Annotated in this window: 81 protein-coding genes and 1 other RNA gene (1 of these 82 only partly in view); 46 read left to right on the top strand and 36 right to left on the bottom strand. The window is 62.0% G+C overall.

The window, feature by feature from the left end; translation table 11 throughout:
* Positions 1-884: the 5' portion of a bifunctional isocitrate dehydrogenase kinase/phosphatase gene (aceK, locus tag AC07SI_RS18685; protein ID WP_495006248.1), read on the bottom strand. 850 nt of this gene lie to the left of the window's left edge; only the first 884 of its 1,734 coding nucleotides appear in the window; its start codon is at positions 882-884; its stop codon lies off the left edge, out of view.
* Between the two features lie 407 nt (positions 885-1,291).
* Between aceK and AC07SI_RS18690 the strand changes: the two genes are divergently transcribed.
* Together AC07SI_RS18690 and AC07SI_RS18695 are read left to right on the top strand one after the other, a co-directional pair.
* Positions 1,292-2,902: a methyl-accepting chemotaxis protein gene (locus tag AC07SI_RS18690; RefSeq protein WP_495006272.1), complete on the top strand. Its 1,611-nt coding sequence runs from the start codon at positions 1,292-1,294 to the stop codon at positions 2,900-2,902.
* A 64-nt stretch (positions 2,903-2,966) separates the two neighbouring features.
* Positions 2,967-3,854 (top strand): DMT family transporter, encoded by an 888-nt coding sequence (locus tag AC07SI_RS18695; protein WP_065909626.1) that lies wholly within the window; start codon positions 2,967-2,969, stop codon positions 3,852-3,854.
* 66 nt (positions 3,855-3,920) lie between these two features.
* Here the strand turns inward: AC07SI_RS18695 and AC07SI_RS18700 are convergent, their stop codons facing one another.
* The gene (locus AC07SI_RS18700) at positions 3,921-4,781 is read right to left on the bottom strand and encodes a DMT family transporter (protein ID WP_106802988.1); all 861 of its coding nucleotides are present in this window, start codon (positions 4,779-4,781) and stop codon (positions 3,921-3,923) included.
* Between the two features lie 421 nt (positions 4,782-5,202).
* Here AC07SI_RS18700 and AC07SI_RS18705 point away from each other — a divergent pair, with 421 nt between their 5' ends.
* Positions 5,203-5,994: a CPBP family intramembrane glutamic endopeptidase gene (locus AC07SI_RS18705; RefSeq protein ID WP_065909622.1), complete on the top strand. Its 792-nt coding sequence runs from the start codon at positions 5,203-5,205 to the stop codon at positions 5,992-5,994.
* A gap of 73 nt (positions 5,995-6,067) precedes the next feature.
* Complete coding sequence (locus AC07SI_RS18710; RefSeq protein ID WP_065909619.1) at positions 6,068-7,633, top strand: methyl-accepting chemotaxis protein; 1,566 nt, start codon at positions 6,068-6,070, stop codon at positions 7,631-7,633.
* Between the two features lie 84 nt (positions 7,634-7,717).
* Here AC07SI_RS18710 and AC07SI_RS18715 read toward each other — a convergent pair whose 3' ends face one another.
* Positions 7,718-8,410 carry an alpha/beta family hydrolase gene (locus AC07SI_RS18715; RefSeq protein ID WP_495006249.1) on the bottom strand — a complete coding sequence of 231 codons (693 nt, stop codon included), beginning with the start codon at positions 8,408-8,410 and terminating at the stop codon, positions 7,718-7,720.
* A 79-nt stretch (positions 8,411-8,489) separates the two neighbouring features.
* Here AC07SI_RS18715 and ccoN (AC07SI_RS18720) point away from each other — a divergent pair, with 79 nt between their 5' ends.
* From ccoN (AC07SI_RS18720) to hemN, 16 genes are all read left to right on the top strand, one after another.
* Positions 8,490-9,914: a cytochrome-c oxidase, cbb3-type subunit I gene (ccoN, locus tag AC07SI_RS18720; RefSeq protein WP_065909616.1), complete on the top strand. Its 1,425-nt coding sequence runs from the start codon at positions 8,490-8,492 to the stop codon at positions 9,912-9,914.
* A 10-nt stretch (positions 9,915-9,924) separates the two neighbouring features.
* Entirely contained in the window at positions 9,925-10,533 is a 609-nt protein-coding gene (gene ccoO / locus AC07SI_RS18725; RefSeq protein ID WP_065909614.1) for a cytochrome-c oxidase, cbb3-type subunit II, read from the top strand.
* A 3-nt stretch (positions 10,534-10,536) separates the two neighbouring features.
* The gene (locus AC07SI_RS18730; RefSeq protein ID WP_065909612.1) at positions 10,537-10,737 is read left to right on the top strand and encodes a cbb3-type cytochrome oxidase subunit 3; all 201 of its coding nucleotides are present in this window, start codon (positions 10,537-10,539) and stop codon (positions 10,735-10,737) included.
* Positions 10,734-11,648, top strand: coding sequence for a cytochrome-c oxidase, cbb3-type subunit III (ccoP, locus tag AC07SI_RS18735; protein WP_065909608.1), 915 nt, complete (start codon positions 10,734-10,736; stop codon positions 11,646-11,648). The genes AC07SI_RS18730 and ccoP (AC07SI_RS18735) overlap by 4 nt, the downstream gene beginning before the upstream one ends.
* A gap of 431 nt (positions 11,649-12,079) precedes the next feature.
* Positions 12,080-13,522 (top strand): cytochrome-c oxidase, cbb3-type subunit I, encoded by a 1,443-nt coding sequence (ccoN, locus tag AC07SI_RS18740; protein WP_065909606.1) that lies wholly within the window; start codon positions 12,080-12,082, stop codon positions 13,520-13,522.
* Positions 13,522-14,130: a cytochrome-c oxidase, cbb3-type subunit II gene (gene ccoO / locus AC07SI_RS18745; protein ID WP_003193167.1), complete on the top strand. Its 609-nt coding sequence runs from the start codon at positions 13,522-13,524 to the stop codon at positions 14,128-14,130. The genes ccoN (AC07SI_RS18740) and ccoO (AC07SI_RS18745) overlap by 1 nt, the downstream gene beginning before the upstream one ends.
* Positions 14,131-14,135: 5 nt before the next feature.
* Complete coding sequence (locus AC07SI_RS18750) at positions 14,136-14,321, top strand: CcoQ/FixQ family Cbb3-type cytochrome c oxidase assembly chaperone (protein ID WP_005790274.1); 186 nt, start codon at positions 14,136-14,138, stop codon at positions 14,319-14,321.
* Positions 14,318-15,295, top strand: coding sequence for a cytochrome-c oxidase, cbb3-type subunit III (gene ccoP / locus AC07SI_RS18755; protein ID WP_065909604.1), 978 nt, complete (start codon positions 14,318-14,320; stop codon positions 15,293-15,295). The genes AC07SI_RS18750 and ccoP (AC07SI_RS18755) overlap by 4 nt, the downstream gene beginning before the upstream one ends.
* 159 nt (positions 15,296-15,454) lie before the next feature.
* Complete coding sequence (locus AC07SI_RS18760; RefSeq protein WP_106802986.1) at positions 15,455-15,709, top strand: type II toxin-antitoxin system Phd/YefM family antitoxin; 255 nt, start codon at positions 15,455-15,457, stop codon at positions 15,707-15,709.
* Positions 15,710-16,120: a type II toxin-antitoxin system VapC family toxin gene (locus tag AC07SI_RS18765; protein WP_065909602.1), complete on the top strand. Its 411-nt coding sequence runs from the start codon at positions 15,710-15,712 to the stop codon at positions 16,118-16,120. It abuts the gene before it with no gap.
* A gap of 207 nt (positions 16,121-16,327) precedes the next feature.
* Positions 16,328-17,743, top strand: a complete 1,416-nt coding sequence (gene ccoG, locus AC07SI_RS18770) for a cytochrome c oxidase accessory protein CcoG (protein ID WP_065909601.1) — start codon at positions 16,328-16,330, stop codon at positions 17,741-17,743.
* A 15-nt stretch (positions 17,744-17,758) separates the two neighbouring features.
* A complete protein-coding gene (locus tag AC07SI_RS18775; RefSeq protein ID WP_106802984.1) occupies positions 17,759-18,298 on the top strand; it encodes a FixH family protein in 540 nt (179 codons plus the stop codon).
* A gap of 115 nt (positions 18,299-18,413) precedes the next feature.
* Positions 18,414-20,864, top strand: a complete 2,451-nt coding sequence (locus AC07SI_RS18780; protein WP_495006250.1) for a heavy metal translocating P-type ATPase — start codon at positions 18,414-18,416, stop codon at positions 20,862-20,864.
* A gap of 22 nt (positions 20,865-20,886) precedes the next feature.
* The gene (ccoS, locus tag AC07SI_RS18785) at positions 20,887-21,105 is read left to right on the top strand and encodes a cbb3-type cytochrome oxidase assembly protein CcoS (RefSeq protein WP_065909596.1); all 219 of its coding nucleotides are present in this window, start codon (positions 20,887-20,889) and stop codon (positions 21,103-21,105) included.
* Positions 21,098-21,781 (top strand): sulfite exporter TauE/SafE family protein, encoded by a 684-nt coding sequence (locus tag AC07SI_RS18790; RefSeq protein WP_315416255.1) that lies wholly within the window; start codon positions 21,098-21,100, stop codon positions 21,779-21,781. The genes ccoS and AC07SI_RS18790 overlap by 8 nt, the downstream gene beginning before the upstream one ends.
* Positions 21,782-21,884: 103 nt before the next feature.
* Entirely contained in the window at positions 21,885-23,267 is a 1,383-nt protein-coding gene (gene hemN / locus AC07SI_RS18795) for an oxygen-independent coproporphyrinogen III oxidase (protein WP_495006251.1), read from the top strand.
* A 7-nt stretch (positions 23,268-23,274) separates the two neighbouring features.
* Here hemN and AC07SI_RS18800 read toward each other — a convergent pair whose 3' ends face one another.
* The gene (locus tag AC07SI_RS18800; protein WP_201145692.1) at positions 23,275-23,739 is read right to left on the bottom strand and encodes a hypothetical protein; all 465 of its coding nucleotides are present in this window, start codon (positions 23,737-23,739) and stop codon (positions 23,275-23,277) included.
* A 153-nt stretch (positions 23,740-23,892) separates the two neighbouring features.
* On the opposite strand from AC07SI_RS18800, the gene fnr reads away from it, so the two are divergent.
* Both fnr and AC07SI_RS18810 read left to right on the top strand, forming a co-directional pair.
* Positions 23,893-24,627: a fumarate/nitrate reduction transcriptional regulator Fnr gene (gene fnr / locus AC07SI_RS18805; protein WP_065909589.1), complete on the top strand. Its 735-nt coding sequence runs from the start codon at positions 23,893-23,895 to the stop codon at positions 24,625-24,627.
* Between the two features lie 81 nt (positions 24,628-24,708).
* Positions 24,709-25,257: an adenine phosphoribosyltransferase gene (locus AC07SI_RS18810; RefSeq protein ID WP_495006252.1), complete on the top strand. Its 549-nt coding sequence runs from the start codon at positions 24,709-24,711 to the stop codon at positions 25,255-25,257.
* Between the two features lie 86 nt (positions 25,258-25,343).
* Here the strand turns inward: AC07SI_RS18810 and AC07SI_RS18815 are convergent, their stop codons facing one another.
* From AC07SI_RS18815 to dnaX, 5 genes are all read right to left on the bottom strand, one after another.
* On the bottom strand, positions 25,344-26,492 hold the full coding sequence (locus AC07SI_RS18815; RefSeq protein ID WP_495006253.1) for an acyl-CoA dehydrogenase family protein: 1,149 nt from the start codon (positions 26,490-26,492) through the stop codon (positions 25,344-25,346).
* A 199-nt stretch (positions 26,493-26,691) separates the two neighbouring features.
* Positions 26,692-27,294 carry a recombination mediator RecR gene (gene recR, locus AC07SI_RS18820; protein ID WP_015885312.1) on the bottom strand — a complete coding sequence of 201 codons (603 nt, stop codon included), beginning with the start codon at positions 27,292-27,294 and terminating at the stop codon, positions 26,692-26,694.
* A 66-nt stretch (positions 27,295-27,360) separates the two neighbouring features.
* Positions 27,361-28,395 carry an NADPH-dependent curcumin/dihydrocurcumin reductase gene (gene curA / locus AC07SI_RS18825; protein ID WP_065909583.1) on the bottom strand — a complete coding sequence of 345 codons (1,035 nt, stop codon included), beginning with the start codon at positions 28,393-28,395 and terminating at the stop codon, positions 27,361-27,363.
* A 182-nt stretch (positions 28,396-28,577) separates the two neighbouring features.
* Positions 28,578-28,916, bottom strand: a complete 339-nt coding sequence (locus AC07SI_RS18830) for a YbaB/EbfC family nucleoid-associated protein (protein WP_003193199.1) — start codon at positions 28,914-28,916, stop codon at positions 28,578-28,580.
* Positions 28,917-28,959: 43 nt separating this feature from the next.
* Entirely contained in the window at positions 28,960-31,014 is a 2,055-nt protein-coding gene (gene dnaX / locus AC07SI_RS18835) for a DNA polymerase III subunit gamma/tau (protein WP_495006254.1), read from the bottom strand.
* 133 nt (positions 31,015-31,147) lie between these two features.
* Here dnaX and AC07SI_RS18840 point away from each other — a divergent pair, with 133 nt between their 5' ends.
* Together AC07SI_RS18840 and AC07SI_RS18845 are read left to right on the top strand one after the other, a co-directional pair.
* Positions 31,148-31,915: a substrate-binding periplasmic protein gene (locus AC07SI_RS18840; protein WP_065909580.1), complete on the top strand. Its 768-nt coding sequence runs from the start codon at positions 31,148-31,150 to the stop codon at positions 31,913-31,915.
* 54 nt (positions 31,916-31,969) lie between these two features.
* Positions 31,970-32,341, top strand: a complete 372-nt coding sequence (locus tag AC07SI_RS18845; RefSeq protein WP_065909579.1) for a VOC family protein — start codon at positions 31,970-31,972, stop codon at positions 32,339-32,341.
* Here the strand turns inward: AC07SI_RS18845 and AC07SI_RS18850 are convergent.
* Positions 32,255-33,214 (bottom strand): DMT family transporter, encoded by a 960-nt coding sequence (locus AC07SI_RS18850; RefSeq protein ID WP_495006255.1) that lies wholly within the window; start codon positions 33,212-33,214, stop codon positions 32,255-32,257. The genes AC07SI_RS18845 and AC07SI_RS18850 overlap by 87 nt on opposite strands.
* Before the next feature lie 101 nt (positions 33,215-33,315).
* Between AC07SI_RS18850 and AC07SI_RS18855 the strand changes: the two genes are divergently transcribed.
* Positions 33,316-34,179, top strand: coding sequence for a LysR family transcriptional regulator (locus AC07SI_RS18855; protein ID WP_065909572.1), 864 nt, complete (start codon positions 33,316-33,318; stop codon positions 34,177-34,179).
* Between the two features lie 61 nt (positions 34,180-34,240).
* On the top strand, positions 34,241-35,143 hold the full coding sequence (locus tag AC07SI_RS18860) for a DUF2167 domain-containing protein (protein ID WP_065909570.1): 903 nt from the start codon (positions 34,241-34,243) through the stop codon (positions 35,141-35,143).
* A gap of 56 nt (positions 35,144-35,199) precedes the next feature.
* Here the strand turns inward: AC07SI_RS18860 and AC07SI_RS18865 are convergent, their stop codons facing one another.
* Together AC07SI_RS18865 and AC07SI_RS18870 are read right to left on the bottom strand one after the other, a co-directional pair.
* Positions 35,200-35,787 (bottom strand): SH3 domain-containing protein, encoded by a 588-nt coding sequence (locus AC07SI_RS18865; protein ID WP_106802975.1) that lies wholly within the window; start codon positions 35,785-35,787, stop codon positions 35,200-35,202.
* A 1-nt stretch (position 35,788) separates the two neighbouring features.
* Complete coding sequence (locus tag AC07SI_RS18870; protein ID WP_065909567.1) at positions 35,789-36,835, bottom strand: N-acetylmuramidase family protein; 1,047 nt, start codon at positions 36,833-36,835, stop codon at positions 35,789-35,791.
* Between the two features lie 258 nt (positions 36,836-37,093).
* On the opposite strand from AC07SI_RS18870, the gene AC07SI_RS18875 reads away from it, so the two are divergent.
* On the top strand, positions 37,094-37,651 hold the full coding sequence (locus AC07SI_RS18875) for an HI_0983 family protein (RefSeq protein WP_495006256.1): 558 nt from the start codon (positions 37,094-37,096) through the stop codon (positions 37,649-37,651).
* Positions 37,652-37,737: 86 nt separating this feature from the next.
* On the opposite strand, the gene ffs is transcribed toward AC07SI_RS18875, so the two are convergent.
* The 6 genes from ffs to AC07SI_RS18905 all read right to left on the bottom strand — a co-directional run bounded on the left by ffs (position 37,738) and on the right by AC07SI_RS18905 (position 47,084).
* An RNA gene (gene ffs, locus AC07SI_RS18880) (signal recognition particle sRNA small type) lies at positions 37,738-37,834 on the bottom strand.
* 142 nt (positions 37,835-37,976) lie between these two features.
* Complete coding sequence (locus AC07SI_RS18885; protein ID WP_495006257.1) at positions 37,977-39,140, bottom strand: zinc-binding metallopeptidase family protein; 1,164 nt, start codon at positions 39,138-39,140, stop codon at positions 37,977-37,979.
* Positions 39,141-39,292: 152 nt separating this feature from the next.
* On the bottom strand, positions 39,293-41,662 hold the full coding sequence (ligA, locus tag AC07SI_RS18890) for an NAD-dependent DNA ligase LigA (RefSeq protein WP_495006258.1): 2,370 nt from the start codon (positions 41,660-41,662) through the stop codon (positions 39,293-39,295).
* An 87-nt stretch (positions 41,663-41,749) separates the two neighbouring features.
* Complete coding sequence (gene zipA, locus AC07SI_RS18895) at positions 41,750-42,613, bottom strand: cell division protein ZipA (protein WP_065909559.1); 864 nt, start codon at positions 42,611-42,613, stop codon at positions 41,750-41,752.
* Positions 42,614-42,933: 320 nt separating this feature from the next.
* Positions 42,934-46,422, bottom strand: a complete 3,489-nt coding sequence (smc, locus tag AC07SI_RS18900) for a chromosome segregation protein SMC (protein WP_065909557.1) — start codon at positions 46,420-46,422, stop codon at positions 42,934-42,936.
* A gap of 2 nt (positions 46,423-46,424) precedes the next feature.
* Entirely contained in the window at positions 46,425-47,084 is a 660-nt protein-coding gene (locus AC07SI_RS18905; protein ID WP_120449447.1) for a GntR family transcriptional regulator, read from the bottom strand.
* Between the two features lie 280 nt (positions 47,085-47,364).
* On the opposite strand from AC07SI_RS18905, the gene xdhA reads away from it, so the two are divergent.
* From xdhA to guaD, 4 genes are all read left to right on the top strand, one after another.
* Complete coding sequence (xdhA, locus tag AC07SI_RS18910; protein ID WP_495006259.1) at positions 47,365-48,813, top strand: xanthine dehydrogenase small subunit; 1,449 nt, start codon at positions 47,365-47,367, stop codon at positions 48,811-48,813.
* The gene (xdhB, locus tag AC07SI_RS18915) at positions 48,806-51,205 is read left to right on the top strand and encodes a xanthine dehydrogenase molybdopterin binding subunit (protein WP_065909552.1); all 2,400 of its coding nucleotides are present in this window, start codon (positions 48,806-48,808) and stop codon (positions 51,203-51,205) included. The genes xdhA and xdhB overlap by 8 nt, the downstream gene beginning before the upstream one ends.
* 123 nt (positions 51,206-51,328) lie before the next feature.
* The gene (gene xdhC / locus AC07SI_RS18920) at positions 51,329-52,186 is read left to right on the top strand and encodes a xanthine dehydrogenase accessory protein XdhC (protein ID WP_065909550.1); all 858 of its coding nucleotides are present in this window, start codon (positions 51,329-51,331) and stop codon (positions 52,184-52,186) included.
* A 7-nt stretch (positions 52,187-52,193) separates the two neighbouring features.
* Positions 52,194-53,498 (top strand): guanine deaminase, encoded by a 1,305-nt coding sequence (gene guaD / locus AC07SI_RS18925; protein ID WP_495006260.1) that lies wholly within the window; start codon positions 52,194-52,196, stop codon positions 53,496-53,498.
* Between the two features lie 138 nt (positions 53,499-53,636).
* On the opposite strand, the gene AC07SI_RS18930 is transcribed toward guaD, so the two are convergent.
* Entirely contained in the window at positions 53,637-54,401 is a 765-nt protein-coding gene (locus AC07SI_RS18930) for a GntR family transcriptional regulator (RefSeq protein ID WP_017477154.1), read from the bottom strand.
* A gap of 225 nt (positions 54,402-54,626) precedes the next feature.
* Here AC07SI_RS18930 and AC07SI_RS18935 point away from each other — a divergent pair, with 225 nt between their 5' ends.
* A complete protein-coding gene (locus AC07SI_RS18935; RefSeq protein ID WP_106802952.1) occupies positions 54,627-55,817 on the top strand; it encodes a benzoate/H(+) symporter BenE family transporter in 1,191 nt (396 codons plus the stop codon).
* 55 nt (positions 55,818-55,872) lie between these two features.
* Here the strand turns inward: AC07SI_RS18935 and AC07SI_RS18940 are convergent, their stop codons facing one another.
* Positions 55,873-56,217, bottom strand: a complete 345-nt coding sequence (locus AC07SI_RS18940) for a YggL family protein (RefSeq protein WP_065909546.1) — start codon at positions 56,215-56,217, stop codon at positions 55,873-55,875.
* A gap of 238 nt (positions 56,218-56,455) precedes the next feature.
* Here AC07SI_RS18940 and dacB point away from each other — a divergent pair, with 238 nt between their 5' ends.
* Entirely contained in the window at positions 56,456-57,916 is a 1,461-nt protein-coding gene (dacB, locus tag AC07SI_RS18945) for a D-alanyl-D-alanine carboxypeptidase/D-alanyl-D-alanine endopeptidase (RefSeq protein ID WP_106802950.1), read from the top strand.
* Between the two features lie 37 nt (positions 57,917-57,953).
* Here dacB and AC07SI_RS18950 read toward each other — a convergent pair whose 3' ends face one another.
* On the bottom strand, positions 57,954-60,392 hold the full coding sequence (locus AC07SI_RS18950) for a sensor domain-containing diguanylate cyclase (protein ID WP_495006261.1): 2,439 nt from the start codon (positions 60,390-60,392) through the stop codon (positions 57,954-57,956).
* Positions 60,393-60,531: 139 nt separating this feature from the next.
* The gene (gene rlmKL, locus AC07SI_RS18955; RefSeq protein WP_282397490.1) at positions 60,532-62,796 is read right to left on the bottom strand and encodes a bifunctional 23S rRNA (guanine(2069)-N(7))-methyltransferase RlmK/23S rRNA (guanine(2445)-N(2))-methyltransferase RlmL; all 2,265 of its coding nucleotides are present in this window, start codon (positions 62,794-62,796) and stop codon (positions 60,532-60,534) included.
* Positions 62,797-63,338: 542 nt separating this feature from the next.
* On the opposite strand from rlmKL, the gene rmf reads away from it, so the two are divergent.
* On the top strand, positions 63,339-63,554 hold the full coding sequence (gene rmf / locus AC07SI_RS18960; protein ID WP_002553055.1) for a ribosome modulation factor: 216 nt from the start codon (positions 63,339-63,341) through the stop codon (positions 63,552-63,554).
* Positions 63,555-63,738: 184 nt separating this feature from the next.
* Here the strand turns inward: rmf and AC07SI_RS18965 are convergent, their stop codons facing one another.
* The 5 genes from AC07SI_RS18965 to sctC form a co-directional block, all read right to left on the bottom strand.
* The gene (locus AC07SI_RS18965; protein ID WP_495006262.1) at positions 63,739-64,791 is read right to left on the bottom strand and encodes a quinone-dependent dihydroorotate dehydrogenase; all 1,053 of its coding nucleotides are present in this window, start codon (positions 64,789-64,791) and stop codon (positions 63,739-63,741) included.
* 86 nt (positions 64,792-64,877) lie between these two features.
* Complete coding sequence (locus tag AC07SI_RS18970; protein WP_065909539.1) at positions 64,878-65,339, bottom strand: transglycosylase SLT domain-containing protein; 462 nt, start codon at positions 65,337-65,339, stop codon at positions 64,878-64,880.
* Positions 65,332-65,751 carry a winged helix-turn-helix domain-containing protein gene (locus AC07SI_RS18975; protein WP_065909538.1) on the bottom strand — a complete coding sequence of 140 codons (420 nt, stop codon included), beginning with the start codon at positions 65,749-65,751 and terminating at the stop codon, positions 65,332-65,334. The genes AC07SI_RS18970 and AC07SI_RS18975 overlap by 8 nt, the downstream gene beginning before the upstream one ends.
* A 155-nt stretch (positions 65,752-65,906) precedes the next feature.
* Entirely contained in the window at positions 65,907-66,131 is a 225-nt protein-coding gene (locus AC07SI_RS18980; protein ID WP_106802946.1) for a FliM/FliN family flagellar motor switch protein, read from the bottom strand.
* A gap of 15 nt (positions 66,132-66,146) precedes the next feature.
* Complete coding sequence (gene sctC, locus AC07SI_RS18985) at positions 66,147-67,553, bottom strand: type III secretion system outer membrane ring subunit SctC (RefSeq protein ID WP_495006263.1); 1,407 nt, start codon at positions 67,551-67,553, stop codon at positions 66,147-66,149.
* Positions 67,554-67,862: 309 nt separating this feature from the next.
* On the opposite strand from sctC, the gene AC07SI_RS18990 reads away from it, so the two are divergent.
* From AC07SI_RS18990 to AC07SI_RS19005, 4 genes are all read left to right on the top strand, one after another.
* The gene (locus tag AC07SI_RS18990; protein WP_495006264.1) at positions 67,863-69,089 is read left to right on the top strand and encodes a CmpA/NrtA family ABC transporter substrate-binding protein; all 1,227 of its coding nucleotides are present in this window, start codon (positions 67,863-67,865) and stop codon (positions 69,087-69,089) included.
* A gap of 13 nt (positions 69,090-69,102) precedes the next feature.
* On the top strand, positions 69,103-69,678 hold the full coding sequence (locus AC07SI_RS18995) for an ANTAR domain-containing response regulator (RefSeq protein ID WP_065909533.1): 576 nt from the start codon (positions 69,103-69,105) through the stop codon (positions 69,676-69,678).
* 211 nt (positions 69,679-69,889) lie between these two features.
* Positions 69,890-71,101 (top strand): nitrate/nitrite transporter, encoded by a 1,212-nt coding sequence (locus AC07SI_RS19000; protein WP_262132223.1) that lies wholly within the window; start codon positions 69,890-69,892, stop codon positions 71,099-71,101.
* Positions 71,101-72,771: a bifunctional protein-serine/threonine kinase/phosphatase gene (locus AC07SI_RS19005; RefSeq protein WP_495006265.1), complete on the top strand. Its 1,671-nt coding sequence runs from the start codon at positions 71,101-71,103 to the stop codon at positions 72,769-72,771. Before AC07SI_RS19000 ends, AC07SI_RS19005 begins: the two co-directional genes overlap by 1 nt.
* Before the next feature lie 60 nt (positions 72,772-72,831).
* Here the strand turns inward: AC07SI_RS19005 and AC07SI_RS19010 are convergent, their stop codons facing one another.
* The 8 genes from AC07SI_RS19010 to ppsA form a co-directional block, all read right to left on the bottom strand.
* A complete protein-coding gene (locus AC07SI_RS19010; RefSeq protein ID WP_015885346.1) occupies positions 72,832-73,812 on the bottom strand; it encodes an OmpA family protein in 981 nt (326 codons plus the stop codon).
* A 107-nt stretch (positions 73,813-73,919) separates the two neighbouring features.
* Positions 73,920-74,510, bottom strand: coding sequence for an RNA polymerase sigma factor SigX (gene sigX / locus AC07SI_RS19015; RefSeq protein ID WP_003193286.1), 591 nt, complete (start codon positions 74,508-74,510; stop codon positions 73,920-73,922).
* An 87-nt stretch (positions 74,511-74,597) separates the two neighbouring features.
* Positions 74,598-75,422 (bottom strand): mechanosensitive ion channel family protein, encoded by an 825-nt coding sequence (locus tag AC07SI_RS19020; protein ID WP_003175519.1) that lies wholly within the window; start codon positions 75,420-75,422, stop codon positions 74,598-74,600.
* Between the two features lie 2 nt (positions 75,423-75,424).
* Positions 75,425-75,670, bottom strand: coding sequence for a hypothetical protein (locus AC07SI_RS19025; protein WP_005790375.1), 246 nt, complete (start codon positions 75,668-75,670; stop codon positions 75,425-75,427).
* 86 nt (positions 75,671-75,756) lie between these two features.
* On the bottom strand, positions 75,757-76,752 hold the full coding sequence (locus AC07SI_RS19030; RefSeq protein WP_065909525.1) for a zinc transporter ZntB: 996 nt from the start codon (positions 76,750-76,752) through the stop codon (positions 75,757-75,759).
* A gap of 25 nt (positions 76,753-76,777) precedes the next feature.
* The gene (rraA, locus tag AC07SI_RS19035) at positions 76,778-77,269 is read right to left on the bottom strand and encodes a ribonuclease E activity regulator RraA (RefSeq protein ID WP_032887592.1); all 492 of its coding nucleotides are present in this window, start codon (positions 77,267-77,269) and stop codon (positions 76,778-76,780) included.
* A gap of 188 nt (positions 77,270-77,457) precedes the next feature.
* Positions 77,458-78,447 (bottom strand): alpha/beta fold hydrolase, encoded by a 990-nt coding sequence (locus tag AC07SI_RS19040; RefSeq protein WP_495006266.1) that lies wholly within the window; start codon positions 78,445-78,447, stop codon positions 77,458-77,460.
* A 106-nt stretch (positions 78,448-78,553) separates the two neighbouring features.
* Entirely contained in the window at positions 78,554-80,929 is a 2,376-nt protein-coding gene (gene ppsA, locus AC07SI_RS19045; protein ID WP_106802940.1) for a phosphoenolpyruvate synthase, read from the bottom strand.
* A 178-nt stretch (positions 80,930-81,107) separates the two neighbouring features.
* Here ppsA and ppsR point away from each other — a divergent pair, with 178 nt between their 5' ends.
* The gene (gene ppsR / locus AC07SI_RS19050) at positions 81,108-81,926 is read left to right on the top strand and encodes a posphoenolpyruvate synthetase regulatory kinase/phosphorylase PpsR (RefSeq protein WP_034128357.1); all 819 of its coding nucleotides are present in this window, start codon (positions 81,108-81,110) and stop codon (positions 81,924-81,926) included.
* 164 nt (positions 81,927-82,090) lie between these two features.
* On the opposite strand, the gene AC07SI_RS19055 is transcribed toward ppsR, so the two are convergent.
* Positions 82,091-83,515, bottom strand: coding sequence for an aminotransferase-like domain-containing protein (locus AC07SI_RS19055; protein WP_495006267.1), 1,425 nt, complete (start codon positions 83,513-83,515; stop codon positions 82,091-82,093).
* Between the two features lie 160 nt (positions 83,516-83,675).
* Here AC07SI_RS19055 and AC07SI_RS19060 point away from each other — a divergent pair, with 160 nt between their 5' ends.
* The 7 genes from AC07SI_RS19060 to AC07SI_RS19090 all read left to right on the top strand — a co-directional run bounded on the left by AC07SI_RS19060 (position 83,676) and on the right by AC07SI_RS19090 (position 92,490).
* On the top strand, positions 83,676-84,569 hold the full coding sequence (locus AC07SI_RS19060) for a DMT family transporter (RefSeq protein WP_162946161.1): 894 nt from the start codon (positions 83,676-83,678) through the stop codon (positions 84,567-84,569).
* 35 nt (positions 84,570-84,604) lie between these two features.
* Positions 84,605-86,467: a molybdopterin-synthase adenylyltransferase MoeB gene (gene moeB / locus AC07SI_RS19065; RefSeq protein ID WP_495006268.1), complete on the top strand. Its 1,863-nt coding sequence runs from the start codon at positions 84,605-84,607 to the stop codon at positions 86,465-86,467.
* Positions 86,468-86,491: 24 nt separating this feature from the next.
* On the top strand, positions 86,492-87,406 hold the full coding sequence (locus tag AC07SI_RS19070; RefSeq protein WP_065909869.1) for a PLP-dependent cysteine synthase family protein: 915 nt from the start codon (positions 86,492-86,494) through the stop codon (positions 87,404-87,406).
* Positions 87,407-87,438: 32 nt separating this feature from the next.
* Positions 87,439-88,431, top strand: coding sequence for a serine O-acetyltransferase (locus AC07SI_RS19075; RefSeq protein ID WP_120449465.1), 993 nt, complete (start codon positions 87,439-87,441; stop codon positions 88,429-88,431).
* A gap of 2 nt (positions 88,432-88,433) precedes the next feature.
* Positions 88,434-89,162: an alanyl-tRNA editing protein gene (locus tag AC07SI_RS19080; protein ID WP_065909512.1), complete on the top strand. Its 729-nt coding sequence runs from the start codon at positions 88,434-88,436 to the stop codon at positions 89,160-89,162.
* 245 nt (positions 89,163-89,407) lie between these two features.
* A complete protein-coding gene (locus AC07SI_RS19085; RefSeq protein WP_495006269.1) occupies positions 89,408-91,153 on the top strand; it encodes an ABC transporter permease in 1,746 nt (581 codons plus the stop codon).
* A gap of 14 nt (positions 91,154-91,167) precedes the next feature.
* Complete coding sequence (locus tag AC07SI_RS19090) at positions 91,168-92,490, top strand: ABC transporter ATP-binding protein (RefSeq protein WP_106805608.1); 1,323 nt, start codon at positions 91,168-91,170, stop codon at positions 92,488-92,490.
* Positions 92,491-92,587 lie beyond the last annotated feature (97 nt).

Below are 92,587 nucleotides of genomic sequence, written 5' to 3' on the forward strand. Positions count from 1 at the left end.
CCGTGCTTGTAGAAGCCGATGGAGGTGTACAGCTCGGCAATGTGCTTGCCCGGCAGGATGCGCTTGAGAAAACCGATGAATTCCGCCGGCACCGGCACGTCGACCATGAAGTAGGAACGGGTAAACGAAAAGATGATCGACACATCGGCTTCGTCGGTAATCAGTGCATCAATCTGGATGCCCTGCCCTTCACGGTGCAGCAGCGGGATCACCAACGGCCACTGTTCGTCGCGGGTGTAGATACGTCCTACAAGGTAGGCGCCCTTGTTGCGGTAGAGCACCGAGGAAAACAGCTCGACGTTGAGGTCCGGGTCCTTGCATACCCAGTCCGGCAGGTTTTCGCGCAGCTGCACTTCGAGGCGGCGCAGGTCGGCGGCGAGGTCCGCGTAGGGTTCGCTGAAACGGTAATCGGCGAAGATCTGCGCCAGCATCTCGGCGATCTGGCCGCCCGGCGTATACGTGCGCGTCTGCGCCGCCCGTGCCCGGCGCAGGCTGGGCCGGGTGGTGTGGATAAACATGCAGCCATCGCTGATCAGGTCATGGCTGAAAAGGCCGCAGAAAATCGAGTTGTACCAGGTCTCGGACAGCTCATCGTCGAAACGCAGGTCGATCAGGCCGATGTAGGCACTTTTCACCAACGGCCACACCTCTATATCGAGCAACGCCGCGTCGGCAAAATTCGCCCGCAGGCGTGCGGTCACCTCGCCGACCTTCTCTTCATACAAGTTGATACGCGCCGCCGAGGCCGCCTGCCCCAATTGCCACTGGGCCTTTTCGAAACGCTCGCGGGCACCGTCGGTGATCTGGCGAAAGTGCTCACGGTAGTCGTCGAACCCTTCAAGGATCGTGCGGGCAATGGCGAGTGCGGGCGTGGTGAGCGACATGCGGGAAACCTCGAACGGGCATCGGGAAGCCCTGAGCTTAGCCAGTGTAGGGAGACAGGAGAAGGGCCACTTTCAGCGCCCTGTTGTACAACTTCGTTCACTTTGTACATTTATTTTCAATTTATTTATTTCGACTGTACGGTCAATAAACGCACCCAAAAGTCGCACGCCGTTTTCACCCCAGGCCTTCATCGACGTGGCCTGCCAGCGTGAACCAGGAAAATCGCGCGGCGCCTCGAGGGTACATCCCCCTAGCAATGCTTTGGATCCAACTAAGGGAAACCCTGATTACCACCTTGATGGCACTTTGATATATAGCGCGCCCTTTCCCACCCTAACAAGGTCCAAAGACCGATCCGGGATCAGGTTTTAATTGCCCAAGGAGCATTGAGATGTCATTGAGGAATATGAAAATCGGCCTGCGTGCCGGATTGAGCTTTGGGGTATTGGCCAGTCTGCTGGTGATTGTCGGCCTGTTTGGCCTGGGTCAGATGGCCAAGCTGCGCGAGAGCGCGCTGGTCATCGAAGACGCCTGGATGCCGAGCATCGAGAACGCTCACGACATCGCCGCCTACGTCGCCAACATTCGCCTGGAAGGCCTGCGCCTGGTCACCACCGACGAATCGCGGATACGCGACACCAGCCGGGCCTTGATCACGCGCAACACCAGTGAATTGCAAGCGCTGCTGGAGCGTCACGAAAGCCTGCTGAACAACGATGCAGAGCGTGAAATGCTCCAGCAGGCAAAAAGCAATGTGGCGACCTACCTGGGCACCGTCGGCCAGATGGTTGCCCTGGTCGACAAGGACCAGCAACAAGACGCCATCGATCTGCTGAACGTGCGCCTGGCGCCCCAGGGCATGGCCCTCAACCAGAACCTGGAAGACCTGATCGCGTTCAACCAGAAAGGTGTCGAAGCGGCAGCCGACGCGGCTGCCGAGACCTATTCGAGCGCGCAGTGGGTTGTCGGGCTGATCATCGTGGTCGCGCTGATTGCCACCTTGCTGCTGGCGTGGCTGCTGACCCGCAGCATCACCGCGCCGCTCGGACAGGCGTTGATCGTGGCGCGTACCATCGCCGGCGGCGACCTCAGCCAGCCGATCGTGGTGCACGGCCATGACGAGCCGGCGCAACTGTTGGGCGCCCTGGCGACCATGCAGGAACAGTTGCAAAGCACCATTCGTGGCATCAGCGAATCCGCCCAACAACTGGCTTCCGCCGCCGAAGAAATGAGCTCGGTGATGGAGCAGAGCACCCGTGGCCTGCAGGCACAGAACGACGAGATCGAACAGGCTGCGACGGCCGTGACCGAAATGAGTTCGGCAGTGGACGAGGTGGCCGGCAACGCAGTGTCCAGCGCCGAAGCCTCCAAGGCTTCCGATGAAGACAGCAAGCACGGCCACTACCAGATCAGCGAAACCATCAGTTCGATCCAGAACCTGGTGGATGAAGTGCTCGGCGCGTCGAACAAGGCCGAAGGCCTGGCCGTGCAGGCCCAGGACATCAGCAAAGTGCTGGAAGTGATTCGTGGCATCGCCGGGCAAACCAACCTGCTGGCGCTCAACGCCGCCATCGAAGCCGCCCGTGCGGGCGAGGCCGGGCGTGGTTTTGCGGTGGTCGCCGATGAAGTGCGCTCGCTGGCGCAGCGCACCCAGGACTCCACCGAAGAAATCGAGCAGATGATCACCGGCATCCAGCAAGGCACCCAGGACACCGTCGACGCACTCAACAGCAGTGCCGAACACGCCGGCCAGACGCTGCAGCGGGCCAACAGTGCCGGCAGCGCGCTGGAAAAAATCACCGCGGCGATCTCGCAGATCAGCGAGCGCAACCTGGTCATTGCCAGCGCCGCCGAGCAGCAGGCGCTGGTGGCGCGCGATGTGGACCGCAGCCTGGTGAACATTCGCGACCTGTCCACCCAGACCGCCGCCGGCGCCACGCAGACCTCGGCGGCCAGCCAGGAACTGTCGCGCCTGGCGGTGGACCTCAATGGCATGGTGACGCGGTTTATCCTTTAAACAGTGATTGTGCAGGGCCAAGTCACTGGGCACACTCGCGGCCTTGTTCGCGTAGGAGTTTTCCGTGAGACCTGTCGACACCCTGTATTTGCTCGGGCTCGCCGCCATCTGGGGCGCGAGCTTTCTGTTCATGCGCATCATCGCGCCGGAGATCGGCAGCGTGCCGACCGCGTTTTTCCGCGTGTCGATTGCCGCCGCCGGGTTGCTGGTCATCCTGGCGCTGATGCGGGTGAGCTGGGATTTCCAGGGCAAGTTCAAGACGGTCCTGCTGCTGGGGGTGATCAACTCCGGGATCCCGGCGACCATGTACTCGGTGGCGGCCCAGGTGCTGCCGGCGGGTTACTCGGCGATCTTCAATGCCACCACGCCGCTGATGGGCGTGCTGATTGGCGGGCTGTTCTTCAGCGAGCGCCTCACGCCTTCGAAAGTCGCCGGGGTATGCCTGGGCCTGCTGGGCGTGGGCGTGCTGACCCGCGCGGGGCCGGTGGCGTTCGACCTGGAGTTGTTGATGGGCGCGCTGGCCTGCCTGCTGGCGACGACCTGTTATGGGTTTGCCGGGTTCCTGGCACGGCGCTGGCTGGATCAGCGCGGTGGCCTGGATAGTCGCCTGTCGGCCCTGGGCAGCATGCTCGGCGCCACCCTGTTCCTGTTGCCGTTCTTTGCCTACAGCGCGATCAGCCAGCCGCCCGCCAGTTGGGGTGGGTGGCAGGTGTGGTTGTCGCTGCTGGGGTTGGGACTGGTGTGCACGGCACTTGCCTACATCCTCTATTTCCGCTTGCTGTCATCCATCGGGCCGGTCAAGTCGATGACCGTGACCTTCATGATTCCGCCATTCGGCGTGCTGTGGGGCGCGTTGCTGCTGGATGAGCCGCTGTCGATGGCGCACGTGTATGGCGGGGTGTTGATCGCGGGAGCGTTGTGGCTGGTCTTGCGGCCGAAAAAAATCCTGTAGGAACCCGGCTTGCCGACGATGGCGTTCATCGCCGGCAAGCCGGGCGCCTACAGGACGGGGGTGGTGTCAGGCCTTACGGAAGACGAACACCAGGCCGATGATGATCAATCCCATCCCCAGCAGGCTCAGCAGCGCGAGCCGGTTGCCGAAGATCAGGTAGTCCATCACCGCCGTCACCGCCGGCACCAGGTAGAACAGGCTGGTGACATTCACCAGGTTGCCGCGGGCGATCAGGCGGTACAGCAAAAGTGTCGCCAATAACGACACCACCACGCCCATCCACAGTACCGGCAGGTAAAAGCCGGCGCTGTGTTCAAAATGGAACGGCTGGAACGGCACAAACACCGAACACAGCAGCAAGCCCGCCAGGTACTGCACGGGCAGCGTGCCCAGTGGGTTGTCGGTGATGCGCTTTTGCATGATCGAGCCAAAGGTCATGCTCGCCAGGGCCAGCAGCCCGAACAGCATCCCGGCCAGGGACATGCCCGCCAGCCCGATGCCCTGGTAGACCACCATGATCAACCCCGCCAGGCCCAGCCCGAGGCCGAACAGCCGCCGCCAGGAACGCTGGCGCTCCATTAGCACCACCGTGAGGATCGGCTGCACGCCCATGATGGTGGCCATCATTCCGGGCGTGACTTTGAGGTCCAGGGCCAGCAGGTAGAAAATCTGGTACGCCCCCAACAACACCAGCCCGGTCGCCGCCGCGTACAGCATCGGCTTGCCGGGGCGCGGCAATTGCAACTTGAGGATCGGCACCAGGAACACCAGGCCCACCAGGGCGATGGCAAAACGGATGAGCAAAAACGCAAAGGGCGAAGCATGGGCCAGGCCCAGCTTGGAGAAGATCGCCCCACTGCTCCAGAGCAGGACGAACAGGCTCGTCGAGGCCGCCGCGGCCACGGATTGTTTCGAAATGACAGACATGGTTACCACCTGTAATCAGGCAAAAAAGCCAATTCAGCTGAAGCTGAAACTCAGTAGGTTTTTTTCAGGCAGGCAGAGGGGCACAGCGAATCGCTGATCAGCCCGAAATGCCAACACCCGGCGGTGATACGACTGCGTATACCGGCGTGCTACTGACAGGTGGGGGGTAGTGACTGATCTGCGCAGGCTGCTTGTCCTCGCACGGCACGACCGCAGCGTTGACCGCTGAATCGACTACCGCTATGCGCAAGGAAGCTGGCATGTGCTGATCTTTTTGAAGGGATAAAGACGCGCCGACTATACCCAGCCGGCGACAGGTATGGCAATGACTTGGCCAACGCGTTTTTGCCTGGCGCAGTTTTCACAGTGATGGCGTGGGGGCGTCGCTATAATGCGCCCGATTTTTTTCCAAGGATTTCCCATGCTCGCATTGCCCTGGCTGTACCTGGCGCTTCTTTCCATTGGCTATGTGATGGCCCTGGCCTACGGGCAACTCGGCGCGCTGGCGCTGGTGTCCGTGGCCCTGCTGCTGATCGCCGGGTACGCGGTACGCCAGCAGCGCACGCCGTGGGCCCGTTACCTCGGTCATGGTTTGTTTATCGTCCTCGCCGTGAGCCTGGCCATGCACTGGCTGCCGGGGTTCTACAACGGGCGCGGCATCGGCTCGCAGCAATTCACCCCCGACGCCGTGCCCTTCTCGATGTACCTGAACCAGGACAAACCGCTGATCGGCTTCTGGCTGCTGTTGGCCTGCCCGTGGATTGTGGCGCGGCGCAGCCTGCGCCTGTCGCTGTGTGTCACGGCCCTGGCCCTGACCCTCACGGCCATTGCTGCACTCGGTGGCGCCGCCTTGCTGGGGGTGATCAGTTGGGCGCCGAAATGGCCGGAACAGGCCTGGCTGTGGGTGCTCAACAACCTGCTGCTGGTGACCCTGGTGGAAGAGGCACTGTTTCGTGGCTACATCCAGGGCGGCCTGCGCCAGCGCTTCCAGCATCTGCCTTACGGCGAGAACCTGGCGCTGTTGCTGGCTTCACTGCTGTTCGGCCTGGTGCACCTGGGCGCGGGCTGGCACTGGGTGTTGCTGGCGAGCATTGCCGGGGTCGGATATGGCCTGGCCTATCGCTTCGGTGGCCTGGGTGCAGCGATTGCCACGCACTTTGGCTTGAACCTGCTTCACTTCGGGTTGTTTACATACCCGATGCTGGCGGGATGATTGTTGCAAAAATAAGTTAAATAAATGCCCGCCATGGCCGATACCCCCTGAAAGCCTTGCGGATTGAACAATCATGCGTAATAACCAACCCGTTACCCAGCGCGAACGTACCTTCCCCGCTCAGCAACGGTTGATCTCCACCACGGATGCCAAGGGTGTGATCACCTACTGTAACGACGCGTTTGTCGAGATCAGTGGGTTCACCCGCGAAGAGCTGCTTCGCGCGCCGCACAACCTGGTGCGTCACCCGGATGTACCGGCAGCGGTGTTCGCGCACATGTGGTCCACGCTCAAACAAGGCTTGCCATGGATGGGCATCGTCAAGAACCGCTGCAAGAGCGGCGATCACTACTGGGTCAACGCCTATGTGACGCCGGTCTTCGAAGGCAACCAGGTGGTCGGCTACGAATCGGTGCGCATCAAGCCCACCTCCGAGCAGATCCGCCGTGCCGAAGCGCTCTATCAACGTATCAACCAGGGCAAGTCGGCCATTCCCCAGCGCGACAAGTGGCTGCCGGTGCTGCAGGACTGGCTGCCGTTTATCCTGGTGAGCCAGTTGAGCTTCATGATCGGCGCCTCGCTCAACTCCCACTGGGGCTTCGCCTTGGCGGCCGGGCTGTCGGTGCCATTGGGCCTGCTGGGCCTGAGCTGGCAACAACGCGGCCTCAAGCGCCTGCTGCGCCTGGCCGAGCAGACCACGTCCGACCCGCTGATCGCGCAGATGTACACCGACAGCCGGGGTGCCCAGGCGCGCCTGGAAATGTCGATCCTCAGCCAGGAGGCGCGTCTGAAGACCTGCCTCACGCGCTTGCAGGATACGGCCGAGCACCTCAACGACCAGGCTGCACAGTCCAATACCCTGGCGCATAACAGCTCTTCCGGCCTGGAGCGCCAGCGCGTGGAAACCGAGCAGGTGGCAACGGCAGTCAACCAGATGGCCGCGACCACCCAGGAAGTCGCCAGCCACGTGCAGCGCACCGCCGATGCCACCCAGGAAGCCAATCGCCTGACCGGCCGCGGCCGCGATATCGCCGGCGAAACCCGCGAGGCGATACAGCGCCTGTCGGTGGCCGTGGGCGAGACCGGCGTGACCGTCACCCAACTGGCCAAGGACAGCGATGAAATCGGTGGCGTGGTCGACGTGATCAAAGGCATCGCCGACCAGACCAACCTGCTGGCGCTGAACGCCGCCATCGAAGCGGCCCGCGCCGGTGAGATGGGCCGTGGTTTTGCGGTCGTGGCGGATGAAGTCCGTCAGTTGGCGCAACGCACCGCCGAGTCCACCGGGCAGATCCATGCCCTGATCGCCAAGCTCCAGCAAACTGCCGCGGCCGCCGTGCAAACCATGGACGCCGGGCATCGCCAGGCCGAAGAAGGTGTGGCACGGGTGATGGAAGCGGACCAGGCGCTGGTCGGCATCAGCGAAGCCGTGGCGCACATCACCGACATGACCACCCAGATCGCCGCCGCGACCGAAGAGCAAAGCTCGGTGGCCGAAGAGATCAGCCGCAATATCAGCACCATTGCGCTGCTGGCGGACCAGACCTCGGAGCAGGCGTTGAACTCGGCGCAGTTGAGTGAAGAGCTGACGCATACCGCCAATACCCAGTACTCGCTGGTAGAGCGGTTTAACCGATAGATCGCTATCGCAGGCAAGCCAGCTCCCACATTCGACGGTGTTCACACATCAAAATGTGGGAGCTGGCTTGCCTGCGATGAGGCCCTAAAGGCCAGCAAGAAAGCTTGAGACCTTCACCGCCGCTGCCTCCAGATGCTGCTCATGACTGAACCCCGATGCCTTCAACGGCTTCAAATCATGATCCCCCGCCACCAGCCACATCACCTCGATGCTCGGCGACAAGCCATACCCCTCCACCGCCGCCCGATTGCCCAACGCATCGCGCTCGCCCTGCACGATCAGGGTCGGCGTCTTCAGCCCGGCCAAGTGCTCGACCCGTGGCTTCTCTGGCTTGCCCACCGCATAAAACGGATAGCCCAGGCACACCAGCCCATCGGCGCCCAGTTCATCCGCGACTAAACTGGCCATCCGCCCGCCCATGGATTTGCCGCCAATCGCCAGTTTCCCAGCGACATGACGTCGCACCTCAGCATGCACCTCGCGCCACGCCTCCAGCAGTTTCGGCGCCGGGTTCGGCGGGCGTTTAACGCCGTCCACCCGGCGCTGGGCCATGTACGCAAATTCGAAGCGCAACACGTTCACGCCGTGCCCGGCAAGGCGTGCAGCCATGTCGTTCATGAACGATGAGTCCATCGGTGCGCCGGCGCCGTGGGCCAGGATCAACGTGACAGACGCCCCCGACGCCTCGCCCGCCGCGACATCCCACAGCCAGCCGCGTTCGCGCACACAGTGCGCCCATTGATCCCCGTCAATACTGGCCTTGTGCTCTTTGCCCATGCTTGCCTCGCTTTTTAGTCTGCCTATAACTCCAGCCCAAGTGCCGCATCTGCTTGGGTTGAACCGTGGATGGGGAACCATGAACACTACTTTAAGTACCGCCTATAACTACAAGGTGGTCCGCCAATTCGCCATTATGACGGTGGTGTGGGGCATCGTCGGCATGGGGCTCGGGGTTTTTCTCGCTGCCCAATTGGTTTGGCCTGCGCTCAACTTCGACCTGCCCTGGACCAGCTTCGGCCGCTTGCGCCCGCTGCACACCAACGCGGTGATCTTCGCCTTCGGCGGCTGTGCGCTGTTCGCCAGCTCCTTCTACTCGGTGCAACGCACCTGCCAGACGCAGCTGTTCGCGCCGAAAATCGCCGCGTTCTGCTTCTGGGGCTGGCAATTGGTGATCCTGCTGGCCGCGATCACCTTGCCGCTGGGCTACACCAGTTCCAAGGAATACGCCGAGCTGGAATGGCCGATCGACATCCTCATCACCATCGTCTGGGTGGCCTACGCCATCGTGTTTTTCGGCACGGTGATGAAGCGCAACACCAAGCACATCTACGTCGGCAACTGGTTCTTCGGTGCGTTCATCATCACCGTGGCCATCCTGCACATTGTCAACAACCTGGAAATCCCGGTCAGCCTGACCAAGTCCTACTCGCTGTACGGCGGTGCGACGGATGCCATGGTGCAGTGGTGGTACGGACACAACGCGGTAGGCTTTTTCCTCACTGCGGGCTTCCTGGGGATGATGTACTACTTCGTGCCCAAGCAGGCCGAGCGTCCGGTGTACTCCTATCGCCTGTCCATCGTGCACTTCTGGGCGCTGATCACCCTGTACATCTGGGCTGGCCCGCACCACCTGCACTACACCGCGCTGCCGGACTGGGCACAGTCGCTGGGCATGGTGATGTCGCTGGTCCTGCTGGCACCGAGCTGGGGCGGCATGATCAACGGCATGATGACCCTGTCGGGCGCCTGGCATAAGTTGCGCAGCGACCCGATCCTGCGCTTCCTGGTGGTCTCCCTGGCGTTCTACGGCATGTCGACCTTCGAAGGCCCGATGATGGCGATCAAGACCGTCAACGCCCTCTCCCACTACACCGACTGGACCATCGGCCACGTACACGCCGGCGCCCTCGGCTGGGTGGCGATGATCTCCATCGGCGCGCTGTACCACATGATCCCGAAAATCTTCGGTCGCGAGCAGATGTACAGCCTCGGCCTGATCAACGCGCACTTCTGGCTGGCCACCATCGGCACCGTGCTCTACATCGCCTCGATGTGGGTCAACGGCATCGCCCAGGGCCTGATGTGGCGTGCGGTCAACGAAGACGGCACCCTGACCTACTCCTTCGTCGAAACCCTGGTGGCCAGCCACCCTGGCTTCATCGTGCGGCTGGTAGGCGGTGCGGTGTTCCTCAGCGGCATGTTCCTGATGGCTTACAACACATGGCGCACCGTGCGCTCGGCGCAACCCGCCGAAGCCGCCACCACTGCGCAGCTGGCCTGAGGAGTCTGTGATGAAACACGAAACGATTGAAAAGAACGTCGGCCTGTTGATGCTGCTCATGGTGCTCGCCGTGAGCATCGGCGGCCTGACCCAGATCGTCCCGCTGTTCTTCCAGGACGTGACCAACAAGCCGGTCGAGGGCATGAAGCCCTATACCGCGCTGCAACTGGAAGGCCGCGACATCTACATTCGCGAAGGCTGCGTACAGTGCCACTCGCAGATGATCCGCCCGTTCCGCGCCGAGACCGAACGCTACGGCCACTACTCGGTCGCCGGCGAAAGCGTGTGGGACCACCCGTTCCTGTGGGGCTCCAAGCGCACCGGCCCGGACCTGGCGCGCGTCGGCGCACGCTACTCGGACGACTGGCACCGCGCGCACTTGTACAACCCGCGCAACGTGGTGCCCGAGTCGAAGATGCCGGCCTATCCGTGGCTGGTCACCGCTCCCGTCGACAGCAGCCACACCGAGACCAAGTTGAAAGTGATGCGCACCCTCGGCGTGCCGTACACCGACGACGACATCAGTGGTGCGGTCGCCAGCCTCAAGGGCAAGACCGAGATGGACGCCCTGGTGGCGTACCTGCAAGTGCTCGGCACCGCCATCAAGAGCAAGAGGTGAGCCATGGGATTTGAATTCGATGCAGGCACCATCCGCGGCCTCGGCACGCTGGTGGTCGCCATCGCCTTTATCGGCTTGTCGCTGTGGGTGTTCAACAACCGGCGCAATGCGGAATTCGAGCAGGCGCGCCTGCTGCCCTTCGCCGATGAACCCACTCCATCCGACGCTCAAGAAGAGCCTGCAACAAGGAGCAACCGGCCATGACCCTATTCTGGAGTACATGGATCTGCGTACTGACCCTCGGCAGCCTGATCGGCCTGACCTGGCTGTTGATCGGCACCCGCAAGGGCGAGACCAAGGGCAGCGTCGACCAGACGATGGGCCACGCCTTCGATGGCATCGAGGAATACGACAACCCGCTGCCCCAGTGGTGGTTCATGCTGTTCGCCGGCACCCTGGTGTTTGCCGTCGGCTACTTGATCCTCTACCCGGGCCTGGGCAACTGGAAAGGTGTGCTGCCGGGCTATGAAGACGGCTGGACCCAGACCAAGGAATGGGACAAGGAAATGGCCAGGGCCGACGCCAAGTTCGGGCCGATCTTCGCCAAATTCTCGGCCATGCCGCTGGAAGAGGTCGCCAAGGACCCGCAGGCGCTGAAGATGGGCGCACGCCTGTTCGCCTCCAACTGCGCGGTGTGCCACGGCTCGGATGCCAAGGGCGCGTTCGGCTTCCCGAACCTGGCCGACAACATCTGGCGCTGGGGCGGTTCGGCCGAGGCGATCAAGACCACCATCCTCAACGGCCGCCACGCGGCGATGCCGGCCTGGGGCGACATGCTGGGTGACGAGGGGGTGAAAAACGTCGCCGCCTATGTGCGTCACGACCTGGCCAAGCTGCCCTTGCCGGCCGACAGCAGCGCCGACCTCGCCGCAGGCCAAACCGCGTTCAACACCACCTGTGTCGCCTGCCACGGACCGCAAGGCCACGGCATGGAAGCGATGGGCGCACCTGACCTGACCAAACCGGCCGGCTATATCTACGGCACCAGCCTCGCGCAGTTGCAGCAGACCATCCGTCACGGCCGTCAGGGCCAGATGCCGGCACAGGAAGTGCTGCAGGGCAATGACAAGGTGCACCTGCTGGCGGCATACGTGTATAGCCTGTCCCATCAATAGCAGGCGGTGAGCGGGAAGCTTCAAGCTTCAAGCTTCAAGCGTCAGGCTGCAAGAGAAGAGTTCCCAACTTGGATCTTGCAGCCGTTTTTTCCTGCGGCATGCAACTTGCCGCTTATGGCTGCCGCTCTGCGTCAGTTCGTCACACCCTTCCAAAGCACCACTTTCCCCCCCTGCCAATCGGGTCTACGCTTCCTTGCACAGTGGACCGGTTCAGAGCGTACGGCGTTGCCCGCTGCGGCCTGTGAAAATTCTTGTCCACTCGATCAGCTTTCGATTTCGGATTTTGTCCCTACGCAAAACATGGAAAGGGCGCAGAATCTGGCGTGGAACGCATTGATACAGGTCAGTCATTGCGTTGCAATGGCCCCTCGCTTTCTACATACTTGCGGCCGATTTTACCTATAAAAAAACCTAAACCGTGGAACCTTAGAATGAGCACAGCAATCAGTCCGACTGCTTATAACTATAAGGTAGTCCGCCAGTTCGCCATCATGACGGTGGTCTGGGGGATCCTTGGCATGGGGCTCGGGGTGTTCATCGCCTCGCAACTGGTCTGGCCGGAATTGAATTTCGGCTTGCCCTGGACGACCTTCGGCCGCCTGCGCCCGCTGCACACCAACCTGGTGATTTTCGCCTTCGGCGGATGTGCATTGTTTGCCACCTCCTACTATGTCGTGCAGCGCACCTGCCAGACGCGACTGATCTCCGACAGTCTCGCGGCCTTCACCTTCTGGGGTTGGCAAGCGGTCATCGTCAGCGCCATCGTCACCCTGCCGCTGGGCTACACCACCACCAAGGAATACGCCGAGCTGGAATGGCCGATCGCGATCCTGCTCGCCATCGTCTGGGTGACCTATGCGGTGGTGTTCTTCGGCACCATCGTCAAGCGCAAGACCAAGCACATCTATGTCGGTAACTGGTTCTACGGTGCCTTCATCCTGGTCACGGCGATGCTGCACATCGTCAACCACGCTTCGTTGCCGGTGAACCTGTTCAAGTCCTACTCGGCCTACGCCGGGGCGACGGATGCGATGATCCAGTGGTGGTACGGCCACAACGCCGTGGGTTTCTTCCTGACCACCGGTTTCCTCGGGATGATGTACTACTTCGTGCCGAAACAGGCCGAACGTCCTATTTACTCGTACCGCCTGTCCATCGTGCACTTCTGGGCACTGATCACCCTGTACATCTGGGCCGGCCCGCACCACCTGCACTACACCGCGCTGCCGGACTGGGCCCAGTCGCTGGGCATGGCAATGTCGATCATCCTCCTGGCCCCGAGCTGGGGCGGCATGATCAACGGCATGATGACCCTGTCGGGCGCCTGGCATAAGTTGCGCACCGACCCGATCCTGCGTTTTCTCGTGGTCTCGCTGGCGTTCTACGGCATGTCGACCTTCGAAGGGCCGATGATGGCGATCAAGACCGTCAACTCGCTCTCCCACTACACCGACTGGACCATCGGCCACGTTCATGCCGGCGCCCTCGGCTGGGTGGCGATGATCTCCATCGGCGCGCTGTACCACATGATCCCGAAACTGTTCGGCCGTGCGCAGATGCACAGCGTCGGGCTGATCAACACGCACTTCTGGCTGGCCACCATCGGCACCGTGCTCTACATCGCCTCGATGTGGGTCAACGGCATCACCCAGGGCCTGATGTGGCGTGCGATCAACGATGACGGCACCCTCACCTACTCCTTCGTCGAAGCGCTGCAAGCCAGCCACCCGGGCTACATCGTCCGCGCCCTGGGCGGTACGTTCTTTGCCGCCGGCATGCTGTTCATGGCCTACAACGTCTGGCGCACCGTGCGTGCCTCCGACCCTGCAGAAGCCGAAGCCGCCGCCAAGATCGCCGTTGTGGGAGCCCACTGATGAAGCATGAAGTAGTCGAGAAGAATATCGGCCTGCTGGCCTTCTTCATGGTCATCGCCGTGAGCATCGGCGGCCTGACCCAGATCGTCCCGCTGTTTTTCCAGGACGTGACCAACAAGCCGGTCGAAGGCATGAAGCCGCGCACCGCGCTTGAACTGGAAGGCCGCGACGTCTACATCGCCAACGGCTGTGTCGGCTGCCACTCGCAGATGATCCGCCCGTTCCGCGCCGAGACCGAACGCTACGGCCACTACTCGGTTGCCGGCGAAAGCGTGTGGGACCACCCGTTCCTGTGGGGTTCCAAGCGCACCGGCCCGGACCTGGCCCGTGTCGGCGGGCGTTACTCCGATGACTGGCAACGTGCGCACTTGTACAACCCGCGCAACGTGGTGCCTGAGTCGAAAATGCCGGCGTACCCGTTCCTCGTGGAAAACAAGCTCGACGGCAAGGACACCGCGAAGAAGATGGAAGTCTTGCGCACCCTGGGCGTGCCCTACACCGACGAAGACATCGCCGGTGCCGCTGCAGCCGTGAAGGGCAAGACTGAAATGGACGCATTGGTGGCCTACCTGCAAGGCCTTGGCACCATCATCAAAAGCAAACGGTGACCTACATGGATATCGGGATGATTCGAGGCCTGGGCACCGTTGTAGTGATGGTGGCCTTTGTCGGCCTGGCGCTGTGGGTGTTCAGCCCGCGACGCAAGTCGGAGTTTGACGACGCGACCATGCTGCCCTTTGCGGATGATCCCGAAGCCATCAAGCACGTCGAGCAAGCTTCTAGGAGTAACAAAGAATGACTACGTTCTGGAGTCTGTACGTCACAGTCCTCAGTCTGGGTACCATCTTCGCCCTGACCTGGCTGCTGCTGTCGACCCGCAAGGGCCAGCGCGCCGAGCAGACCGACGAGACCGTCGGCCACTCGTTCGACGGCATCGAGGAGTACGACAACCCGCTGCCCAAGTGGTGGTTCATGCTGTTCGTCGGCACCATCATTTTCGCCCTCGGTTACCTGGCGCTCTACCCCGGCCTGGGCAACTGGAAAGGACTGCTGCCGGGCTACAACTACCTCGACAACGACAAGCAAACCCCCTTCGCCAACGGCCAGACCGGCTGGACCGGCGTGCACGAATGGGAAAAGGAAATGGCCAGGTCGGACGCCAAGTTCGGGCCGATCTTCGCCAAATTCGCGTCGATGCCAATTGAGGAAGTCGCCAAGGACCCACAGGCCCTGAAGATGGGTGGCCGCCTGTTCGCCTCCAACTGCTCGGTCTGCCACGGCTCCGACGCCAAGGGTGCCTATGGCTTCCCCAACCTGACCGACGCCGACTGGCGCTGGGGTGGCGAGCCGGCCACCATCAAGGAAACCATCATGAAGGGCCGCCATGCAGTGATGCCGGCCTGGCTGGATATCCTCAAGGAACAGGGCGTGGCCGATGTGGCTGCCTTCGTCGTCACCAACCTCGATGGGCGCAAGCTGCCGGAAGGCACCAAGGCTGACGTGGCCAACGGCGAAAAACTCTTCGCCGCCAACTGCGTGGCCTGCCATGGCCCGGCCGGCAAAGGCACCCCCGCTATGGGCGCACCCGACCTGACTCACCCGGGCGCGTTCATCTACGGCTCGAGCTTCGCGCAACTGCAGCAGACCATCCGCTGGGGCCGCCAGGGCCAGATGCCTGCGCAGGAGCAACTGCAGGGCAACGACAAGGTGCACCTGCTCGCGGCGTATGTGTACAGCTTGTCCCATGGGGACAAGAAGACTGAAGAGCAGTAAGCCTTAGTCATGACAAAGCCCCGAATCACGGGGCTTTGTTTTTTCTGGTTGCTGCCATTTCAACGGCTGAATGCTCAACCGCTCGTAACATCGAGCTTGTCTCCTGCCGCCACAAAGTAGTAACGTAACTACATTCAATCTACCGAAGGGGGGATGCCCATGACTATCACCACCATTTCCAGTCGGGAATTCAACCAAGACACAAGCGGTGCCAAAAAAGCCGCCCGTCAGGGACCGGTTTTTATCACTGATCGCGGCAAGCCAGCCCATGTACTGCTAAGCATTGAGGACTACCAGAAACTGACAGGTCTGAATGTCGACATCGTTGACCTGTTGGTGATGCCGGAAGCGGCCGAAATCGACTTTGAAACCGAACGTGCCGTGGTCACTCACCGCCCCGTGGACCTCTCTTGAATGTACCTACTCGACACCAACGTAATCTCTGAACTTCGTAAACCTCAGGCTGACGCAAGAGTGGTCGCCTGGGCAAAAAGCGTTATCGCCCCACGCATGTTTATCTCAGCAATTACGCTGAAAGAATTGGAAACCGGCGTACTGCGGATGGAGCGCCGAGACCCGGCCCAGGGGAAAGTGCTGCGTACGTGGCTCAAACGTCATGTAATGCCAGCGTTCGATGCCAGAATATTGCCTGTTGATGCCGCCGTTGCGCTGCGTTGCGCCCATCTACAGGTGCCGGACCAAGCTAACGAAAGTGACGCATTGATTGCTGCAACTGCGCTGGTGCATGGGCTCACCGTGGTGACGCGTAACATCAGCGACTTCAAGTCAAGTGGTGTTGCCCTGATCAATCCGTGGGACGAATGACCTGCTCACCGGCAAAAACCGTCCATACTTCTCAAGTCAATTGATCCAGGTCACGTACACCATCAATTGATTTCCCCCAACGCGACCAAAGGTCGCACCCTTTGCGTACTGTCGGGGGCGTATCATTAGGCCACTGCAACACCCTTAATTTGACCCCGGTTGGCACGTACTGGCCGAGGCAAATCTCCACCGCCGTGGGATGCAATGATGAGCAACCAGATACCGGTACATGACGTTACCCCGCCTGCCAAAAACGCCAGTCAATCCGTCGACCTTTATGCGTCGCGAGAGAAAATCTACACCCGCGCCTTCACCGGCCTGTTCCGCAACTTGCGCATGCTCGGTGGCGCCGGCCTGTTCCTGCTCTACTTCGGCACGGTGTGGCTGAACTGGGGCGGACACCAGGCAGTGTGGTGGAACCTGCCGGAGCGCAAGTTCTTCATTTTTGGCGCAACCTTCTGGCCCCAGGACTTCATCCTGCTCTCGGGCATCCTCATCGTGGCGGCGTTTGGCCTGTTCTTCATCACGGTGTACGCCGGCCGCGTGTGGTGTGGGTATACCTGCCCGCAAAGCGTGTGGACGTGGATCTTCATGTGGTGCGAAAAAGTCACCGAAGGCGACCGCAACCAGCGCATCAAGCTCGATAAAGCGCCCATGGGCATCAACAAGTTCCTGCGCAAATTCAGCAAGCACACCCTGTGGCTGTTGATCGGGTTTGTCACGGGCATGACCTTTGTCGGCTACTTCTCGCCGATCCGCGAACTGGTGTTCGACTTCTTCACCGGCCAGGCCGATGGCTGGTCGTATTTCTGGGTCGGGTTCTTCACCCTCGCCACCTACGGCAATGCCGGCTGGCTGCGCGAACAGGTGTGTATCTACATGTGCCCGTATGCGCGCTTCCAGAGCGTGATGTTCGACAAGGACACCCTGATCGTCTCCTATGACCCCCGCCGTGGCGAAGTGCGTGGCCCGCGTAAAAAGGGTGTCGACTACAAGGCCCAGGGCCTCGGCGATTGCATCGACTGCACGATGTGCGTGCAGGTCTGCCCCACCGGCATCGACATCCGCGACGGCCTGCAAATCGAGTGCATCGGTTGCGCCGCCTGCATCGATGCCTGCGACAACATCATGGACAAGATGGAGTACCCGCGCGGCCTGATCAGCTACACCACCGAGCACAACCTGTCCGGGCAGAAGACCCACAAATTGCGCCCGCGCCTGATCGGTTACGCGCTGGTGTTGCTGGCGATGATAGGGCTGCTGGTCGGGGCATTTTTCATGCGCTCGCTGGTGGGTTTCGACGTCAGCAAAGACCGCGTGCTGTACCGCGAAAATGCCGAGGGCCGGATCGAAAACGTCTACAGCCTGAAGATCATGAACAAGGACCAGCGCGACCACACCTACGTGCTCGACGCCGCCGGCCTGCCGGATCTCAAGCTGCAGGGCCGGCGCGAAATCAAGGTGGCCGCCGGCGATATCGTCAGCATGCCGGTGGAGTTGTCGAGTGCACCGGAGCAGTTGCCGTCGAGCACCAACGAGGTGACCTTCATCCTGCGCGATGCCGATGACACCAGCGTCCAGATCGAAGCCAAGAGCCGATTCATCGGCCCACAAGTCCGTTAAACAGAGAGCATGAGAATGTCCGTAGCTACTGCCGCAAGCCCCTGGTACAAGCACCTCTGGCCCTGGATCATCATTGGGATCCTGGCCTGCTCGGTGACCTTGACCTTGTCCATGGTGACCATCGCGGTGAACAACCCGGACAACCTGGTCAACGACAACTACTACGAGGCCGGCAAAGGCATCAACCGCTCTCTGGACCGCGAACTGCTGGCCCAGACCCTGCAACTGCGCGCCAAGGTGCACCTGGACGAACTGACCGGCGAAGTCGACGTGCACCTGACCGGCAACAGCAACCCGGCGACCCTGGAACTGAACCTGATCTCCCCGACCCAGCCGGAGAAGGATCGCAAGATCAACCTGGCCCGCAGCGACAGCGAAGCCGGCCGCTACATCGGCCAGGTCACCGACAAAGTCGAAGGCCGTCGTTTCGTCGAGTTGCTCGGCGTGGAAGGCGACCGCACCTGGCGCATGTTCGAAGAAGAACAGGTCAGCCACGACAAGGACTTGCTGCTGGGTGATGAGCCACTGCAGGGTGCCGAAGACCTGAAAAAATAATCCACCTGCGCTTCGCGCATCGTCGGCAAGCCGGCGCCTGCAGGCCTGACGCGTTACCCTGCAGGAGCCGGCTTGCCGGCGATGCGGCCCTCCCAGCCGGCTAGAATCCCTACCCATGACCAGCCCAACCCCCTGCTACCACTGCGCCCTCCCCGTCCCGCCCGGCAGCCGCTTCACGGCGGTGATCCTCGGCGAGCGCCGCGAGCTGTGCTGCCCCGGCTGCCAGGCCGTGGCCGAAGCCATCGTGGCCGGGGGCCTGGAAAGCTATTACCAGCACCGCAGCGAAGCCTCGGCCAACCCCGAGGCGCTGCCCGTGCAACTGGTCGACGAACTGGCGCTGTATGACCGCGCCGACGTGCAAAAACCCTTCGTGCGCCACGACGGCGATCTCGCCGAAGCGACACTGCTGATGGAAGGCATCAGTTGCGCCGCCTGTGGCTGGCTGATCGAAAAACACCTGCGCAGCCTGCCCCCCGTCGCCGAGGCGCGGCTGAACCTGTCCAACCATCGCCTGCAGGTGCGCTGGGCCGATGGCCAGTTGCCGTTGAGCCAACTGCTCAGCGAACTGCGCCATATCGGCTACGCCGCGCACCCGTATCAGGCCGACCGTGCCGCCGAGCAATTGGCCGGCGAAAACCGCCTGGCCCTGCGCCAATTGGGCGTGGCCGGCTTGCTGTGGTTCCAGGCAATGATGGCGACCATGGCCACCTGGCCGGAATTCAATATCGACCTGAGCCCCGAGCTGCACGTGATCCTGCGTTGGGTGGCGATGTTTCTGACAACACCCATCGTGTTCTACAGCTGCGCGCCGTTTTTCAAAGGCGCCCTGCGCGATCTGCGCACCCGCCACCTGACCATGGATGTGTCGGTCTCCCTGGCGATTGGCGGGGCCTATCTGGCCGGTATCTGGACGGCGATCACCGGGGTCGGCGAGTTGTACTTCGACGCCGTCGGCATGTTCGCCCTGTTCCTGCTCGCCGGGCGTTACCTGGAGCGCCGCGCACGCGAGCGGACGGCGGCGGCCACCGCGCAATTGGTCAACCTGCTGCCGGCCTCGTGCCTGCGCCTCAAGGGGGATGGCCAGAGCGAGCGCATCCTCTTGAGCGAACTGGCGGTGGGCGACCGGGTTCTGGTGCATCCTGGCGCGGTACTGCCTGCGGACGGGGTGATCCTCGACGGTCAATCGAGCATCGATGAATCGCTGCTCACCGGCGAATACCTGCCGCAACCGCGGCGCGCGGGCGATGCGGTGACTGCCGGCACCCTGAATGTCGAGGGCGCCCTGAAGGTCGAGGTGCGGGCCTTGGGCCATGACACGCGCCTGTCCGCCATCGTGCGCCTGCTGGAGCGGGCCCAGGCCGAGAAACCGCGCCTGGCGCAGATCGCCGACCGCGCCGCGCAGTGGTTCCTGTTGTGCTCGCTGATCGCCGCGGCGGTGATCGGCCTGGTGTGGTGGGAGCTGGATGCGTCGCGGGCGTTCTGGATCGTGCTGGCGATGCTGGTTGCGACCTGCCCGTGCGCGCTGTCCCTGGCCACGCCGACCGCCCTCACCGCCGCCACCGGCACCCTGCACAAACTCGGCCTGCTGCTGACCCGGGGCCACGTGCTCGAAGGCTTGAACCAGATCGACACGGTGATTTTCGACAAGACCGGCACCCTCACTGAAGGCCGCCTGGCACTCAAAGCCATCCGCACCTTGGGCGCCACCAGCAGCGACTTGTGCCTGGCCCTCGCCGCCGCCCTCGAAAACCGCTCCGAGCACCCGATTGCCCGCGCGTTTGGCCGTGCGCCCATGGCCGCCGATGAAGTGCTGAGTTTCCCTGGGCTCGGCTTGGAAGGCCGCGTCGGTGAACGCCTGCTGCGCATCGGCCAGCCGGGGTTTGTCTGCGAGCTCAGTGGCTGCCCGATGCCGGCCTCGCCGAACGAAGCCGGCCAATGGCTGCTGCTCGGTGACCGTGACGGCGCCCTCGCCTGGTTCGTGCTGGACGACCGCCTGCGCAGCGACGCACCCGCGTTGCTGGCCGCGTGCAAGGCGCGTGGCTGGCGCACGCTGCTGCTGTCGGGGGACACCTCGCCGATGGTCGCGAGTGTCGCCGCTGAGCTGGGCATCGACGAAGCCCACGGCGGCCTTCGTCCCGACGACAAACTGCAGGTGTTGCAACGCTTGCACCAGCAAGGCCGCACGGTGTTGATGCTCGGCGATGGCGTCAACGATGTGCCGGTGCTCGCCGCTGCCGATATCAGCGTGGCCATGGGCTCGGCCACTGATCTGGCCAAGACCAGCGCCGATGCGGTGCTGCTGTCCAACCGCCTCGACGCGCTGGTGCAAGCCTTCAGCCTGGCGCGGCGTACCCGCCGGGTAATCATTGAGAACCTGCTGTGGGCCGGGCTGTACAATGGCCTGATGCTGCCGTTTGCCGCCCTCGGTTGGATCACCCCGATCTGGGCGGCGATCGGCATGTCCCTCAGTTCGTTGACCGTGGTGCTCAACGCCCTGCGCCTGACTCGCCTGCCGAGCGCGCCGGCCCACAGCGCCCCCTCAGTAACCCGCCCGCTGCCGGCTTGAGCCGCGCGGGCATGGAGTGCAGATGCCAGCTCTATACGTGATGATCCCGGCGGCGCTGCTGTTAGTCGGTGTCGCTATCTACATCTTCTTCTGGGCGGTGGACAGCGGCCAGTACGATGACCTCGACGGCCCGGCCCACAGCGTGCTGTTCGACGATCAGGACCCCAACCACCTGGCCGCCATCGACGAAGCCAACGGCCCCGAGCAGCCGCCCGCGCCCAAAGATCCGCCCCATGCTTGAACTCGCGCCGCTGCTGGTCTCCGCGCTGATTCTCGGCCTGCTGGGCGGCGGCCACTGCCTGGGCATGTGCGGCGGGTTGATGGGCGCGCTGACCCTGGCGATTCCCAAGGAGCAACGCAGCCGCCGCTTTCGCCTGCTGCTGGCGTACAACCTGGGGCGCATCCTCAGCTATGCCACGGCGGGATTGTTGATCGGCCTGGCCGGCTGGGCCGTGGCCAACAGCCCGGCGGCGATGTTCATGCGTGTAATCGCCGGGTTGCTGTTGATCAGCATGGGGTTGTACCTGGCCGGCTGGTGGAGCGGCCTGACGCGCATCGAAAGCCTCGGACGCGGCCTGTGGCGCTATATACAGCCGGTGGCGAACCGTTTGCTGCCGGTGTCCAGCCTGCCCCGCGCATTGCTGCTGGGCGCGCTGTGGGGCTGGTTGCCGTGCGGGTTGGTCTACAGCACCCTACTGTGGGCGGCGAGCCAGGGCAATGCGCTGGACAGCGCGTTGCTGATGCTGGCATTCGGCTTGGGCACCTGGCCAGTGCTGCTGGCCACCGGCCTGGCAGCGGAGCGGGTCACGGCATTATTGCGCAAACGCAGTGTGCGCATGGCCGGCGGCTTGTTGGTGATCCTGTTCGGGGTCTGGACATTGCCCGGTCCGCATCAGCACTGGCTAATGGGCCATTAAAAGGCCATGTGGCATAGCGCCGCTCCCCGTTGATGCAAATCAACATGCCCTCCAGGTCACGCCCCTAGACTCGGCCCACTAGCCTATCCGGGGGAACGCCCGCATGCTCGACGCCATTCGTTGGGACACCGATCTGATTCACCGCTACGACCTGGCGGGACCGCGCTACACGTCCTACCCCACCGCCGTACAATTCGACAGCCAGGTCGGCACTTTCGACCTGCTCCACGCCCTGCGCGACAGCCGCAAGGCGGTGCGCCCGCTGTCGCTGTATGTGCATGTGCCGTTCTGCGCGAACATTTGCTACTACTGCGCCTGCAACAAGGTGATCACCAAGGACCGTGGCCGCGCCCAGGCGTACCTGCAGCGCTTGGAGCAGGAGATCCAACTGGTCGCCTGCCACCTCGACCCCAAGCAGCCGGTGGAACAACTGCACCTGGGCGGCGGCACGCCGACCTTTCTCAGCCACGACGAACTGCGCCAGGTCATGGGCAGCCTGCGCCAGCACTTCAATCTGCTAGACGATGACTCCGGCGACTACGGCATCGAGATCGACCCGCGCGAGGCCGACTGGGCGACCATGGGCCTGCTGCGCGAACTGGGCTTCAACCGCGTCAGCATCGGCGTGCAGGACCTCGACCCGGACGTGCAGCGCGCGGTGAACCGCCTGCAAAGCCTGGAAGAGACCCGCGCGGTGATCGATGCGGCGCGCACCCTGCAGTTTCGCTCAATCAATATCGACCTGATCTACGGCCTGCCCAAGCAGACGCCGATCAATTTCGCGCGCACCGTGGAGGAAGTGATCAGGCTGCAACCGGACCGCCTGTCGGTATTCAACTATGCCCACCTGCCTGAGCGCTTCATGCCCCAGCGGCGGATCAACACCGACGAACTGCCATCACCGGCGTCCAAATTGCTGATGCTGCAAACCACCATCGAACAACTGACCCAGGCCGGCTATCGCTACATCGGCATGGACCACTTCGCCCTGCCGGACGACGAACTCGCCGTCGCCCAGGAAGAAGGCAGCCTGCAGCGCAACTTCCAGGGCTACACCACCCATGGGCATTGCGACCTGATCGGGCTCGGCGTGTCCGCCATCAGCCAGATCGGTGACCTGTACTGCCAGAACACCAGCGACCTCAATGGCTACCAGAACACCCTCGCCGGCGCTCAACTGGCCACCAGCCGTGGCTTGCTGTGCACCACCGATGATCGGCTGCGACGCGAGGTGATTCAGCAATTGATCTGCAATTTCAGCCTGGCCTTCGATCGGGTCGAGCAGGCTTTCAACATTGATTTTCGCGGGTATTTTGACGACATCTGGCCCCAACTCGAGACCATGGCGCAGGACGGCCTGATCGAACTGGACGCGCAGGGCATCCGTGTGCTGCCGGCTGGCAGGCTGTTGGTACGCTCAGTGTGCATGGTGTTCGATGCCTATCTGGAACATCAGAACAGGCAGCGATTCTCGCGGGTGATCTGAGCGGGCGCTACTTCGATGCCAGGCTCATGGCTTGCATCTGCGCGTCAGCTGGCTCGTCCTTCAAGGCCTTGCCCAGTTGCATCTGGGCCATCGTCAGGCCGCTTTGCAAGGCCGCCAGCGAGGCCTGCAGGTTGCCCACCCGCGCCTGGCGCGCCTCGGGAGTCAAGGAGTTATCCGCCGAAGCCGCCGCGATTTCGGCCATCTTGTCGGCAATCTGCTTCTTCAGCTCACGAATCATTTTCAGCAGTTGCTTGATGCTGTCCTTCAGGTTGCTGTCGTCGATGTCCTTGTTGGAATCGGCTTTGGCAGCCTGGAAACCGGCACTGGAAATCTTCACCGCCACACCCTCGACCGCCTTGGTTTCAGCAGCAGGCGCGGGGGCTTCGGCCTTTTCATCGGCCCCTGCAGCAGGTTTCGTGTCCGGCACGATCGGCAGGCGGATGGCAGGGTTGTTGGCAGCGATAACGGACATGTTCTGAGCTCCGGCTCATGGAGGTACACCACTGTATCGACCCTGTTACAAAAACCTTTATACCGTTGCCGGTTTTTTGTACAGGCTGGCCTCGGCGCCCCCCAGTGCGTTACCCTTACGTCTTATGTGTGTTTTCCCACAAGGATTTAAGAAATGTCCGAGCCAGTTAAACTGCGCGCTCACAGCCAGGCTCATTGCAAGGATTGCAGCCTGGCCCCCCTCTGCCTGCCACTTTCGCTGAATCTGGAAGACATGGATGCGCTGGACGAGATCGTTAAACGCGGTCGCCCACTGAAAAAAGGCGAGTTTCTGTTTCGCCAGGGCGACAAGTTCGACTCCGTCTATGCAGTACGGTCGGGCGCCCTGAAGACGTTCAGCCTGAGCGACGGCGGCGAGGAACAGATCACCGGTTTCCACCTGCCCAGCGAACTGGTCGGCTTGTCGGGCATGGACACCGAGATCCACCCGGTGTCGGCCCAGGCGCTGGAGACGACGTCGGTGTGCGAAATTCCCTTCGAGCGTCTCGACGAACTGGCCCTGCAGTTACCGCAACTGCGCCGCCAGTTGATGCGCGTGATGAGCCGCGAGATTCGCGACGACCAGCAAATGATGCTGCTGTTGTCGAAGAAAACCGCCGACGAGCGGATCGCCACATTTCTGGTCAACCTCTCGGCACGTTTTCGCGCCAGGGGTTTCTCGGCCAACCAGTTCCGCCTGAGCATGTCGCGCAATGAAATCGGCAACTACCTGGGTCTCGCCGTGGAAACCGTGTCCCGCGTGTTTACCCGCTTCCAGCAGAACGAGCTGATCGCCGCCGAAGGCAAGGAAGTGCATATCCTCGATCCGATCCAGCTGTGCGCACTCGCCGGTGGCTCCCTGGAGACCTGAGGCAGACGCCTGCGGCCGCGCCAATTGGCAAGGCCGCAGGTATACTTGGCGTCCGTTTTCCACGCCCAGGACTCTGCGCCGATGACCTTCGATTCGTTCGACATCAAATCCCTGATCCGTCCCGTCATCGACTTCCCCAAGCCTGGGGTGATCTTTCGTGACATCACGCCCTTGTTCCAATCGCCCAAGGCCCTGCGCCTGGTGGCCGACACCTTTGCTCACCGTTACGTCGAGGCCGACTTCAGCCATATCGGCGCGATGGATGCGCGGGGCTTCCTGATCGGTTCGATCATCGCCTATCAACTGAACAAACCGCTGATCCTGTTCCGCAAGCAGGGCAAGCTGCCGGCTGACGTCCTGGCCGAGGGTTACCAGACGGAATACGGCGAAGCGTTCCTGGAAGTCCACGCCGACAGCCTCTGCGAGGGCGACTCGGTACTGATGTTCGATGACCTGATCGCCACCGGTGGCACCCTGATTGCGGCGGCCAACCTGGTGCGGCGCATGGGGGCGAAGATCTTCGAAGCGGCGGCGATCATCGACCTGCCGGAGCTGGGTGGGTCGCAACGCCTGGAAGACATGGGTATCCCGACCTTCTGCCTGACGCGGTTCGCGTTGGACGAACGTTAATCGCTGCCTGCACCGGCCTCATCGCGGGCAAGCCCGGCTCCCACCTTGGCAGGCGCCAGCGATAGCGCTCGACAGAGCACCCAGGATCACAACCCCATCTGCTTGCTGATGATCTCATTCATCACCTCGCGGGTGTCCCCGCCGATGGACAGGATGCGGTTGTCGCGGTACAGCCGCTCCACCAGGTTGCCGCGCATGTAGCCCTGGCCGCCGAGGATTTGCACAGCGTCATAGGTGACGCGGTCGGCGGTGTCGGTGGCGAGGTTCTTGGCCATGGAGATTTCCTTGATCACACTTTTGCCGGCCGCCATCTTCGCCGCCTGGCGGTAGGTGAACTCGCGGGACACCTCCACAGCGGTAGCCATTTCCGCCAGGCGATGCTTGAGCACCTGGAACTTGCCGATGGGTTTGCCGAATGCTTCGCGCTGGGAAGCCCACTTGAGGCTTTCCTCCAGCGCCATCTGCGCAGTCATGTTGGCCATCAATGCCAGCGCCAGGCGTTCGCTCTGAAAGTTGCCCATGATGCAGGCAAAGCCCATGTTCTCGGCGCCAATCAGGTTGCCTACGGGCACGCGGCAATCGTCGAAGAATAATTCAGCGGTGTCCGACGCCCACCAGCCCATTTTCTTCAGGGGCTGGCCAACGGTGAAACCGGCGGTGTTTTTCTCGATCAGCAGCAGGCTGATACCGGCAAAGCCCGGCCCGCCGGTGCGTACGGCAACGGTGTAGAAGTCGGCACGGCTGCCGCTGGTGATAAAGGTCTTGCTGCCGCTGACGCGGTAATGCTCGCCCTCCCGAATGGCCCGGGTCTGCAGGCTGGCCACATCGGAGCCGCCGCCCGGCTCGGTCACCGCCAGGGCGATGATCTTCTCGCCCGACAGCACCTGCGGCGCCACCCGGTCGCGCACCGACGGCAGCGCCCATTTGACTATCGGCGGCAAGCCGATATCCAACGACCCCAAGCCCGCCACCACCCCGCCGGAACCGCAGCGCATCAGTTCCTCACTGGCGGCCACCTTGGCGAACAGGTCTCCTTCATGGCTACCGCCGAGGGCCTCGGGATAACCAATCCCCAGGATTCCCGCCGCACCGGCCTTGAGGTACAGCTCACGGGGAAAGCTGTGGGCCTCCTCCCATTGCTCGATGTCCGGCAGCATTTCGCGCTCGACAAAACGGCGCACGCTGTCGCGGACCAATTGGTGGCTGGGGTCGAAGTAGACCTGGTAGGCAGACATCGGCAAGCTCCACGGTGAGGTGGAGCGAACTTACCAAGCGCTTGCTTGGTTATCAAGTTATGCGCACATTCTGCTGACAATACAAAACCACTGTGGGAGCGGGCTTGCTCGCGAAAGCAGTGGAACAGTCAGTGCATTTGGCACTGACAGACCGCTTTCGCGAGCAAGCCCGCTCCCACATTTTGAGCTGCGGTGTTTTTTACAGCGCGATCGGCTTGCGACCTGCGAACGAGTGAGCCAGCGTCCCGCCATCCACCAGCTCCAGCTCGCCACCCAGCGGCACGCCGTGGGCGATGCGCGAGGTGATCAGGCCTTTGTTGGTCAACAGCTGCGCGATGTAATGCGCCGTCGCTTCACCTTCCACCGTAGGGTTGGTGGCCAGGATCACCTCGGTAAAGGTGCCCTGCTCTTCAATGCGCGCCACCAGTTGCGGAATGCCGATGGCCTCCGGGCCCAGGCCGTCCAGCGGCGACAGATGGCCCTTGAGCACAAAGTAGCGCCCGCGATAGCCGGTCTGTTCCACCGCGTACACATCCATCGGCCCTTCCACCACGCACAACAGGGTGTCGTCGCGGCGCGGGTCGGCGCATTGCGGGCAAAGTTCTTCCTCAGTGAGGGTGCGGCACTGGCGGCAATGGCCCACGCCAGTCATGGCCTGGCTCAGGGCCTGGGCCAGCCGGGTGCCGCCGCTGCGGTCACGCTCCAGCAGCTGCAGCGCCATGCGTTGGGCGGTTTTCTGGCCAACGCCCGGCAATGTGCGCAGGGCGTCGATCAGTTGGCGAATCAGAGGGCTGAAGCTCATGGGGCAATGGTCCGACAAAACAACGAGACGCGGTTTATACCCGCGCCCCGGATGAGCGTCAAATCCTCAATCCTGCGCGACACGTACCACCAACTTGCCGAAGTTGCGTCCCTCCAGCAAACCGATAAACGCTTCGGGCGCCTGCTCCAGGCCATCGACCACGTCTTCGCGAAATTTCACTTTGCCCTCGCGCACCCATGGCGCCATGGCACTGATGAACTCCGGATGGCGATCACCGTAGTCGTCGAACACGATAAAGCCCTGGATACGCACGCGCTTGGTCAGCAAGGTCCGCTGCAACGCCGGCAGACGGTCAGGACCACTCGGCAGTTCATGCGCGTTATAACCGGCAATCAGCCCACACAGCGGAATCCGCGCCTTGGGGTTGAGCAGCGGCACGACCGCGTCAAACACCTTGCCGCCGACGTTCTCGAAATAGATGTCCACGCCTTTGAAGCACGCCAGGGCCAACTCATTGGCAAAATCCGCGCTCTTGTGGTCAATGCAGGCGTCAAAGCCCAACTCCTCGACCACGTAGCGGCACTTGTCCGCGCCTCCCGCCACACCTACCACACGCAAGCCCTTGAGCTTGGCCACCTGCCCCACCACCGAGCCCACGGCGCCGGACGCTGCCGCCACCACCAGAGTTTCGCCGGCCTGTGGCTGGCCGATGTCCGTGAGGCCCATGTACGCGGTCATGCCCGGCATGCCCAGCACTCCAAGGGCCATGGACGGGCTGGCCAGGCCCTTGGGCACCGGCATCAGGTTGCGGCCATCGGAAATGCTGTGGCTCTGCCAGCCGGTGGAACCGACGACGAGGTCGCCCACTTCAAATTTCGGATTACGCGACTGCTCGACACGGCTGACAGCGCCACCGGTCATCACCTCGTCGATTTCCACCGGCGCGGCGTAGGACGGTGCATCGCTCATGCGGCCACGCATGTAGGGGTCGAGGGACAGGTACAGGGTTTTCAGGAGAACCTGGCCGTCTGCCAACTCCGGCAGGTTCACACGTTCCAGGCGGAAATTCTCCGGGGTCGGGGCGCCCTGCGGGCGTGAGACCAGGACGATGCGCTGGTTAAGAATCGGTTCTTGAGGCATCAGGGGGCTCCTTTATCGAATTCATCGGTATAGGGTGCAGACCATGGTAGAGCGCTTGCGGTTCGATGTTTCGTCTATCGCCCCGTCGCGTGTGCATCGCAGCAGCGTGGCAACCCGACGTCACACCCAAAAAAAATGCCAGGCACGAGGCCTGGCACTGGAGTCTAGCTAAAGCTCGCCGATCAGAACGGCAGCTTCATGCCCGGTGGCAATTGCATGCCAGCGGTCACGCCGGACATTTTGTCCTGGCTGTTGGCTTCGATCTTGCGCACGGCGTCGTTGACGGCCGCGGCGAACAGCGCCTCGAGCATTTCCAGGTCATCTTCACCCACGCCTGGCAACACGCTTGGGTCGATGCTCACGCGCTTGATGTCGTGACGACCGGTCATCACCACGCTGACCATATCGCCACCGGCTTTACCGGTGACTTCGGCGTTGGCCAGTTCTTCCTGCATCTTGGCCATCTTTTCCTGCATCTGCTGCGCCTGCTTCATCAGGCCGGCCATGCCACCTTTCATCATGGGAATCACCTCAAAGTACGTGGATCAATTTAGTAGCCCGGTATCAGGACGCCTGGGGCACCGGGGCTTCGACAGGTTCAATTGTATCGTGGCGAACCACGGCGCCGAACTGTTGCATCATTTGCTGGATGAGCGGATCAGCCTGGATCGAGTCCTCGGCTTCGCGCTGGCGGTTGATGCGCCGGCGGGTCGCGGCCTGGGCCGGAGTTTCCTGCTCAGGCTTGATCAGCTCGATGGCGACGGTCAGCGTGCGCTCATGGTACTGGTTCAGGGCATCGTTGAGGCGACGTTGCTGAGTCGCGTTGAACAGGGCGCTGTGGGCCGGGTCCAGGTGCAACAGCCAGTGGTCGCCCTCGATGGAAATCAGGGTGCAGTTGGCGGCAATACTGCCGGTCATGCCGGAGATCGGCAACTTCGGGAACAGCTCCAGCCATTGCAGGGCCAGGCCGGTGGCCGGCGCTGCAGCAGGCTCGGCCTCGGGCTCCGGGGCCGGCTCGGCAGTGTGCTCGCTGGCCAGGTCGTCCAGGTAGCTGTAGGCCGAATCCATGTCCGGCTCGATGTAGTCTTCGTCCAGCGGCGGCTCGTCATCCAGGTCGATCCCTGGAACGGCGGCCTCGACCTGAGCGACGGTCGGTTCCGGCACAGGCGCGGCGACCCACTCCGGCGCATCCGGCACCACGCTGTCAGGGGTCGGCGTGGGCATCGGCGTCAGTTCCGGCTGCTCGCCGGCCGTTTCCAGCACGGGCTCCACCGCAGGCTGCAGTTCGGGCTCGACTTCAGGCTCTACCGGATCATTCCAGGGCAGGTCGACAACAGGCGCAGGCTCGGGCTCGACCACCGGAGGCGGCATGACCACCGGCGCAGCCACCACGGGCGCAGGCTCAGGCGCCGGCGCAACAGGTGCAGCAACCACTGGCGCAACCACCGCCGCGCCAGCCACTGGTTTGGCGGAATCAACTGTGGCCTGGCTGATCCCCACTGGCTTTAGCGGCTGTCTCGGTGCGTCCGCCGAGTCAGCGGGCCGGAAGGCCAGCATTCGCAGCATGACCATCTCGAAGCCACCTCGCGGGTCCGGCGCCAGCGGCAGGTCGCGGCGCCCGATCAGGCCCATCTGGTAGTAGAACTGCACGTCTTCGGCCGGCAGCGCCTGGGCGAGGGCCAACACGCGGTCGCGGTCGCCATGGCCGTTGTCGACACCTTCCGGCAACGCCTGGGCGATGGCGACGCGGTGGAGCACATTGAGGATTTCCGAGAGCACGCCGTTCCAGTCCGGGCCTTGCTCCGACAAGTGGCGTACAGCTTCGAGCAACGCCTTGGCGTCGCCTTCGATCAGCGCGTGCAGCACGTCGAACACCTGGCCGTGGTCCAGGGTACCGAGCATGGCGCGCACATCGGCGGCCATGACCTTGCCTTCACCAAAGGCGATGGCCTGGTCGGTGAGGCTCATGGCGTCGCGCATCGAACCGTCCGCCGCACGGCCGAGCAGCCAAAGTGCGTCGTCTTCGAACGGCACGTTCTCGACGCCCAGCACGTGGGTCAGATGCTCGACCACGCGCTCGGGGGTCATGTTTTTCAGCGAGAACTGCAGGCACCGCGACAGAATCGTTGCAGGGAGTTTCTGCGGATCGGTGGTGGCCAGGATGAACTTGACGTAGGGCGGCGGCTCTTCCAGCGTCTTCAACAGGGCGTTGAAAGAGTGGCTGGAAAGCATGTGCACTTCGTCGATCAGGTAGACCTTGAAGCGACCACGGCTCGGCGCGTACTGCACGTTGTCGAGCAGCTCGCGGGTGTCTTCGACCTTGGTGCGGCTCGCGGCGTCGATCTCGATCAGGTCGACAAAACGCCCTTCGTCGATTTCCCGGCACACCGAACACGTGCCACAGGGCGTGGAAGTGATACCGGTTTCACAGTTCAGGCATTTGGCGATGATGCGCGCAATGGTGGTCTTGCCCACCCCGCGAGTACCGGTGAACAGGTAGGCGTGGTGCAGCCGTTGGCTATCCAAGGCATTGATCAGAGCCTTGAGCACATGGGTCTGGCCGACCATTTCGCGGAACGAGCGCGGACGCCATTTACGTGCAAGAACCTGATAACTCATCGAAAACCGTCGCAACTGGGAAGCGGGAGCCGGTAATGCTAGCGGAGCAAGGGGGAAATTGCATCCGGCACGCTCGTCTAATCTGACTAAGCTCTGCTGATTGGCCCCGAAAAGGCCTGAACCCGGAGAGTCTATGCGCGTAGTCCTGGGCGCTTTATGGATGATTGCCTCGGCCAGCCTGGCGGCGCCCGCACCGCTGCGCTTCTCGGTTTCCGACAGCTGGGCGATGCCCATGGTGCAACTGGAGGACGGCCGGCCCACCCAGGGGATTTTGTATGACTTGATGTTGAGCCTGGCCACCCAGGTCGGCCGACCGGCGCAGTTCCACGTGCTGGCACGGGCGCGTATCTCGGCGGCCATGGAACACGGCGAGATCGACGTGCGCTGTTATGTCACCCAGGCCTGGTTCGACAACCTGTCCGGTGATTACACCTGGAGCATCCCGCTGATGGTACAGCGCAACCTGCTGGTCAGCACCCAGGTGCCCGCGCAACCGGTCCATGTGAAGCAATTGCCGGCGCAATCGATCGGCACGGTGCTCAACTATCGCTATGCCACGCTCGACCCGCTGTTTGCCAGCGGCCAACTCACCCGCGACGATGCGCGCAGCGAAGAACAGGTGCTGCACAAACTGGTGGCCGGGCGCTTCAAGTTTGCGGTGATCAACGAATGGATTCTCGACCGTTTCAACCAGCGCATGCCGATCGGCCAAAAGCTGCACAAGGTCGCGGTGATCGATGAGCAGAACCTCGGCTGCACCGTGCGCAATGACCCGGACGTGCCGGTGCAGCGCATCCTGCGCACGCTGCTGCGGATGAAGATGTCGGGCGAGATCGATGACATCATCCAGCTGTACACCGGGGAAGGCGCGCAGCCCCTGCACACTCCTGACAGGAACTGACAGTACCGCCTTATAGACTGGCCCCACTCAAACGCCCGTCCTCAAGGAGCCAGCATGCACACCGTCGCTCATTACTTCCTGCTGTACGTTGACAGCCCGGCCACCAGCGCCAACTTCTATAGCCGCCTGCTGGACCAGCCGCCGGTGGAGCTTAACCCGACGTTTGCCCTGTTCATTCTGGGCAACGGCGTGAAACTCGGGCTGTGGTCGCGTCATACCGTGGCGCCGGCAGCGCAGTTGACCGGCGGCGGTGGTGAAGTGGGCTTCTCGCTGCCCGACACCGGCGCCGTGGACGCGTTGCACGACGTGTGGGTCGAACGTGGCGCGACGATCATTCAATCACCGACCGCCGTGGATTTCGGCTACACCTTTGTCGCCCAGGACCTCGACGGCCACCGCCTGCGTGCGTTCAGCCTGAACGACTGAGCGCCAGCGCCCTTCCAGGCTGATGGCCGCGACACTGGCCAGCACGATCACCGCGCCGAGCATCACTTGCACGGCAATGTGCTCGCCCAGCAGCGTCGCGGCCATCACCATGGCGACCGGTGGAATCAGGTACATCGCCACCGACGCACGGCTGACCTCGACATGCTTCAACACGTAGCCCCAGGCCAGGTAGGCCAGGGCGCTGGGGAAGATACCCAGGACCAGCACCGCCAGGTTTTCCGCCAACGGTGCCTGCGCCACGGCGGCGGGCAGGTCCGGCAGGTTCACGCAGAGCATCAGCGTGCCGGCCCACACCATGTAGCACGCCATGGTCAGCGGGCTGTAGCGGTGGGCATAGTGTTTCTGGATGGCGAAATACACGCTCCAAGACACTGCCGCGAGCAGTATCAGCAAGCCTCGCGGGTCGATATCGCTCACGCCCTGATCACCCCAGATCACCACCAGCACGCCGAGCAATCCCAGCAAGACGCAGCTCCAACGCCACAGGCTGACCCGCTCCTTGAGACAGACAAACGCGATCAGCACGCTGAACAATGGCGCCGACTGCGCCAGCACACTGGAGGCTGCCGCCGTCACCCATTGCTGCCCATAATTGAGGCTGGTGTGGTGCAGGAACACCCCGAAGAACCCCAGCACCAGCAACCACGGCACATCCCGCAGGCGCGGCCGGCCGATGCCCAGCACCAGGGCTACAGCGCCCATGAACACCGAGGCAATCAAGAACCGCAGCAGCGCCAACTGGCCTGGGCTGTAGCTGTGCAGCCCCATGTGCACGCCAATCGGCGAATAGGCCCAACAGAGGATGACGCTGGCGATGACTAGCGTAAGCTTTACGGGTGATGGGGTATTCATCGACGGCGTCCGGAACTGAGAAGGAATGCCGTCAGTCTTGGCCCGGCCAAGGCGCAGGACAATTAACCGTTTCTGACTTCTGAAATCACTGGAACTGAGCGATGGAACTGGCCCAACTGAAAATGGTGCGAGCCGTGGCGCAAACCGGCAGCGTGGCCCAGGCCGCCCTGCAATTGCACTGCGTGCCGTCCAATATCACCACGCGCATCAAGCAACTGGAGAGCGAGCTGGGCACCCCGCTGTTCATCCGCGCCGGGCGTGGGCTGGCGATCAGCGCGGCCGGTGAGATCTTCCTCGATTACTGCGAGCGCATCCTCGCCCTGGTGGATGAGTCCAAACGCGCCGTGGACGCGAATGCCATCCCGCGTGGGACCTTGCGGATCGGGGCGGTGGAGTCCAGCGCCAGCGGCCGCTTGCCGCCGCTGCTGGCGGAATATCATCGACGCTACCCGGAGGTCAGCCTGGAACTGGTGACCGGTGCCTGGGGCCAGCTGCTCGATGACCTGCAGCACCACCGCCTGGACGTGGCACTGGTGGCCTCGGGCAATAAACGCGCGAAGCTGGAACACAGCGTGGTCTACAGCGAGCGCCTGGTGCTGATCGCGAGTGCCTCCAGCGCCCCCATCCAGAGCGCCCAGGACCTGGCCGGGCGCACCTTGCTGGTCTGGCCACCCGGCTGCCCCTACCGCGCGGCACTCGAAAACTGGGTCAAGCCCCATGACTTCAAGCCGACCATCGCCAGTTACGCCAGCTGGGGCACGATCATCGGCTGCGTCAGCGCCGGGATTGGCGTGGCACTCGCGCCCGAAGGCATCCTGGCCCGCTATGAGCAGGCCAACCAGTTGGCGTCGTACCGATTCGAGGAACTGCAGGCCGTGGACAACCTGCTGTTCTGGCATAAGGACACCCAGCGGCACCTGGCACGGGACGCCTTCGCCGGGCTGCTGCGCGAGACGTTTGGCTAACCCGTAGCAGCTATTTCGTATTATCCTCCCGCGAAATTAATTCAAAATGTAAGGGACTACCATGAATTACTTCCGCCTGTTACTGGCGGCGGCCGCCCTGAGCCTGCCTGTCGCCCCCGCTTTCGCAGCCGCCCCACCTGCCCCCGTAGAAGCCAGCGCCCCCGCGGAAACGGCTGAGCACTTTCTTGCATCACTCAAGCAAAAGACCGGCACCATCAGCCTGCCCAGCGGCATCGCCACGCTCAAGCTCAACGACGAGTTCTACTATCTCGACCCGGCTGACACCGAGCGTCTGCTGACCGATGGCTGGGGCAACCCGCCGGGCTTCAAGACCCTGGGCATGATCGTGCCGAAAGCCGTCAGCCCGCTGTCGGAGCGCGGCTGGGGCGTGATCGTCAGCTACAAGGCCGACGGGCACATTTCCGACGAGGATGCGGCGAAAATCGACTACGCCGACCTGCTCAAGCAAATGCAGGAAGAAGACGAAGCCGAGAACCAGGAACGCCAGAAACAAGGCTATGCGGGCCTGCACCTGCTGGGCTGGGCCGAGCCGCCGCGCTACGACGACACCACCCACAAGATGTACTGGGCCCGCGAACTGAAGGCCGACGACGCCGAGCAAACCACCCTCAACTACAGCATCCGTGTGCTGGGCCGTGAAGGCGTGCTGGAACTCAACGCCGTCGCCGCGATGGCCGACCTGTCCACGATCAAGCAGGAAATGCCCAAGGTCCTGGCCTTCACCAACTTCACCGACGGCAACCTCTACACCGACTTCAACCCGAAAACCGACAAGCTGGCCACTTACGGCCTCGCGGCATTGGTAGCCGGCGGGATTGCCGCCAAGGCCGGCTTGTTCGCCAAGATCGGCATCTTCCTGCTGGCGGCGAAGAAGTTTCTGGTGATCGGCGTCGTGGCGCTGCTCGCCGGGGTGCGCAAGTTGTTCAACCGCAACAAGGCCTGAAACCCGGACACAAAAACGCCGCTGCGTGCCAGGCACGCAGCGGCGTTCGGGAGGTCTCAGCGCGGCGGCGCGAGACGGCTGTATTGGCCCTGGCTGATCCAGCCGCTGAACGAACGGTCCTGGGCATTGATGAACTCGACCTGGGCCCAGCCATCCTTGACGGCCAGCACGCCCACCACATCACCCTTGACGATATACGGGCGCTTGGCGGCCTTGGCGCCAGGGGTTTTCTGCAAATACGCCTTGTCGGCGGCCACCGTGACCAGGCCGATCCAGTTTTTGCTGGCGGTCCGGGTCAGCTCCAGGCCGGTGGCAATCTCCGGCATCAGCACGTTCATGCAGCCGGGATGCTGGCGGCCCTGCTCCACCGTCAGGGTAACGCCGTCGGACGACGGGGCCACGCTGCCGGGGTAGGCTTCGTCGTGCCAGGTGGTCAGTGCGCCGGGCTGGCCTTGCAGGTAAAACGCGCAACTGCGGGTCACGCCCTCGCCCAGTTCCTCGGCGTAGAAACCTTCGACTTGATGGTCAGGCGTCACTGCCAACATCAGGCCCTCGTACTTGCCCGAATGCAACGCAGGGGTGCCAGCAAACGCAGGGGCAACCGCGCACAATGACAACACGCCGACAGCAAGAAAACGGATCATCTTATTTCTTCCTTTCAAATTCTTCGTAGGCTTTTTTCATAAGGACGTCATAGTTGCCGTAGTCCTCGCCGTTATAGTTGTAGGCCATGGCGGTAAAATCCTTGGCCTTCATTGCCTTCATCAGCGCCGGGCTCTTGCTGCAAAAACTCAAGTACGCTTTAAGTTGGTTACCGGCATTCACCTTTAATGCCGCGACGAATTCAAACACGGTCTTGTAACCGCACGATCCGAAGTTGAAGCCCATGACCTGAAACATCCCCCAGGACGCCGACATCAACGCCGCTTCCTGATCGAGGGCGAAGGCGGTCGCCATGGTTTCCCAGGCCTTGACCTGGTCCTTGTTGTTGACCTGCCACTGCGGCCCGGCTTTTCTCTTGTAGCGGTAAGACAGCAGCGGGTGCGCCTGGTCGTAGATATGATTGGTGTACTTGCGAAAGTGGTGCCCTTCGAAGGCGATGATCGGCAACTTGGCCGGCCCGAACCCAAAGCGCCCGCCAGACTCGATGGTCGCGAAAGCCTTGATCACATTCACCGAAATACCGTTGCCCAACTGCGTGGCGGCGTTCTGGAAGTCTGTATCGCTGAGCGTCATGCCCCCGTCGCACGTGGCCTGCATCATCAGTTGCCGGTTACGCCGCTCGGCCTCGATCGTCGCGCGAACGCGGTCCAGGTACACATTGACCGTCGCCTGCACGGCATCGCCCTGGTTATTGCCGAACGCATTCAAGAAGCTGGGGATGCGCAGGGTCGGGAAGGCTTTGACCGGCACCTTCACCGCCTCTTCGATCAGACTGTTGAAGGTCCGGCCGGTGGGGTCGATCACGCCATCGGGGTGGGCATATTTAAGGTGGCGAAACTGATACTGACTGATGCACTGCACCAACTGGCCGTCACACTTGCCATTTTCGGCCAGTGGAAAGCCCATCTTGGGAATGATCAAGTTGAATAGATACTGGATGCACTGAACATCGGCGGGCAAGTTACGGGCTTTACCGGGAGCACCTACCGAAGCACTGATAAGACGGGGCAACCCTTGCAGGCTTTTCATCACAGACATCCTTGTGAGTTAAAGAAGTGATAGCACTTCAATATCATTGCGTGCCCTTGTCATAATCTGAAACAAGTAGCCGGCGCAAACTAGCAAGGTGGTTTTGGGTTGTCCAGAGTGAGTATTAAAACCTGTGAAAGAGCCCTCACCAGGGTGCCGTTAAACCGTGCAATGACCATTAAGCGAGGTATTTGCCGGCGCATTCGGCTACTGTCACGGGCGCATGACGCTCGTACCTGAAAACATTCAAGGATTGAAATGAAAGCTACCCTGCTTATCGTGTCGCTCGTAGCCCTGCTGGCCGGCTGCGCTTCCGCGCCGCCCCCCGACCTGTCACGTCCCTCCATCGCCGACACGCAGTCGGTGCAGTTCGCCGGCAAGACGTTTGTACTCAAATTCCGCAAACCGGGGCTGTGGGAGTTTTTCCCGCCGCAGGAAAGCGTCGATGCCTGGAGTGAAATGCTCGACTTCACCGTCGTCCCACGCGATCAGAACCGCTTCGAGCCGCTCGACCTGGGCAAACGCACCGTGCAACTCCACCAGCAGGAAAACCCGAACATGCCGGCGATCCTGACGACGGACAACAGGACCGGGGTCTTGTACCTGATGCTGTTCTTCCCCAAGTCACTGCGCAAGGATGGGCAGTTCTCTGAAATCAGCTTCTTCAAGTACTACAAGGACAGCGCCACCGACCAGATCATCATCTTTCACTTCGCCCGGAATATTCCCACGCCGGATGACCCGGTAGAGAGCACGCAAAAGATGGGCGCGGAATTGGTGCCGACGTTCAAGGCCTTTCCACTGTATCGGCCATAAAGCGCGCAGCAGACATCGATTCGCCAATGGCGATTGGAACTGAAAGGATTTTTGAGGGGGGTTGCGCAAGAGCGTTATGGAGGCAACCCCACCAGCCACACCCCGGCACACAATGTTCCCGCTGTGGCTGCTGCCTTCCGGCTCTGACCAGGTTCACGGGTAATCGTTGCGGGGGGACCGATGGGGTCACCATAACGACGCTCGCCTCTCGGCAAGCCGCGCCATTGTACCGATCTCATCGGAAGTTACAACCGTTGGTGCCGGATTAAAAATATTCGATGGTTCAAGCACTTGTGTCCGCCCGCAGGAGCTGGCTTGCCGGCGCCTACAGGATCACCGCGTCGTCAGCGCGGCCGCCCTCTTCCTGGATGACCAGGTGAATGAAGTGCAGCTTGGCGATCACCGCGGGGGGTAACACGAAGGGATAGAAATCCGGCTGCCCCATGCTGCGCGACAGTTCGTTGAGCATGCCGGCTAGTTCGATCCAGGCGTTGACGAACGACAGGAACGCAACACCGCCGGGATGCTCGGGGTCGTACAGGGTGGAGAGCGGGAATGGCTGATAATCCAGGTCCATCTCGCGGGCGCTCATGCCGAAGCCCAAGGCGGTGTCGACGGCGTCCATCATGTGCAGGTAGTGAGCCCAGGTTTCGGCCCAGTCTTCCCAGGGATGCATGGTGGCGTAGGCACTGACGCAGGTTTGCTGCCAGTCGGGGCGCGGGCCGTTCTGGTAGTGCTGGTCGAGGGCATCCGCGTAACTGGCGCGTTCGTCGCCGAACAGGTGGCGAAAAGGCTCCAGCCAGTGGCTATTGGCAATCAGGCGATCCCAATAATAATGGCCGACCTCGTGGCGAAAATGGCCGAGCAGCGTGCGATACGGCTCACGCATCTGCACGCGGATTTTCTCGCGGTGGGCGTCGTCGGCTTCCTTGATGTCGAGGGTGATCAGGCCGTTGGCATGCCCGGTCATCGGCGCATTGCCTTCCAGGTCGATGCCGACGAAGTCGAAGGCCAGGCCGTTGTCCTCATCCTCACTCTTGGGCACCACGCGCAGGCCGAGGCTGATCAATTGCGCCACCAGTCGGCGCTTGGCGGTCTCGACCTTGCGCCAGCGCTCGGGATTTTCCGCGATGGAAAGGTCGGGGATGGTGCGGTTGAGGCTGCAGGCCACGCACAGTGGCGCGGTGCTGTGGGCAGGGATCAGCCAGTTGCAGGCAGCCGGCGTGTCGAGGTTGGCGCAGCGGCGGAAGGCGCCGGCGTCAAGGTTGTCATCCTGTAGCCACGTGCCGGCGACGGGGCCGGGTTGCAGGGAGGACAAGCGGCTTTGCCGCGGCTGGTAGCCGAGCACGGCCTGGCAGGCCAGGCACTGACTGTTGCGAAAGAACAGCGATTGCCCGCAACGGCATTGCCACACCTTGCTATCGCGCGATGAGCCCGGCATGAACGGCGCGGCGATGCGCGAACTGAGTTGCTCGAAGTAGCGGAACATGGCGGTCTCTCCCTGGGTGACGAAGACTAGATCAATTCGCGCCGAAGAACGTTCCGAAAATATAACCATATCCTGCAGGAGCCCGGCTTGCCGGCGATGGCGCACGTGAAGGCGCTACCGCCGGCAAGCCGGGCTCCTGCAGTGGAGAGGTGTCAGTCGACAGTGATGTTGTGCTTGGCCAGGAAGGCTACAAAGGCCTCTTCGTCCAGGACCTTCAGGCCCAGCTCGCTGGCCTTGGCCAGTTTCGATCCGGCGCCTGGCCCTGCCACCACGCAGTGGGTTTTCGCCGACACGGACCCGGCGACCTTGGCGCCCAGGCTTTCGAGCTTGTCCTTGGCCACGTCACGGCTCATCAGCTCCAGGGAGCCGGTGAGCACCCAGGTGTGCCCCGCTTCGGGCAAGCCTTCGACCACCTTTTTCTCGCTCTGCCAGTGCATGCCGAAGTCCTTGAGCTGCTGCTCGATGGCCAGGGCGCGGCTGGCGTTGTCTTCGTTGTCGAAGAACTCGCGCACCGCCTTGGCCTGCTTCTCGGGCAGCGCCTGGCGCATGTCGAGCCAGTCGGCCTTGATCACGCCTTCGAGGCTGCCGAACTTGTCCGCGAGTTTCTGCGCGGCGCCCGGGCCCACACTCGGCACATGCAGCTTGTCTAGCAGACCACCCAGCGTGGTGCTGGCGGCGAACTCGGCGCTCAGCTCGCCTTGATCCTGCAGTTGCAGGCCGCACTCATCCGGCGACAGCAGCGCGCCGATCACGTCCTGGTTGTGGCTGTCCTCGAAGAAGCTGTGGATCTCGTGCGCCACTTCCAGGCCGACGTCCGGCAAGTACGTCAGCACTTCCGGCAAGGCCTTCTGCACCCGCTCAAGGGACGCCAGCGAGCGTGCCAGCACCTTGGCGGTCTCCTCGCCCACGTCGGGAATGCCCAGCGCGTAGATAAAGCGCGCCAGGGTCGGCGACTTGCTGTTTTCGATAGCAGTGATCAGCTTCTTGCTGGAGATATCGGCAAAGCCTTCCAGGTCGATGATCTGCTCGTATTTGAGCTTGTAGAGGTCGGCCGGCGAACCGATGAGTTTTTCATCCACCAATTGCTCGATGGTCTTGTCGCCCAGACCGTCGATGTCCATGGCGCGGCGCGAGACAAAATGGATAATCGCCTGCTTGAGCTGCGCCCCACAGGCCAGGCGCCCAACGCAGCGGTACACCGCGCCTTCGCTGACGGTTTCCTTGCCCTTGCTGCGCTTGACCAGCTGCGTGCGCTCCACATGCGAGCCACACACCGGGCAACTCTCGGGGATCTGCACCGCGCGGGCGTTTTCAGGGCGGCGCTCGGGTACCACCGAGACCACCTGCGGAATCACGTCACCGGCGCGGCGGATGATCACTGTGTCACCGATCATCAGGCCCAGGCGCGCAACCTCGTCCATGTTGTGCAGAGTGGCGTTGGACACAGTGACGCCCGCAACCTTGACCGGTTTCAAGCGCGCCACCGGGGTCACGGCGCCGGTGCGGCCGACCTGGAATTCCACATCGAGCAACTCGGTCAGCTCTTCCATGGCCGGGAATTTATGCGCGATCGCCCATCGCGGCTCACGCGCGCGAAAGCCCAGTTCACGCTGGGCAGCAATGCTGTTGACCTTGAACACCACACCGTCGATTTCGTACGCCAGGCTGTTACGCCGCTCACCAATGTCGTGGTAGTACGCCAGGCATTCCTGGATACCCTTGGCCAGTTTCAACTCATGGCTGATGGGCATGCCCCATTTCTGCAACTGCTTGAGGTTGCCGATATGGGTGTCGCTTATATCCGCCGTCACCTGGCCAATGCCATAGCAGCAGAATTCCAGCGGGCGGCTGGCGGTGATCTTCGAGTCCAGCTGGCGCAGGCTGCCGGCCGCGGCGTTGCGCGGGTTGGCGAAGGTCTTGCCGCCGACTTCCAGCTGCGAGGCATTGAGCCGTTCGAAACCGGCCTTGGACATGAACACTTCACCGCGCACTTCGAGCGTCGCCGGCCAGCCGCTGCCGTGCAGTTTCAGCGGGATATTGCGCACGGTGCGCACGTTGACGCTGATGTCCTCGCCGGTCGTACCGTCGCCGCGCGTGGCGCCGCGCACCAACTCGCCATCCTGGTACAGCAGGCCGACCGCCAGCCCGTCCAGCTTCGGCTCGCAGCTGTACTCCACCGCCGCGCCGCCCCCAAACAGATCGCCCACCGGCAGGTCGAGCCCTTCGGTGACCCGCCGATCGAATTCGAGCATGGTGGTTTCATCGAAGGCGTTGCCCAGGCTGAGCATCGGAATTTCGTGGCGCACCTGGGTAAAGGCCGAGAGTGCCGCGCTGCCGACCCGCTGCGTCGGTGAATCACGCGTGACCAGCTCCGGGTGCTCGGCCTCCAGGGCCTTGAGTTCGTGGAACAGCCGGTCGTATTCGGCGTCCGGAATGCTCGGCTCGTCGAGGACGTGGTAGCGGTAGTTGTGCTGATCCAGTTCAGCGCGCAGTTCGAGGATGCGGGTAGGGGCGGCGGTCATGGGTGTTCTCTCAGAAAGCAAAAGAGCAGCCGAAGCTGCTCAATATGTTAGTGCGCTTATTCTACTGACAACGCTGAGGACCAATCCTCAGCGTTTCTGTGTCAGTGCACGACGCTCGAACTCGACGATGCGCTGACGGTAGTGTTCGATGGTCTGGGCGGTCAGGACGCTGCGCTGGTCGTCCTTGAGCTCGCCGTTGAGTTCCTGGGACAGCTTGCGGGCGGCGGCCACCATCACATCGAACGCCTGTTTGGGGTGACGCGGACCCGGCAGGCCGAGGAAGAAGCTCACGGCCGGCGTGCTGAACAGGTCGATATCATCCAGGTCGAAAGTGCCCGGCTTGACCGCATTGGCCATGGAGAACAGCACTTCGCCGTTGCCGGCCATGCTTTCGTGACGGTGGAAGATGTCCATCTCGCCGAAACGCAGGCCGCTTTCGAGGATGTTCTGCAGCAGCGCCGGCCCCTTGAAGCCAGCGGCGTCGCGGCAGATCACGCTGATCACCAGCACTTCTTCGGCGGCCGGCTGATCGTTGACCGATTGGCGCGGGGCATTCTTGCCCACGTTTTCGTCCGGGAAGTCGTCGTCGCGGCTGCTGAAGCTCGGGCCTTCGTCCACATCCAGGTTGAGGTCGCCCTGATGTGGCTCGGCCACGGCAGGGTTGGCGCGCTTGCCACGCTTGGAGGACGGCTCGCGGGCTTCACGCACCGGCGCGCTCATCGACGGCAAGTCATGCTCGTCCAGCTGCGGTTCTTTATGGGTATCCAGCACACGGGGCGGCCCCAGCAGCTCGGCGCCGCCGTCGTCGTCGGGCAAGTTGGACAGGTTGCGATCCAGACGGAATTTGAGCTTGCCCTTGCCACCGCGCATGCGGCGCCAGCCATCAAAAAGAATACCGGCAATGACAATAATGCCGATGACGATCAGCCACTCGCGCAGACCGATTTCCATGTAATCCCGTGCCTCTAATAAAAAATGCTGAAAAATAAGGGGTTTAGCACCGTGCAAACCGCTTTAAAACGTGGCGCCAACTCTATGTTCTGACTGACGTTTTGCCCACGCATACGAAAAATTGACATTAAACTAGCACGACCAAAGATAACTTTACACAGTTGGCGCGAAATGTGTCGATTTGCCATCTTTCGACACGCTGATCGACCTCTTACACCCGACGCCAACTGTGAGCTACAAACTGCACGCTATAAGCCTCAAGCCTCAAGCCTCAAGCCTCAAGTACTTGCCGCCAGCCGCTGACAACTAGCAACTCGCCGCTAGGCGTCCACCATCGCCATCGCCTCTTCCACATCCACCGCGACCAATCGCGAACAACCGGGTTCGTGCATCGTCACGCCCATCAACTGATCGGCCATTTCCATGGCGATCTTGTTGTGGGTGATATAGATGAACTGCACCGTCTGGGACATTTCCTTGACCAGTCGTGCGTAACGTCCAACGTTAGCGTCATCCAGCGGGGCGTCAACTTCATCGAGCATGCAGAACGGCGCCGGATTCAACTTGAAGATGGCAAATACCAGGGCCAATGCGGTCAGGGCTTTCTCGCCGCCGGACAACAAATGGATGGTGCTGTTCTTCTTGCCCGGTGGCCGCGCCATGATCGTTACCCCTGTATCGAGTAGATCTTCGCCCGTCAGTTCCAAGTAAGCGCTGCCACCACCGAAAACTTTCGGGAATAACGCCTGTAAACCGCCATTAATCTGATCAAAGGTATCTTTGAAGCGATTACGGGTTTCCTTGTCGATCTTGCGGATCACGTTTTCCAGAGTGTCCAGGGCTTCGACCAGGTCGGCATCCTGGGCATCCAGATAACGTTTGCGCTCGGACTGTTGCTGGTATTCGTCGATGGCCGCGAGGTTGATCGCGCCGAGTCGCTGGATACGCGCGGCAATGCGTTCAAGTTCCTCTTCGGCTTCTTTTTCGTTGGCCTGGGCGGTCAGGGTGTTGAGCACGCCGTGCAGGTCGTAGCCGTCCTCGAGCAATTGGTCTTGCAGGGTCTTGCGGCGCACGGTCAGGGCTTGCCATTCCATGCGCTGTTGTTCGAGCTGGCCGCGAATCAGTTGGGATTGCTGCTCGGCCTGGGTCCGGCGCTTTTCGGCGTCGCGCAGTTCGCGGTCGGCGTCTTCGAGGGCGATCTGCGCGGTCTTGAGCTCTTCGTCGACGGTCATGCGCTTGTCGAGCAACTCTTCCAGCTTGAGCCGCAACTCTTCCAGCGGCGCTTCGCCCTCTTCGAGGTTGAGGCTCAGTTGCTCGCGCTTTTCGGTGAGGCGTTCGGACTGCATCTCCAGGCGCTCAAGGGCCTGGGCCGTCGACGCGTGCTGGGCGCGCAGCGAGCCGAGGCGCACCGCCAATTGATGCGCGTGATCTTTGTGCTGCCGGGCTTCCTGGCGGACGCGGTCGAGGCGCTCGCGCAGGCTGTCGCGCTGGGCCAGCAGCAGTTCGCGCTGTTCGGTGTCCAGCGCCATGCTGTCGAGGGCTTCCTGCAGTTGCAGGCGCGCTTCGCCGATCTGTTCGTGTTCGAGGGCGCGCTGCTCGCCCATCTCGGCGACTTCTTCGTCAAGACGGGTGCGGCGCAGGGTCAATTGTTCGACCTTGGCCTTGCTCGCCGACAGCTGGGCTTTCAATTCGCCCTGCTGGCGCGCTTCGTCCTGCAACAGCCGGCGCAGGTGTTCGCGGCCGGTCTCTTGCTGGCGCTGGGTGGCGCGCAGGGTTTGCAGTTCGGTCTCGAGGCTTTCCAGGGTGGCCTCGCGCTCTTCCCGCTCGGCGATCAGGTTGACGATTTCCTGGCCACGGGCCAATACGCCGCTTTCCGCTTCACTGGCGCGGCGCACACGCAGAAAATGCCGGCCAACCCAATAGCCGTCGCGGCTGATCAGGCTTTCGCCGGCCGCCAGTTGACCGCGCTGCGCCAAGGCCTGCTCAAGGGATTCAACCGGCTTGACCTGCCCCAGCCACGGCGACAGATCAATCGCGGCCTCGACCTTATCCAGCAAACTGCCTGGCACCCGTGTGCCATCGGCGGCGGGGCTGAGCAGGCGCAGGTCACCCTGGGCAAACCCGGCCAGGTCGAAACCGCCAAAATCATCTACCAGCACCGCCTGCAGGTCGGCACCGAGCACGGTTTCCACCGCCAGCTCCCAACCGGCTTCGACCTTCAAGCCCTCGGCCAGGCGCGGGCGCTCGGCCAGATGCTGGTCGCGCAGCCACTCGGCGGTGCCGGTGCCTGGGTCCAGCGCGGCCTGCTGCAAGGCTTCGAGCGAGGCGAGCCGGCCGTTGAGCCGCTGCAAATCGCCCTGGGCCTGCTGCTGGGCCTGGGTCGCCTGCTGCAGTTGCTGGCGCAATTGCTCCAGGCGCTCCACTTGTTGCTCTTCGCTGGCTTCCAGCTCTTCGAGGGTCATCTCGCTTTCGGCGAGTTGTTCGCTGAGCTCCATGATCGCCGCGTCTTCCGGATCGGCGGCGAGCAGCACGCGCTCTTCCTGCAGGCGACGCTGGCGCTCGGCCAGGCGCTCCATGCTGGTTTCCAGCTGCTGGATGCGCGACTGCTGCACCTCTGCCTGACGGCGCGGCTCGGCGGATTGCAGGTTGAACGTATCCCACTGCTCCTGCCAGCCGTGCATGGTGGTTTCGGAGTCTTCCAGCGCGGCGGCAGCTTCTTCGGCGGCGGCGTTGGTGATTTCCTGCTCGGGGGTGAGCATGTCCAGCTCTTCGCCGAGGGTCAGCAGCAACGTGCGGTCATGACCCAGGTGCGATTCGGTCTCCAGGCGCGCGCGTTCTGCTTCCTTCAGATCGTCCTGCAATTGGCGCAGACGCTGCTGGCCGTGCTGGATGCTCTGCTCGACGCGTGCAATGTCGCCCCCCACCGAGTAGAAGCGCCCCTGCACCAGATTGAAGCGCTCGGACAGGTCATGGTGGCCATCACGCAGGCGCTCGATGCTCGCATCGGCATTGCGCTGCTCGGCCACCAGCGCTTCGAAGCTGATTTCCTGGGTGCCGATGATCGCTTCGCGCTGGCCGACCTGATCATTCAGCGCCTGCCAGCGCAGGGCCGAGAGTTGCGCCTTGAGCTGACGCTCCTCGCCCTTGTATTCCTGATACTTCTCGGCCGCCTGGGCCTGGCGGTGCAGGCGCTCCAACTGGCGCTCCAGCTCTTCGCGCAGGTCGGTCAGGCGGGCGAGGTTCTCGTGGGTGCGGCGAATACGGTTTTCGGTCTCGCGGCGGCGCTCCTTGTACTTGGAGATGCCGGCCGCCTCTTCGATAAAGTTGCGCAGGTCTTCGGGCTTGGCTTCGATCAGCTTGGAGATCATGCCCTGCTCGATGATCGAGTAGCTGCGCGGGCCCAGGCCGGTGCCGAGGAAGATGTCGGTAATGTCGCGGCGACGGCACTTGGTGCCGTTGAGGAAGTAGCTGTTCTGGCTGTCGCGCGTCACTTTGCGGCGGATCGAGATTTCCGCGTAGGCCGCGTACTCGCCGATCAGGGTGCCATCGGAGTTATCGAACACCAGTTCGATGCTGGCCTGGCTCACCGGCTTGCGGCTGGTGGAGCCGTTGAAGATGACGTCGGTCATCGACTCGCCACGCAGGTTCTTGGCCGAGCTCTCGCCCATCACCCAGCGTACGGCGTCGATGATGTTCGACTTGCCGCAGCCATTGGGCCCGACCACCGCCGCCATGTTACTGGGGAAGTTCACCGTGGTCGGGTCGACGAAGGATTTGAACCCCGCCAGTTTGATGCACTTGAGCCGCACGCTTAGGCGTCCGCCAACGCAGCGATGACCAACGAGCAACTGCGCTGGCCGTAGGCCGACAGCACCAGGCGAATCTGCGCCAGGTCACGGGCGAGTACCGCGGCGAGCAATTGCTCGAACAGCACGAGGTATTCACTCATGGAGGCCTTGCGTTGATCCAGCGCCAGGTAATAGGCGCGGTTCATCGCCGGCTGCAGGTTCTCGACGGTTTCCTGCAGATACGGGTTGTTGGCAAAGGGGTACGCGGCGCGCATCACGTTGAAGCTTTCTTCGACGAAGGCGCGGATGTCCTGGCGCTCGAAGCTGGCGATCAGGCGTTGCTGGATCTGCAGGAACGGCGCCATGTCGGCCTGCACCTGCCAGCCCTGGGCCACTGCATTGCCGAGCAGGATGTACAGCTCGCCCATCAGTGTGCACAGGCTCTGGACCTTGTGTGCAGTGAGTTCGGTGACGTGGGCGCCCCGGCGCGGCAGGATCGCGATCAGGTGGCGACGCTCGAGGATCAGCAGGGCTTCACGCACGGAACCACGGCTGACATTGAGCGCCAGCGTGACTTTCTGTTCCTGGATCCGTTCCCCAGGCTTGAGATCGCCGCGAATGATACGTTCGGCGAGGTGGTGAGCGATTTGCTCGGCGAGACTGTCCGGCGCCTTGAACGTCATGTTTTCCCTTCAAAATCTTCTATCGGTACAAGCGCGGCAGTGTAGCGCAAATGCTGGCTGATGGCGCTGGGCCCACAAGCGCGAATTTGGCACGAAATAAGCAGCGCTGAAAAGGCAAAAGCCCCATAAAACGCCGGTTTCAGAAGACTGGACCATAATTGAAAGTGTTGTGATCGCAATTTCTTGACCTTATGGTCAGAAAATCGTTGACCGAAAAGTCAGACATGACTAGATTCGGCGCAAAGCGGTTAACAACAATAATGAGTCTGCGAGGCCTTCCGTGATCCAGTTTTTACTTAACCAGGAACTCCGTAGCGAGCACGCCCTGGACCCCAACCTGACCGTGCTCAACTACCTGCGTGAGCACCTGGGCAAATCCGGCACCAAGGAAGGCTGCGCCAGCGGCGACTGCGGTGCGTGCACGGTGGTGGTCGGCGAGTTGCACCGCGATGCCCAGGGTGCCGAGCAGATTCGCTATCGCAGCCTCAACTCGTGCCTGACCTTTGTCTCGTCCCTGCACGGCAAACAACTGATCAGCGTCGAAGACCTCAAGCATCAAGGCCAACTGCACAGCGTGCAAAAAGCCATGGTGGAGTGCCACGGTTCGCAATGCGGCTTTTGCACCCCGGGCTTTGTGATGTCGCTGTTCGCGCTGCAAAAAAACAGCGACGCGCCCGACAGCCAGAAAGCCCATGAAGCGCTGGCCGGCAATCTGTGCCGCTGCACCGGCTATCGGCCGATTCTGGCCGCCGCCGAACAGGCCTGCTGCAACAAGCCGGTGGACCAGTTCGACAGCCGCCAGGCCGAGACCATCGCCCGCCTCAAAGCCATCGCGCCGACGCAGACCGGCGAACTCAACAGTGGCGACAAACGCTGCCTGGTGCCCCTGACCGTCGCCGACCTGGCCGACCTCTACGACGCCTACCCGCAAGCCCGCCTGCTGGCCGGCGGCACCGACCTGGCCCTGGAAGTCACGCAGTTCCACCGCACGCTGCCGGTGATGATCTACGTTGGCAACATCGAAGAGATGAAGCGCATCGAAGACTTCGACGATCGCCTGGAAATCGGCGCCGCCACCGCCCTCTCCGACTGCTACAACGCGCTGCACCACGAATACCCGGATTTCGGCGACCTGCTGCACCGCTTCGCCTCGTTGCAGATCCGCAACCAGGGCACCCTCGGCGGCAATATCGGCAACGCCTCGCCGATTGGTGATTCGCCGCCGCTGCTGATCGCGCTGGGCGCGCAGATCGTGTTGTGCAAAGGCGATGTGCGCCGCACGCTGGCGCTGGAAGATTATTTCATCGACTACCGCGTCACCGCCCGCCAGGACAGTGAGTTCATCGAGAAAATCATCGTGCCCAAGGGCCACGCACTGTTTCGCGCGTACAAGGTGTCCAAGCGCCTGGACGATGATATTTCCGCCGTCTGCGCCGCCTTCAATCTGAAGATCGACAACGGCGTGATCAGCCAAGCACGTGCCGCCTTCGGGGGCATGGCCGCCACGCCCAAACGCGCGAAAAGCTGCGAAGCCGCGTTGGTCGGCGCGACCTGGAATGCCGCCACGGTGGAGAAAGCCTGCGCCGCCCTGGCCGAGGATTTCACCCCGCTGTCGGACTTTCGCGCCAGCAAGGAATACCGCCTGCTCAGCGCCCAGAACCTGTTGCGCAAATACTTCATCGAACTGCAAACGCCGCATATCGAGACTCGGGTGACCGCTTATGTCTAACCATCACGTCGTGGTCAAAACCCAGGCCGAACTCGCCGAGCTGTTTGCCCAGGACCTCACCTCCGGGGTCGGCCGCAGCGTCAAGCATGACAGCGCCGCCAAGCACGTCAGCGGTGAAGCGCAGTACATCGATGACCGCCTGGAATTCCCCAACCAGTTGCACCTGTATGCACGCATGTCCGACCGCGCCCACGCCCGCATCGTCAGCATCGATACAGCGCCCTGCTACGCCTTCGACGGCGTGCGCATAGTCATCACCCATGAAGACGTGCCCGGCCTGAAGGACATCGGCCCGCTGATGCCCGGCGACCCGTTGCTGGCTATCGACACCGTGCAGTTCGTCGGCCAGGTGGTACTCGCCGTGGCCGCGCGTGACCTGGAGACCGCCCGCCAGGCGGCGATGGCGGCGGTGATCGAATACGAGGACCTCGAACCGGTGCTGGACGTGGTCGAAGCCTTTCGCAAAAAACATTTCGTGCTCGACAGCCACACCCACCAGCGCGGTGATTCGACGGGCGCCCTGGCGACCGCCAAAAACCGCATCCAGGGCACCCTGCATATCGGCGGCCAGGAACACTTCTACCTGGAAACCCAGATCTCCTCGGTGATGCCCACCGAAGACGGCGGCATGATCGTCTACTGCTCCACGCAGAACCCCACCGAAGTACAGAAACTGGTGGCCGAAGTGCTCGACGTGTCGATGAACAAAATCGTCGTCGACATGCGCCGCATGGGTGGCGGTTTCGGCGGCAAGGAAACCCAGGCCGCCAGCCCGGCATGCCTGTGTGCCGTAGTCGCGCGCCTCACCGGCCAGCCGACCAAGATGCGCCTGCCGCGCGTCGAAGACATGCTGATGACCGGCAAGCGCCACCCGTTCTATATCGAATACGACGTGGGCTTCGACGACAGCGGACGCCTGCACGGGATCAACCTGGAACTGGCAGGTAACTGCGGTTGCTCGCCGGACCTGTCGAACTCGATCGTCGACCGCGCGATGTTCCACGCCGACAACTCGTATTACCTGGGCGATGCCACGGTCAACGGCCATCGCTGCAAGACCAACACCGCGTCCAACACCGCCTATCGCGGTTTCGGCGGTCCGCAAGGGATGGTCGCCATCGAGGAAGTGATGGACGCCATCGCCCGTCACCTGGCGCTGGACCCGCTGGCCGTGCGCAAGGCCAACTACTACGGCAAGACCGAGCGCAACGTCACGCATTACTACCAGACCGTCGAGCACAACATGCTCGAAGAGATGACCGCCGAGCTTGAGGCCAGCAGCCAATACGCCGAGCGCCGCGAAGCGATTCGCCTGTACAACGCCCACAGCCCGATCCTGAAAAAAGGCCTGGCGCTGACCCCGGTCAAGTTCGGTATTTCGTTTACCGCAAGCTTCCTCAACCAGGCCGGTGCGTTGATCCATATCTACACCGACGGCAGCATCCACCTCAACCACGGCGGCACCGAAATGGGCCAGGGCTTGAACACCAAGGTCGCGCAAGTGGTGGCCGAAGTGTTCCAGGTCGAAATCGACCGTGTGCAGATCACCGCCACCAACACCGACAAAGTGCCCAACACCTCGCCGACCGCCGCCTCCAGCGGTGCCGACCTGAACGGCAAGGCCGCGCAGAACGCCGCCGAAACCATCAAGCAACGCCTGGTGGAATTCGCCGCGCGCAAGTACGACGTGAGCGAAGCGGACGTGGAATTCCACAACGGCCATGTGCGCGTGCGTGACCAGATCCTGACCTTTGAGGCGCTGATCCAACAGGCGTATTTCGCCCAGGTGTCGCTGTCGAGCACCGGTTTCTACAAGACCCCGAAAATCTTCTACGACCGCAGCCAGGCGCGCGGTCGGCCGTTCTACTACTTCGCGTTCGGCGCGGCGTGCTGCGAAGTGATCGTCGACACCCTGACTGGCGAGTACAAGATGCTGCGCACCGACATCCTCCACGACGTGGGCGCCTCGCTGAACCCGGCCATCGACATCGGCCAGGTCGAAGGCGGCTTTATCCAGGGCATGGGCTGGCTGACCATGGAGGAGCTGGTGTGGAACAACAAGGGCAAGCTGATGACCAACGGCCCGGCCAGCTACAAGATCCCGGCCGTCGCCGACATGCCGCTGGACCTGCGCGTGAAGCTGGTGGAAAACCGCAAGAACCCGGAAGACACGGTGTTCCATTCCAAGGCCGTGGGCGAGCCGCCGTTCATGCTCGGGATTGCTTCGTGGTGTGCGATCAAGGACGCCGTGGCGAGCCTGGGTGACTATCGCCATCAGCCGCAGATCGATGCGCCGGCGACGCCGGAGCGCGTGTTGTGGGGGTGTGAGCAAATGCGCCAACTGACTGCTGCAAAAGCTGTGGAAACGCAAACCGAGCTGGCTTCGCTTTAGACCCAGGCGCTGCCATCGCGGGCAAGCCCGGCTCCCACATGTTGATGTGTGAACCCAAGCAAATGTGGGAGCTGGCTTGCCCGCGATAGCGGTCGGACTGACAACAGAGATGTTGAGGTAATCATGAACTACTGGATCAGCGCCCTCGCCGACCTGCAGAACCGCGGTGAACCCTGCGTACTGGTGACCATCATCGAAGAGCTCGGCTCCACGCCGCGCAATGCCGGCTCGAAGATGGTCATCAGCGCCGCGCAGACCTTCGACACCATCGGCGGCGGCCACCTGGAATACAAGGCGATGCAGATCGCCCGCGACATGCTCGTACGTGGCCAGCAGAACACCCATCTGGAACGCTTCAGTCTGGGTGCAAGCCTCGGCCAGTGCTGCGGTGGCGTGACCGTGCTGCTGTTCGAACCCATGGGCCAGGTGCAGGCGCAGATCGCCGTGTTCGGCGCCGGCCATGTCGGCCGCGCGCTGGTGCCCCTGCTGGCGAGCCTGCCGTGCCGGGTGCGCTGGATCGACTCCCGTGACCAGGAGTTTCCGGAACATATCCCCGAAGGCGTGCGTAAAATCGTCAGCGAAGAGCCGGTCGACGAAATTGCCGACCTGCCGGTGGGCAGTTACTGCATCGTCATGACCCACAATCACGCGCTGGACCTGGAACTGACCGCCGCCCTGCTCAAGCGCAATGACTTCACCTACTTCGGCCTGATCGGTTCGAAGACCAAACGCGTCAAGTTCGAACACCGCCTGCGTGATCGCGGTTTTGATACCGCGCAACTGCAGCGTATGCATTGCCCGATGGGCCTCACCGAGGTGAAGGGTAAATTGCCAGTGGAGATCGCGATCTCCATCGCCGGCGAGATCATCGCCACCTATAACGCCAATTTCGGCCAGCACACTGCGAGCGCCGAACCGATTGCCAAACTGCTGCCGGCCTCGCGCCGCAGCCAAGCTTTGACTTCTTTTGCCAAGAATTGAGATGACCATGCCTTTGACTCGCAAAGCCTACCGTGCCGCCATTCTGCACAGCCTCGCCGACCCCGCTATCGTTGGGATCGAAGCCTCCTACGAGTATTTCGAGGATGGCCTGCTGGTGATTGAGAACGGCCGGATCAGTGCAGTTGGCCATGCCAACGACGTGCTGCCGACATTGCCCGCCGATATCGAAATCACCCATTACCAGGACGCGCTGATCACCCCGGGCCTGATCGACACCCATATCCACCTGCCGCAGACCGGCATGGTCGGCGCCTATGGCGAGCAATTGCTCGACTGGCTCAACACCTACACGTTCCCGTGCGAAAGCCAGTTCGCCGACAAGGCCCACGCCGAAGAAGTCGCGGATATTTTTATCAAGGAATTGCTGCGCAACGGCACCACCACCGCGCTGGTGTTCGGCAGTGTGCACCCGCAGTCAGTGAATGCGTTTTTCGAAGCCGCCGAGAAACTCGACCTGCGCATGATCGCCGGCAAGGTGATGATGGACCGCAACGCCCCGGACTACCTGACCGACACCGCCGAGTCCGGTTACCAGGAAAGCAAGGCGCTGATCGAGCGCTGGCATGGCAAGGGCCGTTTGCACTACGCAGTGACGCCACGTTTCGCACCGACCAGTACACCGCAACAGCTGACCCTCGCAGGGCAGTTGCTGAGCGAATACTCGGACCTCTACATGCAGACTCACATCAGTGAGAACAAGCAGGAAATCGAGTGGGTGAAGGCGCTGTTCCCGGAGCGCAACGGCTACCTGGATGTGTACGACCATTACAAGTTGCTCGGCGAGCGCTCGGTGTTTGCCCACGGCGTGCACTTGTGTGACGACGAGTGTGCGCGGCTGGCGGAGACGGGCTCGGCGGTCGCGTTCTGCCCGACCTCGAACCTCTTCCTCGGCAGTGGCCTGTTCAACCTGCCGATGGCGGAGAAGCACAACCTGAATGTGGGCCTGGGCACGGACGTGGGCGGCGGCACCAGCTTCTCGCTGCTGCAGACCTTGAACGAAGCGTACAAGGTCATGCAGTTGCAGGGCGCACGCTTGAGCCCGTTCAAGTCGCTGTACCTGGCCACGTTGGGTGGCGCGAAGGCACTGCGCCTGGAAGACAAGATCGGCACGTTGCAGCCCGGCACCGATGCGGATTTCCTGGTGCTGGATTACAACGCCACACCACTGCTGAGCTATCGCCTGAAGCAGGCCCAGAACATTGCCGAGACGTTGTTTGTGCTGATGACGCTGGGGGATGATCGGACGGTGTTGCAGACGTATGCGGCTGGCCAGCTCGTGCATCAACGCTGATCCTGACCACACCACAAAACAAATGTGGGAGCGGGCTTGCTCGCGAAGGCGGAGTGTCAGTCCCTGGATAGGCTGACTGTTCCACCGCTTTCGCGAGCAAGCCCGCTCCCACATTTTGTTAGTGGTGAGCTTGGCACATCAGAGCTTGACCGAAGAGCGCCCTGGCTTCTTGGTCTGCAACAAATGCGAAAACACCGCATGCAAATCATCCGACGCGCTTTCCTCATCGAGGTTGAGCTTGCTGTCGATATGGTCCATGTGGTGCATCATCAAATTCACTGCCAACCCTGCATCGCGCGCTTCGATCGCGTCGATCAACTGCGTGTGCTCATCGTAGGAACAGTGCGAGCGGTTGCCGCTTTCGTACTGGGCGATGATCAACGAGGTCTGGGACACCAGGCTGCGCTGGAAGCTGATCAGTGGCGCATTCTTCGCCGCTTCGGCCAGCTTGAGGTGGAACTCGCCGGAGAGGCGGATGCCGGCACCGCGATCGCCACGAGAGAAGCTGTCGCGCTCGTCATTGACCATCTGACGCAGCTCGGCCAATTGTTCGGCCGTGGCGTGCTGCACTGCCAGCTCGGTAATCGCTCGCTCCACCAGGCGCCGGGCCAGGAACACCTGGCGCGCTTCTTCGACACTGGGGCTGGCCACCACCGCACCCCGATTGGGCCGCAGCAACACCACGCCTTCATGGGCCAGGCGCGAGAGTGCACGGCGAATGATGGTGCGGCTGACGCCGAAGATTTCGCCCAGTGCCTCTTCACTCAACTTGGTTCCGGGCGCCAGGCGTTGTTCGAGGATCGCTTCGAAGATATGCGCGTAGACGATATCGTCCTGGGTTCCGCTGCGACCGGCCTTGCCGGCTCGCGGTTGTTTCTTGAGAGGTTGCAACTGTTCGTTCATGGGCACTCGGGTTTGGAGAACGGCGGCGAATTAAGGGTAATACGGCAACAGCGGGTCGCTGGCAAGTATCACCTAAAAACAGGGCACATTGTACACAACCCAAAGCGCCAACACACTGTACGGCTGTTTGCGGTCACGGCTGTATTGCAATGAAACATTACGTTTGAGTTTAGGCTTGAAACCGTGCCGTTACCGGCAAAACCCAGGTAAAAGGATCACCTTTCCATGAACGACGCCACCCAAGCGCCTTTGCGCCCGCTGGCCGACACTTCTGCGTCGGCCGTCGTCGCCGGCTTCATCGCCATGATGACCGGCTACACCAGCTCCCTGGTCCTGATGTTCCAGGCCGGCCAGGCCGCCGGCTTGACCACAGCGCAGATTTCTTCGTGGATATGGGCGATTTCCATTGGCATGGCGGTGTGCAGCATCGGCTTGTCGCTGCGCTATCGCACACCGATCACCATCGCCTGGTCCACCCCCGGCGCCGCGTTGCTGATCACCAGCCTGGGCGGCGTGAGTTATGGCGAAGCCATCGGTGCCTACATCACCTGCGCGGTGCTGGTGACGCTCTGCGGGCTGACGGGCAGCTTCGAAAAGCTCGTCAAGCGCATCCCGGCGTCACTCGCAGCGGCCCTGCTCGCCGGCATCCTGTTCAAGATCGGCAGCGAGATCTTCGTCGCCGCGCAGCACCGCACCGGCCTGGTATTGGGGATGTTTTTCACGTACCTGATCATCAAGCGCCTATCGCCACGCTATGCGGTGCTGGCCGCGCTGGTGATCGGCAGCGTGCTTTCCGGCTTGATGGGACTCCTGGATTTCAGCGGCTTTCATCTCGAAGTGGCAACGCCGGTATGGACCACGCCGCACTTCTCGTTGGCGGCGACGATCAGTATCGGCATCCCGCTGTTCGTGGTGGCGATGACCTCGCAGAACATGCCCGGCGTCGCCGTGTTGCGCGCCGATGGCTACAACGTGCCGGCCTCGCCGCTGATCACCGCAACCGGCCTGGCCTCGCTGGTGCTGGCACCGTTCGGTTCCCATGGCATCAACCTGGCGGCGATCAGCGCGGCGATCTGCACCGGGCCGCATGCACACGAAGACCGCAACAAGCGCTATACGGCGGCGGTTTGGTGTGGTGTGTTCTACGGGATTGCCGGGGTATTCGGCGCGACGCTGGCGGCGTTGTTTGCAGCCTTGCCCAAGGAGCTGGTGCTGTCGATTGCGGCCCTGGCGCTGTTTGGCTCGATCATCAACGGCTTGAGCATCGCCATGAATGAGCCGAAGGAACGCGAAGCGGCGCTGATCACCTTTATGGTCACTGCGTCGGGGCTGACGTTGTTTTCGATCGGTTCGGCGTTCTGGGGGATTGTCGCGGGGGTGTTGACGCTGCTGATCCTGAATTGGCGCAAGGCCTGATTGCTAAACGCCAGGAACAAAAAAGCGACCCCGCAGGGTCGCTTTTTTCATGACATCAGACCGCCGGGTTGATCGGCTTTTCTGGATGCCAGGCGTCCAACAGCGCGCTTACTTCAACGCGAGTCAGCTCTGGGCGGGCCTTGAGCCACGCTTCAACGATTGCACGTTGCTCTTCGGTGACCGAACCACGAGTGGCTTTGCACACCAGACCGAAGTCATCGCCGCCGACGTAGTCCAGGCCATTGCCATCCATCGCTTCGGTCAGGAATGCTTCGAGGAACGCGTCAACCGCTTCATCATCCAAACCTTCTTTGAAATCCAGGTTCAGTTCGAAACCCAGCTCTTGAAATTCATCAACGCACAGTTTTTTGCGCAGACGCCGGGAACGGTTAGTCGCCATTGGAACAATCCTCATAAGTAATAACGGGCGGCACTTTAGCAGTTTAAGGTGACGATTGCCCGACTCTCTGGGACAGGCGGCAAATTGCCGGTGAAAAAAACGCCGATTACCAGCTATCGTTCAGCTACAACTGGATCCACCTTGGGGCATAATGCCGACACTTTCATGACCATTGAGGGATTTTTCTTATTTACCCCTCGCCTTTTTCACCCTCCTCAGCAGTAGGGTTTTATTTCTTATGATCAAATCGTTGCGTTCAGTAGTGCTTGCCGGTTTTCTTCTGCCACTGGCCTTTTCCACCTCCGCTGCCCCGACCACCAATACCCTGCCCCCGAATGTCCAGCAGGCACTCGCCAAGGCCAAGCTGCAAAATACCGCACTGTCCCTGGTGATGATCCCCCTGAACGGCCCGGGCACCCCCACGGTCTTCAACGCCGATGTCTCGGTGAACCCGGCCTCCACCATGAAGCTGGTCACCACCTACGCGGCCCTGGAAATGCTCGGTCCCAACCATCAATGGAAGACCGAGTTCTACACCGACGGCACCCTCAGCGGTGGCGTGCTGCACGGCAACCTGTACCTCAAGGGCGGTGGCGACCCCAAGCTGAACATGGAAAAGCTCTGGCTGCTGATGCGCGACCTGCGCGCCAATGGCGTGCAGCAAGTCACCGGCGACCTGGTGCTGGACCGCAGCTTCTTCAACCAGCCGCAATTGCCCGAATTCAATGATGATGGCAACGACGAGAACAAGCCGTTCCTGGTCAAGCCCGACGCCCTGCTGGTCAACCTCAAGGCCCTGCGCTTCGTGACCCGCAACGATTCCGGCCGGGTACTGGTGTCGGTCGAGCCGCCGATTGCCAGCATCCGCATCGACAACCAGGTCAAGGTGTCCAACGCCAAGCAGTGCACCGGCGACGTGCGCTACAACCCGGTTACCGCGGCGGATGGCAGCGTGACGGTCACCGTCAGCGGCCAACTGGCCGACGGCTGCAGCTCGCAGACCTACCTGTCGCTGCTGGACCACGCGACCTACACCGCCGGCGCGGTGCGGGCGATCTGGCAGGAACTGGGCGGCACCATCCAGGGCCGTGATATCCAGGCACCGGTGCCCAAGGATGCCAAGGTCCTCGCCCGTGCGTTTTCGCCGGACCTGGCGGAGATCATCCGCGACATCAACAAATACAGTAACAACACCATGGCCCAGCAGTTGTTCCTGAGCCTGGGCGCGCAGTTTCGCAACGACGCCGACGGCGACGATGCCAAGGCCGCGCAACGCGTCGTGCGCCAATGGCTGGCGAAGAAAGGCATCACCGCGCCGCACCTGGTGATGGAGAACGGTTCCGGCCTGTCACGGGCCGAACGCGTCAGCGCCCGCGAGATGGCCGCCATGCTGCAAGCCGCGTGGAAAAGCCCCTACGCCGCGGAGTACATCAGCTCGCTGCCGATTGCCGGCACCGACGGCACCATGCGTAAACGCTTGAAGACCACCGCCATGCGCGGCGAAGCCCACGTCAAGACCGGCACCCTGAACACCGTGCGGGCCATCGCCGGCTTCAGCCGCGACAACAACGGCAACACCTGGGCAGTGGTGGCGATCCTCAACGATCCGAAACCATGGGGCGCTTCGTCGGTGCTGGATCAAGTACTGCTGGACCTGTATCGCCAGCCGAAACTGGCGGCGCCCGCACCAGTGCTCTAGACCGTGCAACAAGCGCGCTTGCCCGCGATCGGCACTATCAGTCGCTGTACCCGGTGGCTGATAGACCGCTGTCGCGGGCAAGCCCGCTGCCACACGTCTCGACTCGATCCCTGCCGGCCTGCTTGGCCACATACACCGCCGAGTCGGCACGCAACAGCAGCCCATCGATACCTTCATCGACCCGCCAACTGGCCACGCCAAAACTGGCGGTAACGATGCCCACCGGCGCCATCGGCGCATTGCGCAGCGATTGCCACAACTCCAGCGCCAGGCTGTAAGCCTGCTCGCCCTGGGTGTTGGGGCACAGCACCATGAACTCCTCGCCCCCCAGGCGGCAGAACACATCGCTGCGGCGCAGGCGCTGGCTGATGCGTTTGCACAACTCCTGCAACACCCCGTCGCCCACCGCATGCCCGTGCTGATCGTTGATGCGCTTGAAGTGGTCGACATCGAGCATGATCACCGACAACGCCCCTGAAGCGCGGTTGAGCCTGACCATCTCGGCCTTGAGGCGATCCTGGAAGTAGCGTCGGTTGTGAATCCCGGTAAGGGAATCGGTGATGGACAGCGCGCGCAGTTCCTCTTCTACACGCTTGAGATCGGAAATATCCGACACGTAGCCATGCCACAGCGTACCGCCGCTGGGTAATTCTTCTGGCGTGGCTTCGCCACGAATCCAGCGCAGGCCGCGTTGTGGCAACAGCACCCGGTACTCTTCGCGCCAATGGCTCAACTGCAACGCCGACAAGCGAATCGAGGTGCGCACGCGCTCCGCATCCAGCGGATGGATCCGCTCGAAGACCTTCGTCGCATCCTGCTGCAACACGCCAGGCTCGATTTCATAGATGTCGCGCATGCCGTCGCTGGCGTAGATGAATTTCCAATTGTCCTGCGGCTCCAGGGTGAACTGGAAGATGCCGCCGGGCACATGCGCGCTGAGCTTCTTGAGCAGCCGGTCGCGCGCAGCGAGTGCCTCGTAGGCGCGCTTCTGCTCGGTCACGTCGAGGTAAATGGCCAGGTGGCCGATCCACAGGCCATGGTCATCCAGCAGCACGGTGGCCAACATGTTCACGGTCAATGGGCTGCCGTCCTCGCGCAGCAATGTCCACTCGCGGGCTTCGTGCAGGTTGTCGGGGCTTTCCACCAGCATCGCCTGGCTCGCCGGGATGCGCTTGCCCAACATCACGCTCAAACTGCTGGCGCGCGCTTCCAGTTCCGAGGCCAGGTGCAGGCTTTCGAGGGTGTGCGTGCCCATGACCTGGTCGGCCTTGAACCCCAGCATCTGCTCGGCCCCGGCGTTAAAGGTGTTGATCACACCGCGCAGGTCGGTGGCGATGATCGCAACCTGGGTGGCGGCATTCAGCACGCTGCGCAATTGACCGTGGGCCCCGCGCAGCTCCTGCTCGCGCTGGCGCAACTGCACGGTACGTTGCTCCACCAGTTTCAACGCGCGCTGGCGCTGGCTCACCAGTACATAGAGCAGGCTGCTGAGCAGCAGGCTGAGCAAGCCGCCCATGCTCAGGATCGTGGTCAGTGAAGAATGGTTGGCCTGGTCGAACACCTGGCTCGGGCGCAGGCTCAAGGCGTACACGTGATCGCCCAGGGTCAGGCGGCGCGCGCCGATGAGGTCGCTGTCGCCCACGGCATTCTCGGACTCGAAAAGCACGCGCTTTTGCACATCGGAGGTATCGACAATCTGCATCACCAGATTGTCGCGGTCCGGCTTGGGCAACCCATCGGCGACCAACTGGCGCATGCTGATCACCGCCATCACGTAGCCGTAGGGCTCATTCTGCGACTGCCCGGAAGTCGCCGGGGTGCTGACCGGCGCCACCAGCAATACCCCGGTTGAGTAGCCCGGTTCTACACCGACCAACTGCATCGGTTGCGACACTGCCAGCTTGCCACTCGATTGCGCACGCTCAAGCGCCGAGCGCCGCAGCGGTTGGGCCAGCAGGTCAAAACCCAACGGTGCGCCCAACAGGCTTTGGGTCTGGCTGTAGAGCACCGGCACGTATTCGTCGCGCTCGGGCGCCGGGGCCAACTCGCCGGCCGAATTCAACTCACGGATAACAAACGGGGTACCGCGCAGGCGCGACACCTCTTGTTCAAATTGCCGGCGCTGCTTGCGAAATACCCGCGGCGCCCACGAATAGGCACGGGCGCGCAACAACAAGGGCTGGGCGAAACCGTCGAACTCATCGCGGGACACATCATCGGAATTGACGAAGAACCGCCGCAGGCTGTTCAGGCGCTGTTCCTGGTCTTCGAAGCGCTCCTGCAGACGGGTATACCGTTCGTTGACCAGCAACTGAAAGCGCTGGCGCACCTGTTGCTGATAGAGATCGGAAGCCGCCCAGGCGACGATTGCGGTCAGCGCGAACCCTGCCAATAACACCACCAACGCCACCAGCCAAGCCGATGCCTGCTCACTGATAAAGCCTAGGATTTTCGGGCGGACGGCGTTCAACGGCATAGGCAACACTCACAACGCCAGTGTGCGGGGGTGTCACTTTGGCTAGGCGTTAAGTTATAGCTACGGGACCGGTATTTGACCAGCATAAAAAAGCCGCAAGTCCCGAATATTCAAGGCTTGCGGCTTTTTGGTGCAACCATCAGCGAGCGGTGATTTTCCACGCCCGATGGATCTTCGCATTACGCGCAAAATCCGGGTCGATGGTCTTGTCGCTGATTTCCTCGACCGCGTAGCGTTCGCTGAGGTTTTCCTCGAGCTGGAACTTGCGGAAGTTGTTCGAGAAGTACAGCACGCCACCCGGTGCCAGGCGGGCCATGGCCAGGTCGAGCAACTGCACGTGGTCACGCTGCACGTCGAAGATGCCTTCCATGCGCTTGGAGTTGGAGAAGGTCGGCGGGTCGATGAAGATCAGGTCGAACTCATCGCGGCTGGCCTCCAGCCACGCCATCACATCACCCTGCTCCAGGCGGTTCTTGTCGGAGAAACCGTTGAGCGAGAAATTGCGACGAGCCCAATCCAGGTAGGTCTTGGACAGGTCGACGCTGGTGGTGCTGCGCGCGCCGCCCTTGGCGGCGTGCACACTGGCGGTGGCGGTGTAGCAGTACAGATTGAGGAAGCGCTTGCCGGCCGCTTCCTTCTGGATGCGCATGCGCATCGGGCGGTGGTCGAGGAACAGGCCGGTGTCCAGGTAGTCGGTGAGGTTGACCAGCAGCTTCACGCCGCCTTCGCTGACCTCGGTGAACTTGCCCTGGGCGCTTTGGCGCTCGTACTGCTTGGTGCCGCTCTGACGCTCGCGACGCTTGACCACCACGCGGCTCTTGTCGATGTTCAGCGCCTGGGGAATCGCGGCCAGGGCATCGAACATGCGCGCCGAGGCTTTTTCCGGGTCGATGGACTTCGGCGCGGCGTATTCCTGCACGTGCACCCAATCGTGGTACAGGTCGATGGCCATCGAGTATTCCGGCATGTCGGCGTCGTACACCCGATAGCAATCCACGCCTTCACGCTTGGCCCACTTGCCCAGCAGCTTGAGGTTTTTCTGCAGGCGGTTGGCGAACATCTGCCCGCCTTCGCTCAGGCGCGCCTGCTCGACCACGGGGGCCGGGGCCGGCTTGATCGGGTTACCGTTCTTGTTGTACTGGCGCTCTTGCGGCTCGGCCGGGGCCTGGTCGTAGGCGGCTTGCTCACGCTCGGCCTGGCGCTGTTCCGGGGTACGGCGCTCGCCAGTGACGAACTGATCCGGATTGACTTTGATCAGCAGCAATTTGCACGGCAAGGCGCCGTTCCAGAACGAGTACTGCTTGTGGCTGCGGATGCCCATGCGCTTGCCGAGGTCCGGCGCGCCGGTGAACACTGCCGCCTCCCACCCCATGCACGCCTGGCGCAGACGCTCGCCGAGGTTCTGGTAGAGGTACAGCAGGCTGGCTTCGTCACCCAGGCGCTCGCCGTACGGCGGGTTGCAGATCACCAGGCCTTTCTGGTGCTGGTCCGGACGCGGCTCGAAGGTGCCGACTTCGCCCTGGTACACCTTGATCCAGTGGCTGAGACCGGCGCGCTCGATGTTGTTGCGCGCAGGCTGGATCAGGCGTGGGTCGGCTTCATAGCCACGCACCCACAACGGCGGCTTGTTCATGCCGATGGCCGCACGTTCGGCAGCTTCGGCGTGCAGTTTTTTCCACAGCGCCGGAACGTGACCGAGCCAGGTGGTGAAACCCCACAGCTCGCGGTTCAGGTTGGGCGCCATGTCGGCGGCGATCATTGCGCCTTCCACCAGGAAGGTACCCACGCCGCACATCGGGTCCGTCAACGCGCCGCCTTCGGCAGCAATACGCGGCCAGCCTGCACGGATCAGGATCGCAGCGGCCAGGTTTTCCTTCAACGGCGCGGCGCCCTGCTGCAGGCGATAGCCGCGCTGGTGCAAGCTGTGGCCGGAGAGGTCGAGGGACAGGATGGCTTCGCCACGGTCCAGGCGCAGGTGGATGCGCAGGTCCGGGTTGATCTTGTCGATGGACGGACGCTCGCCGGTCGGGGTGCGCAGCTTGTCGACGATCGCATCCTTGACCTTGAGGGCGCCGAAGTGCGTGTTGTCGATGCCCGAGCCGTGACCGCTGAACTCCACGGCCAGGGTGCCGTCCGGGACCATGTGGTCGGCCCATTCGATATCCAGCACGCCGTGGTAGAGGTCTTCGGCGTCCTTCATCGGGAAGCGCTTGAGCACCAGCAGCACGCGGTTAGCGAGGCGCGACCAGAGGCACAGGCGGTAGGCGGTTTCCATGTCGGCCATGCCGCGCACGGCCGAGGTGTGCTCGCGGGCTTCCTCAAGGCCAAGCCCGACGGCTTCCTCGATCAGCAGGCCTTCGAGGCCCTTGGGGCAAGTGAGGAAGAGTTCAAAACGGTCCGACATGGGCATTCCAGGCTTTTCAGCAATAAATGAACGGGCGACGCATCGCCGGTTCGGTTTTCAATCAAGCACTTTTCTTGAAGAGTGCTCGCGTGGCACGAATGTGCCGTCCCACCCCGTCTGACGGGCGCTTGAGCCTTTATCGACGGGGCAGAGAGAAGTTTCCAAACAACAAAGCAGTAACAAAACGAAATATTCCGACCCTTCGTCGAATAATAACCGACTGCAACGAGCGGGCATTCTCACTAAAGGATTAAACCTGTCCTCTTTGCAGGGTGCATCATAGCTGGCTTTGCCGAATAAATGGGGCGAAAACCCAGCCCAGCTTATGGCTATAGCATCGTTATCGTTACGTGCTTATGACAAAACGATCATTGAATCCATGTGACCTATTGGTTAGAACTCAACACAGGTTGGCGCCGTAACGACGCCGACACATAGGCTCGCCACGCCGGCAGCGAGCCCACCAACGGCAGAAAAACTCTGCCCGGCCTCGGACGAGGCCGAAGGATATCTAGACAGTCAACAAGTGAGGGAAACACCCTATGAGAAGACTTAAGCGTGATCCGTTGGAAAGAGCATTTTTACGCGGATATCAATATGGCGTTCATGGCAAATCCCGTGAGCTTTGCCCATTTACTCTACCGTCGGTACGCCAAGCCTGGATCAACGGCTGGCGAGAAGGACGTGGCGACAACTGGGACGGTATGACTGGCACTGCGGGCATCCACAGACTCAACGAACTTCACGCCGTCGGCTAATCAAGGGCTTTTAATTCCGACATCACCACGAATACGCAACGACTTAACCACGCACGCCCTATCCAGGCGGCGGGCTTCGGCCCAGGGGGCTCCTTTTGAGGAGCCCTTTTTTATTCTCGCGAACAGGCTTGCCGCGTGTTGGGTTGCGCGGCAGGCCCGGACACCGGGCGCTGCATCTCTGGGCTTATTGGGGCTGCTGCGCAGCCCAACGCGAGGCAAGCCCGCTCGCCACAATGGCGTCCACCGACTCACGGATCAGCGCCGGGCCTTTATAGATGAAGCCCGAGTAGAGTTGCACCAGGCTTGCGCCGGCGGCGATTTTCTCGGCCGCGTGTTTGCCTTCGGTGATACCGCCTACCGCGATGATCGGCAGCCGCCCTGCCAGCTCGGCAGCCAGCACCTTGACGATGTGCGTGCTCTTGTCACGCACCGGCGCGCCCGACAAGCCGCCCGCCTCATCCCCATGGGCCAGGCCTTCGACACCGACACGGCTCAAGGTGGTGTTGGTCGCGATTACCGCGTCCATGCCTGAATCAACCAGGGCCTGGGCCACCAGCACGGTTTCTTCATCGCTCATGTCCGGGGCAATCTTGATTGCCAACGGCACGCGCTTGCCATGACGCACGGCCAGGTCTTCCTGGCGCTGACGCAGGGCTTCGAGCAGTTGCTTGAGCGAGTCACCAAACTGCAGGCTGCGCAGGCCCGGGGTGTTTGGCGAGCTGACGTTGACGGTGACATAGCTGGCGTGGGCGTAGACCTTGTCCAGGCAGATCAGGTAATCATCGACCGCGCGTTCTACCGGGGTATCGAAGTTCTTGCCGATATTGATCCCCAGGATGCCCTTGTACTTCGCCGCTTGAACTCGCGACAGCAGATGATCGACACCGAGGTTGTTGAAGCCCATGCGGTTGATGATTGCCTCGGCTTCCGGCAGGCGGAAAATTCGGGGCTTGGGGTTACCTGGCTGAGGCCGTGGGGTCACAGTGCCGATTTCGACAAAGCCGAAACCCAACTGCGCAAAGCCATCGATGGCGGCGCCGTTCTTGTCCAGGCCAGCAGCCAAGCCGACCGGATTGGGGAACTCCAGGCCCATCACCGAGACCGGCATTTTCGCCGGAGCCTTGCATACCAGGCCATTGAGCCCCAGACGCCCACCGGCACCGATCAAGTCCAGCGACAGATCGTGGGAGGTTTCCGGGGAGAGTTTGAACAACAGCTGGCGGGCCAGGGTATACATGGGCGGGCTAGACTCGGATGGCGGCGGAAGGTGGCGCCGATTATAGCCGGGGTGACGGGCTACGCGCGAGGCATGCCGCCCAAACATCAATAGCGCTGCGTGACCAGGGCTTCATAACGCGTCCAGATTTTTTCCGCATAGCGCAGGCGCAATGCCTCGCGCTGCGGCCCGGGCCCGGGTCCCACGTTGTAGGAACCCACGGCTGTCCAGTTGTAGCCAAAGCGCTGGATAAACTCGGCAAGAATCGAAGCCCCCACCTCGACTGACAGGCACGGCTCACTCAACAAGCGCTCCTCGGTAATCCCCTGTTTGAGCAAGCGAGGCAAGTGGATACTGTTGATCTGCATCAGCCCGATATCCCGCGTGCCATTACGGTTGGCAGGGCTGATCACGTCCGCACGGTAACCCGATTCCACGTCGGCAATAGCCTGCAGCAATTCCGGCTCGATACCATAACGACTGGCCGTTTCTTCCCAGCAATAGGCAAGGGCCCGATGGCTGCTCATCAACAGGCCGAGCAGCAAGCCCTTGATGCACAACCTAAGCATGTTTTATCCGCTCATGCCCTGACTGCACAGGGCTGACTTGACCGCAGGCCGAGCACACCTGCTCCATCCCACCTGGAGCTTGCGCCTCAAGCCTGACCGGACAGGTGAAGCGGTACCCTCGACCGTAGATCGTCTTGATGAACCCTTTGTCGGCCCCCAGGTATTTGCGCAGTGAATAAATGCAGCGGGTCAGCGACTCCTCGGCCACCTCTCCCTGGGGCCATGCCAGTTCCAACAAGCGATCCTTGGTCATCAACACGCCGCCGGAAGCCAGCAGCAGGCGCAAAACGTGCCACTCCTTTGGCGGCAACTGAACATCCGCGTGCTCGCCAGTCAGACGACCATCGCCGTGCAGGGTCCATTGAGCGAAAACCAGGGGAGTCCTCGTCAATTGATTACCCACGACGGCCATACCTACCTCGGCATTCAACAGCTGACATTCAAGTCCCTATTTCCAGTAATGGCGCCTACGCCCACGGCACGACTATAAAAACCTGCCTCATGGCTCACGCTAGGAAAAAGCCCGTACATTCCGCGATTTTCCTAACCTCCACGTCAGACATTTCTCTATCCAGCCCAACCAGGCGCCCATTCCTGGTACACCTCATGCAGCTCCACCCCTAACCTGTCCTCCAATTGCACCAATTCGCCCAAGGCCAGTAACTGGCCGTTAACCCGTACTTCCACGCAGTGAATGATCTCGGGCGCCAAGGGCAACACCTTCCCTGGGGCGAACGCTGCCAGGCGCCTGCGGCTGATCAGTTGTTCCTGCAGTAGGATTTCCAGATGCATGGGGTAAGGCCTTATTCATGGTGAGATATCACGACCCGGGCGCACAAAAGCACGTTGCACACGCTCGTATTGCGACGCCGTCAACGGAGGTGGCCCGACACCCCCTGCCAGCGTCTTCACCTCGCTGCCCACGGCCTGCGCCTGAATGACAAACAGGCGTACTTCGGCCCTGCGCATCGGCCCCGTACCACGCCCCTGCTCCCCGGTATCGCGGCGAAACACGCCCAGCCACAACCGTTTGCCTGGTTCGACACGCACCACACTGCCCACGCCCACTTGCCCGACCGCAGTGGGTCTGGCGTGCCGTCCGGCTTCGGTCATCGGGCGGCCGTCCTCAATGTCGATGAGCATCTCGATCTGGTTGGCCTCGGCAAAACGTGGCAAGACACTGACCTGGGTGGCGTAACGCACCGGTTTCCAGCTCGCCTCTTCCTCACCGGGGGCCGGCAGGTAGAACGTGTAGTTGTCCTGGAACACTGCCGGCACATTCTCCTGGGTCATCATCACCGGCAACGTCACCACCCTCGCCCGCCGTTTGCGCTCCAGCGCCGCGATGTGCGCCATCAAGCGGTTATCATCCGAAGGCTTCAGGAGTTGGGTGGTCATTGGCCTGGCGTTGTCATCCCCGGCCAGGCCGAGCTTTTTCAATTCATCCTGGTCGACGTCCACCAGCCACAGCGAAACCTCGATCGACCGCTTGGGCAGGTCCAGCTCCGCCACCAGTGCCTGGATGAAGCTCACCTGCGCAGGCTTGCCCTTGATCAGCAGGCTGTTGGTATCCGGGTACGCGATGACGGCAAGGCTCTTGTCTGCCAGTGCCCCCTTCAGCTCACTGGAAAGCACGGACTCGATCATCGACGCCATCCCCGGCACGGTGACGGGCCGGTCGCTGGAGCCGTACTGCCGGTCCGCCACCGCACTGTTGAGCACCTGGACCACGCCGAATGCCTGGGTCCCCACACGCAGGTCAGCCCTTTGCCGATCCATCATCCGGGCCAGGTGCAGCACCTGGTCGACATAGCTCGGTGGTCCGGACACATAGAATGTCCGCCCACCACTCGCGCGCAGCGGATAGCGTGACTCGTCGAGACCCGAGCGGCGCATCAGGGCGCGCAGCCTGTCGATGGAAATGTGCCGTAACGTCACCGCGGAGCTTTTGGCCTCGCCAGCGTCATAGACGTACAGCACTTGCCCGTCGCTGTACCAGATCAGCCCCTGCTGCAACGCAAGCGCCTCCAGGGTCTGCTGGGGTACATCGAGGTCGAGCACCCCGCTGAAACGTTTGCGCGCGACCTCGCGGCTGACGACGATGGGCAGGCCCAAAGGCAACGACAGCGCGGTAAACACGGTATGCAGGCTGTCGTCCTGCGCCTGGTAGTGCTCGCCCCAGGCAACCACATTGGCCAGCATCAGTGCGGCCATCAGGAGCCAGCGGCAACACCGTAGGCGTGGGATCGTTGCGGGAAAGTCAGCGTGCACCGTGGGGTTTCCTGGGTGGGCCTGGCATTGAGATTGCGGCCATACTGAAAGCCAGGCCGGTTTCAATCTTGATGGAAAGTTGACGGCAGACTGCGCCTGCCAGCCCGTGGCATGTGCCTTGCTTGGAACTCTGTATCAGAGCGCACACCAATGGTGGAGTGCGCTTACGGACAAAGGCGTCGTTACCCGCAATGGCTTGCAGCGCCATCTGAGGGAACGGCGCTTTTTTGTGAACGAAAAGGTAGGTGTTGGATGAACGATTCGGTAGGCAGCAGCCCGGCGAGCGACCCGTTGGCCTGGGTCAACGGCAGCGATGCCCCGGAAAAAAGCAGCCTCGACCTGGGCTTCATGGCCTTGAGCGATTGCGCATCGCTGGTGGTGGCTGCCACCCAGGGCTTCGCTCAACCTTACGGACTGACCCTGAACCTCAAGCGCCAAAGCTCGTGGGCCAACCTGCGCGACAAACTGGTCAGCGGTGAACTGGATGCCGCCCACAGCCTTTATGGGCTGATCTATGCAGTGCACCTGGGCATCGGCGGCGTCGCGCCCACCGACATGGCGGTGCTGATGGGGCTCAACCAGAACGGCCAGAGCATCAACCTGTCCCACGGCTTGCAGCAGCAAGGCGTGATCACTCCTGAAGCGCTCGACCGCCACGTGCACCAAAGCCGAACAAAACTCACCTTCGCCCAGACCTTTCCTACCGGCACCCACGCCATGTGGCTGTATTACTGGCTGGCAAGCCAGGGCATTCATCCATTGCAGGACGTGGACAGCGTCGTGGTTCCTCCCCCGCAAATGGTTGCGCACCTGCAGGCGGGACGCATCGACGGCTTCTGCGTCGGCGAGCCCTGGTGCGCCAGCGCGGTCAAGCAGAACCAGGGGTTCACCCTGGCGACCACCCAGGCGATCTGGCCGAACCATCCGGAAAAGGTCCTCGGCTGCACCCAGGCCTTTGTCGATCAGTACCCCAACACCGCCCGCGTGTTGGTGATGGCGATCCTGGAGGCCAGCCGCTTTATTGAGCAGAACAATGAAAACCGTCGCTCCACCGCGCAGTTGCTCAGCGGCCGCGAGTACCTCGATGCGCCACTCGACTGCATCGAACCGCGCCTGCTGGGCGCCTATGACGACGGCCTGGGCAGCCAGTGGCAAGACCCCCACGCCCTGCGTTTTTTTGCCGGTGGCGAGGTCAACCTGCCCTACCTCTGCGATGGCATGTGGTTCATGACCCAGTTCCGGCGCTGGGGCCTGCTACGCGAAGATCCCGACTACCTGGGCGTGGCCCGCCAGGTGCAGCAACTGGCGCTGTATCGCCAGGCCGCCGATGCCTTGGGTATCACTGATAACGGCCAGGACATGCGCAGCAGCCAACTGATCGACGGCAAAGTCTGGGACGGCTCCGACCCCGCGGGCTACGCGCGCAGCTTCCGCCTGCACGCCATGGCTGATCATGCCAGCCGCCATGCCTTGCGCTGAGAGGAGGCCCCCGATGCTGCGAATCCTGTTGATCAACGACACCCCGCGCAAGGTCGGCCGCCTCAGGGCTGCGCTGATCGAAGCCGGTTTTGAGGTGATCGATGAGTCGGGCCTGACCATCGACCTGCCGGCGCGCGTCGAAACGGTGCGCCCGGACGTGATCCTGATCGATACCGAGTCGCCGGGCCGCGATGTGATGGAGCAAGTGGTGCTGGTCAGTCGCGACCAGCCCAGGCCGATCGTGATGTTCACCGACGAGCACGACCCGAATGTGATGCGCCAGGCGATCAAGTCCGGGGTCAGCGCCTACATCGTCGAAGGTATCCAGGCCCAGCGCCTGCAACCGATCCTCGACGTGGCCATGGCGCGTTTCGAAAGCGACCAGGCCTTGCGCGCCCAGCTGCAGGCGCGTGACCAGCAGTTGGCCGAGCGCAAGCGCATCGAGCTGGCCAAGGGCATGCTGATGAAAATGAAGGCGTGCAATGAAGAAGAGGCCTACACCTTGATGCGCCGCCAGGCCATGAGCCGCCAGCAGAAGCTGATTCAGGTGGCAGAGCAGATTATCGCCATGAACGAGCTGCTCGGCTGATGTGGCGCAGCTCTTGCTAAAGAATCATCACAGGTAGCCAACGGCGGTTGCCCCTCCACGACAAAGACGTCGCACACCCGGTTTGCCCTCGCGAACCCGGTGGCGGCGTTTTTTCGTTTTGTCCCCCTTTTCCGGGGCAAGGTGGGGCGGCCTTAGCCGGCTGTTCCATCACCAGGCCTTTTTACAAGACTCCCAACCGTTGAGGTGCGTGATGAAATCAAGCTTCTGGAAATCCGGGCACACCCCGACCCTGTTTGCCGCGTTCCTGTATTTCGACCTGAGCTTCATGGTCTGGTACCTCCTGGGTCCACTGGCGGTGCAAATTGCTGCCGACCTGCACCTGACCACTCAACAACGCGGCCTCGTCGTCGCGACTCCGATCCTCGCGGGCGCAGTACTGCGCTTCCTGATGGGCATGCTGGCCGACAAGCTGTCGCCCAAGACCGCCGGACTGATCGGCCAGGTGATTGTGATTGCCGCGTTGTTTGGCGCCTGGAAACTCGGCATCCACAGTTACGAGCAAGCGTTGCTGCTTGGGGTGTTCCTCGGCATGGCTGGCGCATCGTTCGCCGTGGCGCTGCCGTTGGCGTCGCAGTGGTATCCGGCTGAACACCAGGGCAAGGCCATGGGCATTGCCGGTGCCGGCAACTCGGGCACGGTGTTCGCCGCCTTGCTCGCCCCGGTGCTGGCAGCCGCGTTTGGCTGGAGCAACGTGTTCGGTTTTGCCTTGATTCCACTGGTGCTGACCCTGGTGGTCTTCGCCTGGCTGGCGCGCAATGCGCCGCAGCGGCCGCAAGCCAAATCCATGGCTGACTATTTCAAGGCACTTGGCGACCGCGACAGCTGGTGGTTCATGTTCTTCTACAGCGTGACCTTTGGCGGCTTCATCGGCCTGGCCAGCGCCCTGCCCGGCTACTTCAACGACCAGTATGGCCTGAGCCCGGTAACGGCCGGCTACTACACCGCGGCCTGCGTGTTCGGCGGCAGCCTGATGCGCCCGTTGGGCGGCGCCCTGGCGGATCGCTTCGGTGGAATCCGCACCCTGCTGGGCATGTACAGCGTGGCGGCGATCTGCATCGCGGCGGTCGGCTTCAACTTGCCCAGTTCCTACGCGGCGCTGGCCTTGTTTGTCTGCACCATGCTTGGACTGGGCGCCGGAAATGGCGCGGTATTCCAACTGGTGCCGCAACGTTTCCGGCGCGAAATCGGCGTGATGACCGGCCTGATCGGCATGGCCGGCGGCATCGGCGGTTTCGCCCTGGCCGCGGGCATGGGTGCAATCAAGCAAAGCACCGGCAGCTATCAGATGGCCTTGTGGTTGTTCGCCAGCCTGGGTGTACTGGCCTGGTTCGGCCTGCACGGCGTCAAGCGGCGCTGGAGAACCACCTGGGGTTCGGCCGCCGTGACCGCCGCACGCGTCTGATGAGCCTGCGACTGAGCGTCGCCCACGCCAGCGTCATCGGCCCTCGGGCGGAAAACCAGGACGCCCTGCGCGTCGTCACCCCCGTGGCGGAACTCGCGGCGAGCAAAGGCTACCTGTGTGCCATCGCCGACGGGGTGAGCCAGTGCGCCGATGGCGGCCTGGCCGCGCGCTCGACCGTGCAGGCCCTGGCCCTGGACTACTACGCCACGCCGCCGACCTGGGGCGTGGCTCAGTCTCTGGAGCGCTTACTGTTGGCGCAGAACCGCTGGCTACAGGCCAATGGCGGTGGCCAGCCCTTGCTCACGACCCTCAGCGCCCTGGTGTTTCGCGGGCAACGTTTTACCCTCGCCCATGTCGGCGATTGCCGGGTGTACCGCTGGCTGGACGGCGATTTGCAGCGCATCAGCGAAGACCACGTCTGGGAGCAGCCGGGTATGCAGCATGTGCTCAAACGTGCGCTGGGCCTGGATCAACACCTGGTGGTGGACTTTTTGGACGGCCAATTGCGCGAAGGCGAGTGCTTTGTGCTGCTCAGCGACGGCGTATGGGCAACCCTGGGCGATCACAGCATCCGTGCGATCCTGCGCGAACAAACCGACCTGGACTGGGCGGTCAACACGCTGGTGAATACTGCGCACCTGGCAGGCAGCCAGGACAATGCCAGCGCCCTGCTGGTGCGCATCGACACCCTCGGTGCAGCCACCCTCGGCGATGCGCTGGTGCAGTTGCAGCAATGGCCACTGCCCCCGCCCTTGAAAGCCGGGCAGCAGTTCGAGGGCTGGCAAGTGGAAAGCGTGCTCGCACACAGCCGACAATCCGTGCTGTACCGTGTGCGCGATGCGCAGCAGCAACCCTGGCTGCTGAAAACCCTGCCGCTGAATCGCGACGATGACCACGACGCCGGACAGGCACTGTTATCCGAGGAGTGGTTTTTGCGCCGCGTGGCCGGTCGCGCATTTCCTGAGGTGCATGCCGCCAGCACGCGTCAGCATCTGTATTACGTCATGCGCGAATACCCGGGACACACCCTGGCCGAACTGTTCAAGCAACATGGCCCATTGCCGTTGGCGCAATGGCAATCGGTGGCCGAACGCTTGCTGCGCGCGGTAGGCATGCTGCACCGGCGACAGATCCTGCACCGCGACATCAAGCCGGAAAACCTGCTGCTGGGCGACGACGGTGAGCTGCGCGTGCTGGATTTCGGCCTGGCCTACTGCCCGGGACTCTCGGAGGATCGTGCTCACGCACTGCCAGGCACCCCGAGTTTCATCGCCCCCGAGGCATTCAATGGTGATCGCCCTACGGCTCAACAGGATTTATACAGCGTCGGTGTGTGCCTGTATTACCTGCTGACCGGGCATTATCCCTACGGTGAAATAGAAGCCTTCCAAAGGCCCCGATTCAATCAGGCCGTCAGCGCCAGCCGCTATCGCCCCGATCTGCCGGACTGGCTACCCCTCAGCCTGGAGCGAGCCGTGGCCGCCCAGCCTGCGCAACGTTATGAAACCGCCGAGGAATGGTTGTTGACGCTGGAACAGGCCGATCGTCGCGAGCTGAGTATTCGCCCCAGGCCGCTGTTGGAGCGCGAGCCGCTGAAGGTCTGGCGGACGTTGGCGCTGCTGTCGCTGCTGATCAACCTGGTGCTGCTGTATGGACTTTTTCACGGCTGATGCCAAATCGCAGGCGAAAAAAAGCCCGGCCTAAGCCGGGCTTTTTCTACCACTCAGTAATTACTGAGCTTGAGCTTCAACCGACGCTTCTACGCGACGGTTAACAGCACGACCAGCTTCAGTTGCGTTGTCAGCAACTGGGCGGGATTCGCCGTAACCTACTGCGGTGATGCGGCTAGGAGCCACGCCGTCTTTAACCAGGACTTGCTTAACAGCGTCAGCACGACGCTGGGACAGCTTCTGGTTGTAGGCGTCTGGACCTACGGAGTCAGTGTGACCAGCAACTTCTACGTTGGTAGCTGGGTACTGAGCCATGAAGTCGGCCAGGTTTTTCACGTCGCCGTAGCTGTTAGGCTTAACAACGGACTTGTCGAAGTCGAACTTCACGTCCAGCTCAACACGAACAACCTGAGCAACTGGAGCTTCTGGCTCTGGAGTTGGCTCTGGAGCTGGAGCTGGGGTAGGAGCTGGAGCGGCTGCGCCAGCGTTACCGCCGAAGTTTACGCCCAGGCCAACCAGTGCGGAGTAGTCCCACTTGCCGTTGTCCAGACCGTAGTCAGCTTCAACACCGGCACGAGCGTACAGGTTGTTGGTGAAGTAGTACTTCACGCCAGTACCAACGGTAGCGAAGGTAGTCTGGTCGCGACCGCTGTGGCCGTCAGCCTGAACGTTGGTACGGCTCTGGTGACCGAAACCGCCTTCTACGTATGGACGCAGGCTGTCTACGCCAGCTTGACCGAAGTGATACTGGGCAACCAGGCTGCCGGTATCGCCTTTGATCTTCTGGTTACCAGTACCGTCGTTCGAACGGGTGTGGTTGGTCTTGTCGTAGGACAGGTTCAAGGACAGGTCGTCGGTCAGGAAGTAACCGATGCGAGCGCCAGGATTGAAGCCGTCTTCGATGTGCTTGACGCTATCGTTGTACTGCTTCTTGTAGAACAGCTCGCCTTCAACTGCGCCTTGGCCTTGTGCCAGAACGCCGAAAGAAGTAGCGGCAATAAGAGAACCAATGGCCAAGCCCAAGGTGTTTTTCAGTTTCATCCGTTAAATCCCCATCTGGTGATTGTAAAGCAGTCCCACAAACCGGGGGACAACTCGGCGACAAGTCTAACAGAACTTGCCTACACGTAAGAGATATTTGCCACGCACTAAGTTTCAGTCTCGCCCGCAAATTTCTCACGTAATTTATCTAGAGCACGTTTGTAACGCATTTTTGTAGCACTCAAACCCATGTGCATGATGTCGGCGATTTCCTGAAATTCAAGCTCTGCGACAAATCGTAGCACCAGAATTTCACGGTCAATCGGGTTCACATGCACCAACCAGCGATCGAGCCCGCCCTTCTCCTCGGGTGCCGGCGCCTTTTCTTCAGACGCTTCCTCAAGGGGGTCCAGACTCAAGGCGTCCATCAAGCGACGCTTTCGCCGTTCCTTCCGATACTGCGTGATGCACTCGTTGTACGTGATGCTGTATAGCCATGTCTTGAACTTCGATTTGCCCTCGAAGTTCTTCAGGCCGTACAGCACCTTGAGCATCACTTCCTGACAGACATCATCCGCATCTCTATCGTTCCCTAAATACCTTGAACAAACGTTGAACAAAGTGCGTTGATATCTGCGCATCAATTCTTCGTACGCGCGAGTTACGTGAAACAGCTCCGTGTGCGAGCGCGCGACCAACTCCTCATCAGAGAGCTCACGGGGGTCATAGCGCGTGGACAGCGTTTGGGCTTTATTCAAAACAAGTCGTGCCGACAGTCAGGTCAATGTCCGCCACAGCCCGGTCAGCCGGGTTTGCGGCGGCGTACATTAGCAGGGTTTGCCGGATTAGCGGCTACTGACCTGCTGCTCCAGGAGAATCCGATTGGACAGCGACACCAGGTCGCCGTCATCGGTCAGCACTGTCGTCTTGACTGTGCCGATCTCCTCGATTTGCCCTTCGACCTCGCCTACACGCACCTGTTGCCCTACCTGATACAACTCACGCACATAGATTCCCGCAAGAATCTGCCCGGCAATTTCCCGGCTTCCCAACCCCATGGCCAGCGCAACGGCCAGACCAACGGTAATCAAAACAATCACAATCACGTGGTTGAGCAGGTCAGTCTTGACCTCCAACTGGCTGATCGCGACCGAAATACTGATGATGATCACCAGCCCCTGGGCGATACGCCCCAGGCCAGCAGCATAGTCCAACCCCACGCCTTCGGCGGCGCCGCGCACCAGCCCATTGGCCAGTTGCGCCAGCAAAACACCTACCAGCAGAACCAGCGCGCCGCCGAAAACCTTCGGCAAATACAGCGCCAGCATGTCGAGCGTAGCTGAAACTCGCTCAAGTCCAAGTGATTGGGCCGCAGAAACCAGAAAAATCAGCAAAACGAACCAATAGACGATCTTGCCGATCAGGGTAGAGATCGGCACCTGCAGCCCGGCACGGCCCAACAGCTTGGTCAGGCCGGTGCCTGCCATCAAGCGATCCAGGCCCAATTTCGCAAGCAATTTGGACAGCAGGGTGTCGAGCAGCTTGGCCACGACAAAGCCCAGCAATACCAGGACCAGGGCACCAAACAGGTTGGGAATGAAATTCGCCACCTTGGTCCACAATGCGGTCATCGCGGTGACCAGGCTCTGGGTCCAGAGATCAAGTTCCATATTCAATCAGCCTTATCAGCAGTGCGAGCAAGAGGTTTACGACGGGAAACCGGTGATACGTGGGCCGAACCGTTGTTCAGGGCCATCATCAACGCCGGCAGCCAACGGCCGAGCAGACCGAACAAGTCCCCCGCCCCCACCTGACGGTTGGCGGTTTTCAACACGCGGCCCAGGCAGGCGTCGTCGTCACGGTTGGACGGCGAAGCATTGAGCATGTCACGCAAAGACTGTTCGAACGGATCGTGCATAAAGACCTCTCGCAAGTGTTTTAAAAGACGAGGGTAAAATTCTTGGGGTCACATAGGACCCTTCCTACGTTCAGGTCATATTCAGCTCAAACCCAGCGCAATCGTCGAAATAGCCACCATTGTCCGAGCGCGACCGACACCATCAACAGGCACGCAATCACGAATCCATAGGGGCTGGCGGAGAACGGTATTCCGCCCACATTTATACCCAACAAACCGGTCAGGAAACTCATCGGCAGGAAAATCCCGGTGATGATCCCGAAGCGATACATGGTGCGGTTCATGCGTACGCTCAAGCGCCGGTCTTCGGTCTCAAGCACAAGCCCCACGCGCTCCCGGGTCAATTCGAGCTCTTCCAGGTAGCGGGTCAGGCTGTTGTTCAATTCGTTCCAGTAGTCGGCATCGTCATCACAAAACCACGGCAACCTGATCCGCGTAAGCTGGGCAAAAATTTCCCGCTGCGGCGACAGGAATCGCTTGAGCCCGGCCGCTCGGCGGCGGATCTGCAAGACGCTGCCATGCTCCGGCGTGTACCGTTCGTCGGTATCGAGTTTTTCTTCCTCGGCATCGACGATTTCCGACAAGTCCGTGACCAGATCCTGGACCTTGTTTGTCAGGTACTGCGCCATATAAAGGATGAGTTCCGACGCGGTTTTCGGCCCCTTGCCATCCGCCAACTGCACCAGCAGTTCGTCAGTGGCGCGCAGCGGGCGCAAACGCAACGAAATCACCCGACTGGCGGCCGCAAAGATGCGCACCGACACCATGTCTTCTGGCTCAGCCCCCGGGTTGAGGTTGATCCCGCGCAGGAACAGCAGCAATTCCGAGTCCGGCAGCGGCAACAGGCGCGGGCGGGTGTTCTCCTCCAGCAACAGGTCACAGGCAAACTCGCTCAAGCCGCTGGATTTGCGCAGCCAGGTCTGGGTTTGCGGGTGACTGCGGTCCCAGTGCAGCCACAGGCTTTCCTGGGGCTGCAGTTGCAAGTCGTCGAGCTCAGTCCGGGCAATCGAACGCGCACCGCCTTTACCGTCCAGCACCAGGGCATGCACCAGCCCCCACTGCGCGTTTTCTTCCTCGAACATCCTTACCCCTGTCGTCTATTGCGGTTTATTCAGGCATTTTCAGCGGGCTTGGCGAGACGATCACGCCGTTGTTGTCCGCATAGATGTACTCGCCCGGGCGGAACGTCACACCGGCGAAGGTGACCACCACGTTCAAGTCGCCGATGCCGCGCTTGTCGGTCTTCATCGGATGGCTGGCCAGGGCCTGCACCCCCAGGTCGGTCTGGGCGATAACGTCGACGTCACGGATGCAGCCGTAGATCACCAGCCCTTCCCAACCGTTTTTCGCGGCTTTTTCGGCGATCATGTCGCCCAGCAGCGCGCGGCGCAGGGAACCACCGCCGTCCACCACCAGCACCTTGCCAGCGCCAGGCTGGTCGGCCTGCTCCTTGACGAGGGAGTTATCTTCGAAGCACTTGATGGTGACGATCTCGCCACCGAAAGAGTCTCGGCCGCCGAAATTGCTGAACATCGGCTCGACCACCTGCACCAGGTCCGGGTAGGCGTCGCACAGGTCGGGGGTCACGTAATGGTTCATTGAAAAATTCCTTTCCGTCAAAGAAGTGTCTTTCGAAAGAAGCACGGGCCAAAGCAAGTGCGAAACATCCCATCCGCCTGGCCGCAACGCAATAGCCACTGCGCGACTGAATATGACCAGAAGCGCTTACCGCGTCATATCTTAGCCGCAACCACACACGAGTGAAACGCCCCTGGCAGAGCGCTGCATCAAACGCTGGCCGCGACCTCGGCCGGGGCGCCGAACAACGGTGTCAGCGGATCTTTCAGCCATTGCGCCACCAGCGGCCACACTTCCATTTGTGCGGCTTTGCTGACCAGCATCTCCACATGCCCGAAATCACCGGTAAAACCTTGCTGACGCCCCAGGCACAGGTACTGGCGATGCTGCGAACCGATTTGTTCGAACAACTTGCGGCAGGCCCAATCGGGGTCCTGGTGGTCGCCTGCAGCACTGACGGCCAGCAGCGACACATCAACGTCGGCCAGGCCTTTCCACCAATCCTGCTTGCCTTCGCCAAAGCGGCCAAACAGGCCATTCCAACGCATGGCTTCGACCAGCACGCCTGCCGGCTCATCCTCCGGGCCGCGCTTGAGCCGCGAGCCGGACAGTTGACCAAAACGCTTGAGCAGCAAGCGGCCGGTCCACTCCACCGGCGGGATTTTCAACGGCCAGTGGGTGCGACTGACCTGACAGCCAAACAGGGCCACCGAGGCCACCGCCGGCGCGCCAAGATGCTGCCCGCCGAGGGCAGCCGCGAGGGTCGTGCCGCCAAGGGAGTGGCCGATCCAATGCGGGATCTGCGCACTTTGCTCGCGCACAAACGCACCAATCGCCGGCAAATCGTAACGCGCGTAATCGGCGACGCGGTTCCTGGCGTAGTCGTGATTGCGCCGCGACAGGCCATGGCCGCGCATTTCCGGGATCCACACGTCGAATCCCTGGCGCGCCAGGTAAGCCCCCAGGCCGATCCCTTTGGGCGAATACCAGAAACGCCGATTGGAAAAACTGCCATGCAACAAAATGACCGGGATGCCCCGGTTTTCCGGGACATCGGCCAAGCCCAAACGGGTAACGGCCAACTCGACGGTACCGTCGGGGCTGTTGCCGGGTTTGAGGCGATACACATCTTCACTCAGGTCGCCACGACGTTCAGCGCTGATCAAGGCGACGGGAAACAGGTTGCTGCTGCTTTGCATAATGCTCTTGCACAAAAAAGGGCGGCGTCCGGAAGGAGTTCCGCCCTGCACAGATAAGAATGCCGGTCACCCTTGACGGGTGACCGGCACTTTTGACGTATCGACCTTAAGCCGAAGCTTGGCCTTCGGCCAGGAAGAACCAGGTTTCCAGCACGGAATCGGGGTTCAACGAGACGCTTTCGATGCCCTGCTCCATCAGCCACTTGGCCAGGTCAGGGTGATCGGAAGGGCCTTGGCCGCAAATACCGATGTACTTGCCGGCCTTGTTGCAGGCCTGGATGGCGTTGGCCAACAGCTTCTTGACGGCCGGGTTACGCTCATCGAACAGGTGGGCGATGATCCCGGAGTCGCGGTCCAGGCCCAGGGTCAGCTGGGTCAGGTCGTTGGAACCGATGGAGAAACCGTCGAAGAATTCCAGGAACTCTTCGGCCAGGATCGCGTTGGACGGCAATTCGCACATCATGATGACGCGCAGGCCGTTTTCGCCCCGGGACAAGCCGTTTTCGGCCAGCAGGTCCACCACCTGGCTCGCCTCGCCCAGGGTGCGCACGAAGGGCACCATGATCTCGACGTTGGTCAGGCCCATCTCGTTGCGCACGCGCTTGAGGGCGCGGCATTCGAGTTCGAAGCAGTCACGGAACGCTTCGCTGATGTAACGCGAGGCGCCACGGAAACCCAGCATCGGGTTTTCTTCTTCCGGCTCGTAGAGCTTGCCGCCGATCAGGTTGGCGTATTCGTTGGACTTGAAGTCCGACAGCCGCACGATGACCTTTTTCGGGTAGAACGCCGCTGCCAGGGTGCTGATGCCTTCCACCAGCTTCTCGACATAGAAGCCCACCGGGTCGTTGTAGCCGGCGATGCGCTTGTCGACGCTTTCCTTGATGTCCAGCGGCAGGCCGTCGTAGTTCAACAGGGCCTTGGGGTGCACGCCGATCATGCGGTTGATGATGAATTCCAGACGGGCCAGGCCCACACCGGCGTTCGGCAACTGCGCGAAGTCGAAGGCGCGGTCCGGGTTGCCGACGTTCATCATGATCTTGAACGGCAGGTCAGGCATGGCGTCGATGGAGTTTTGCTTGATGTCGAAGCCCAGTTCGCCTTCGAAGATGAAACCGGTGTCGCCTTCAGCGCAGGACACGGTCACGCCCTGGCCGTCCTTGAGCAGTTGGGTCGCGTTGCCGCAACCCACTACCGCAGGAATCCCCAGCTCACGCGCGATGATCGCCGCGTGGCAGGTACGCCCGCCACGGTTGGTGACGATGGCGCTGGCACGCTTCATCACCGGCTCCCAGTCCGGGTCGGTCATGTCGGACACCAGCACGTCGCCTGGCTGGACTTTGTCCATCTCGGACACGTCCTTGATGATCCGCACCTTGCCGGCGCCGATGCGCTGGCCGATGGCACGGCCTTCCACCAGCACGGTGCCGGTTTCCTTGAGCAGGTAGCGTTCCATGACGTTGGCCGAAGTGCGGCTTTTCACGGTTTCCGGACGTGCCTGCACGATGTACAGCTTGCCGTCATCACCGTCCTTGGCCCATTCGATGTCCATCGGGCACTTGTAGTGCTTCTCGATGATCATCGCCTGCTTGGCCAGCTCGCTGACTTCAGCGTCGGTCAGGCAGAAGCGCGCGCGCTCGGCCTTGTCGACTTCAACGGTTTTCACCGAGCGACCGGCCTTGGCCTCGTCGCCGTAGATCATCTTGATGGCCTTGCTGCCCAGGTTGCGGCGCAGGATGGCCGGGCGACCCGCTTCAAGGGTGCCCTTGTGTACGTAGAATTCGTCGGGGTTGACCGCGCCTTGTACGACGGTTTCGCCCAGGCCGTAGGCGCCGGTGATGAACACCACGTCACGGAAACCCGATTCGGTATCCAGGGTGAACATCACGCCGGCGGTGCCGGTTTCCGAACGCACCATGCGCTGCACGCCAGCAGACAGGGCCACCAGCTTGTGGTCGAAACCCTGGTGCACGCGGTAGGAAATGGCGCGATCGTTGAACAGCGAGGCGAACACTTCCTTGGCCGCGCGGATCACGTTTTCCACGCCACGGATATTAAGGAAGGTTTCCTGCTGGCCGGCGAAGGACGCGTCCGGCAAGTCTTCGGCGGTGGCCGAGGAGCGCACGGCAACCGCCATGTCCGGGTTGCCGGCCGAGAGCGTCGCGAAGGCGCTGCGGATTTCTTCGTTGAGCTTCTCTGGGAACTCGGCGTCCATGATCCACTGGCGGATCTGGGCGCCGGTCTTGGCCAGGGCGTTGACGTCATCGACGTCCAGAGCGTCCAGCGCGGCGTGGATCTGAGCGTTGAGGCCGCTCAGCTCAAGGAAATCGCGGTAAGCCTGGGCCGTGGTGGCGAAACCACCGGGCACCGACACACCAGCGCCTGCAAGATTACTGATCATCTCGCCGAGGGATGCGTTCTTGCCCCCCACGTGCTCTACATCATGGACGCCGAGCTTATCGAGGGAAACTACGTACTCTACCAAGGTGATCTCTCCACTTTCTGTGTTGGAAAAGCTCAGGACGCCGGCGGCTCAGTAGGAGCTAACGCCAGCGCTTGTGGCCTGGACCTGGAAAATAAGTGAGAATGCGGCCCACTGCGGGACGGCAAAATCGCGCCTATCATATCCAAGATTCGCCATCAGCTTAAGGCCCAGGGCTCAAATGAAACGATCTGCTTTCTTTATCTCCGACGGCACCGGCATTACAGCCGAAACACTGGGCCAAAGCCTGCTCGCGCAGTTCGAAAACATTACCTTCGCCAAATTCACGCGGCCCTACATCGACAGCGTGGATAAAGCGCGGGCCATGGTACAACAAATCAATCTGGCGGCTGAAAAAGACGGCTTTCGCCCGATCATTTTCGACACCATCGTCAATCAAGACATCCGTGAGATCCTCGCAACCTCCAATGGTTTCATGATCGACATCTTCTCGACCTTCCTGGCGCCACTGGAGCAGGAGTTGAGTGAACATTCCTCCTATTCGGTCGGAAAGTCCCATTCCATCGGGCATAACTCCAACTATATGGAGCGTATCGAGGCGGTGAACTTCGCCCTCGACAACGACGACGGCGCCCGCACGCACTACTACGACAAGGCCGACCTGATCCTGGTCGGCGTGTCGCGTTGCGGCAAGACCCCGACCTGCCTGTACATGGCCATGCAATTCGGCATCCGTGCGGCCAACTACCCGCTGACCGAGGACGACATGGAGCACCTGACGTTGCCCACCGCCCTGCGCGCCCATTCGCACAAGCTGTTTGGCCTGACCATCGACCCGGACCGCCTCACCGCGATCCGCAACGAACGCAAGCCCAACAGCCGCTACTCCAGCTATGCCCAGTGCGAATTCGAAGTGCGCGAAGTGGAAAATCTGTTCCGCCGCGAAAACATTGCGCATATCAATTCCACGCATTTCTCGGTGGAAGAGATTTCGGCGAAGATTTTGGTGGAGAAGGGCGTGGAGCGGCGCTTCAAGTAATACAGGCAGGCGCTGACTGTGGCGAGCGGGCTTGCCCCGTTGGGCGGCGAAGCAGCCCCCTTCAAGATGAATGCGGTGTGTCAGACGGTCCTCAGCGACGGGTTTTGGGGCTGCCAGGCAGCCCAACGCGGGGCAAACCCGCTCGCCACAAGGACCGCCGTCATCTACAGGTGAAAGCGCCCGCCGCCCTGCCCCAGCGCGGTGGCCAGCGCATCAAACCCCGCCCGCAAAAACTGATCATCCCCCGACGTATTGCAGATGCTCGCGCGGATAAACTGCGGCACCGCCGTCTGTCCCACGGCAAAGGCCTCGGCGGTGGCGATCAGGTAGTTGTTCTGCTTGAGTTCCGCCTCGATTTCCGACGCGCGCCACGGCTCCGGCACTTCAATCCAGAAATGCGGACTGTTCAGGTGGGTGCGGTATTGCAGGCCCGCCAACAAATCCTGCACCAGCGCCTTGCGCCGGCTGATCTCGTTGATCTGCTGGCGCAGCAGGTATTCCGCCGTACCGTTTTCGATCCACTGGGTGGCCAGCTCCAGGGTCACCGGCGTGGCCATCCAACAGGTGGAACGCAACGCCGCCGAGATACGGCTGACCAGCGCCGGTGGCGCATGCACATAGCCCACACGCAGCCCGGCCGACACCGCCTTGCTCAAACTGCTGATCAAAATCGTACGTTCAGGGGCGAAATGACTGAGGGGTGGCGGCCGGTCCTCCACCAGGACGCCGTGGGCTTCGTCCTCGAGGATCAGCAGATTGTGTTCGCGGCACACCTTCACCAGCGCCTCGCGCCGCGCCACCGATAACACCGCCGTGGTCGGGTTCTGGATGGTCGGCGTGCAATACAGCGCCGACACCCGGTGATTACGACAGACCTCATCCAGCGCGCTCGGCAGCACACCTTCCTCATCCATCTCCAGGCCGATCAAGCGCACGCCGAGCATGCGCGCGGCGGTGATCAGCCCTGGGTAAGTAAGTTGTTCGGTCACCACCGTGTCGCCGGCGCGCAATAGCGCCATCATCGCGCAGAGCAGGCCATGCTGGCCGCCGTTGACGCAGATGACCTGTTCGGGGATCGGGTGAAAATCGCGCTGCACCAACCACTGCGCGCCCGCATCGCGATAACGCGGCAGGCCGGCATCCGGGGTATAGGCGCTGATGTCCTGGAGGAACTTGGCATTGGTCGACAGGGTTTGGAAACTCTGGGCCAGGAAGGCGGTTTCCTGCCCCGGAATATGCATGTTGCGGCTCATGTCGAAGTACTGGCGCGGCTCCTCGCTGAAATTGCGAAAGCCTTCATCACGCTGGCGCTCCATCCCACGCTTGCGCACGAATGTGCCGTCACCCACCCGCGCCACTACCAGCCCGAGGCGTTCCAGTTCGCCGTAGGCCCGGCTGATGGTACCGATGGTCACCCCGAGATTGTCGGAAAGCACCCGATGGGGCGGCAGTTTTCGTCCGGGTTCAATCAAGCCTTCGAGGATGCCCCGTTCCATGACATCGGACAGGCGCTTGTACTTCACGCCCTGCCCGTTGGACAACCCCTCACGCATAATTGACACCATGTCAATATTTGTTTTGACAGCCATCTTTCGCCCTAATAGTGTGCTTTTACGGGTTCAATCGCCGAATTTTACAACTCATTACAAGCTCAATATAGAGTTCAATTTCGGCTCAGGGAAGCAATAAACGATGCCAATGTCCGCCGTTCTCGAAAACACCGCGAAAACAAAAACCCAAAAACAGTGGTTGGCCGCACTGGTCACCAGCGTGATGTTCCTGATCGTGTGCCTGAGCTGGGGCACCACTTGGCTGGGGATCAAGATTGCCGTGGAGAGCGTGCCGCCGCTGACCTCCGCCGGCCTGCGCTTCCTGATCGCCTTCCCGCTGTTCCTGTGTTTTGCCCTGGTACGCCGCGAGCCGATCCTGTTTCCCCGCGAGAGCCGCTGGTTCTTCGTGTTCGTGACGCTGTCGTACTTCAGCGTGCCGTACTACCTGCTCAACTACGGTGAAATGCACGTGTCGTCGGGCCTCACCGCCCTGCTGTTCAGCTGCATGCCGGTATTTATCCTGATCTTCTCGGCGCTGTTCCTGCGCGAGCGCATCTACTTTTCCCAGGTCGTCGGCATCGGCATCGGTTTCGGCAGCCTCTACATGATCATCAAGAGCCAGGGCCTGCACCTGGACCACGCCGAGTTCTTCGGGGTGCTGGCAATTCTGACCGCCGCGATCATGCATGCCTTGTGCTACGTCATTACCAAGCAGAAAGGCAGCGCCATCAGCGTGATCACCTACAACACCCTGCCCATCGGCATCGCCGGGTTGATGCTGTTCGTGGCCGGCCTGTTTTTTGAAGCGCCGACCTTCGATGCCATCACCCTGCGCTCCTGGAGCGCACTGTTTTACCTGGGGCTGGTGGCGTCGGTGGGCGGCTTCATCGTGTATTTCATGCTGCTCAAGCGCTTGAGCCCGATCATTCTGTCGTTCGTGTTCATCATTTTCCCGGTATTCGCGGTGATCATCGGCGCCTGGTACGAAGGCGTGGCGATTTCCCGCGACCTGATGCTGTACTCGGCCATCCTCCTGGCCGGCTTTGCGATCACCAAATTGCCGATTGAAAAACTCCTGGCCAAGAAAAATTGACCGGCCCGGCCCTCCCACCACAACGCGAGAGAAACATGGACGTCCTCCGCCCCCTTGCCCTAGAACAGATCTACGCCCACGCCAGCCGCATCTACCCCGAGGAATGCTGTGGCTTCGTGTTTGCCGATGGCAGCGTGTACCTGGGCAGCAACATCCAGAACGAGCTGCACCGCAAGAACCCCGAGATGTATGCGCGCAGCGCCGCCAACGGCTACACGTTTTCAGTGGCCGACACGCTGCTGATGAACAAAGCGTTTCGCAGCGACAACCCGGTGGTGGTGATCTACCACTCCCACCCGGACGTTGGCGCCTATTTCAGCGACGAGGACCAGGACAAGGCCCTGTTCATGGGCGAGCCGATCTACCCGGTCAGTTACCTGGTGGTCGATGTCCGCCAGGGCCAGGCCCTGGGCTCCAAGCTGTTTGCCTGGGACGGCCAGCATTTCGCTCCTCACCCCTTCAACGACCTGCACACGGAGTTGTCCATGAACGCTGTCTCTTTCCCCGACATTCTGGTTCGCGTGGCCAAGCTGCCGGAATCGACCCTCGAGGGCACCGGATCGACATTGCGCGAAGTCATTGAAAACCTCTGCAGCAGCCACCCACAGCTGCGCCCGCACCTGTTTCACGAAGCCAACAACCAGCTCAAGGAACACTTCCTGTTTACCGCCGAGGAAGAACTGATCGGCGCCGATGACCGGTTGCCGGAGAAGGCCAGGATCGAAGTGCTGCTCGCCACGTCCGGCGGCATCGACGTCGACACCCTGAGTAATGAAGAAGTACAGCGCTACGTGCGCCACATCACCCTGCCCGGCGTCGGTCGCGAAGGCCAGTTGAACCTGAAAAAAGCCAAGGTGCTGATCATCGGCACCGGCGGCCTGGGCTCGCCCATCAGCCTGTACCTGGCGGCAGCTGGCGTCGGCACCCTGGGCCTGGTGGATTTCGACGTGGTGGAAAGCAGCAACCTGCAACGCCAGATCGTGCACGGCAACAGCACCCTGGGCATGCCCAAGGTCGAATCCGCCAGGCAGCGGCTGCAGGACCTCAACCGTCATATCCAGATCAACGCACACGATACCGCCTTGACGGCCGACAACGCCCTGGAACTGGTCGGCGCCTATGACCTGGTGATCGACGGCACCGACAATTTCGACACTCGCTACCTGGTCAACGATGCTTGCGTGCAACTGGGCAAGCCCCTCGTATACGGTGCTATCTACCGTTTCGACGGGCAGATCAGCGTGCTCAACTTTAAAGGTGGGCCGTGCTATCGCTGCCTGTTCCCCAGCGCCCCCCCGGCAGAACTGGCCCCCAACTGCAGCGCCGGCGGGGTGATCGGCGTGCTGCCGGGGGTGGTCGGGATGATCCAGGCCACCGAGGCGATCAAATTGCTCATCGGCATCGGCGAGCCGCTGTCCGGCCGCTTGATGCGCTTCGATGCGCTGGCGATGAAGTTCAGCGAGATCCGTTTCAAGCGCCGCGCCGACTGTCCCTGCTGCTCCGAGCTGCGCCACACTGAAACCCGGGCGCCCGCGGTCTGTGCCGACGCCATGCCGAGCCAACCGTCGTTGGCCGAAGAGCGCTACATCAAGCCTCACGTGCTCAAGCAGGTGCTCGAACACCACCGCAGCGCCGACGTCCTGCTGGACGTGCGCGATGCCAGCGAACTGGAGGTGTGCAAATTACCGGGGGTGGTGCATATCCCCCTGGCCGAACTGGATGGCCACCTCGACAGCCTCAGCCGGGACAATACCCACTACCTGATCTGCTACGCCGGCACCCGTGCCGAGCAAGCGGCCAGCACCCTGCTGGCGGCGGGTTTCGCCAACACCAAAGTCTTGCAAGGCGGCATGAAACACTGGGTTCGCGACGTCGAACCCGACATGCCTTTGTACTGACCTCCGGCCATGGGCTCCTACCTGATGCTGCATAATTCAATCCTCGACGCCATCGGCCACACGCCGATCGTGCGCATGGCGCAGTTTTCCGAAGACCTCGGCATCGAGGTCTACGCCAAACTCGAATCCCTCAACCCCGGCGGCAGCCACAAGGCGCGCATCGCCTTGGGCATGATCCTCGACGCCGAGCGCCGGGGCGTACTGATCCGCGATTCCGGGCAGACCATCATCGAGCCCAGCGGCGGCAATACCGGCATCGGCCTGGTGATGGCCGGCAATGTGCTCGGCTACAAAGTGGTGCTGGTGATCCCCGACAACTACAGCCCGGAAAAGCAGAAGCTGCTGCGCCTGTACGGTGCCAAGGTGGTGCTGTCGGACAGCCGCCTGGGCAACAATTCCCACGGCGAAAAGTGCATGGAGCTGCAACTCGAAAACCCCAGCTTCGTGATGCTCAACCAGCAACGCAACGGCGCCAACCCGCAAACCCATCGCGACACCACCGCACGGGAAATCCTCCGCGCCTTCGGTGATCGCCGGGTGGACTATTTCGTCAGCGGCATCGGCACCGGCGGCCATATCACCGGCATCGGCGAAACCCTGAAGGACGCCTGGCCAGCCATGCGCGTGATGGGCGTGGAGCCGGAAGAGTGCGACCTGCTGAAAAACCAGCACGCGCCGCACCATATCCAGGGCCTGTCGATCGGGCTGATCCCGAGCATCCTCAACCTGGACATTCTCGACGGCATGCTCAAGGTCTCGCGCCAGGAATGCATCGACATGATGAAACGCATCATGCGCACGGACGCCATCAGCCTGGGCCTGTCCTCTGCCGCGAACATGGTGGCCATCGCCAGGCTCGCCCCCGAACTGCCGCCCGAAACGGTGGTGCTGACCATGGTCTACGACAATGCCGACAGCTACCTGCCCAGTTTCGAATAATCGACAACCATCCAGCATACGGGGGTGCCTTCATGGGCGGCTTTATCGACATGCAACAGTTGCACGATGAGTTACTCACCCACCTCATCAAGACGCTCACGCCGGCGCAGATGAAGCAACTGGAGCCGCACTTGGCGCCGTTGATCCAGAACGCCGCCCAGGCGGTGGCCGAGGACCTCATCGCCTATGCCTACCGCGACCCGGCGTCGCGCGGGCGTGGCGAGTTGATCCTGGAATCCTACGCCTCTTTCAAGGCGGTGTTGTACTACCGCCTCGCCCACCTGGTGTGGAATTTTCCTGACCAGATGAACGGCATGTTCTCGCGCATCGCCCTCAAGCTGAGCAACCAGGGCAAGGTCCTTTCCGGCGCCGAGATCCACCCAGCGGCGCGCATCGGCCGGCGCTTCGTGCTCGACCACGGCTACGGCACGGTGATCGGCGAGACCTGCGAGATCGGCAACGACTGCTACATCCTCTGCGGCGTCACGCTGGGCGCGCGTGGCATCGCCAACAACCCCGATGGCAAGCGCCATCCGCGCCTGGGCAACAACGTCGAAGTCGGTTCCGGCGCCCGCGTGCTGGGCTATGTGCTGATCGGCGACAACGTGTTTATCAGCCCCTCCTGCGTGATCACCCAGGACGTTCCGGCCGGCACCAAGGTCAAGGTGGTCAACCAGATCCAGCTGCAGAAAAACGATGAGTCGGACCACAGCAACTACCTCGGCGCCTTCGCCCTCGATGAGCGTTTGCACGTGGTCGGCGAGGTGAATGCCAGCCACAAGGTCACGGTGCTGGACGCCGACTTCCACGCCTTGCCGGGGCTGATGCTCGAACCCACGGTGAAGGAGCGCCATCACCTGCAGTTTCGCCTGCACCGCATCGAGTCGGGCAATCAACTGCCGCGCCTGCCGCTGAACCTCAAAGTGTGCGGGCCGGAATTTGAAATCACCCTGCTCTCTCCCCCTGGCTTGAGCGCGATGGTGCGCCACCTGCTGCAAGCCAGCCCACTGATTGTCGGAGGTTGAACATGTCCGTGCACACCATGGAAACCCTCGCGCTGTTTGACAGCGCGCCCTACCAGAACGCCTTCAGCGCGCGGGTGATCGCCGTCAGCGAACACGGCATCGCCCTGGAGCACACGCTGTTCTATCCAACGGGCGGCGGGCAACCGGGCGATACCGGCCACTTCACCCTGGCAGACGGCACTCGGGTCGAGGTCATCGGCACGGTGCGCGACGCGGTGCAGCGCTCGATCATCTGGCACCAGGTGGAGCACTGCCCGGCCCCATTGATCGCCGGGGTACAGGTGGACGCCGGCATCGATTGGGCACGCCGCTATCAACACATGAAAATGCACACCTGCCTGCACCTGCTGTGCTCGCTCATCGACGCGCCGGTGACCGGCTGCAGCATCAGTGCCGACAAGGGCCGCCTGGATTTCGACCTGCCGGAAATGACCCTCGACAAGGACACCCTCACCCGCGACCTGAACGCGCTTATCGCCCAGGCCCACGAGGTGAAGACCCTGTCGATGCCCGCCTCGGAATACGCCACCCTGCTGCAGATCACCCGCACACAGGCGGTCGCACCACCGGTGATCCAGGGCTCGGTACGGGTGATTGAAATTGGCGGTATTGACATCCAGCCGTGCGGCGGCACCCATGTGATCAACACCGAGGAAATCGGCCGGGTGTTCTGCGAAAAGATCGAGAAGAAGAGCAAGCACAACCGCCGGGTGATCCTGCGCTTTGAGTAACCGTCGAGTCGCGACCGGGGTGCCGCTGCCCAGGTCGCGGTTCGTACAGCAAACTGACAGCAAATTTATGCGCTTGTAACATTCAGAAACGTACAATTCCGCCAGCATTGTCGCGATGCCCCTGACTCACGGAGAAGAGCGTCCGCCCCTTCTCGGTGAGTCGTTCGTACAAAAGCTACGCTCATCCCCATAACGCCCCTCTGACCCTGAACGCTGCTGGAATGACTGCCTATGAGCAACGGCCGATGAAAAAAGTATTCCGTCATTACATCCCTGCGTCCACGTTGCGCTTGCTCCCCAACCGCTGGGACCTGGTCGCCCTGCCGCTGGTGATCGGCTTCTTGCTGTTTTTCTCCATCACCGCCCGGGAGACGTGGGCTCCCATCGCCACCCTGCAGAGCGACGTGATTTCCCTCGACCCGGCCAACCTGCCGGAATACGCGATGCGCACCACCCTGCGCATGCTCGCGGCGATGGTCGCGGCACTGGTTTTCACCCTGCTCTACGGCACCCTCGCGGCCAAGAGCCGGCGTGCCGAAAAACTGCTGGTGCCGGTGCTCGACATCCTGCAGTCGGTGCCCGTGCTCGGTTACATCTCGTTTACGGTGACGTTCTTCCTGTTGCTGTTCCCCAGCCGCGTGCTCGGTGCCGAATTCGCGGCAATCTTTGCGATTTTCACCAGCCAGGCCTGGAACATGACGTTCAGCTTCTACCAGTCCTTGCGCATGCTGCCCCATGACCTGGTCGAGGTGTCCACCAACCTGCGGCTGTCCGGCTGGCAGAAGTTCTGGAAACTCGACGTGCCCTTCGCCATGCCAGGCATGGTCTGGAACATGATGATGAGCATGTCCGGCGGCTGGTTCTTCGTGGTTGCCTCCGAGGCGATCACCGTCGGCGACAAGACCATCACCCTGCCGGGCGTGGGTTCATACCTGGCACTCGCCATCGCCCAGAAAGACCTGCACGCGGTGGGCTATGTGATCCTGGCGATGATCGCGGTGATCTTGATCTACGACCAGTTCCTGTTCCGGCCGCTGGTCGCCTGGGCCGACAAGTTCCGCATGGAGACCACCGCCTCCCAGGGCATTGCGCCACAATCCTGGGTGCTCAATCTGGTCCAGCGTACGCGCGTGGTCCAACGCATCCTGCGCCCGGTGACCCGCACTATCAGCCGCTTGGGCAACAAGCGCTTCAGCCTGTCGAGCGGCGTGCGCACGGCAACGCCGGCGGCCAGTGCGACGCGGTCCAAAGTGATCGACTGGGTGTGGGGCGCACTGATCGCGGTGCTCACCGCCTATGCGCTCTACCACATCGTGCGGTATGTCGGCACCGAGGTGACCTTCAGCGAAGTCGGGCACGTGTTTGTGCTGGGCCTGATCACCCTGCTGCGCGTCGCGGGGCTGATCCTGATTGCGTCGCTGATCTGGGTGCCGCTGGGCGTGATGATCGGCCTGCGACCGGCGCTGGCGGAAAAAATCCAGCCACTGGCGCAGTTTCTTGCGGCCTTCCCGGCGAACCTGCTGTTCCCGGTGTTTGTGATTGTGATCCTGCACTACGACCTCAATCCGGACATCTGGCTCAGCCCGCTGATCGTGCTCGGCACCCAGTGGTACATCCTGTTCAACGTGATCGCCGGCGCCAGCGCCTTCCCCAACGACTACAAGGAAGCCGCTGCCAACTTCCGCATTCGCGGCTGGCTGTGGTGGCGCAAGGTGATGTTGCCGGGCATCTTCCCGTACTACGTCACCGGCGCCATTACCGCGTCAGGCGGGGCGTGGAACGCCAGCATCGTTTCCGAGTACGTGTCCTGGGGCAAGGACACCGTGGTCGCACACGGCCTGGGCGCCTACATCGCACAGACCACGGCGGCCGGCGATTTTCCAAAAATCGCGCTGGGCGTGGTGGTGATGTCGATCTTTGTGGTGGCGTTCAACCGTGCGGTCTGGCGGCCGATGTACGCCATGGCTGAAAACAAACTCCGCTTGAATTGATGGGATTCGCTGCGATGACTACCGACACCGTACACACCGCCGACACTCCGGAAATTTATTCGCTGAAAAACGTGAACCGGGTGTTCGGCAAAGGCAAGGATGAACTGCAGGTCCTCAGCGGTGTGGACCTGAGCCTGCACGAAGGCGAGATTGTCGGCATGCTGGGTCGCTCAGGCTCCGGCAAATCCACGTTGCTGCGCATCATCGCCGGCCTGATCCAGCCGTCCTCGGGCGAAGTGCTCTACAACGGCGCGCCGCTGAACGGCCCGGCCGAAGGTGTGGCCATGGTGTTCCAGACCTTTGCGCTGTTTCCCTGGCTGACCGTGCTGGAAAACGTCGAAGCCGGCCTGCAAGCCTTGCAAGTCGAGCGCAAGGAAACCCGCCGGCGTGCCCTGGCAGCTATCGACCTGATCGGCCTGGACGGGTTTGAAAACGCCTACCCGCGCGAGTTGTCCGGTGGCATGCGCCAGCGTGTGGGGTTTGCGCGCGGGCTGGTGGTCAACCCGACGCTGTTGTTGATGGACGAACCGTTCTCGGCCCTGGACGTACTCACCGCCGAAACCCTGCGCACCGATTTGCTGGATTTGTGGAGCGGCAAGCAGTTGCCGATCAAGTCGATCCTGATCGTGACGCACAACATCGAAGAAGCGGTGCTGATGTGCGACCGCATCCTGGTGCTGTCGTCCAACCCGGGCCGGGTGGTCGCGGAAATCAAGGTGCCGTTCGCGCACCCGCGCAACCGGCTGGACCCGACCTTCCGGCAAATGGTCGACGACATCTACGCGCTGATGACCGACCGGCGCAGCGCCGATGCCAGCCGCGGCCTTCCCGAATTGAAAATGGGCAGCCTGCTGCCGGAAGTTTCCACCAACCTGATGGCCGGCCTGATCGAAACCCTGGCCGCCGAGCCCTACAACGGCCACGCCGGCCTGCCCACCGTAGCCGAACGGCGCTTGCTTGAAGTCGACGACCTGTTCCCGGTGGCGGAGATGCTGGAGCATTTGGGTTTCGCCGAACTCAAGGGCGCCGACATCACCCTGACCGACGCCGGCAAGCTGTTCGCCGACTACGGCACCCAGGAACGCAAGACCTTGTTCGCCGAGCATTTGATCCGGCACGTGCCATTGGCCGCGCGCATTCATCAAGTCTTACTCGAGCGCAGCGGCCACCGGGCGCCACGGGTGCGCTTCGAGCAGGAACTGGAAGACTCGATGACCGAAGCATTCGTCGAAAAAACCCTGGAAAGCGTAGTGGCGTGGGGGCGCTATGCGGAGATCTTCTCCTATGACGACCACACGGAGACGTTCAGCCTGGACGATGTGGAAGGCAGCATGTGAGCGTCGAGACGAACGTGCCTCCAAATGTGGGAGCGGGGGGGGGGGGGGGGGGGGGGGGGGGGGGGGGGGGGGGGGGGGGGGGGGGGGGGGGGGGGGG

It is taken from the genome of Pseudomonas sp. GW821-FHT05D12 (assembly GCF_059419825.1).

What these genes read in the sequence shown, in the direction of transcription:
- AC07SI_RS18780 (WP_495006250.1), top strand. Translation starts at nt 18,414, where the DNA reads ATGACCAGCCCAACCCCCTGCTACCACTGCGCCCTCCCCGTCCCGCCC.
- AC07SI_RS18875 (WP_495006256.1), top strand. Translation starts at nt 37,094, where the DNA reads ATGAAAGCTACCCTGCTTATCGTGTCGCTCGTAGCCCTGCTGGCCGGC.
- ccoP (WP_065909604.1), top strand. Translation starts at nt 14,318, where the DNA reads ATGACTACGTTCTGGAGTCTGTACGTCACAGTCCTCAGTCTGGGTACC.
- ppsR (WP_034128357.1), top strand. Translation starts at nt 81,108, where the DNA reads ATGAAACGATCTGCTTTCTTTATCTCCGACGGCACCGGCATTACAGCC.
- AC07SI_RS18995 (WP_065909533.1), top strand. Translation starts at nt 69,103, where the DNA reads ATGCTGCGAATCCTGTTGATCAACGACACCCCGCGCAAGGTCGGCCGC.
- guaD (WP_495006260.1), top strand. Translation starts at nt 52,194, where the DNA reads ATGCCTTTGACTCGCAAAGCCTACCGTGCCGCCATTCTGCACAGCCTC.
- AC07SI_RS18965 (WP_495006262.1), bottom strand. Translation starts at nt 64,791, where the DNA reads ATGTATACCCTGGCCCGCCAGCTGTTGTTCAAACTCTCCCCGGAAACC.
- AC07SI_RS18765 (WP_065909602.1), top strand. Translation starts at nt 15,710, where the DNA reads ATGTACCTACTCGACACCAACGTAATCTCTGAACTTCGTAAACCTCAG.
- AC07SI_RS19020 (WP_003175519.1), bottom strand. Translation starts at nt 75,422, where the DNA reads ATGGAACTTGATCTCTGGACCCAGAGCCTGGTCACCGCGATGACCGCA.
- AC07SI_RS18980 (WP_106802946.1), bottom strand. Translation starts at nt 66,131, where the DNA reads ATGCATCTGGAAATCCTACTGCAGGAACAACTGATCAGCCGCAGGCGC.
- AC07SI_RS18790 (WP_315416255.1), top strand. Translation starts at nt 21,098, where the DNA reads ATGCTTGAACTCGCGCCGCTGCTGGTCTCCGCGCTGATTCTCGGCCTG.
- AC07SI_RS18750 (WP_005790274.1), top strand. Translation starts at nt 14,136, where the DNA reads ATGGATATCGGGATGATTCGAGGCCTGGGCACCGTTGTAGTGATGGTG.
- xdhB (WP_065909552.1), top strand. Translation starts at nt 48,806, where the DNA reads ATGTCTAACCATCACGTCGTGGTCAAAACCCAGGCCGAACTCGCCGAG.
- AC07SI_RS18840 (WP_065909580.1), top strand. Translation starts at nt 31,148, where the DNA reads ATGCGCGTAGTCCTGGGCGCTTTATGGATGATTGCCTCGGCCAGCCTG.
- AC07SI_RS19030 (WP_065909525.1), bottom strand. Translation starts at nt 76,752, where the DNA reads ATGTTCGAGGAAGAAAACGCGCAGTGGGGGCTGGTGCATGCCCTGGTG.
- AC07SI_RS18800 (WP_201145692.1), bottom strand. Translation starts at nt 23,739, where the DNA reads ATGTCCGTTATCGCTGCCAACAACCCTGCCATCCGCCTGCCGATCGTG.
- fnr (WP_065909589.1), top strand. Translation starts at nt 23,893, where the DNA reads ATGTCCGAGCCAGTTAAACTGCGCGCTCACAGCCAGGCTCATTGCAAG.
- AC07SI_RS18715 (WP_495006249.1), bottom strand. Translation starts at nt 8,410, where the DNA reads ATGGGCAAAGAGCACAAGGCCAGTATTGACGGGGATCAATGGGCGCAC.
- AC07SI_RS18870 (WP_065909567.1), bottom strand. Translation starts at nt 36,835, where the DNA reads ATGAAAAGCCTGCAAGGGTTGCCCCGTCTTATCAGTGCTTCGGTAGGT.
- AC07SI_RS18700 (WP_106802988.1), bottom strand. Translation starts at nt 4,781, where the DNA reads ATGTCTGTCATTTCGAAACAATCCGTGGCCGCGGCGGCCTCGACGAGC.
- AC07SI_RS19080 (WP_065909512.1), top strand. Translation starts at nt 88,434, where the DNA reads ATGTCCGTGCACACCATGGAAACCCTCGCGCTGTTTGACAGCGCGCCC.
- AC07SI_RS18760 (WP_106802986.1), top strand. Translation starts at nt 15,455, where the DNA reads ATGACTATCACCACCATTTCCAGTCGGGAATTCAACCAAGACACAAGC.
- AC07SI_RS18810 (WP_495006252.1), top strand. Translation starts at nt 24,709, where the DNA reads ATGACCTTCGATTCGTTCGACATCAAATCCCTGATCCGTCCCGTCATC.
- AC07SI_RS18935 (WP_106802952.1), top strand. Translation starts at nt 54,627, where the DNA reads ATGAACGACGCCACCCAAGCGCCTTTGCGCCCGCTGGCCGACACTTCT.
- AC07SI_RS18865 (WP_106802975.1), bottom strand. Translation starts at nt 35,787, where the DNA reads ATGATCCGTTTTCTTGCTGTCGGCGTGTTGTCATTGTGCGCGGTTGCC.
- AC07SI_RS18710 (WP_065909619.1), top strand. Translation starts at nt 6,068, where the DNA reads ATGCGTAATAACCAACCCGTTACCCAGCGCGAACGTACCTTCCCCGCT.
- moeB (WP_495006268.1), top strand. Translation starts at nt 84,605, where the DNA reads ATGGACGTCCTCCGCCCCCTTGCCCTAGAACAGATCTACGCCCACGCC.
- AC07SI_RS19010 (WP_015885346.1), bottom strand. Translation starts at nt 73,812, where the DNA reads ATGAAACTGAAAAACACCTTGGGCTTGGCCATTGGTTCTCTTATTGCC.
- curA (WP_065909583.1), bottom strand. Translation starts at nt 28,395, where the DNA reads ATGCCTCAAGAACCGATTCTTAACCAGCGCATCGTCCTGGTCTCACGC.
- AC07SI_RS19085 (WP_495006269.1), top strand. Translation starts at nt 89,408, where the DNA reads ATGAAAAAAGTATTCCGTCATTACATCCCTGCGTCCACGTTGCGCTTG.
- hemN (WP_495006251.1), top strand. Translation starts at nt 21,885, where the DNA reads ATGCTCGACGCCATTCGTTGGGACACCGATCTGATTCACCGCTACGAC.
- AC07SI_RS18850 (WP_495006255.1), bottom strand. Translation starts at nt 33,214, where the DNA reads ATGAATACCCCATCACCCGTAAAGCTTACGCTAGTCATCGCCAGCGTC.
- AC07SI_RS18905 (WP_120449447.1), bottom strand. Translation starts at nt 47,084, where the DNA reads ATGACGTTCAAGGCGCCGGACAGTCTCGCCGAGCAAATCGCTCACCAC.
- AC07SI_RS19075 (WP_120449465.1), top strand. Translation starts at nt 87,439, where the DNA reads ATGGGCGGCTTTATCGACATGCAACAGTTGCACGATGAGTTACTCACC.
- AC07SI_RS18815 (WP_495006253.1), bottom strand. Translation starts at nt 26,492, where the DNA reads ATGTCTGCCTACCAGGTCTACTTCGACCCCAGCCACCAATTGGTCCGC.
- rraA (WP_032887592.1), bottom strand. Translation starts at nt 77,269, where the DNA reads ATGAACCATTACGTGACCCCCGACCTGTGCGACGCCTACCCGGACCTG.
- AC07SI_RS18930 (WP_017477154.1), bottom strand. Translation starts at nt 54,401, where the DNA reads ATGAACGAACAGTTGCAACCTCTCAAGAAACAACCGCGAGCCGGCAAG.
- ccoN (WP_065909616.1), top strand. Translation starts at nt 8,490, where the DNA reads ATGAACACTACTTTAAGTACCGCCTATAACTACAAGGTGGTCCGCCAA.
- AC07SI_RS18690 (WP_495006272.1), top strand. Translation starts at nt 1,292, where the DNA reads ATGAAAATCGGCCTGCGTGCCGGATTGAGCTTTGGGGTATTGGCCAGT.
- AC07SI_RS18845 (WP_065909579.1), top strand. Translation starts at nt 31,970, where the DNA reads ATGCACACCGTCGCTCATTACTTCCTGCTGTACGTTGACAGCCCGGCC.
- AC07SI_RS18860 (WP_065909570.1), top strand. Translation starts at nt 34,241, where the DNA reads ATGAATTACTTCCGCCTGTTACTGGCGGCGGCCGCCCTGAGCCTGCCT.
- AC07SI_RS19025 (WP_005790375.1), bottom strand. Translation starts at nt 75,670, where the DNA reads ATGCACGATCCGTTCGAACAGTCTTTGCGTGACATGCTCAATGCTTCG.
- zipA (WP_065909559.1), bottom strand. Translation starts at nt 42,613, where the DNA reads ATGGAAATCGGTCTGCGCGAGTGGCTGATCGTCATCGGCATTATTGTC.
- AC07SI_RS18705 (WP_065909622.1), top strand. Translation starts at nt 5,203, where the DNA reads ATGCTCGCATTGCCCTGGCTGTACCTGGCGCTTCTTTCCATTGGCTAT.
- dnaX (WP_495006254.1), bottom strand. Translation starts at nt 31,014, where the DNA reads ATGAGTTATCAGGTTCTTGCACGTAAATGGCGTCCGCGCTCGTTCCGC.
- ccoP (WP_065909608.1), top strand. Translation starts at nt 10,734, where the DNA reads ATGACCCTATTCTGGAGTACATGGATCTGCGTACTGACCCTCGGCAGC.
- ccoG (WP_065909601.1), top strand. Translation starts at nt 16,328, where the DNA reads ATGAGCAACCAGATACCGGTACATGACGTTACCCCGCCTGCCAAAAAC.
- AC07SI_RS18990 (WP_495006264.1), top strand. Translation starts at nt 67,863, where the DNA reads ATGAACGATTCGGTAGGCAGCAGCCCGGCGAGCGACCCGTTGGCCTGG.
- AC07SI_RS19005 (WP_495006265.1), top strand. Translation starts at nt 71,101, where the DNA reads ATGAGCCTGCGACTGAGCGTCGCCCACGCCAGCGTCATCGGCCCTCGG.
- AC07SI_RS19055 (WP_495006267.1), bottom strand. Translation starts at nt 83,515, where the DNA reads ATGGCTGTCAAAACAAATATTGACATGGTGTCAATTATGCGTGAGGGG.
- ligA (WP_495006258.1), bottom strand. Translation starts at nt 41,662, where the DNA reads ATGACCGCCGCCCCTACCCGCATCCTCGAACTGCGCGCTGAACTGGAT.
- AC07SI_RS19040 (WP_495006266.1), bottom strand. Translation starts at nt 78,447, where the DNA reads ATGCAAAGCAGCAGCAACCTGTTTCCCGTCGCCTTGATCAGCGCTGAA.
- AC07SI_RS18730 (WP_065909612.1), top strand. Translation starts at nt 10,537, where the DNA reads ATGGGATTTGAATTCGATGCAGGCACCATCCGCGGCCTCGGCACGCTG.
- AC07SI_RS18940 (WP_065909546.1), bottom strand. Translation starts at nt 56,217, where the DNA reads ATGGCGACTAACCGTTCCCGGCGTCTGCGCAAAAAACTGTGCGTTGAT.
- ccoO (WP_003193167.1), top strand. Translation starts at nt 13,522, where the DNA reads ATGAAGCATGAAGTAGTCGAGAAGAATATCGGCCTGCTGGCCTTCTTC.
- recR (WP_015885312.1), bottom strand. Translation starts at nt 27,294, where the DNA reads ATGAGCTTCAGCCCTCTGATTCGCCAACTGATCGACGCCCTGCGCACA.
- AC07SI_RS18975 (WP_065909538.1), bottom strand. Translation starts at nt 65,751, where the DNA reads ATGGCCGTCGTGGGTAATCAATTGACGAGGACTCCCCTGGTTTTCGCT.
- AC07SI_RS18830 (WP_003193199.1), bottom strand. Translation starts at nt 28,916, where the DNA reads ATGATGAAAGGTGGCATGGCCGGCCTGATGAAGCAGGCGCAGCAGATG.
- ccoN (WP_065909606.1), top strand. Translation starts at nt 12,080, where the DNA reads ATGAGCACAGCAATCAGTCCGACTGCTTATAACTATAAGGTAGTCCGC.
- AC07SI_RS18885 (WP_495006257.1), bottom strand. Translation starts at nt 39,140, where the DNA reads ATGTTCCGCTACTTCGAGCAACTCAGTTCGCGCATCGCCGCGCCGTTC.
- ccoS (WP_065909596.1), top strand. Translation starts at nt 20,887, where the DNA reads ATGCCAGCTCTATACGTGATGATCCCGGCGGCGCTGCTGTTAGTCGGT.
- rlmKL (WP_282397490.1), bottom strand. Translation starts at nt 62,796, where the DNA reads ATGTCGGACCGTTTTGAACTCTTCCTCACTTGCCCCAAGGGCCTCGAA.
- AC07SI_RS18950 (WP_495006261.1), bottom strand. Translation starts at nt 60,392, where the DNA reads ATGCCGTTGAACGCCGTCCGCCCGAAAATCCTAGGCTTTATCAGTGAG.
- AC07SI_RS18775 (WP_106802984.1), top strand. Translation starts at nt 17,759, where the DNA reads ATGTCCGTAGCTACTGCCGCAAGCCCCTGGTACAAGCACCTCTGGCCC.
- AC07SI_RS19000 (WP_262132223.1), top strand. Translation starts at nt 69,890, where the DNA reads ATGAAATCAAGCTTCTGGAAATCCGGGCACACCCCGACCCTGTTTGCC.
- AC07SI_RS18855 (WP_065909572.1), top strand. Translation starts at nt 33,316, where the DNA reads ATGGAACTGGCCCAACTGAAAATGGTGCGAGCCGTGGCGCAAACCGGC.
- AC07SI_RS19090 (WP_106805608.1), top strand. Translation starts at nt 91,168, where the DNA reads ATGACTACCGACACCGTACACACCGCCGACACTCCGGAAATTTATTCG.
- AC07SI_RS18970 (WP_065909539.1), bottom strand. Translation starts at nt 65,339, where the DNA reads ATGCTTAGGTTGTGCATCAAGGGCTTGCTGCTCGGCCTGTTGATGAGC.
- sctC (WP_495006263.1), bottom strand. Translation starts at nt 67,553, where the DNA reads ATGGCCGCACTGATGCTGGCCAATGTGGTTGCCTGGGGCGAGCACTAC.
- dacB (WP_106802950.1), top strand. Translation starts at nt 56,456, where the DNA reads ATGATCAAATCGTTGCGTTCAGTAGTGCTTGCCGGTTTTCTTCTGCCA.
- xdhC (WP_065909550.1), top strand. Translation starts at nt 51,329, where the DNA reads ATGAACTACTGGATCAGCGCCCTCGCCGACCTGCAGAACCGCGGTGAA.
- AC07SI_RS19070 (WP_065909869.1), top strand. Translation starts at nt 86,492, where the DNA reads ATGCTGCATAATTCAATCCTCGACGCCATCGGCCACACGCCGATCGTG.
- ccoO (WP_065909614.1), top strand. Translation starts at nt 9,925, where the DNA reads ATGAAACACGAAACGATTGAAAAGAACGTCGGCCTGTTGATGCTGCTC.
- rmf (WP_002553055.1), top strand. Translation starts at nt 63,339, where the DNA reads ATGAGAAGACTTAAGCGTGATCCGTTGGAAAGAGCATTTTTACGCGGA.